This is a genomic window from Agromyces mariniharenae (assembly GCF_008122505.1).
GTDB classification, from domain to species: domain Bacteria; phylum Actinomycetota; class Actinomycetes; order Actinomycetales; family Microbacteriaceae; genus Agromyces; species Agromyces mariniharenae.
This window is the reverse complement of sequence record NZ_VSSB01000001.1, coordinates 2,553,844-2,667,722: the sequence shown is the minus strand read 5'-3', so window position 1 is coordinate 2,667,722 and position 113,879 is coordinate 2,553,844. Positions and strand designations below refer to the sequence as shown.

110 protein-coding genes (2 of these 110 only partly in view) are annotated in these 113,879 nt (G+C 70.8%); 18 read left to right on the top strand and 92 right to left on the bottom strand.

Translation table 11 applies throughout. The features are described from left to right. The 3 genes from FYC51_RS19280 to FYC51_RS12355 all read right to left on the bottom strand — a co-directional run. Positions 1–1,299 carry the 5' portion of a cell division protein PerM gene (locus FYC51_RS19280; RefSeq protein WP_187432608.1) on the bottom strand. Its footprint begins 9 nt before the window's first position, so 1,299 of the gene's 1,308 nt are visible here — the first part of the coding sequence; the start codon lies at positions 1,297–1,299; the stop codon falls past the left edge of the window. 31 nt (positions 1,300–1,330) lie between these two features. After that, a complete protein-coding gene (locus tag FYC51_RS12360) occupies positions 1,331–2,836 on the bottom strand; it encodes a hypothetical protein (protein WP_148733878.1) in 1,506 nt (501 codons plus the stop codon). 98 nt (positions 2,837–2,934) lie between these two features. Next, positions 2,935–3,498, bottom strand: a complete 564-nt coding sequence (locus FYC51_RS12355; RefSeq protein ID WP_148733877.1) for a hypothetical protein — start codon at positions 3,496–3,498, stop codon at positions 2,935–2,937. A gap of 281 nt (positions 3,499–3,779) precedes the next feature. Between FYC51_RS12355 and FYC51_RS12350 the strand changes: the two genes are divergently transcribed. The 3 genes from FYC51_RS12350 to FYC51_RS12340 all read left to right on the top strand — a co-directional run bounded on the left by FYC51_RS12350 (position 3,780) and on the right by FYC51_RS12340 (position 10,568). Beyond that, positions 3,780–6,524: a prealbumin-like fold domain-containing protein gene (locus FYC51_RS12350; protein WP_148733876.1), complete on the top strand. Its 2,745-nt coding sequence runs from the start codon at positions 3,780–3,782 to the stop codon at positions 6,522–6,524. Between the two features lie 470 nt (positions 6,525–6,994). After that, positions 6,995–8,869, top strand: a complete 1,875-nt coding sequence (locus FYC51_RS12345; protein ID WP_148733875.1) for a prealbumin-like fold domain-containing protein — start codon at positions 6,995–6,997, stop codon at positions 8,867–8,869. A 451-nt stretch (positions 8,870–9,320) separates the two neighbouring features. Then, a complete protein-coding gene (locus tag FYC51_RS12340) occupies positions 9,321–10,568 on the top strand; it encodes an MSCRAMM family protein (protein ID WP_148733874.1) in 1,248 nt (415 codons plus the stop codon). A 147-nt stretch (positions 10,569–10,715) separates the two neighbouring features. On the opposite strand, the gene sucD is transcribed toward FYC51_RS12340, so the two are convergent. Further along, complete coding sequence (gene sucD, locus FYC51_RS12335; RefSeq protein WP_148733873.1) at positions 10,716–11,618, bottom strand: succinate--CoA ligase subunit alpha; 903 nt, start codon at positions 11,616–11,618, stop codon at positions 10,716–10,718. A gap of 15 nt (positions 11,619–11,633) precedes the next feature. Beyond that, positions 11,634–12,800 carry an ADP-forming succinate--CoA ligase subunit beta gene (gene sucC / locus FYC51_RS12330; protein WP_148733872.1) on the bottom strand — a complete coding sequence of 389 codons (1,167 nt, stop codon included), beginning with the start codon at positions 12,798–12,800 and terminating at the stop codon, positions 11,634–11,636. Positions 12,801–13,080: 280 nt separating this feature from the next. Between sucC and FYC51_RS12325 the strand changes: the two genes are divergently transcribed. Further along, the gene (locus tag FYC51_RS12325; RefSeq protein WP_148733871.1) at positions 13,081–13,800 is read left to right on the top strand and encodes a VIT1/CCC1 transporter family protein; all 720 of its coding nucleotides are present in this window, start codon (positions 13,081–13,083) and stop codon (positions 13,798–13,800) included. 2 nt (positions 13,801–13,802) lie between these two features. After that, positions 13,803–14,669, top strand: a complete 867-nt coding sequence (locus FYC51_RS12320) for a DUF72 domain-containing protein (RefSeq protein ID WP_148733870.1) — start codon at positions 13,803–13,805, stop codon at positions 14,667–14,669. A 103-nt stretch (positions 14,670–14,772) separates the two neighbouring features. Here FYC51_RS12320 and FYC51_RS12315 read toward each other — a convergent pair whose 3' ends face one another. Next, a complete protein-coding gene (locus FYC51_RS12315) occupies positions 14,773–17,268 on the bottom strand; it encodes an ATP-dependent helicase (protein WP_148733869.1) in 2,496 nt (831 codons plus the stop codon). Positions 17,269–17,345: 77 nt separating this feature from the next. Continuing rightward, the gene (locus tag FYC51_RS12310; RefSeq protein ID WP_148733868.1) at positions 17,346–18,380 is read right to left on the bottom strand and encodes a glycerophosphodiester phosphodiesterase family protein; all 1,035 of its coding nucleotides are present in this window, start codon (positions 18,378–18,380) and stop codon (positions 17,346–17,348) included. Between the two features lie 155 nt (positions 18,381–18,535). Here FYC51_RS12310 and FYC51_RS12305 point away from each other — a divergent pair, with 155 nt between their 5' ends. After that, complete coding sequence (locus FYC51_RS12305; RefSeq protein WP_148733867.1) at positions 18,536–19,339, top strand: Bax inhibitor-1/YccA family protein; 804 nt, start codon at positions 18,536–18,538, stop codon at positions 19,337–19,339. Positions 19,340–19,492: 153 nt separating this feature from the next. Here FYC51_RS12305 and FYC51_RS12300 read toward each other — a convergent pair whose 3' ends face one another. From FYC51_RS12300 to FYC51_RS12285, 4 genes are all read right to left on the bottom strand, one after another. Next, entirely contained in the window at positions 19,493–20,443 is a 951-nt protein-coding gene (locus FYC51_RS12300; RefSeq protein ID WP_148733866.1) for an L-lactate dehydrogenase, read from the bottom strand. A 210-nt stretch (positions 20,444–20,653) separates the two neighbouring features. Continuing rightward, positions 20,654–22,249 carry a glutamine-hydrolyzing GMP synthase gene (gene guaA / locus FYC51_RS12295; protein ID WP_148733865.1) on the bottom strand — a complete coding sequence of 532 codons (1,596 nt, stop codon included), beginning with the start codon at positions 22,247–22,249 and terminating at the stop codon, positions 20,654–20,656. Beyond that, on the bottom strand, positions 22,246–22,728 hold the full coding sequence (locus FYC51_RS12290; protein ID WP_148733864.1) for a DUF3817 domain-containing protein: 483 nt from the start codon (positions 22,726–22,728) through the stop codon (positions 22,246–22,248). Before FYC51_RS12290 ends, guaA begins: the two co-directional genes overlap by 4 nt. Before the next feature lie 89 nt (positions 22,729–22,817). Continuing rightward, positions 22,818–23,744 carry a S1C family serine protease gene (locus tag FYC51_RS12285; protein WP_238476317.1) on the bottom strand — a complete coding sequence of 309 codons (927 nt, stop codon included), beginning with the start codon at positions 23,742–23,744 and terminating at the stop codon, positions 22,818–22,820. Between the two features lie 136 nt (positions 23,745–23,880). Here FYC51_RS12285 and FYC51_RS12280 point away from each other — a divergent pair, with 136 nt between their 5' ends. Continuing rightward, complete coding sequence (locus FYC51_RS12280) at positions 23,881–25,257, top strand: metallopeptidase domain-containing protein (protein ID WP_148733863.1); 1,377 nt, start codon at positions 23,881–23,883, stop codon at positions 25,255–25,257. 40 nt (positions 25,258–25,297) lie between these two features. Here the strand turns inward: FYC51_RS12280 and FYC51_RS12275 are convergent, their stop codons facing one another. From FYC51_RS12275 to FYC51_RS12255, 5 genes are all read right to left on the bottom strand, one after another. Beyond that, positions 25,298–26,071 carry an SURF1 family protein gene (locus tag FYC51_RS12275; RefSeq protein ID WP_187432607.1) on the bottom strand — a complete coding sequence of 258 codons (774 nt, stop codon included), beginning with the start codon at positions 26,069–26,071 and terminating at the stop codon, positions 25,298–25,300. 11 nt (positions 26,072–26,082) lie between these two features. Further along, the gene (locus FYC51_RS12270; RefSeq protein WP_148733861.1) at positions 26,083–26,583 is read right to left on the bottom strand and encodes a cation:proton antiporter regulatory subunit; all 501 of its coding nucleotides are present in this window, start codon (positions 26,581–26,583) and stop codon (positions 26,083–26,085) included. Positions 26,584–26,637: 54 nt separating this feature from the next. Continuing rightward, complete coding sequence (locus FYC51_RS12265) at positions 26,638–28,368, bottom strand: glycerol-3-phosphate dehydrogenase/oxidase (RefSeq protein ID WP_187432606.1); 1,731 nt, start codon at positions 28,366–28,368, stop codon at positions 26,638–26,640. 169 nt (positions 28,369–28,537) lie between these two features. Next, positions 28,538–29,662, bottom strand: coding sequence for a GuaB3 family IMP dehydrogenase-related protein (locus FYC51_RS12260; protein ID WP_148733860.1), 1,125 nt, complete (start codon positions 29,660–29,662; stop codon positions 28,538–28,540). A 90-nt stretch (positions 29,663–29,752) separates the two neighbouring features. Beyond that, a complete protein-coding gene (locus FYC51_RS12255) occupies positions 29,753–31,453 on the bottom strand; it encodes an ABC-F family ATP-binding cassette domain-containing protein (protein ID WP_148733859.1) in 1,701 nt (566 codons plus the stop codon). A 116-nt stretch (positions 31,454–31,569) separates the two neighbouring features. On the opposite strand from FYC51_RS12255, the gene FYC51_RS12250 reads away from it, so the two are divergent. Next, the gene (locus FYC51_RS12250) at positions 31,570–32,721 is read left to right on the top strand and encodes a MalY/PatB family protein (RefSeq protein WP_148733858.1); all 1,152 of its coding nucleotides are present in this window, start codon (positions 31,570–31,572) and stop codon (positions 32,719–32,721) included. A 205-nt stretch (positions 32,722–32,926) separates the two neighbouring features. Here FYC51_RS12250 and guaB read toward each other — a convergent pair whose 3' ends face one another. Continuing rightward, positions 32,927–34,429 carry an IMP dehydrogenase gene (gene guaB, locus FYC51_RS12245; protein WP_148733857.1) on the bottom strand — a complete coding sequence of 501 codons (1,503 nt, stop codon included), beginning with the start codon at positions 34,427–34,429 and terminating at the stop codon, positions 32,927–32,929. Positions 34,430–34,768: 339 nt separating this feature from the next. Here guaB and FYC51_RS12240 point away from each other — a divergent pair, with 339 nt between their 5' ends. Genes FYC51_RS12240 through FYC51_RS12225 form a run of 4 tightly spaced genes read left to right on the top strand, consistent with a single transcriptional unit; the run spans position 34,769 to position 38,647 of the window. Further along, complete coding sequence (locus FYC51_RS12240; protein WP_148733856.1) at positions 34,769–35,989, top strand: branched-chain amino acid ABC transporter permease; 1,221 nt, start codon at positions 34,769–34,771, stop codon at positions 35,987–35,989. A 16-nt stretch (positions 35,990–36,005) separates the two neighbouring features. Continuing rightward, a complete protein-coding gene (locus tag FYC51_RS12235) occupies positions 36,006–36,986 on the top strand; it encodes a branched-chain amino acid ABC transporter permease (RefSeq protein ID WP_148734278.1) in 981 nt (326 codons plus the stop codon). Further along, entirely contained in the window at positions 36,976–37,890 is a 915-nt protein-coding gene (locus FYC51_RS12230; RefSeq protein WP_148733855.1) for an ABC transporter ATP-binding protein, read from the top strand. The genes FYC51_RS12235 and FYC51_RS12230 overlap by 11 nt, the downstream gene beginning before the upstream one ends. Continuing rightward, positions 37,877–38,647: an ABC transporter ATP-binding protein gene (locus FYC51_RS12225; protein WP_148733854.1), complete on the top strand. Its 771-nt coding sequence runs from the start codon at positions 37,877–37,879 to the stop codon at positions 38,645–38,647. The genes FYC51_RS12230 and FYC51_RS12225 overlap by 14 nt, the downstream gene beginning before the upstream one ends. Before the next feature lie 642 nt (positions 38,648–39,289). Here the strand turns inward: FYC51_RS12225 and FYC51_RS12220 are convergent. From FYC51_RS12220 to groES, 3 genes are all read right to left on the bottom strand, one after another. Further along, positions 39,290–40,582, bottom strand: coding sequence for an ABC transporter substrate-binding protein (locus FYC51_RS12220; protein WP_148733853.1), 1,293 nt, complete (start codon positions 40,580–40,582; stop codon positions 39,290–39,292). A 242-nt stretch (positions 40,583–40,824) separates the two neighbouring features. Further along, positions 40,825–41,781, bottom strand: coding sequence for an EamA family transporter RarD (gene rarD / locus FYC51_RS12215; protein ID WP_148733852.1), 957 nt, complete (start codon positions 41,779–41,781; stop codon positions 40,825–40,827). Positions 41,782–41,869: 88 nt separating this feature from the next. Continuing rightward, positions 41,870–42,166, bottom strand: coding sequence for a co-chaperone GroES (gene groES, locus FYC51_RS12210; RefSeq protein WP_022889766.1), 297 nt, complete (start codon positions 42,164–42,166; stop codon positions 41,870–41,872). A 161-nt stretch (positions 42,167–42,327) separates the two neighbouring features. Here groES and FYC51_RS12205 point away from each other — a divergent pair, with 161 nt between their 5' ends. Further along, complete coding sequence (locus tag FYC51_RS12205) at positions 42,328–43,515, top strand: class I SAM-dependent methyltransferase (RefSeq protein ID WP_148733851.1); 1,188 nt, start codon at positions 42,328–42,330, stop codon at positions 43,513–43,515. 7 nt (positions 43,516–43,522) lie between these two features. Here the strand turns inward: FYC51_RS12205 and FYC51_RS12200 are convergent, their stop codons facing one another. From FYC51_RS12200 to glmS, 10 genes are all read right to left on the bottom strand, one after another. Further along, positions 43,523–44,233, bottom strand: coding sequence for a DUF4190 domain-containing protein (locus tag FYC51_RS12200; RefSeq protein WP_148733850.1), 711 nt, complete (start codon positions 44,231–44,233; stop codon positions 43,523–43,525). An 8-nt stretch (positions 44,234–44,241) separates the two neighbouring features. Continuing rightward, on the bottom strand, positions 44,242–44,970 hold the full coding sequence (locus FYC51_RS19275; RefSeq protein WP_187432605.1) for an NADH-quinone oxidoreductase subunit J: 729 nt from the start codon (positions 44,968–44,970) through the stop codon (positions 44,242–44,244). Between the two features lie 34 nt (positions 44,971–45,004). Beyond that, positions 45,005–45,481: a DUF4190 domain-containing protein gene (locus tag FYC51_RS12190; protein ID WP_238476316.1), complete on the bottom strand. Its 477-nt coding sequence runs from the start codon at positions 45,479–45,481 to the stop codon at positions 45,005–45,007. A gap of 145 nt (positions 45,482–45,626) precedes the next feature. After that, the gene (gene tsaD, locus FYC51_RS12185; protein WP_148733848.1) at positions 45,627–46,679 is read right to left on the bottom strand and encodes a tRNA (adenosine(37)-N6)-threonylcarbamoyltransferase complex transferase subunit TsaD; all 1,053 of its coding nucleotides are present in this window, start codon (positions 46,677–46,679) and stop codon (positions 45,627–45,629) included. Beyond that, positions 46,676–47,185: a ribosomal protein S18-alanine N-acetyltransferase gene (gene rimI, locus FYC51_RS12180; RefSeq protein ID WP_238476315.1), complete on the bottom strand. Its 510-nt coding sequence runs from the start codon at positions 47,183–47,185 to the stop codon at positions 46,676–46,678. Before rimI ends, tsaD begins: the two co-directional genes overlap by 4 nt. Next, positions 47,182–47,802 (bottom strand): tRNA (adenosine(37)-N6)-threonylcarbamoyltransferase complex dimerization subunit type 1 TsaB, encoded by a 621-nt coding sequence (tsaB, locus tag FYC51_RS12175; RefSeq protein ID WP_148733847.1) that lies wholly within the window; start codon positions 47,800–47,802, stop codon positions 47,182–47,184. Before tsaB ends, rimI begins: the two co-directional genes overlap by 4 nt. A gap of 9 nt (positions 47,803–47,811) precedes the next feature. Further along, positions 47,812–48,318 (bottom strand): tRNA (adenosine(37)-N6)-threonylcarbamoyltransferase complex ATPase subunit type 1 TsaE, encoded by a 507-nt coding sequence (tsaE, locus tag FYC51_RS12170; RefSeq protein WP_148733846.1) that lies wholly within the window; start codon positions 48,316–48,318, stop codon positions 47,812–47,814. Continuing rightward, positions 48,318–49,469, bottom strand: coding sequence for an alanine racemase (alr, locus tag FYC51_RS12165; protein WP_148733845.1), 1,152 nt, complete (start codon positions 49,467–49,469; stop codon positions 48,318–48,320). Before alr ends, tsaE begins: the two co-directional genes overlap by 1 nt. Then, positions 49,466–49,831, bottom strand: coding sequence for a holo-ACP synthase (locus FYC51_RS12160; protein WP_148733844.1), 366 nt, complete (start codon positions 49,829–49,831; stop codon positions 49,466–49,468). Before FYC51_RS12160 ends, alr begins: the two co-directional genes overlap by 4 nt. A 22-nt stretch (positions 49,832–49,853) precedes the next feature. Further along, entirely contained in the window at positions 49,854–51,704 is a 1,851-nt protein-coding gene (gene glmS / locus FYC51_RS12155; RefSeq protein WP_148733843.1) for a glutamine--fructose-6-phosphate transaminase (isomerizing), read from the bottom strand. 99 nt (positions 51,705–51,803) lie between these two features. On the opposite strand from glmS, the gene coaA reads away from it, so the two are divergent. Beyond that, on the top strand, positions 51,804–52,760 hold the full coding sequence (gene coaA / locus FYC51_RS12150; protein ID WP_420797235.1) for a type I pantothenate kinase: 957 nt from the start codon (positions 51,804–51,806) through the stop codon (positions 52,758–52,760). On the opposite strand, the gene glmM is transcribed toward coaA, so the two are convergent. The 17 genes from glmM to FYC51_RS12065 form a co-directional block, all read right to left on the bottom strand. Further along, positions 52,757–54,124 carry a phosphoglucosamine mutase gene (glmM, locus tag FYC51_RS12145; RefSeq protein ID WP_148733842.1) on the bottom strand — a complete coding sequence of 456 codons (1,368 nt, stop codon included), beginning with the start codon at positions 54,122–54,124 and terminating at the stop codon, positions 52,757–52,759. The genes coaA and glmM overlap by 4 nt on opposite strands. A gap of 21 nt (positions 54,125–54,145) precedes the next feature. Then, the gene (rpsI, locus tag FYC51_RS12140; protein ID WP_148733841.1) at positions 54,146–54,631 is read right to left on the bottom strand and encodes a 30S ribosomal protein S9; all 486 of its coding nucleotides are present in this window, start codon (positions 54,629–54,631) and stop codon (positions 54,146–54,148) included. A 44-nt stretch (positions 54,632–54,675) separates the two neighbouring features. Further along, positions 54,676–55,122: a 50S ribosomal protein L13 gene (gene rplM, locus FYC51_RS12135; protein ID WP_148733840.1), complete on the bottom strand. Its 447-nt coding sequence runs from the start codon at positions 55,120–55,122 to the stop codon at positions 54,676–54,678. A gap of 137 nt (positions 55,123–55,259) precedes the next feature. Next, positions 55,260–56,183 (bottom strand): tRNA pseudouridine(38-40) synthase TruA, encoded by a 924-nt coding sequence (truA, locus tag FYC51_RS12130; RefSeq protein WP_148733839.1) that lies wholly within the window; start codon positions 56,181–56,183, stop codon positions 55,260–55,262. Positions 56,184–56,257: 74 nt separating this feature from the next. Beyond that, positions 56,258–57,553 carry an acyltransferase family protein gene (locus FYC51_RS12125; RefSeq protein ID WP_187432604.1) on the bottom strand — a complete coding sequence of 432 codons (1,296 nt, stop codon included), beginning with the start codon at positions 57,551–57,553 and terminating at the stop codon, positions 56,258–56,260. Positions 57,554–57,697: 144 nt separating this feature from the next. After that, positions 57,698–58,240, bottom strand: a complete 543-nt coding sequence (gene rplQ, locus FYC51_RS12120) for a 50S ribosomal protein L17 (protein ID WP_148733837.1) — start codon at positions 58,238–58,240, stop codon at positions 57,698–57,700. 47 nt (positions 58,241–58,287) lie between these two features. Then, a complete protein-coding gene (locus tag FYC51_RS12115) occupies positions 58,288–59,274 on the bottom strand; it encodes a DNA-directed RNA polymerase subunit alpha (RefSeq protein ID WP_148733836.1) in 987 nt (328 codons plus the stop codon). Positions 59,275–59,448: 174 nt separating this feature from the next. Continuing rightward, positions 59,449–59,847, bottom strand: coding sequence for a 30S ribosomal protein S11 (rpsK, locus tag FYC51_RS12110; protein ID WP_092668574.1), 399 nt, complete (start codon positions 59,845–59,847; stop codon positions 59,449–59,451). A gap of 32 nt (positions 59,848–59,879) precedes the next feature. Then, positions 59,880–60,260: a 30S ribosomal protein S13 gene (gene rpsM / locus FYC51_RS12105; RefSeq protein ID WP_148733835.1), complete on the bottom strand. Its 381-nt coding sequence runs from the start codon at positions 60,258–60,260 to the stop codon at positions 59,880–59,882. Positions 60,261–60,473: 213 nt separating this feature from the next. Further along, positions 60,474–60,587: a 50S ribosomal protein L36 gene (gene rpmJ, locus FYC51_RS12100; RefSeq protein ID WP_056734976.1), complete on the bottom strand. Its 114-nt coding sequence runs from the start codon at positions 60,585–60,587 to the stop codon at positions 60,474–60,476. 68 nt (positions 60,588–60,655) lie between these two features. Then, positions 60,656–60,877 (bottom strand): translation initiation factor IF-1, encoded by a 222-nt coding sequence (gene infA / locus FYC51_RS12095; protein WP_011186713.1) that lies wholly within the window; start codon positions 60,875–60,877, stop codon positions 60,656–60,658. A gap of 209 nt (positions 60,878–61,086) precedes the next feature. Beyond that, a complete protein-coding gene (locus tag FYC51_RS12090; RefSeq protein WP_148733834.1) occupies positions 61,087–62,238 on the bottom strand; it encodes a mannitol-1-phosphate 5-dehydrogenase in 1,152 nt (383 codons plus the stop codon). Then, the gene (locus FYC51_RS12085) at positions 62,235–62,675 is read right to left on the bottom strand and encodes a PTS mannitol transporter subunit IIA (protein WP_148733833.1); all 441 of its coding nucleotides are present in this window, start codon (positions 62,673–62,675) and stop codon (positions 62,235–62,237) included. Before FYC51_RS12085 ends, FYC51_RS12090 begins: the two co-directional genes overlap by 4 nt. An 82-nt stretch (positions 62,676–62,757) precedes the next feature. Then, positions 62,758–64,257, bottom strand: coding sequence for a PTS mannitol transporter subunit IIBC (locus FYC51_RS12080; protein WP_338014701.1), 1,500 nt, complete (start codon positions 64,255–64,257; stop codon positions 62,758–62,760). Positions 64,258–64,348: 91 nt separating this feature from the next. Next, the gene (ptsP, locus tag FYC51_RS12075; protein WP_148733831.1) at positions 64,349–66,028 is read right to left on the bottom strand and encodes a phosphoenolpyruvate--protein phosphotransferase; all 1,680 of its coding nucleotides are present in this window, start codon (positions 66,026–66,028) and stop codon (positions 64,349–64,351) included. Between the two features lie 45 nt (positions 66,029–66,073). Then, positions 66,074–66,340 (bottom strand): HPr family phosphocarrier protein, encoded by a 267-nt coding sequence (locus tag FYC51_RS12070; RefSeq protein WP_148733830.1) that lies wholly within the window; start codon positions 66,338–66,340, stop codon positions 66,074–66,076. Positions 66,341–66,431: 91 nt separating this feature from the next. After that, positions 66,432–66,743, bottom strand: a complete 312-nt coding sequence (locus tag FYC51_RS12065; RefSeq protein WP_148733829.1) for a PTS sugar transporter subunit IIB — start codon at positions 66,741–66,743, stop codon at positions 66,432–66,434. A 224-nt stretch (positions 66,744–66,967) separates the two neighbouring features. On the opposite strand from FYC51_RS12065, the gene FYC51_RS12060 reads away from it, so the two are divergent. Then, the gene (locus FYC51_RS12060; protein WP_148733828.1) at positions 66,968–68,908 is read left to right on the top strand and encodes a BglG family transcription antiterminator; all 1,941 of its coding nucleotides are present in this window, start codon (positions 66,968–66,970) and stop codon (positions 68,906–68,908) included. Between the two features lie 38 nt (positions 68,909–68,946). Here FYC51_RS12060 and map read toward each other — a convergent pair whose 3' ends face one another. The 23 genes from map to rpsJ all read right to left on the bottom strand — a co-directional run bounded on the left by map (position 68,947) and on the right by rpsJ (position 81,496). Then, positions 68,947–69,780: a type I methionyl aminopeptidase gene (gene map / locus FYC51_RS12055; RefSeq protein ID WP_274379487.1), complete on the bottom strand. Its 834-nt coding sequence runs from the start codon at positions 69,778–69,780 to the stop codon at positions 68,947–68,949. Between the two features lie 8 nt (positions 69,781–69,788). After that, complete coding sequence (locus FYC51_RS12050) at positions 69,789–70,421, bottom strand: adenylate kinase (protein WP_148733826.1); 633 nt, start codon at positions 70,419–70,421, stop codon at positions 69,789–69,791. Beyond that, positions 70,418–71,737: a preprotein translocase subunit SecY gene (gene secY / locus FYC51_RS12045; RefSeq protein ID WP_148733825.1), complete on the bottom strand. Its 1,320-nt coding sequence runs from the start codon at positions 71,735–71,737 to the stop codon at positions 70,418–70,420. The genes FYC51_RS12050 and secY overlap by 4 nt, the downstream gene beginning before the upstream one ends. Before the next feature lie 136 nt (positions 71,738–71,873). Beyond that, entirely contained in the window at positions 71,874–72,548 is a 675-nt protein-coding gene (gene rplO / locus FYC51_RS19455; protein ID WP_148733824.1) for a 50S ribosomal protein L15, read from the bottom strand. Next, entirely contained in the window at positions 72,548–72,733 is a 186-nt protein-coding gene (gene rpmD, locus FYC51_RS12035; protein ID WP_148733823.1) for a 50S ribosomal protein L30, read from the bottom strand. Before rpmD ends, rplO begins: the two co-directional genes overlap by 1 nt. Beyond that, positions 72,733–73,428, bottom strand: a complete 696-nt coding sequence (rpsE, locus tag FYC51_RS12030; protein WP_148733822.1) for a 30S ribosomal protein S5 — start codon at positions 73,426–73,428, stop codon at positions 72,733–72,735. The genes rpmD and rpsE overlap by 1 nt, the downstream gene beginning before the upstream one ends. Next, entirely contained in the window at positions 73,425–73,784 is a 360-nt protein-coding gene (gene rplR / locus FYC51_RS12025; RefSeq protein WP_148733821.1) for a 50S ribosomal protein L18, read from the bottom strand. Before rplR ends, rpsE begins: the two co-directional genes overlap by 4 nt. A gap of 2 nt (positions 73,785–73,786) precedes the next feature. After that, positions 73,787–74,323, bottom strand: coding sequence for a 50S ribosomal protein L6 (gene rplF, locus FYC51_RS12020; RefSeq protein WP_148733820.1), 537 nt, complete (start codon positions 74,321–74,323; stop codon positions 73,787–73,789). A 4-nt stretch (positions 74,324–74,327) separates the two neighbouring features. After that, a complete protein-coding gene (gene rpsH, locus FYC51_RS12015; RefSeq protein WP_148733819.1) occupies positions 74,328–74,726 on the bottom strand; it encodes a 30S ribosomal protein S8 in 399 nt (132 codons plus the stop codon). Between the two features lie 128 nt (positions 74,727–74,854). After that, on the bottom strand, positions 74,855–75,448 hold the full coding sequence (gene rplE / locus FYC51_RS12010) for a 50S ribosomal protein L5 (RefSeq protein WP_148733818.1): 594 nt from the start codon (positions 75,446–75,448) through the stop codon (positions 74,855–74,857). Positions 75,449–75,450: 2 nt separating this feature from the next. Further along, positions 75,451–75,810, bottom strand: coding sequence for a 50S ribosomal protein L24 (rplX, locus tag FYC51_RS12005; RefSeq protein ID WP_148733817.1), 360 nt, complete (start codon positions 75,808–75,810; stop codon positions 75,451–75,453). 3 nt (positions 75,811–75,813) lie between these two features. Then, a complete protein-coding gene (gene rplN, locus FYC51_RS12000; RefSeq protein ID WP_148733816.1) occupies positions 75,814–76,182 on the bottom strand; it encodes a 50S ribosomal protein L14 in 369 nt (122 codons plus the stop codon). A 32-nt stretch (positions 76,183–76,214) separates the two neighbouring features. Next, positions 76,215–76,517 carry a 30S ribosomal protein S17 gene (gene rpsQ, locus FYC51_RS11995; protein ID WP_148733815.1) on the bottom strand — a complete coding sequence of 101 codons (303 nt, stop codon included), beginning with the start codon at positions 76,515–76,517 and terminating at the stop codon, positions 76,215–76,217. Positions 76,518–76,519: 2 nt separating this feature from the next. Further along, entirely contained in the window at positions 76,520–76,843 is a 324-nt protein-coding gene (rpmC, locus tag FYC51_RS19735) for a 50S ribosomal protein L29 (protein ID WP_148733814.1), read from the bottom strand. After that, a complete protein-coding gene (gene rplP, locus FYC51_RS11985) occupies positions 76,843–77,262 on the bottom strand; it encodes a 50S ribosomal protein L16 (RefSeq protein ID WP_148733813.1) in 420 nt (139 codons plus the stop codon). Before rplP ends, rpmC begins: the two co-directional genes overlap by 1 nt. A gap of 3 nt (positions 77,263–77,265) precedes the next feature. Beyond that, a complete protein-coding gene (rpsC, locus tag FYC51_RS11980; protein WP_148733811.1) occupies positions 77,266–78,018 on the bottom strand; it encodes a 30S ribosomal protein S3 in 753 nt (250 codons plus the stop codon). Further along, positions 78,018–78,383 carry a 50S ribosomal protein L22 gene (gene rplV, locus FYC51_RS11975; protein ID WP_148733809.1) on the bottom strand — a complete coding sequence of 122 codons (366 nt, stop codon included), beginning with the start codon at positions 78,381–78,383 and terminating at the stop codon, positions 78,018–78,020. Before rplV ends, rpsC begins: the two co-directional genes overlap by 1 nt. Before the next feature lie 25 nt (positions 78,384–78,408). Beyond that, on the bottom strand, positions 78,409–78,690 hold the full coding sequence (rpsS, locus tag FYC51_RS11970; protein ID WP_022889728.1) for a 30S ribosomal protein S19: 282 nt from the start codon (positions 78,688–78,690) through the stop codon (positions 78,409–78,411). Between the two features lie 12 nt (positions 78,691–78,702). Continuing rightward, a complete protein-coding gene (gene rplB, locus FYC51_RS11965; protein WP_148733807.1) occupies positions 78,703–79,542 on the bottom strand; it encodes a 50S ribosomal protein L2 in 840 nt (279 codons plus the stop codon). A 15-nt stretch (positions 79,543–79,557) separates the two neighbouring features. Continuing rightward, positions 79,558–79,860 carry a 50S ribosomal protein L23 gene (rplW, locus tag FYC51_RS11960; protein WP_148733805.1) on the bottom strand — a complete coding sequence of 101 codons (303 nt, stop codon included), beginning with the start codon at positions 79,858–79,860 and terminating at the stop codon, positions 79,558–79,560. Then, positions 79,857–80,519 carry a 50S ribosomal protein L4 gene (gene rplD, locus FYC51_RS11955; protein WP_148733803.1) on the bottom strand — a complete coding sequence of 221 codons (663 nt, stop codon included), beginning with the start codon at positions 80,517–80,519 and terminating at the stop codon, positions 79,857–79,859. The genes rplW and rplD overlap by 4 nt, the downstream gene beginning before the upstream one ends. 3 nt (positions 80,520–80,522) lie before the next feature. Then, a complete protein-coding gene (gene rplC / locus FYC51_RS11950) occupies positions 80,523–81,179 on the bottom strand; it encodes a 50S ribosomal protein L3 (protein WP_148733801.1) in 657 nt (218 codons plus the stop codon). A gap of 8 nt (positions 81,180–81,187) precedes the next feature. Further along, a complete protein-coding gene (gene rpsJ, locus FYC51_RS11945) occupies positions 81,188–81,496 on the bottom strand; it encodes a 30S ribosomal protein S10 (protein WP_017201594.1) in 309 nt (102 codons plus the stop codon). Between the two features lie 490 nt (positions 81,497–81,986). Here rpsJ and FYC51_RS11940 point away from each other — a divergent pair, with 490 nt between their 5' ends. Continuing rightward, positions 81,987–82,478 (top strand): OsmC family protein, encoded by a 492-nt coding sequence (locus FYC51_RS11940; protein WP_148733799.1) that lies wholly within the window; start codon positions 81,987–81,989, stop codon positions 82,476–82,478. Between the two features lie 28 nt (positions 82,479–82,506). On the opposite strand, the gene FYC51_RS11935 is transcribed toward FYC51_RS11940, so the two are convergent. The 21 genes from FYC51_RS11935 to FYC51_RS11835 form a co-directional block, all read right to left on the bottom strand. Next, positions 82,507–83,739, bottom strand: a complete 1,233-nt coding sequence (locus tag FYC51_RS11935; protein ID WP_148733797.1) for an acyltransferase family protein — start codon at positions 83,737–83,739, stop codon at positions 82,507–82,509. A 221-nt stretch (positions 83,740–83,960) separates the two neighbouring features. Next, positions 83,961–85,154, bottom strand: coding sequence for an elongation factor Tu (tuf, locus tag FYC51_RS11930; protein ID WP_148733795.1), 1,194 nt, complete (start codon positions 85,152–85,154; stop codon positions 83,961–83,963). A 115-nt stretch (positions 85,155–85,269) separates the two neighbouring features. Continuing rightward, a complete protein-coding gene (gene fusA / locus FYC51_RS11925; RefSeq protein ID WP_148733793.1) occupies positions 85,270–87,384 on the bottom strand; it encodes an elongation factor G in 2,115 nt (704 codons plus the stop codon). An 85-nt stretch (positions 87,385–87,469) separates the two neighbouring features. Beyond that, positions 87,470–87,940 (bottom strand): 30S ribosomal protein S7, encoded by a 471-nt coding sequence (gene rpsG, locus FYC51_RS11920; RefSeq protein WP_092668506.1) that lies wholly within the window; start codon positions 87,938–87,940, stop codon positions 87,470–87,472. Next, a complete protein-coding gene (gene rpsL / locus FYC51_RS11915) occupies positions 87,940–88,314 on the bottom strand; it encodes a 30S ribosomal protein S12 (RefSeq protein WP_022889720.1) in 375 nt (124 codons plus the stop codon). The genes rpsG and rpsL overlap by 1 nt, the downstream gene beginning before the upstream one ends. A 355-nt stretch (positions 88,315–88,669) precedes the next feature. Beyond that, a complete protein-coding gene (locus FYC51_RS11910; protein WP_148733791.1) occupies positions 88,670–89,323 on the bottom strand; it encodes a spermidine/putrescine ABC transporter substrate-binding protein in 654 nt (217 codons plus the stop codon). 117 nt (positions 89,324–89,440) lie between these two features. After that, complete coding sequence (locus FYC51_RS11905; protein WP_148733789.1) at positions 89,441–89,917, bottom strand: DUF6121 family protein; 477 nt, start codon at positions 89,915–89,917, stop codon at positions 89,441–89,443. 34 nt (positions 89,918–89,951) lie between these two features. Further along, on the bottom strand, positions 89,952–90,749 hold the full coding sequence (locus tag FYC51_RS11900; protein ID WP_148733787.1) for a hypothetical protein: 798 nt from the start codon (positions 90,747–90,749) through the stop codon (positions 89,952–89,954). Next, a complete protein-coding gene (locus FYC51_RS11895) occupies positions 90,746–91,306 on the bottom strand; it encodes a hypothetical protein (RefSeq protein WP_148733785.1) in 561 nt (186 codons plus the stop codon). The genes FYC51_RS11900 and FYC51_RS11895 overlap by 4 nt, the downstream gene beginning before the upstream one ends. Further along, positions 91,303–91,950: a hypothetical protein gene (locus FYC51_RS11890; RefSeq protein WP_148733783.1), complete on the bottom strand. Its 648-nt coding sequence runs from the start codon at positions 91,948–91,950 to the stop codon at positions 91,303–91,305. Before FYC51_RS11890 ends, FYC51_RS11895 begins: the two co-directional genes overlap by 4 nt. Then, positions 91,947–93,188, bottom strand: a complete 1,242-nt coding sequence (locus tag FYC51_RS11885) for a hypothetical protein (RefSeq protein WP_148733781.1) — start codon at positions 93,186–93,188, stop codon at positions 91,947–91,949. Before FYC51_RS11885 ends, FYC51_RS11890 begins: the two co-directional genes overlap by 4 nt. 28 nt (positions 93,189–93,216) lie before the next feature. After that, positions 93,217–93,543 (bottom strand): flagellar protein FlgN, encoded by a 327-nt coding sequence (locus FYC51_RS11880; protein ID WP_148733780.1) that lies wholly within the window; start codon positions 93,541–93,543, stop codon positions 93,217–93,219. 114 nt (positions 93,544–93,657) lie between these two features. Next, the gene (locus FYC51_RS11875) at positions 93,658–93,945 is read right to left on the bottom strand and encodes a WXG100 family type VII secretion target (RefSeq protein WP_148733778.1); all 288 of its coding nucleotides are present in this window, start codon (positions 93,943–93,945) and stop codon (positions 93,658–93,660) included. Positions 93,946–94,050: 105 nt separating this feature from the next. Beyond that, a complete protein-coding gene (locus FYC51_RS11870) occupies positions 94,051–98,535 on the bottom strand; it encodes an FtsK/SpoIIIE domain-containing protein (RefSeq protein ID WP_148733777.1) in 4,485 nt (1,494 codons plus the stop codon). After that, entirely contained in the window at positions 98,532–99,782 is a 1,251-nt protein-coding gene (locus tag FYC51_RS11865; RefSeq protein WP_148733775.1) for an RDD family protein, read from the bottom strand. The genes FYC51_RS11870 and FYC51_RS11865 overlap by 4 nt, the downstream gene beginning before the upstream one ends. Positions 99,783–99,925: 143 nt before the next feature. Continuing rightward, positions 99,926–101,098: a hypothetical protein gene (locus FYC51_RS11860; RefSeq protein WP_148733773.1), complete on the bottom strand. Its 1,173-nt coding sequence runs from the start codon at positions 101,096–101,098 to the stop codon at positions 99,926–99,928. A 146-nt stretch (positions 101,099–101,244) separates the two neighbouring features. Continuing rightward, positions 101,245–105,141: a DNA-directed RNA polymerase subunit beta' gene (gene rpoC, locus FYC51_RS11855; protein ID WP_148733771.1), complete on the bottom strand. Its 3,897-nt coding sequence runs from the start codon at positions 105,139–105,141 to the stop codon at positions 101,245–101,247. A 44-nt stretch (positions 105,142–105,185) separates the two neighbouring features. After that, on the bottom strand, positions 105,186–108,677 hold the full coding sequence (rpoB, locus tag FYC51_RS11850) for a DNA-directed RNA polymerase subunit beta (protein ID WP_148733770.1): 3,492 nt from the start codon (positions 108,675–108,677) through the stop codon (positions 105,186–105,188). 347 nt (positions 108,678–109,024) lie between these two features. Next, positions 109,025–109,429 (bottom strand): hypothetical protein, encoded by a 405-nt coding sequence (locus FYC51_RS11845; RefSeq protein WP_148733768.1) that lies wholly within the window; start codon positions 109,427–109,429, stop codon positions 109,025–109,027. Between the two features lies 1 nt (position 109,430). After that, complete coding sequence (locus FYC51_RS11840; protein WP_148733766.1) at positions 109,431–109,808, bottom strand: hypothetical protein; 378 nt, start codon at positions 109,806–109,808, stop codon at positions 109,431–109,433. Positions 109,809–109,869: 61 nt separating this feature from the next. Beyond that, positions 109,870–110,172, bottom strand: a complete 303-nt coding sequence (locus FYC51_RS11835; RefSeq protein WP_148733765.1) for a hypothetical protein — start codon at positions 110,170–110,172, stop codon at positions 109,870–109,872. Positions 110,173–110,478: 306 nt separating this feature from the next. Between FYC51_RS11835 and FYC51_RS11830 the strand changes: the two genes are divergently transcribed. Then, entirely contained in the window at positions 110,479–113,136 is a 2,658-nt protein-coding gene (locus tag FYC51_RS11830) for a LuxR family transcriptional regulator (protein ID WP_187432603.1), read from the top strand. A 15-nt stretch (positions 113,137–113,151) separates the two neighbouring features. Here the strand turns inward: FYC51_RS11830 and FYC51_RS11825 are convergent, their stop codons facing one another. Beyond that, on the bottom strand, positions 113,152–113,508 hold the full coding sequence (locus FYC51_RS11825) for a group I truncated hemoglobin (protein ID WP_187432602.1): 357 nt from the start codon (positions 113,506–113,508) through the stop codon (positions 113,152–113,154). Positions 113,509–113,619: 111 nt separating this feature from the next. On the opposite strand from FYC51_RS11825, the gene FYC51_RS19265 reads away from it, so the two are divergent. Further along, positions 113,620–113,879 carry the 5' end (the start) of a spermidine synthase gene (locus FYC51_RS19265; protein ID WP_187432601.1) on the top strand. Its footprint extends 502 nt past the window's final position, so the window shows 260 of its 762 coding nt (coding positions 1–260); the start codon lies at positions 113,620–113,622; the stop codon falls past the right edge of the window.

Genomic DNA, 113,879 nt, shown 5'->3' with positions numbered 1-113,879 from the left:
GACGAGGTCCGACAGCGCGTTCGACCGCAGGTGGGCGTCGTCGCGCTCGCTGCGTTCGTCGCGGTCGTCGACGTCGTCGCGTCGGCCACGGAACCGCGCGGCGTAGACCCCGACGAGCGCGCCGATGCCGACGGTCGCGGCGGCGGCGATCGCGACGGGCAGCGGCGCCGGTCCGACGTCGGCGAGCCGACCGGGGCCGGCCGCCCCGCCCGACCACCACGCGAGCAGGCCCGTGACGATGCCAGCGACGACGGATGCCGCGACGGCGACCGCGAGCGGCGCCCACCATCCTGCGCGCGGCACGTCGCGATCGGGGTCCTCGCCGCTGCCGACGAGCCAGCCGCCGACGAATCCGAACAGCACGGGGACGATGAGCCAGAGGGCGCCGAGCGCGGGGGCGTCGGTCGGCAGCGCCCCGAGCACCGGGATGCCGGGCACTGGGCCGAGCAGCGTGCCGCCCGGGGACACCAGGCTTCCGGTGCCGATCGCGAAGCCCGGACCGAGCAGCCACGCCGCCGCCCAGATCACGAGGTTCGGCAGCAGGGCGAGCTCGGCGACGGTGAGCGCGATCCCGCCGTCGACGCCGGCTCCGAGTGCCTGGTAGAGCCCGGCGATGGTCGCGTAGTCCAGCGCGATCAGCACGGCGACGAGCACGGCCGAGACGCCGAGCACGCCGAAGACCGCGCCGGCGCCGATCCGCACGGCGGCGCGACCGCCCGCGACGAGACCGGCGGGCACCGTGGCGAGCGCCCGGCGCACGAGGCCGGTCGCGGCATCCGTCGTGCCCGCCGTGCGCAGCACCTCGCCGACCGCACCGATGACGACGCCGAGCGCCACGACCGCCGCCGGCAGCCATGCCGCCTGCCACACGTCGGCGCGAGCCGCGTCGTCGGCCGCGAGGAGGGCGAGCCCCGCTCCGGCCACGACGTAGACGACCACCGCGGCGACCCCGCCGCTGAACGAGTGGCCGCCCGCAGCCGATCGGCGTCCGATGCGGCGTCCGAAGGCCACGGTGATGAGGGCGAACCCGAGCATGGCGATCGTGATGGGGAACGGGTCGGCGGCGCCCGGCACCGGAATGCGCCCGGCGGTGACCGGGTCGAGCTGCACCACGAGGTCGACGCCGTGGCCGAGCAGCCACACGTCGGCCGACGTGCGGAGGAACACCCCGGCGTCGACGGCGAGCTCGAAGTGCACGGCCCACAGCAGCATGAGCGGCACGAGCACGAGGCCGAGCCCGATGAGCGCCGCGACGGATGCCTCGAGGGCGGCCAGCAGGGCGATCGTCGTGCGTCTCATTCCTCGGCGAGCCTAACCCGGCCCGCCGGGCTCAGTCGGTGCGACGTGCGGGATCGGACGGACTCGCCGGCGGCCGCGTCGACTCCCCCGTCTCGACCACCACGGCATCCGCGAGCACGAGCGTGTCGGCCTCGTCGTCGGATGCCGCGTCGGCCTCGAGATCCGCGACCGCAGCGGCTTCCGCCTGCGCCTCCGCGACCTCGTCGGCCGGGCGGCGCAGGAGCTCGACGATCAGCAACGCCACGAGCGACAGCACGAGCGTCCAGAACACGACGCCGAGGGTCACCGGTCGGTTGAACCACACCACGGCCGCCGCGACGAGCGCGATGAGCGTGTAGGCCACGCCGCGCCAGCGGTCGAGCGCCACTCCGAACGCGCCGGTGGTGATGCCGCGCTTGGCGGCGGATCGGCGGACGGCGGTGAAGCCCGACCCCGCGAAGTCCCTCGCCGCGCGCGCCGGACGCCAGGGTCCGGAGAACCACGCGATCACGGCGATGAGCAGTGCCAGCACGAACAGGGCCAGGATCGTCGACATCATGAACTCGACCAGGCCGTCGAACAGCGACTCCGCGGCATCCCGCGGCATGATCGACGGGCTCACGGCGCCGATGAAGTAGAGGCGGCCGACGCCCGCCCCGGCGGCGAGCAGCCCCATGCTGAGGGCGAAGCCGCCCGCCGTCCACACCAGCGCCTTGGGCCGGTTCTTCGCGATCAGCACGCCGGCCACGAGGAGGCCGAGGCAGATCCACGGGATCCAGGTGCCCGCCGCGACCGCGAGCGCGTACACCGTCTGCACGAGCGTGAACGCGTCGTTCTGCGCGACGACGATGCTGCGGTCGACGTCGGGGATCGCGGACGCGAAGCCGACGCCCTGGTCTTCGAGGCGCTGCTTCACCGCCTCGACGATCGGACCGAGCTGCACAGACAGCGTGCCGCCGCTGCCGATCTCGAGCGCCGCGTCGGGGCTGCCCTGCACCGCCGCGACGAACTGCGTGTGCGAGGCGCGGAGCGCGGCCGCCCAGATGTCGGCGAACGCCTCGGAGGTGACAATGCGGTCGACCACGCCTGCGACCAGGTTCTGCAGTCCCTGCGTCGCCGGCTGCTCGAGCAGGCCCAGCGCGGCCTCGGCACGCGGGGGCAGGTCGAGCTGCTTGAGCCCGTCGAAGAGGTCGGCCGTCAGGGCTGGGATGTCGACCTGCTCCTCGATGGCCGCCGTCACCTCGTCGGCGATGTACGCCTGCACGTCGGGATCCTCGGCCATCGGCGCGAAGGTGGCGACGAACCGGTCGGTGTCCACGAGCTCGAGCCTGGCCCAGCCCGCGATCACCGCGACCGGTGCGAGGATCAGGCCGATGACGACGAGCACGATCGCGGCCGCCGTCCGGCCACGTCCGCGACTGCGGCGCGCCGCCGCCTCGTCGGAGGGCGTCGCGCCCAGCGCCGTCGCTGCGGCATCCGCCTCGGACTTGAGCGCCCGGTTCTCCGCCTCGAGCTCCGCCACCCGCGCCTGGAGCTCGCTCGTGCTCATCTCGGCCATGTCGGCCCCCTCCCCATTGGGATGACGATATCGCTCCGAGGCCCCGCGCGGTCAGTGGATCCGCGCGGAATCGGATTCCCCCGTTCGAGGGCCCGACCTCAGTGGATGAAGGCCTTCAGCACGATCATCGCGATGCCGAACGACGCGGTGCCGAGCGCGCCGGCGACGCGGATCGGCCACGACGACCCCCGCCGCGAGAACGCGATCCAGCCGAGCACGGCGAGCACCCCCACGCCCGCCCAGAGCGCGGTCCAGATCGCGTACTGGTCGGGGATCGCACGCGTCGCGCCCAGCAGCAGGATGAAGGACGGGATCAGTGCGGAGGCGAGCAGGCCCAGCGATCGCCGGAACGAGATGCGGAACGCCTCGCGGAGGCCGATCATGCGCTCGTGGTCGAGCCCGTGTCGCGCGACGGTGCCGGCGTAGACGTGGGCAGCCCAGAAGACGATCACCGTCACGAGCACGGTCCAGAACACCGACCACGAGGACTCGCCGTGACCGCCGGCCACCACGATCATGCCCGAGACGAGGATCACGCCGTAGACGGACTCCTCGGTCGCGAACGTCGTGCGCATGAACGGGTGCGCGAGGAGCTTCGGCGGCCGCGCGGCCGCACCGTCGGAGGGCGCGCGGCCCGCGGCATCCGATTGCGACTCGACCATGCATTCACCTTCTCACGGCCGAACCCCTGATGACCCCTGTTTTGGAGGGTGAGCAATGCTCAAATCTTGTTTCGGCGGCCATACCCGCGGGTGTACTGTGCGACAGAACGTGAGACTCCCCTCCGGGGATCGATGCGGCCGGAACGATTCCCGCGGTCCGGCATCGAACGACACCGCCCCGGCGCGTGCCCGCGCGCCGTCGCTCTGCCATGCGCACCGCCCTGGGAGGGAAGCGTCCGGCTCACCCGAACCGGACGAACCTGAAACACCCGGAGGCGATGATGCCTTTCACGAATCCCCCGCGTTCCGACGACCTCGTCTGTCCGCCCAAGCGCAAGCGCGGGCGGGCGCTCGTCGCGTTGGGCGGCGCCGCAGCCCTGGTCCTCACCGGCGTGCTCGCGTCTCCCGCCTACGCGGGGCACGACGAAGTGAGCCTGCCCGGCAGCAACTTCGAGATCGACTCGAATGCGAACCTGAAGGTCGACGACCCCGCGCCGTCGATCGACTGGGCGGGCGTCAACGAGACCAGGAAACCGGATCTCGCGAGCGGTTCCGGTGACGACTCCTTCGGCAACGGCACGAAGGAGGACACGGCCGTTCCGTCGGTCGTCGACGGGAGCATCCCGCCGAACAAGAGCGACCTGCTCAATTTCGGCGTCTACCGCGAGACAGTCGGCACCACCGACTTCCTCCACCTCTTCTGGCACCGCGTCCAGGAGCCGAACGGCACGACGAACATGGACTTCGAGTTCAACCAGTCGCCGACGATCTCCGGGAACCAGGTGACACCGGTCCGCACCGAGGGCGACCTGCTCATCCAGTACGACCTCTCGCAGGGCGGCGTCAACCCGCAGTTGTTCGTGGCGTACTGGCTGACGGATGCCAGCTTCAACCCGCCGTACCAGAACCCCGCTCTGGCGGTCACGCCAGCGAACTGCGTGGCGTCGAACTCGTTCCCCTGCTGGGGCCTGCGTGCGAACCTCACCACCGCAGGGCTCGCCACCGGTTCGATCAACTCGACGGCCATCCCGTTCGCCGAATCTGACGGACTCGGCGTGAACAACAACCCGGTCTCCGTGCGTACGTTCGGCGAGGCGTCGATCAACTTCACGACGCTCCTCGGCACCCAGGGGTGCACGTCCTTCGGCAGCGCCTACCTGAAGAGCCGCTCGTCCGACTCGTTCACGGCGGCGCTGAAGGACTTCATCGCCCCGACGGCCGTGAACATCTCGAACTGCGCGAAGGTGATCATCCGGAAGCAGACCGATCCTGATGGCGCGACGACGTCCTTCGGCTACACGAAGACGTTCACGACGGCTCCCACGTCCGTGAACACCTTCAGCCTCGCCGACGGCGGCGTGCAGACCTACAACGGCGTGTTCTTCGGAACCGGCCTGAAGGTCACCGAGGACGTAATCCCGGCCGGCTGGAAGTTCGACCACGTCGACTGCAGCGCGAGCACCGGCGTGACACCGTCGATCTCGGGCACCGAGGTCACGTTCGACCTCAACGCCGCCACCGACATCCTCGACTGCACGTACTTCAACGAGACGGGCGGCGAGGTCATCATCCGCAAGGCGACCGATCCGAGTCCGGATCCGAGCGACTCGCCGTTCGGCTTCTCGTCGAGCTTCGATCGACTGTCGGGCGCCAATGATCCCTCCTTCAGCCTGAAGGACGGCGAGGATTCGACCTACACCGACGTGCTGCTCGGCACCGGCTACACGGTGACCGAGGACACGCTGCCCACGGGCTGGAGCCTCGAGTCGATCAACTGCGACGCGAGTTCCGGAGTGACGCCGAACATCAACCTGGTGACCGGCACGGTCACGTTCGACATCGACGATGCCGACGACCGGCTCGACTGCACCTACGGCAACGAGACGGGCGGCCAGGTGATCATCCGCAAGGTGACGCAGCCGAGTCCCGACGCGAGCGACACCTCGTTCGACTACTCGACCGTGCTGTCGACGCTCGGCGGTGACGTCGATCCGACCTTCTCGCTGAAGGACCAGGGGAGCCAGTCGTACGACAACGTGCTGTTCGGCTCAGGCCTGAACGTCACCGAGGGCACCCTGCCTCCAGGTTGGGAGCTCGTCGACGTCGACTGCAGCGCGAGCTCGGGTGTGACTCCGTCGATCGTCGGCGCGTCGATCACCTTCACGATCGATGACTCCGAGGACCTGCTCGACTGCACGTACACGAACCGGTCATCCGGGTCGATCGTCGTCGAGAAGATCACGGACACCGGTGACGGGTCGTTCGACTTCACGTCGAACACGCTCACTCCGTCGTCGTTCACGCTGACGACGACCGCCGCGGGTGACGCGGGCAAGGACTCGGAGACCTTCTCCGACCTCGACCCCGGCACGTACGACGTGGCGGAGACGGTTCCGGACGACTGGAACCTGGTCAGCGCCACCTGTGACGACGGTTCGGACCCGGCCGCGATCGGGCTCAGCCCGGGCGAGACCGTGACGTGCACGTTCCACGACGTGCGTGAGGTCGGCTCGATCGAGATCACGAAGACGCGCAAGCACGCGGCCGACGGTCTCGGGGTGGATCACCCGCACGCGGACGTGGACTTCGTGATCACGGGCGGCGAGCTGCCGGCCGAGGGCATCACGGTCACGACGGATGCGAACGGCGTCGCCTGCGCCACGGGCCTGCTCGTGAGCGGCATCGCCGGGGTCTACACGATCGAGGAGGTCGTGCCCGACGGCTACGTGATGGAGGTCGACGGATCGCAGACCGCCTTCGTCGAAGAGGCGAGCGCGGCGGATTGCTCCGACGCGAACGACGGCGCGAAGAAGTCGTTCCACAACATCCCGCTGACGAAGATCACGGTCAGCGTCGACTCGATCGTTCCGGGTGGGACGTTCTCGAGCATCGACTGCTACCCGACCGGCGCGCCGGACGGAGTGATCGAGGAGGACGGCATCACCGATGAGGTGGATGACATCAGCCTCGAGCTGAACAACCTGGAGCCGCAGCACATCACGTGCGACTTCGTGATCGACCCGTGATCGAGAGGAGCTGAACGCTCAACCGATTTGATCCAGGAGGCCCCGTCGGCGCCGCCGGCGGGGCCTCCCCATGGCTCGAACGAGAAGTCCCCCGATCTGGGGACATGAGTATTCCTCATATCAGTATCGGCGCCGTCGGGACGGGAGTAACGTCAACCACGGCGTGAGGCCCCCCAGACCTCCTACGGCGCGATGCACGCCCCGCGATGATCTACCCCGTCGCTGGACGCGCCGACGACGGAAACCCGTTCCCGCCCATCGCCCCGCAGGGGACCGTCCGGCTCGCCCGAACCGGATGAACCTGGAACACCCCGGAGGCGAAGATGCCTTTCACGAAACCCGTACGTTCCGGCGACCTCGACTGTCCGCCCCGACGCAAACGGGGTAGCGCCCTCGTCGCACTGGGTGGGGCGGCCGCCCTCGTCCTGACCGGCGTCCTGGCTACGCCCGCGCAGGCCAACCACCCCGAAGTGAGCCTGCTCGGCAGCCACTTCGAGATCGACACCGACGCGAACCTCCGCGTAGACGACCCGGCGCCGCCTTCACTCGACTGGGCCAACGTCAGCGAGATCCGAAAAGCCGACGCGCCGAGCGGCTCCGGCGACGACTCGTTCGGCCAGGGCTCGAAGGAGGACACGGCCGTTCCGACCGTGGTGGACGGCAGCATCCCGCCGAACAAGAGCGACCTGCTCAACTTCGGCACGTACTTCGAATCGACGCCGGCCGGCGACTTCCTGCATATGTTCTGGCACCGCGTCCAGGAGCCCTCGGGCACCACGAACATGGACTTCGAGTTCAACCAGTCCGATGTGGTGTCCGCCAACGGGGTCACGCCCGTTCGGACAGCCGGCGACCTGCTGATCCAGTACGACCTAGCGCAGGGCGGCACCAACCCGCAGCTGTTCCTGTCGCTCTGGGTCGCCTCGGGTCCGGGAAGCCAATGCGAGGCGTCGAACAGCACGCCCTGCTGGGGAACCCGAGTCAGCCTGAGCGCAGCCGGTGACGCGACGGGATCGATCAACACGAGCGCCATCCCGGCCGCCCAATCCGACGGACTGGGCAACGTGTCGGCACGCACGTTCGGTGAAGCGAGCGTCGACTTCTCGGCGATCGTCGGCGACGACGAGTGCATCTCGTTCGGCAGCGCCTACCTGAAGAGCCGTTCTTCGGACTCCTTCACGGCGGCGCTGAAGGACTTCATCGCACCCGCACCGACCGACCTGAACAACTGCGCGAAGGTGATCATCCGCAAGGTGACCGATCCGGCCGAAGACCCCGCGGTCACGATGTTCGACTACACCACCGCCTTCGAGACGGAGACCGAGGTCAACCCGACCTTCAGCCTCGGCGACGGCGGCGTCCAGGAGTACGACAACGTGTTCCTCGGCACCGGCCTGACCGTCAGCGAGGACCCACCGCCCACCGGCTGGGACTTCGACAACGTCAACTGCTCGGCGAGCACCGGGGTGACGCCCTCGATCGTCGGTCCCTTGGTGACGTTCGACCTCGATGACAACACGGACGTGCTCGACTGCACGTACACGAACATCGCGCGCGGCGTGATCATCGTCGAGAAGATCACCGATGACGGCTTCGGCGCGTTCGAGTTCACCTCGGGCACGCTGTCGCCCAGCCCGTTCACGCTGACCACGACGGCCGCAGGGGATGCCGGCAAGGACTCGGAGACCTTCTCCGACCTGCCGCCCGGCACCTACGACGTCGACGAGACGGTTCCCGCGAACTGGAATCTCGTGAGCGCGACGTGTGACGACGGTTCGGATCCGTCGGCGATCGGCCTCTCTGCTGGAGAGACCGTCACCTGCACCTTCCACGACGCACGCGAGCGCGGCGCGATCCTCATCTCGAAGATCGCGAAGCACGCGGCGGCGGCGGGTGGCGAGATGCCGCACGCAGGCGTCACCTTCACGGTCACCGGCGGTGAGCTGGCGGCCGGCGGCGTGACCGCCGTGACGGACGCGAACGGCGAGGCCTGCGTGGCAGGGCTCGTGGTGAGCGCCCTGGTCGGCACCTACACGGTCACCGAGACGGTGCCCAGCGGATACCACGTGGTCTCGGCCAACCCCCAGACCGCGTTCGTGAGCGAGAGCGAGGCCGACTGCGATCCGATCACACCGGGCGCCAGCGTCGCGTTCGAGAACATGCCGCTGACCAACCTGACGGTGTCGGTCGACTCGCAGATCGTGGGCGGAACCTCGTCGACGATCGAGTGCGTGCCCGGCCTGCCCGACCCGGACTTCACCACTCCGGCGAGCGGCGACGGCTCGCTGTCGCTGAACGACCTCGACCCGCAGACGGTGGTGTGCACCATCGTCATCGACCCGTGACGGAGGTGAGTCGCGACCGAACTGATTCGCAACTGAAGCAGGGCCCCGCCGGCACCGTCGGCGGGGCCCTGGTCGACTCCACTGGCCCGTTCGGTAACCCCCGGTTTGGGGACATGAGCTTTGCTCAGCAACACTTACCGGCCAGCCGCCCCGGGTGTAACGTGCGGAATGGCGTGAGATACCCCCTACGGCGCGATGCACGCCCGGTGACGACCTACCCACGTCGCTGGACGCGCCGACGACGGGAACCCGATCCCGCCCCGTCGCCCCGCAGAGGACCGTCCGGCCCGCCCGGACCGGACGAACTGCGAACCGGGAGGCGATGATGCCCCTCACAACCCGAATCCGAACGCCCGAAGAACGAGTCGCGTTCCGCAAGCGATGTCTACGCCTGGCCGCAGCCGGCGGCTTCGCGGCACTCGTCGGTGCCACCCTCGTCGCGGGCCCCGCCATGGCGTCCCACCCCGAGGTGAGCCTGCCCGGCAGCGACTTCGAGATCGACAGCGACGCCAACCTGAAGGTCGACGACCCCGCGCCGTCGATCGACTGGGCGAGCGTCAGCGAGGTCCGCAAGGCCGATGCGCCGAGCGGTTCCGGCGACGACTCGTTCGGCCAGGGCTCGAAGGAGGACACCGCCGTTCCGTCGGTGGTCGACGGCAGCATCCCGCCGAACAAGAGCGACCTGCTGAACTTCGGCCTGTACCTCGAGGAGGCGGCGGCCGGTGACTTCCTGCACCTCTTCTGGCATCGCGTCCAGGAGCCGAGCGGCACGACCAACATGGACTTCGAGTTCAACAAGTCCGAGACACTGTCGGCCAACGGCGTCACACCCGTGCGCACCGCCGGCGACCTGCTGATCCAGTACGACCTGGCGCAGGGCGGCACCAACCCGCAGCTGTTCCTCTCGACTTGGGTCGCCTCGGGTCCGGGAAGCCAGTGCCAGGCGTCGAACTCCACTCCGTGTTGGGGGGTCCGGGTCAACCTCACCGCCGCTGGTGATGCGACCGGCTCGATCAACACGTCCGCCATCCCGGCGGCCGAGTCCGACGGACTGGGTCCCGTCTCCGCGCGGACCTTCGGCGAAGCCACCGTGGACTTCGACGTGCTCGGTGGAGAAGGCTGCGTGGCGTTCGGCAGCGCGTACCTGAAGAGCCGGTCCTCCGACTCGTTCACCGCAGCGCTGAAGGACTTCATCGCCCCGACCGCGACCGGCCTCAACAACTGCGGCGCCCTCGCGATCGAGAAGACGAAGAAGCACGCGGCCGACGGCCCCGGTGACCACCCGCACGCCGGTGTCGTGTTCTCGGTGACTGGTGGGGACCTCCCCGCCGGCACGACCGTCACGACCGACGCGAACGGCGAGGCCTGCATCCCCGATATCACCGCCGGCAGCTACAGCGTGACCGAGACGGTGCCGACGGGCTACGCGGTGACCTCCGCCAACCCGCAGACCGGAACCGTGGTCGAGGACACCGACTGCGACACCGCCACGCCCGTCGTGTTCACCAACATGCCGTTGACGGACATCACGGTGAGCGTGAACTCGCAGATCGACGGCGGCACCGCGTCGACGATCGACTGCGACGCCGCAGCCGACCCGCCGTTCGACGCCACCACCGGTGCGAATGGCGACGGATCGTTCACGAAGAGCAACCTGCAGCCGGGCACCTACGTGTGCACGGTCGTGATCGACCCGTGAGGTAGCACCGAGGTGGCGGATGCGACCCCCCGAACGTCCGCCACCAAGGGGAGGAGCCCCGCAGGCCATGGCCATGCGGGGCTCCGTTCCGTTCGACTGCGGGCGGCGGTGAGGCCGCGGCATCCGCTCGTGGACGCGCGCTCGCGACTACAGCGCCGCGTACACCTCGCGCAGCAGCTGCGCCGTCTCGGACGGCGTCTTGCCGACCTTGACGCCGGCGGCCTCGAGGGCCTCCTTCTTCGCCTGCGCGGTGCCGGCCGAGCCCGACACGATGGCGCCGGCGTGGCCCATGGTCTTGCCCTCGGGCGCCGTGAAGCCGGCGACGTAGCCGACGACGGGCTTGGTGACGTTGGCCTTGATGAAGTCGGCCGCGCGCTCCTCGGCGTCGCCGCCGATCTCGCCGATCATCACGATCGCCTTGGTCTCGGGGTCGGCCTCGAACGCGGCGAGCGCGTCGATGTGGGTGGTGCCGATGATCGGGTCGCCGCCGATGCCGATGGCGGTCGAGAAGCCGAGGTCGCGCAGCTCGTACATCATCTGGTACGTCAGGGTGCCCGACTTCGAGACGAGGCCGATCGGGCCCTTGCCGGTGATGTTCGCGGGGGTGATGCCGACGAGCGACTCTCCGGGGCTGATGATGCCGGGGCAGTTCGGGCCGATGATGCGGGTCTTGTCGCCCTGCTCCTTGGCGTACGCCCAGAATTCGGCCGAGTCCTGCACGGGCACGCCCTCGGTGATGATGACGAGGAGCGGGATCTCGGCGTCGATGGCCTCGATCACGGCGTCCTTCGTGAAGGCCGGCGGCACGAAGGCGATCGAGACGTCCGCGCCCGTCGCCTCGATGGCCTCGGTCACCGACGCGAACACGGGCAGCTCGACGTCGTTGCCGTCCTTGTCCTTGTGCAGCACCGTGGTGCCCGCCTTGCGGGCGTTCACGCCGCCGACCACCTGGGTGCCCGCCGCGAGCATGCGCGCGGTGTGCTTCGAGCCCTCGCCGCCGGTGATGCCCTGGACGATGACCTTGTTGTCCTTGTTGAGGAAGATCGTCATTTTGTCTCGAGTCCCTTACTGCGCGTTCGCCAGCTCGGCGGCCTTGTCGGCGCCCTGGTCCATGTTGTCGGCGAGGGTGACGAGCGGGTGCGCCGCCTCCTCAAGGATGCGACGGCCTTCGGCCACGTTGTTGCCGTCGAGGCGCACGACGAGCGGCTTGTTCGCGCTCGAGCCGAGCTCGGCGAGTGCGCCGACGATGCCCTTCGCGACCTGGTCGCACGCCGTGATGCCGCCGAAGACGTTCACGAACACGGCCTTGACCTGCGGGTCGCCGAGGATGATCGAGAGGCCGTTGGCCATGACCTCGGCCGACGCACCGCCGCCGATGTCGAGGAAGTTGGCGGGCTTCACGCCGCCGTGGTTCTCGCCGGCGTAGGCGACCACGTCGAGCGTCGACATGACGAGGCCCGCGCCGTTGCCGATGATGCCGACCTCGCCGTCGAGCTTGACGTAGTTGAGGTCGAGCGCCTTGGCCTGCGCCTCGAGCGGGTCGGCCGCGGCCTTGTCCTCGAGCAGGGCGTGGCCCGCGTGGCGGAACTCGGCGTTCTCGTCGAGCGTGACCTTGCCGTCGAGGGCGATGATGTTCCCGTCCTCATCGAGGATGAGCGGGTTGACCTCGACGAGCGTCGCGTCCTCGCTGTCGTACACGTCGTAGAGCTTGACGAACACGTCGGCGACCTTGTCGACCAGCTCGGCCGGGAAGTTCGCGGCCTCGGCGATCTCGCGCGCCTTGGTGGGGGTGATGCCCGTGCCGGGGTCGACCTCGACGCGCGCGAGCGCCTCGGGCTTCTCGACCGCGAGCTGCTCGATCTCCATGCCGCCCTCGACACTGGTGAGCGAGAGGTACGAGCGGTTGGCGCGGTCGAGGAGCACCGAGAAGTAGAACTCCTGCGCGATCTTCGCGCCCGCGGCGACCATGACGCGCTTGACGACGTGGCCCTTGATGTCGAGCCCGAGGATCGCCTTCGCGGCCTCCTCCGCCTCGTCGGGGGTCCTGGCGACCTTGACGCCGCCGGCCTTGCCACGACCGCCCGTCTTCACCTGGGCCTTGACCACGACGACGCCGCCGAGCTGCTCGGCGGCCTTGCGCACGTCTTCGGGGGTGTCGGCGACGATGCCGGCGAGCACCGGCACCCCGTACTTCTCGAAGAGGTCTCTGGCCTGGTACTCGTAAAGATCCACGCTCTGCTTCCAATCGGTCCGCGCGTGATCGCGCAGGGATGGTGGGATGAGAGGCCCGGCCAAGATTGTCTCGACGTCGAGAATTCTCTCGATATCGAGATAGCGGGCCGACGACCATCGTACTCCCCCGTCGTGGGGCGTCCGAACCGGGATGCCGGGTTCCCGGACATGCAGCGGCGGCATCCGATGGCCTCGACGGCGAGCGGATGCCGCGGCGAGCACGCGTGAGGACAGGCTCGCCATGCTGGCGGGGCCGCGACGCCGCTGGGAGACTTGCGGAATGGTCGACCCCGTGGAACCGATCCATCGCACCGATCCGCACGACGGATCGGTGCACGCGAAGCTCAACTGGCTGCGCGCCGGCGTGCTCGGCGCGAACGACGGCATCGTCTCGGTCGCGGCCCTCGTGGTCGGCGTCGCCGCAGCCACGACCGACGTCGCCGCGATCCTCATCGCGGGCGTCGCCGCCGTGCTGGCCGGCGCGATCTCGATGGGGCTCGGCGAGTACGTCTCGGTCTCGAGCCAGCGCGACACCGAGCGCGCGCTCATCGCCAAGGAGCGCTGGGAGCTGGAGAACATGCCGTCGCAGGAGCTCGCCGAGCTCACGGCCCTCTACCGCGCGAAGGGCCTCTCGGCCGAGACCGCCGAGCTCGTCGCCGGCGAGCTGACGGCGCACGATGCGCTCGCGGCCCACCTCGAGACCGAGCTGCACATCTCGCAGGACGACGTGGTGAACCCCTGGCACGCGGCTTGGGCCTCCGCGCTGGCGTTCCTCATCGGCGCGGTGCTGCCCATGCTCGCGATCCTGCTGCCGCCGCCCGAGTGGCGCGTCGCCACGACCTTCGTCGCGGTGCTCGTCGCGCTCGCGATCACGGGCTGGCTCTCGGCGTGGATCGGCGGCAGCCCGCGGGGCCGGGCCGTGCTGCGCGTGGTCATCGGCGGGGCGCTCGCCCTGGTGGTCACGTGGGTCATCGGCGCGCTCCTCGGGACCGCCGTGTAGCCATGGCCGAGGCGCGGGTCGGCATCTCGGGCTGGGTCTACCCGAACTGGCGCCGGAGCTTCTACCCGCAGGGACTCCGCCAGGCCGATGAGCTCGCCTACGCGGCCGAGCGGATGACGTCGATCGAGGTCAACGGCTCGTTCTACTCGCTGCAGAAGCCCGCGAACTGGGTGCGCTGGCGCGACGCCACGCCCGACGGGTTCGTCTTCGCCGTGAAGGGCCCGCGCTTCATCACGCACCTCAAGCGGCTGGCGGACGTCGAGGCGCCGCTCGCGAACTTCTTCGCCTCTGGCGTGCTCGCGCTCGGGCCGAAGCTCGGTCCGGTGCTCTGGCAGCTGCCGCCGAACCTCGGGCTCGACCCCGCGGTCGCCGACCGGTTCCTCGGGCTGCTGCCGCACACGACGACGGATGCCGCAGCGCTCGCGGCCGGGCACGATGAACGGATGTCGGGCCGGTCGTGGTTCGACGCGGCGGCGATCGCGGAGCGCCCGCTGCGTCATGCGATCGAGGTGCGGCATCCCGAGTTCGAGGACCGACAGGAGGAGTGGGCCGACCTGCTCGCCGGGCACGGCGTGGCCTCCGTCACGGCGGACACCGCGGGCCGCTACCCGCGCATCGACCGCACGACCGCGGACTTCGCCTACGCGCGCCTGCACGGCGAGGAGGAGCTGTACGCGTCGGGCTACGACGACGCGTCGCTCGACCGCTGGGCGGCCTGGACGCGCGCCCACCTCGACGCGGGTCGCGACGCGTTCCTCTACTTCGACAACGACATCAAGGTGCGGGCGCCGTTCGACGCGATGGGGCTCATCGCGCGGTTGCCGCGGCCGGAGGCGCTTCCATCGGCGCCGCCGTCGCCGGCCGGCTGATCGCGCAGCTCCCTCGGGGGAATCCCACTGCCGCGGCGGAATCCCCGTACGGCGGGATTCCGCCGCACGAGCGGGATTCCGCCGGCCGGCCCCGCAGACCCGCTCAGAGCTTCTCGATGGGCGCGATCTTGATCAGGAGCTTCTTCTGCCCCGCGGTGTCGAACGCCACGTGCGCGATGCGCTTCGTGCCTTCGCCGGTGACCTGGGTCACGCGACCCTCGCCGAAGTCGACGTGCCGGATGCGGTCGCCGGCCTCGAGCGTGAGGTCGCCGTTGTCGCGCACGGTGCCGGTGACCCGGTTGGCCCACTCGGCCTTCGGCGCGGCGCTCTTCAGCACGCTGAACTTCTCGAGGTCGCGGTCGCGCGTGCCCCACGCGCCGCCTGGGCGGCGGGCGTTGAGCGCACGGGGCTGCGTGCCCCCGCGCGACGTGGCCATGCCCGGCGACTGCCGCCAGTCGATGAGCCCCTCGGGGATCTCCTGCAGGTAGCGCGACGGCATCGCCACGGCGACCTCGCCGAACTGGGCGCGGCTCATCGCGAGCGAGAGGAAGAGGCGTTTGCGGGCGCGAGTGATGCCGACGTAGAACAGGCGGCGTTCCTCGGCGGGTCCTCCGGGCTCGGATGCCGACATCTGGTGCGGCAGCAGGCCCTCCTCGAGCCCGGTGAGGAACACCGCGTGGTACTCGAGGCCCTTGGCGGTGTGCAGCGTCATGAGCGAGACGGTGCCCGATGCGTCGTCGATCTCGTCGGCGGCCGCGACGAGCGAGACCTGCGTGAGGAAGTCGACGAGCGTCGCCCCGGGATTCTCGCGGTCGAAGTCGCGGGTCTGCGCGACGAGCTCCTCGACGTTCTCGGCCCTGGTCTCGTCTTGCGGGTCGCGGCTGTTGCGCAGCGCGTCGATGAGGCCCGAGCTCTCGAGCAGGAACACGAGCACGTCGGACACCGGCTTCGCGCCCTCGTTGGTGCCCTCGGCCACGCCGCGCGACGACGGCACGAGCATGGCGGCGGCCTCGTCGAGCACGCGGGCGAGCGCGAGGATGGCCCCCGTGACCTTCGGGCCGAGGCCGAGCGCGTCGGCGTTGCGCATCGCCTCGCGGAACGAGATGCCGTTCTGCTCGGCGAAGCTCGCGAGCGCGGTCTCGGTGGCGGGCCCGATGCCCCGCTTCGGGGTGTTCAGGATGCGGCGCAGCGCGAGCTCGTCGAGCGGGTTCGCCACCGAGATGAGGTACGCCATCGCGTCCTTGATCTCGGCGCGCTCATAGAACTTCGTGCCGCCGACGACGCGATACGGCAGGGCCGAGCGTACGAAGATCTCCTCCAGCGCACGCGTCTGCGCGTTGGTGCGGTAGAACACGGCGATGTCGCGGTACGCGATGCCGGCGCGGTGCAGCGACTCGATCTCGTCGGCGACGAACTGCGCCTCGTCGTGCGCCGTGTAACCGGTGTAGCCGGTGATCAGCTCGCCGTCGCCGACGGCCGTCCACAGCTTCTTGTCTTTCCTATCGAAGTTGTTGGAGATGACGGCGTTCGCGGCCGAGAGGATGTTCTGCGTCGACCGGTAGTTCTGCTCGAGCAGCACGACCTTCGCACCGGGGAAGTCGCGCTCGAACTCCACGATGTTGCGGATGTCGGCGCCGCGGAACGCGTAGATGGACTGGTCGGAGTCGCCGACGACCGTGAGGCTGGCGCCGGGGATGCCGCCCGAGGCATCCGTCAGCGCGGCCACGTTCACGCCGTGGCCCTCCATCTCGTGAACGCGGTCGGCCGGGATCGACTGGGTGAGCTCGCGGATGAGCGCGTACTGGGCGTGGTTCGTGTCCTGGTACTCGTCGACGAGGATGTGCCGGAACCGCCGCTGGTAGAGCGATGCGACCTTCGGGAACGCGCGGAACAGGTAGACGGTCTCGGCGATGAGGTCGTCGAAGTCGAGGGCGCTCGCCTCGCGCAGCCGACGCGTGTACTGCCGGAAGATCTCGACGAACATGACCTCGTTGGGGTCGTTCGTGTTGGCGTTGCGCGCGTAGGTCTCGACGTCGGCGAGCTCGTTCTTCAGCCGCGAGATCTTCGCCTGCGCGCTCGCGGGCGTGAAGCCCATGGTGTCGGCGTCGAGCTCCTTGATGATGCGCTTCAGCACCGTGCGGGTGTCGGCGGAGTCGTAGATCGTGAACGTGGACGAGAGCCCGAGCGACTCGGCCTCGCGACGCAGGATTCGCACGCACGCCGAGTGGAACGTCGAGATCCACATGCCGCCGGCGGCCTCGCCGAGCAGCGCCTCGACGCGCTCGCGCATCTCGGCGGCGGCCTTGTTCGTGAACGTGATGGCGAGGATCTGGCTCGGCCACGCCTCGCGGCTCTGGATGAGGCTCGCGATGCGGTGCGTGAGCACGCGCGTCTTGCCCGATCCGGCGCCCGCGACGATGAGCAGCGCCGGCCCGCGGTACTCCACGGCCTCGCGCTGCTCGGGGTTGAGCCCGTCGGTGAGGCGGTCTCCGCCGGCAGGGGGCATCGTGCCGGACGGAGCGGCGGTGGACGGTGGGGCGGACGCGGGCGGCGCCTCGCGCCAGCCGGCCGGGTCGTCGGGGTCGAGGATCAGCGTCATGTCCCGTCAAGTCTAGGCGCGGCATCCGACAGCCGGCCCTGCGGCGGGCGCGCGATGCGGCCACCGGCGCCGCGGCCTCACGCCACGCCGGATGCCGCCCGCCGGGCCTCCACGCCGAGGTCGGGGTGGTCGACGAAGATGCCGTCGATGCCCGTGCCGATCACCTCGCGGAACTCCCCCATCCAGTCGCCGAACGCCGACCGCGCGGCGCCGCGGCGGAAGCCCGTGGCGAGGAACCGGTTCTCGGGCCGCAGCGTCCACGTGTAGACGACGAGTCCCGCCGAGTGTGCGGCGTCGACGAGGTCGGAGCCGGTGAGCGACGCCGGCTTGCGCCACGGGCCGACGAGTCGCGCCTTGCCGACGCTGACCCCGTCGACCCGCCCGGCGAGGCCGAGCAGCCCGGCCTCGGTCATGTACTGGTCGTAGCTCGGCGCGCCGCGACCCTGCGCGAGCACCACGTCCACGGGCGACCCCGTCGCCTCGACGAGGAAGACCCGCGGTCCACGGATGCCGCGCGCCCCGAGCCGGGCGAGCACGTCGAGCTCGAACGCCTCCATGATGAGCCGGTCGTCGCCGCGGCCCCACCCCGCGTCGTCGAGCTCGGCCGCGAACAGCTCGTCGAGCGGCAGGCCGAGCGCCGCGAAGTGGGACGCGTGCTTGAACTCCGCGACCATGCGGATGAGCCGGCGCTGCTCATCGGCGGCCGTGTCGATGAGCCCGAACAGGTCGCGCAACCGGATCACGGGATAGCGATCGTCGAAGCTCGCGCTCGCCTGGCGCAGGGCGCCGAGCCGCTCGCGGGCACGCAGGGTCGACAGCTCCGCCCACGTGAAGTCCTCGGTGAACCAGCCCGTGAGCGGCTTGCCGTCGACCTCGCGCGTGGTGCGCTTCGCGGCGAACTCGGGCCGCGTCGCGACATCCGTCGTGCCCGAGATCTCGTTCTCGTGCCGCAGCACGAGCACGCCGTCGCGGGTCGACACGATGTCGGGCTCCACCGCGTCGGCGCCGAGGGCGAACGCCAGTTCGTAGGCCGAGCGGGTGTGCTCGGGGCGGTAGCCCGACGCGCCGCGGTGCCCGATCACGAGCGGGCGGGCGCCGGAGTCGTGCAGCATTCGCCCAGCGTAGCCACGTCCCGAGCGGGCACACGGGAATCCACGCAAGATTCCCTGCGTTGTCACGGAGAGCACCGGTAGATTGGTGCACGGCACGGATGCCGCATCCGGTCGCCGCCCCCAGCATCGACGACAGCCGAAAGCAGAGGAACCTCATGGCTCTCGACAATCCCGCGTTCTCGCGGAATTCCGCCTTCTCGCAGCAGGGAGCCCAGTCCGTCGCACAAGACGTGTCGGCGCAGCAGCTCCAGGCGATGTACGACCAGCCCGCGACGCTGCCCGACCGCGAGGTCATGACGGTCGAGAACACCGTCGCGAAGACGGCCGGCGCGTTCGGCGTGCTCGTCGTCTTCGCCGCCGCCGGCTGGATGATCACCCCGGCCGCGCCGTGGGTGTTCTGGGTCGCGTCGCTCGTCGGCTTCGTGCTGGCGCTCGTCAACATCTTCAAGAAGGAGCCCTCGCCGGCGCTCATCCTCGCCTACGCCGCGGCGCAGGGCGTCTTCCTGGGCGGCATCTCGCTCATGTTCGAGACCCAGTGGTCGGGCATCGTCGCGCAGGCGGTCATCGGCACGCTGGCCGTCGTGGGCGTGACGCTCGCACTGTTCGCGACCGGCAAGATCCGCGCCTCGAAGCGAGCCACGAAGGTCTTCCTCATCGCGATGGTCGGCTACCTCGTGTTCTCGCTCGTCAACGTGATCCTCATGTGGACCGGCGTGAACGACGACCCGTGGGGCCTCCGCGGGGTCGAGATCGCCGGCATCCCGCTCGGCCTGATCATCGGCGTGCTCGTGATCCTGCTCGGCGCCTACTCGCTCGTGCTCGACTTCGACATGATCCAGCAGGGCGTGCGCAACCGCGCCCCCAAGAAGTACGGCTGGACCGGCGCCTTCGGCATCATGGTCACCGTCATCTGGCTCTACCTCGAGATCCTGCGCTTCCTCGCCATCGCGCGGGACTAGCGGAAGCCTCGACACTCGGACGGCCGCCCCTCGGGGCGGCCGTTCCGCGTTTCAGGCCGACGACGCGCAAGCCCCACCCTTCCATCGGATGCCGCATCGGGAGCCTGCATCGCTAGCGACGGAGCACTCCGGCCGCGATCGGGAGGCCGAGGATCACGCGCCGCGGCCGATCGAGCCGAGCGACGCGCGAAGAGCGTCGGCAGAGGCGCGCAGCAGCCCTTCCTCGTCGGCGGAGAACGGCACGCCCTCGAGCGGGAACGCGCCGTCGCCACCGACCAGGCACGGCACCGAGAGCGCGATGCCGTCGATCCCGTGCTGGCCCGAGAGCACGGTGCTCACCGGCAGCACGGCCTGCTCGTCGTCGAGCACCGCCTCCACGATGCGGGCGCCGGCGAGCCCGATCGCCGAATTCGTCGCGCCCTTGCCTCGGATGACCGTGTAGGCGGCGTTGCGCACCTCGTGCGCGATCTCGTCGAGCTCCGCGAGCGAGAACGACTCGCCGCCGTGCCAATCGAGGATCGGCACCGGGCCGATGCGCGCGTTCGACCAGAGCGGGAACTCCGTGTCGCCGTGCTCCCCCACGATGTCGGCGTGCACGCTCGACGTCGCGACGCCGGCACGCCGAGCCAGCAGCCAGCGCAGCCGGGAGGTGTCGAGCACAGTGCCCGAGCCGATGACCCGATTCGCAGGCAGGCCCGTGATGCGCTGCGCGACGACCGTGAGCACGTCCACGGGGTTCGTGACGAGCAGGAACACCGCGTCGGGCGCCCGCTCCTGCAGGTTCGGCAGCAGCTGCTCGAGGATGCGCACGTTCGTGTCGGCGAGCTCGAGGCGCGACTGCCCCGGATGCTGCTTGGCGCCCGCCGTGATCACGACGACGTGCGAGCCTTCGACCACGGCGAGGTCGTCGCCACCCGACACCCGGGCGTCGGTGAACTGCGTGCCGTGCGCCAGGTCGAGCACCTCGGCCTGCACCTTCTCGGCCGCGATGTCGTACAGCGCCACCTCGCTGGCCGATCCACGGATGAGCGCGGCGTACGCGAGGCTGGCGCCCACGCTTCCGGCTCCGACGACGGTGAGCTTCGAGTTCTCCACGACCGGCATGGGCCCATCCTGCCAGTGGTGCGCGGTCACGCGTCGACGTGTGGTCGTGCGGTCGCGCGTCGACTCGCATCGTCGCGCCATCCGCCGCCTGCCCGACTGGGTCGCACTCGATCGACTCGCGCTCACGGCCCTCGTCTCGACTTCGCGAGTCGAAGGACGAAGGGCGCAGACCGCATGGTCCGCGCCCTTTACGCGGCGAGCCCGCGCCCCCTACTCCCATTCGATGGTGCCCGGCGGCTTCGACGTGACGTCGAGCACGACACGGTTCACCTCGCGCACCTCGTTGGTGATGCGGTTCGAGATGCGCGCGAGCACGTCGTAGGGCAGGCGGGTCCAGTCGGCGGTCATCGCGTCCTCCGACGAGACGGGACGCAGCACGATCGGGTGCCCGTAGGTGCGGCCGTCGCCCTGCACGCCCACCGAGCGCACGTCGGCGAGCAGCACGACCGGGCACTGCCAGATCTCCTGGTCGAGGCCCGCGGCGGTGAGCTCCTCGCGCGCGATCGCGTCGGCCTGGCGCAGCACCTCGAGGCGATCGCGAGTGACCTCCCCGACGATGCGGATGCCGAGGCCCGGACCCGGGAACGGCTGGCGTCCCACGATCGCCTCGGGCAGCCCGAGCTCGCGGCCGATGGCGCGCACCTCGTCCTTGAAGAGCGTGCGCAGCGGCTCGACGAGCTCGAACTGCAGGTCCTCGGGCAGGCCGCCCACGTTGTGGTGGCTCTTGATGTTCGCGGTGCCCGTGCCGCCGCCCGACTCGACGACGTCAGGGTAGAGCGTGCCCTGCACGAGGAACCGGATCGGCTCCCCGTCGGCCGCCGCCTCGGCGATGAGGTCGCGCTCGGCCTGCTCGAAGGCGCGGATGAACTCGCGGCCGATGATCTTGCGCTTCTCCTCGGGGTCGGTCACCCCGGCGAGCGCGTCGAGGAACGTGTCGACCGCGTCGATCGTCACGAGCCGGACGCCGGTCGCCTCGACGTAGTCCTGCTGCACCTGCTCGCGCTCGCCCTGCCGCAGCAGGCCGTGGTCGACGAACACCGCGGTGAGCTGGTCGCCGACGGCCCGCTGCACGAGCGCGGTGGAGACGGCCGAGTCGACCCCGCCCGAGAGCGCCGAGATCACGCGCGACGACCCCACCTGCGCGCGGATGCGCTCGACCTGCTCGGCGATGACGTTGTCGGGGTTCCAGTCGGCGGGGATGCCGGCCGCCCGGTGCAGGAAGTTCTCGAGCACGCGCTGGCCGAACTCGGAGTGCTTCACCTCGGGGTGCCACTGCACGCCGTAGAGCGACCGCTCGTCGTTCGCGAAGGCCGCGACGGGCGTCGTCGCCGTGGAGGCGAGCACCTCGAAGCCCTCGGGCGCCCGCGACACCGAGTCGCCGTGGCTCATCCACACGATCTGCGCCTCGGGTTGGCCCGACAGCAGCGCGTTGTCGTCGTCGGTGCGCGCGGTGACGGCGGTCGAGCCGTACTCGCGGTGGCCGGTGTGCGCGACCTCGCCGCCGAGCTGCTGCGCCATGACCTGGAAGCCGTAGCAGATGCCGAGCGTCGGCACGCCGAGCTGCAGGATGCCCTCGTCGAGCGCCGGCGCGCCCTCCTCGTAGACCGACGACGGTCCGCCCGAGAGCACGATGCCGACCGGGTTCTTCGCGCGCACCTCCTCGGCCGTGATGGTGTGCGGCACGATCTCCGAGTAGACGGATGCCTCGCGCACGCGCCGCGCGATCAGCTGGGCGTACTGCGCCCCGAAGTCGACGACGAGGACGGGACGCTGCTCGGTGGGCTGCTCGGGGGTCGCGTCGGTCACTGCTGGGCCTCCATGGAGTCGGCGGGGTCGGTCGCGGCATCCGTGGCGGCACCCGGTGCGACGGATGCCTCGGACTCGCGTCGTGCGAGGTACGCGCGCACCTCGCGGCCGATGCGGGCCTCGAGGATGAACGAGAGGAACGGGATGACGCCGCCGAGCGCGATGACGATGAACCGCATGAACGGCCAGCGCATGAGGCTCCACAGGCGGAAGTCGCTGAACAGGTACACGACGTAGAACCAGCCGTGCACGATGAGGATGCCGGTCGACAGGTTGACCGCCGTCACGGTGTCGGTCGGCACGAACGCGAGGAAGCCGTCAGGGCCGCCGAGCTCGAGCTCGAGCCCGAACGCGTACTTCATGAGCATCTCGGCGCACAGGGCGAGCAGCAGCACACCGGTGATGATCGCGGCGACCTGGTAGAAGCGGAGCGCCCCGCGAATGCGCGGCAGATCGGCGAGTTTCGGCTCGAGGGGCATGCGAACAGTCTACGTGGCGCATACGGCGGCGGTCGTCGAGTAGCGCCGCCGAAGCCGACGCGTATCGAGACGCAACGGGGTGCCAGTGCCTACGACGCGTCGACGAGCTCCCGCGGCACGACGAACACGTCGACGAGCGCACCGTTGCGCCACACGGTCATCTCGACCTGGCGGTCGATCGCGTCCTCCACCATGAGCCGCTGGATGGACGTCGACGTCACGACGTCGTTGCCGTCGAGCGACACGACGATGTCGCCGCGGTGGATGTCCGCCAGGTCGGCCGGGCTGTCGGGTGCGACGCCGGCGACCTGCAGGCCGGTCGGCGAGCCGATGCGCGCCGCGAGCTCTGGGGCCAGCTGCACCCTGGTGCCGACGATGCCGAGCCACGCCCGGCGCACGCGGCCGGCGCGCGTGAGCGTGGCGATGATGTCGCGCGTCGCCCGGTTGATCGGCACGGCGAGTCCGAGGCCGATGCCCGCGACCGCGGTGTTCACCCCGACCATGCGACCCGCGCCGTCGGCGAGCACGCCACCGGAGTTGCCGGGGTTCAGCGCGGCATCCGTCTGGATGACCTCGTCGATGACCCGCCCCGAGGCGGTCGGCAGCGACCGGCCGAGGTTCGACACGATGCCGGCCGTGACGCTGCCGGCGAGCCCCATCGGATTGCCGAGCGCGACCACGAGCTGGCCGACCCGGAGGCCGGCGGCGTCGCCGAGCTCGACCGGCGCGGGCACCGCCGCCCGCGCGCGGAGCACCGCGAGGTCGGAGAGCACGTCGCGCCCGATCACGTCGACCATGACCGACGTGCCGTCGGCGAAGGTGGCCTCGGCCGATCGCGCTCCCGACACCACATGCGCGCTCGTGAGCAGCACGCCGTCGGTCGAGATCACGCTCGCACTGCCTGCGCCCTCGCCGCGCGAGGTGCGCACCGCGAGGCTCGCGACGCTCGGCAGCACGGATGCCGCGACCCGCGTCACCACGGCCGAGTACGCGTCGAGGGGGTCTGCTTCGTCCACACGTCGATCATCCGCCCGTGGCGGGTGCGCGCGGGCGGCGTTCGCCCCGGGCGGAACGGGATGTCGGCCCCGAACGGGGTGTCGCCCGCTCCAGTCGACATCGGTACGCTCGGAGGCGACCCGAGGCAGGAGCATCATGCGCTCACGCATCGTCGCGGTGTCGGCCACGCTCACGCTGGCCGCCTCATTCGTCCTCTTCCTCACGCCGGCGGCTCTCGCGCAACCGGCGGCGACGTCCGAGCTCCCGATCGCGGACTGCAAGCTCGAGAGCGTGGGTGTGGGCACCTTCAACGAGGGCTTCGCACGCGATCTCCGAGCCGCGACCCCGACGGGCACTCTCACGGCTCAGGTCGTCTTCGTCGAGTTCCCCGATCTGGCACTCGGCGCGCCGGGGAACGCATCGCTGGAAGCGGTTCGCCAGGGTATCGCCGAGACGGAAGAGCGACTCGAGACGCTCTCCGAGGGGCGGCTGGAGGTCGACGTCCTCGAGCAGAACGATCCCGTCATGATGCCGAAGAACACCACCGAGTACCCGGCCACTGAGGATGACGTCTTCGGCCCCGCATGGATGCCGTTCGTGGTCGACGCGGTCACCGCTGCCGGTGATTCGATCGACTTCGCGGTGTCCGAAGTGGTCTGGCTCTTCTTCCCGTGGGCGGACCCCCTCCCGACTCGGGCCGGAGCCGACAACGTGGTCTACCTTCCGGAAGGCGGTCCGCCGGTCGATCGCGCCGTCACCCTCCCCATGGTCGAACAGGACCTCCGCGCCACCCTCGTCCACGAAACAGGGCACACGTTCGGGCTTCCGGACCTGTACGACACCACGCGAGAGCTTCCCCAGGCACAGTACGTGAGCGACTTGGACCTCATGGGTCTGGCCTCGGGCGGTGAATTCTTCAGCTGGCATCGCTGGCGGCTGGGCTGGATGGACGACTCCCAGGTTCGCTGCATCGCCCCGGGCGGCGGTGTGCCGGACGTGACGATCGGCGCCCTGACGAGAGACGGGCCGACACTGGCGGTCGTGATTCCCACGTCCGAGCGTCGGGCGCTGGTCATCGAGTCACGTCGGCCGGATCGATTCGATGCGACGATCAGTGGAGGAGTAGTGGTCTACATCGTCTCGTCCGACGTGACGACGGGTCACGGGCCGGTGCGCATCGCAGCGAAGGACGGAACGGCACCGCCCACGTTCTACGCCGATTTCGAACGCGCACCCCTCGCTGCGGGCGAGCGATACACGGACACGATCTCGAGCACCCGGATCACGGTGATGGGCGCGTCGGAGTGGAGCGACACCGTCCGGATCGCCGCGACCACGGACGCCACCCCACCGCCGACCGAGCCGGGGAGCCCGACGGAGCCGGCGGCCGCCCCGGCGCACGGCTCGGCGCCGATGCTCCCGCCGACGGGTTCCGATGCGGCGAGCGCACTGGCGCTGCCGGCTGGACTGCTCGTGGCCGGTGCGCTCGTCGTGGCCATCGGGAGGCACCGGCGACGATCGGATCACGCGTGATCCGGCTCGGAAGCCGACCTCGACGAGGGAGCTCGGAAAGCTAGCGCGACACGGAGTCGGACGTCTCGGCCTCGGCCTCCGCCGCGTCGCGCTCGCGCTCGACCGCGTCGCGCACGAGCCGGTACCAGAGGAAGATCGCGAACCCGGCGAACACGACCCACTCGACGGCGTAGAAGACGTTGAGCCAGTTGAGCTCCACGGACTCCTCGGGCGGCGGTGAGGAGATCGCCTCGAGCCCGGCGGCCGGCTCGGTCGCCGTCACGTAGCCGAAGTACACCGGCCGATCGTCGTAGTCCGCCCAGACGTTGATGAGCTGCGCCACCGCGACGGTCTGCATCGCGTTCGGGTCGGCCTCGTCGTCGGGCGTCATCGGCGCCTCGCTCGGCAGGAAGCGTCCGACCACGGTGGCCTCGTCGCCCGCCCGGGCGTCGAAGCGGTCGGCGGCCTCCTGCGCGGCCTCGAGGTCGGGCGCCCAGCCGAGGGCGACGGGCAGGCCGCCGGGCGCGGCATCCGTCACCTCGAGATGCGCCACCGGCCAGTAGCCGGCGACCCCGTCGTTGAGCCGACCCTCGACGATGACCGTGTCGCCGGGCACGAACCTGCCCGTCACCTCGACGCGCTGGCCGGTCGCGGCCTGCTCGGTGGGCCCGTCGGGCTGGGCGACGTCGGCGAGCGGGCGCACCTCCTCGGTCGGCCGTTCCTGCACCACGGCCTGCTCGACCGCGCGCTCGAGCTGCCACTGGCCGAGCAGCGCGAAGCCCGCGGCGATGCCGAGGGCGAGGAGGAGCGCGAGCACCCACCGGGGGCGCAGCATCATCTGGAGCATCAGGCCTCGGCACCTCGTGCGGGGCCGTCGTTCATCACCCGGAACACCTCGGCGATGCGGTCGGTGGGGCCGACCGCCACGACCGTGTCGCCGGGCTGCACGATGAAGTCTGCGGCGGGCGACGGGTGGGCGTGATCGTCGCGCACGACCGCGACGATCGCGACGCCGGATGCCACGGGCGCCTCGCCGAGGGGACGGCCCACGATCGCGTCGCCCTCGTCGACCGTCATCCAGTCGATCGGCACGCCGGGGAGCTCGTCGAGCTCGGCGATCGACTCCACGATGCGCGTGCCGCCGAGCAGCTCGGCGAGCGTGTGCGCCTCGTCCTCGTCGAGCCGAACGGTCACGGCATCGTCGTCGTCGCGAGCGCCGGGGGGACGGCTCACCAGGTCGCTGGACCCCGTGCGGTGGGCGACCACGGCGACCTCGCCGCCGTCGGCCGCCGCGAAGGAGTGCAGCACGCCGACACCGGGAAGGGTGACCCGGCGGACATCAACCATGGCGCGCGCTCCTCGGACTCGATCAGGCCCGCGCCCCAGTCTATCCGCGTGGGATCATTCGACCTTCACGATGTCGGGCGCCTCGAGCCGCACGCGGTCGGCGGACTCGTCGTCGGGCTGCTGCTGCGACGCGCGCTCGGCGGCGACGCGCTGCAGGTAGCGCTCGACCTCGAGCGCCTCGCGCTCCTCGTCCCACCCGAGCACCCGTGCCATGAGCTTCGCCGCGACCGGGGCCGCCGAGACGCCGCGATCCCACGCCTCGATCGAGATGCGGGTGCGGCGGGCGAGCACGTCGTCGAGGTGCAGGGCGCCCTCGTGCGAGGCCGCGTAGACGACCTCGGCCGCGAGGTAGTCGTCGGCGCCGGGCAGCGGCTCCCCCAGCTCGGGCTCGGCGCGGATGAGGTCGAGCAGCTCGTCGGTCATCGTGCCGTAGCGGTTGAGGAGGTGCTCGATGCGCACCTTGTGCACGCCGAACGCGTGGGCGATCTTGCCGCGCTTGTTCCAGGCCGCCTGGTAGCCCTCTGCGCCCAGCAGCGGGATGTCCTGCGTCGTCGACGGCGGGATCCGGCCGTCCATCGCGTCGGCGGCGGCGTCGATCGCGTCCTTCGCCATGACGCGGTACGTCGTCCACTTGCCGCCCGCGACCACGACGAGCCCGGGCACGGTGTGCGCGACGATGTGCTCGCGCGACAGCTTCGACGTCTGGTCGCTCTCGCCGGCGAGCAGCGGACGCAGCCCGGCGAACACGCCCTCGACGTCTTCGCGCGTGAGGGGCACGGCCATCACCGCGTTCACGTGCTCGAGCAGGTAGTCGATGTCGGCCGCCGTCGCCGCAGGGTGCGCCTTGTCGAGGTTCCAGTCGGTGTCGGTCGTGCCGATGAGCCAGTGCCGGCCCCACGGGATGACGAACAGCACGCTCTTCTCGGTGCGGAAGATCATGCCCATGGCGGACTGGATGCGATCGCGCGGCACCACGAGGTGGATGCCCTTCGACGCGCGGACCTTGAACGTGCCGCGCTCGCCGACCATGCGCTGCGTGTCGTCGGTCCAGACGCCGGTGGCGTTCACCACCTGCCGGGCGCGCACCTCGAAGTGCTCGCCCGTCTGCAGGTCGTGCGCCTTCACGCCGACGACCCGCTCGCCGACCTTGATGAAGCCCTCGACGTTGACCCGGCTCGCGACGTGCGCGCCGTAGAACGACGCGGTGCGCGCGAGGCTCGCCACGTAGCGCGCGTCGTCGACCTGGGCGTCGTAGTAGGTGATGCCGCCCACGAGCGCGTCGTTCGAGAGCGACGGGATGGCCTTCATGACCTGGCGCTTGGAGAGGTGGCGGTGGTGCGGCACCCCGGGCGGGCGACCGCCGGTGTAGCTGAAGATGTCGTAGAGCATCATGCCGGCGCCCACGTAGAAGCGCTCGAAGATGCGCTTCTGCACGGGGTAGAGGAAGCGCACGGGCTTCACGAGGTGCGGGGCGATGCGCTGCAGCAGCAGGCCTCGTTCGATGAGCGCCTCGCGCACGAGCCGGAAGTCGAGCTGCTCGAGATAGCGGATGCCGCCGTGCACGAGCTTCGACGATCGGCTCGACGTGCCCGACGCCCAGTCGCGGGCCTCGAGGAGGCCGGTCGAGAGGCCTCGGGTGACCGCGTCGAGCGCGGCGCCCGTGCCGACGATGCCGCCGCCCACCACGAGGATGTCGAGTTCCTTCTCCTTGAGCCGGGTGAGCGCGGCCTCGCGCTCCTCGGGTCCGAGCTTCGTCGAACGCGTCACCGACTTGAGACGTGCCATCGTCGTACCCCATCCCCGCGGTTTCACGGCGAGACCGCGTGATCCGGAATCCACGCTACCCGAGCGCCCGGACGGATGGAACGGACGCGCGGGCGTCTCCCAGCACCGCCGACAAGAGCCCGCCTGTGGAGGACGGGTGGCAGCGACTCGGGCCCGACGGCCAGGAGCGTCAGGCCCCCTGGTACGGCGCGACGACGACCTCGACGCGCTGGAACTCCTTGAGGTCGGAGTAGCCGGTCGTCGCCATCGAGCGTCGCAGCGCGCCCACGAGGTTCGCGCTGCCGTCGGCGGCCGGCGCCGGCCCGTAGAGCACCTCCTCGAGCGACGCCACCTGCCCGACCTGCACGCGCTGGCCGCGGGGCAGCTTCGAATGGTGCGCCTCGGCGCCCCAGTGGTACCCGCCGCCGGGGGCGTCGGTCGCGCGGGCGAGCGCGGCACCGAGCATCACCGCGTCCGCGCCGCACGCGATCGCCTTCACGATGTCGCCCGACTTGCCCACGCCGCCGTCGGCGATGACGTGCACGTAGCGGCCGCCGGACTCGTCGAGGTAGTCGCGACGCGCGCCCGCGACATCCGCCACCGCCGTCGCCATGGGCGCGTGGATGCCGAGCGTCGCGCGCGTGGTCGAGGCCGCGCCGCCGCCGAAGCCGACGAGCACGCCCGCCGCGCCCGTGCGCATGAGGTGCAGCGCCGCGGTGTAGGTGGCCGCGCCGCCGACGATGACGGGCACGTCGAGCTCGTAGATGAACTTCTTGAGGTTGAGGGGCTCGACGTTCTTCGAGACGTGCTCGGCCGAGACGGTGGTGCCGCGGATGACGAAGAGGTCGACGCCCGCCGCGACGACGGTCTCGTAGAGCTCCTGCGTGCGCTGCGGCGAGAGCGCGCCCGCGACCGTCACGCCGGCCGCGCGGATCTCGGCGAGTCGAGCCGTGACGAGGTCGGGCTTGATCGGCTCGGCGTAGAGCTGCTGCATGCGCGACGTGGCCCGCTCGGGCGTGAGGTTGCGGATCTCGGCGAGCACGGGCTCGGGGTCCTCGTAGCGCGTCCAGAGGCCCTCGAGGTCGAGCACGCCGAGGCCGCCGAGCTGTCCCATCATGATCGCGATGCGCGGCGACACGACCGAGTCCATCGGCGCCGCGAGGAACGGGATGTCGAACTGGTACGCGTCGATCGACCAGCCGACCGACACGTCTTCAGGGTCGCGCGTACGCCGGCTCGGCACGATCGCGATGTCGTCGAACGCGTAGACGCGGCGGCCTCGCTTGGAGCGGCCGATCTCGATCTCCTGGGTCACCCGTCAACCCTACCGAAGGGTCCCCTCCGGGCACACGGACGCCGCCACGCGGCGCCGCACGATGCCCCCGCGCGGCGCAGCACGATGCCGCTACCGCGCCCGCACCACCCGCGCCTCGTCCCACACCGGGGCATCCGACTCGACCACCTCGCCGTCGGACCGGAAGACCAGGAACCGGTCGAAGCTGCGCGTGAACCACCGGTCGTGCGTGACCGCGAGCACCGTGCCGTCGAACCGCGACAGCGCGTCCTCGAGCGCCTCCGCTGAGACGAGGTCGAGGTTGTCGGTCGGCTCGTCGAGCAGCAGCAGCGTGGCGCCCGACAGTTCGAGCAGCAGGATCTGCAGCCGGGCCTGCTGCCCGCCCGAGAGCGACTCGAACCGCTGCTGCGCGGCCGCCGCGAGCCCGTACCGGTCGAGCGCCGAGCTCGCGGCCTCGCGGGCCATGCCCTCGCGGTTCGCGTCACCCCGATGCAGGATGTCGAGCAGCGTGCGTCCGTGGAATTCGGGATGCTCGTGGTTCTGCGCGAACCACCCCGGCACCACCCGGGCGCCGAGCACGGCCCGACCCTCGTGCGGGACGCGCGCGAGCGTCTCGCCGACCGTCGTCACGTGGCCGAGCGTGCGATCGGGCTCCGTGCCGCCGCCGGCGAGCAGCCGCAGGAAGTGCGACTTGCCCGAGCCGTTCGAGCCGAGCACCGCGACGCGGTCGCCGTACCAGACCTCGAGGTCGAACGGCCTCATGAGCCCGCTCAGCTCGAGGCGCTCGCACACGACCGCGCGCTTGCCCGTGCGGGAGCCGCGCAGCCGCATCGACACCGCACGCGCCGGCGGCCGCTCCTCGGGCGGCCCGGCCTCCTCGAACTTGCGCAGCCGCGTCACCGCCGCCTGGTAGCGCGACGCCATGCCGTCGTTGTACGTCGCCTTCACCTTGAGGGTCGCGACGAGCGTCTTCAGCGCGACGTGCTGCTCGTCCCAGCGCCGGCGCAGCTCGTCGAGCCGGGCGAAGCGCTCCTCGCGCGCCTCGTGGTAGCCCTCGAAGCTGCCGCCGTGCACCCAGGCGGTGTTGCCCGCGGCGCCGAGCTCGAGCGTCACGATGCGGTCGGCGGCGCTCGCGAGCAGCTCGCGGTCGTGCGACACGAGCAGCACGGTCTTCGGCGTCGCGCGCAGCTGCGCCTCGAGCCAGCGCTTGCCGGGAACGTCGAGCGAGTTGTCGGGCTCGTCGAGCAGCAGCACCTGCTCGGGCCCGCGCAGCAGCGCCTCGAGCGCGAGCCGCTTCTGCTCGCCGCCCGACAGCGTCGCGAGCTCGCGCCACTTCGCCCGCTCGAACGGGACGCCCAGCGCGGCCATCGTGCAGTGGTCCCACACGACCTCCTGCTCGTAGCCGCCCGCCTCTGCGTACTCGGCGAGCGCCGACGCGTAGCGCATCTGCGTCTCGGTGTCATCGCGTTCGATGAGGGCGTCCTCGGATGCCTCGAGCTCGAGCGCCGCGTCGCGGACGCGCTCCGGCGCCACCGACACGAGCAGTCCCGCCACGGTCGGCGCGGCGCCCGGCACCGTCCGGCCGGTGCCCACGAACTGGTCCATCACGCCGAGCCCGCCGTCGACCTGCACGCTCCCCTCGTCGGGTCGCAGGTCGCCGCGGATGATCCGCAGGAGGGTCGACTTGCCCGCGCCGTTCGCGCCGATGAGCGCGGTCGTGCGCCCCTCGGTCACGCGGAACGCGAGGTCGGCGAGCAGCGGCCGCCCGTCGGGGAGCGAGAAGGAGACGCCGTTGACGTCGATGAAGCCCATGGGTGAGTGTCCGATCCGTTCGCGGCGCGAGCCGCGCCGCCCGGAGAGGGCAGCCGATCAGACTACCGGCCAGCGGCATGCGACGCCACCGTGCCATCGTGGGGCAAGCTGGACGCATGCAACGCGTCGCCGCAGAGCCCCTCGACGTCCTCCGCAGCCGGACCAGCGTCAAGTGGCGCACATTCCCGTCCGACGTGCTGCCCCTGCCCGTCGCCGAGATGGACTACCCGCTGGCCGAGCCCATCGCGCACGCGCTGCACGCGGCGATCGAACGCTCCGACACGGGCTACGCATCGGGCGGGCGCCAGGTCGCCGAGGCGTTCCAGGGCTTCGCGGCCACGCGCCTCGGCTGGGACGTCGATCCGGCCCGCATCACGTGCACCGCCGACGTGAGCATGGGCATCGTCGAGGTGCTCCGCCAGGTCACCGAGCGGGGCGACGGCGTCGTGCTCACGCCGCCGGTCTACCCGCCGTTCTACGCCCTCGTCGCCGAGGCCGGCGCCTCCGTCGTCGAGGTGCCCATGCGCGGCGGCATCGACGAGGGCTGGTCGCTCGACCTCGACGGCCTCGAGGCGGCCTTCGCGGCCGGCGCCCGCTCGATGGTGCTCTGCAACCCGCACAACCCCCTCGGCATCAACCCCGCATCGGCGGAGCTCGCCGCCCTGGCCGAGCTCGCGGCGCGGTTCGGCGTGACGATCGTGTCCGACGAGGTGCACGGCGCGCTCGCGCAGCCGACGACGCCGTACACGCCGTTCCTCACGGTGTCGGATGCCGCGCGCGAATGGGGCGTCGCCGTCACCGGTGCCACCAAGGCGTTCAACATCGCCGGGCTGAAGGCCGCGCTCATCGTGACGGCGAGCGAACGCGGCGACGCGGTGCGCGGTCGGATGCCCGAGGAGGTCTCGTGGCGCATGAGCCAGTTCGGCGCCATCGCGACGATCGCGGCCTTCCAGGAGGGCGGCCATTGGCTCGACGGCGTGCTCGCGAGCCTCGACGACAACCGGCGCCTGCTCGCCGACCTCCTCGCCGACGAGCTGCCCGACGTGCGCTATCGGATGCCGGAGGCCACGTACCTCGCCTGGCTCGACCTGTCCGCGCTGGGCTGGGGCGACGACCCCGCGGCGCACGCGCTCGAGCACGCGAAGGTGGCGCTCACGGGCGGACCCGCCTTCGGGGCATCCGTCGGCCGCGGCCACGCGCGCCTCAACTTCGCGTGCACGCCGGAGGTGCTGGCGGAGGCGGTGACGCGGCTGGCGGAGGCGCGTTGACCCGGTCGTCGAGTAACCCCGGTCGTCGAGTAGCGCCGCGCGCAGCGCGACGCGTATCGAGACGCGGCACGAGCCCGGAACAGGGCGTGGCCTCACGTTCTCGAGTCTGACCGCGGCACGCTTCGCAACGCTGGCGCGTCGCGAGCGCTCCTGCTCCGCCTTTCTGACGGAAGCGCGTCGGGCCTTCGGCCCGCCGCGCTGACCGTCAGCGGGTGTAGTTCGGCGCCTCGACGATGAACTGCACGTCGTGCGGGTGCGACTCCTTCAGGCCCGCGGGCGTGATGCGCACGAAGCGGCCCTTCGTCTTCAGCTCGGCGATGTCGCGCGCGCCCACGTAGAACATCGACTGGCGCAGCCCGCCGACGAGCTGGTACGCGACGGCCGAGACGGGACCGCGGAACGGCACCTGCCCCTCGATGCCCTCGGGGATGAGCTTGTCGTCCGACGGGACATCCGCCTGGAAGTAGCGGTCCTTCGAGTACGACGTCTTCTTGCCGCGGGTCTGCAGCGCGCCGAGCGAGCCCATGCCGCGGTAGGCCTTGAACTGCTTGCCGTTCTGGAAGACGAGCTCACCGGGGCTCTCGGCGGTGCCCGCGAGCAGCGAGCCCAGCATGACGGTGTCGGCGCCGGCGACGAGCGCCTTCGCGATGTCGCCCGAGTACTGGAGGCCGCCGTCGGCGATGAGCGGGACGCCCGCCGGCTTCGTGGCCTTCGAGGCCTCGTACACGGCGGTGATCTGGGGCACGCCCACGCCCGCGACGATGCGCGTGGTGCAGATCGAGCCGGGTCCGACGCCGACCTTCACGGCGTCGGCACCCGCGTCGACGAGCGCCTGGGCGCCCTCGCGCGTCGCGACGTTGCCGCCGATCACGTCGATGTGGGCGAACGACGGGTCGGCCTTCAGGCGGCGGATGATGTCGAGCACGCCCGCGCTCTCGCCGTTGGCCGTGTCGACCACGAGCACGTCGACGCCCGCGTCGCGCAGCGCCTCTGCGCGCTCCCACGCGTCGCCGAAGAAGCCCATGGCCGCGCCGACGCGCAGGCGGCCCTCGGCGTCCTTCGTGGCGTTCGGGTACTGCTCCGACTTGTCGAAGTCCTTGACGGTGATGAGGCCGGTCAGGCGGCCGGCACCGTCGACGAGCGGCAGCTTCTCCACCTTGTGCTGCGCGAAGATCGCGATCGCCTCGTCGGGGTCCATGCCCACGCGGCCCGTGATGAGCGGCGCCTTGGTCATGACGTCGCGCACGTAGGTGCTCGGCTTCTCGAAGTCGGAGACGAATCGCATGTCGCGGTTCGTGATGATGCCGACGAGCACGCCCTCGCCGTCGACGACCGGCAGGCCGCTCACGCGATAGGTGGCGCACAGGTGGTCGACCTCGGCGACCGTGGCGTCGGGCGTGGTGGTCACCGGATTGGAGACCATGCCCGACTCGCTGCGCTTCACCCGGTCGACCATGTCGGCCTGCTCCTGGATGGAGAGGTTGCGGTGCAGGATGCCGATGCCGCCCTGGCGCGCCATGGCGATCGCCATGCGCGCCTCGGTGACGGTGTCCATCGCGGCGGACAGGAGGGGCGTCGCGACGTCGATGCGTCGCGTCAGCCGCGAGGTCGTGTCGGCCTCGCTCGGGATCACGTCGGTGTGGCCTGGCAGCAGCAGGACGTCGTCGTAGGTCAGCCCTGTGAATCCGAACGGATCTGCCTGATCCATGTCTCCCCTTCGTCTCTCCGAGTCATGGCGCACCCGTGAGTGGTGGAGCTCCCGGGATGCATCAATGTTAAGCGAGTTTGCGCAGCGGGCATTCCCCGGATAACAATCGAGGGCCATTGTGACTGTGTGCGAAACACATGGGACATAATCGGCACGTACTGTCAGACGACGTTGTCGGCAGGAAAGACCGGACCCGGACGGCCAACAGCCCCCGGGACCCCAGGAGGTGCAGTGGAACCCACGCAAACAGTCGCCAGACGGTCTCGCGGGAGGTGGCTCATCCTCCTCGGAATTCTGTTGTCCGCACTCACTCTGTCCGGCATCGCAGCGTCCCCTGCGATGGCGGAGGATGGGAGTACGCCCAGCCCGAATTCCGAGGAAGAGTTCGAGAACTTCTTCGTCGGGAACGTCACGTTCGACGACGAGCCCCTCGAGGGCGTCGAGATCACGGTCGAGGGCGGCGGCTTCGAGGCCTCGACCGAGACCGACGCCGATGGCCGTTGGACCCTCGGTGTGCCCGAGAAGGCCGAATACGAGCTCACGCTGAACGAGGACACCCTTCCCGAGGGCGTCGTCGTCCAGGACGGCCAGGCCACGGTGACCGCCGAGTTCGGCCTCACCAACCGCAAGGCGGTGAACTTCTTCCTCGGTGAAGGCACGAGGACCACGACGGACATCGGCGCCCAGGTGCTCATCCGCGTGGTCAACGGCCTGAACTTCGGCCTCCTCCTCGCGCTCGCGGCGATCGGCCTCTCGCTGATCTTCGGCACGACGGGCCTCTCCAACTTCGCGCACGCGGAGATGGTGACGTTCGGCGCGTTGATGGTGCTGACCTTCGGCGTCGACCTGGCATTGCCGATCTGGCTCGCCATCGCCATCGCCATCGTGCTCAGCGCCGGCCTCGGCTACACGCTCGACGCCACGATCTGGAAACCGCTCAGGCGGCGCGGGGTCGCACTGATCCCGCTCATGATCGTGAGCATCGGCCTGTCGCTCGCGCTGCGCTACACGTACCAGTTCTTCTACGGCGGCGCGACCCGTCAGCTGCCCGGCGCCACCCTGCCGTCGGACATCCGCATCGGGCCGATCACGCTCTCGTGGATCGACGTCGCGAGCATGGCCACCTCCGTCGTGGTGCTCCTCGCGTTCGCGTTCTTCCTGCTGCGCACCCGCATCGGCAAGGCGACGCGAGCGGTCTCCGACAACCCGAGCCTCGCGGCCGCGAGCGGCATCGACGTCGACCGCGTCATCCGCATCGTCTGGATCGCGGGCGGCGCGCTCGCCGGTCTCTCGGGCATCCTCTGGGCGTACTTCCGTCCCGGCGTGAGCTGGGACATGGGCTTCCAGATCCTCCTGCTCATCTTCGCCGCGGTCACCCTCGGCGGCCTGGGCACCGCGTTCGGCGCGCTCGTCGGCTCCCTCATCGTGGGCCTCTTCATCGAGCTGTCGACGCTGTGGCTGCCGTCCGACATGAAGTACGTGGGCGCGCTCGTCGTGCTCATCCTGGTGCTGCTGTTCCGACCGCAGGGAATCCTCGGTCGCCGCGAGAGAATCGGTTGAGGAGGAACCCGACATGATCGACTGGATTGCGATCTTCTCCAACGCGGCGCAGGAGCTCATCAGCCCCACCACTGCCGCCTACGCCCTGGCCGCCCTCGGCCTGGCGATCCACTTCGGATACACGGGCCTCCTGAACTTCGGTCAGGCCGGCTTCATGGCCCTCGGCGCGTACGGTTACGCGATCTCGACGCTGAGCTTCGGATTCCCCGTGTGGGCGTCCGTGCTCGTCGGCGTCGGGGCATCCGTGATCTTCGCCCTCATCCTCGGTATCCCGACGCTGCGCCTGCGGGCCGACTACCTCGCGATCGTCACGATCGCGGCGGCGGAGATCCTGCGGCTCATCTTCACCACGAACACGTTCGACGCCATCACGGGTTCCGCGAGCGGACTCCAGGGCTACAAGGACGGCTTCGCCGCCCTCAACCCGATCCCGCCCGGCACCTACGGGTTCGGACCGTTCACGTACAACGCGTACGACTGGTGGATCCGCATCGTCGGCTGGACGCTCGTCGTGGTCTTCGCACTGATCACCTGGCTGATCATGCGCAGCCCGTGGGGCCGCGTGATCAAGGGCATCCGCGAGGACGAGGACGCCGTGCGCGCACTCGGCAAGAACGTGTACTCCTACAAGATGCAGAGCCTCATCATCGGTGGTGTCTACGGCACCCTCGCCGGCATGATCTTCATCATGCCGCGCGCGGTCGTGCCCGCGAACTACCAGACGTCGCTCACGTTCTTCATCTACGCGATCCTGCTCCTCGGCGGCGCCGCCACGATCCTCGGTCCGGTCATCGGCTCGATGATCTTCTGGGTGCTGCTCTCGTTCTTCTCGGGCTTCGTCGCCCGTGCGGTCGAGGCGGGCTGGTTCCCCTTCATGACGCAGGTGCAGGCCGGTCAGCTCCGGTTCATCCTCGTCGGCGTGGCGATCATGCTGCTCGTCGTATTCAGGCCTCAGGGCATCTTCGGAAACAAGAAGGAGCTGGCCTTTGTCAAGTGAAACCACTCCCACGTCCAAGCCGGTGAAGACCACCGGCCTCCACGTCGGCGAACCCGCACCGGGCGTCCAGAAGGTCGACCCGATCCTGATCGCCGACGGCGTCAAGCGCACCTTCGGCGGCCTCACCGCCGTCGACGTCGACCACGTCGAGATCCCGCGCGGGGCCATCACGGCCCTCATCGGGCCGAACGGTGCCGGCAAGACCACGTTCTTCAACCTGCTCACGGGCTTCGACAAGCCCGACGAGGGCAAGTGGGAGTTCGACGGTCGCTCGCTGGCGCACGTCCCCGCCTACCGGGTGGCGCGCATGGGCCTCATCCGCACCTTCCAGCTCACGAAGGCGCTGGGCCTGCTCACCGTCATGGACAACATGAAGCTCGGTGCGAAGGGCCAGTCGGGTGAGAACCTGTTCCGCTCGATCCTGCCCTTCATCTGGCGCAAGCAGGAGGAGGAGATCGACGCCAAGGCGATCGAGCTCCTCGGCCGATTCAAGCTCGACGCCAAGAAGGAGGACTACGCGGCGAGCCTCTCCGGCGGACAGCGCAAGCTCCTCGAGATGGCGCGGGCGCTCATGAGCGACCCGACGCTCGTCATGCTCGACGAGCCGATGGCGGGTGTGAACCCGGCGCTCACGCAGTCGCTGCTCGACCACATCCTCGACCTGAAGTCCCAGGGCATGACGGTGCTGTTCGTCGAGCACGACATGCACATGGTGCGTCACATCGCCGACTGGGTGATCGTGATGGCCGAGGGCAAGATCGTGGCCGAGGGCGACCCGCACAACGTCATGCAGGACCAGGCCGTGATCGACGCCTACCTCGGCGCCCACCACGACACCGACCTCGGTGCCACCGACACCGACCATGTCGAGGCCATGAAGGAGCTCATCGATGACGAACAGTGAACCGGCCGCCGGCGCGGTGCTCGACCCCGTGGCCGAGGCGGTCGTCGAGGTCGACAACGTCACGGCGGGGTACCTCCCCGGCGTGAACATCCTCAACTCGTGCTCCCTCGTCGCGAGGCAGGGCGAGCTCATCGGGATCATCGGTCCGAACGGCGCGGGCAAGTCCACGCTGCTGAAGTCGATCTTCGGCCTCGTGAAGGTGCGCGACGGCGCGATCCGGCTGCAGGGCGAGGAGATCACCAACCTCAAGGCGAACAAGCTCGTCGCGAAGGGAGTCGGCTTCGTCCCGCAGACGAACAACGTCTTCCCCTCGCTGACGATCCAGGAGAACCTCGAGATGGGGATGTTCCAGAAGCCCAAGGGCCTCAAGGACCGCCTCGCGTTCGTGACCGAGATCTTCCCCGAGCTCGGCAAGCGCCTCGGCCAGCGGGCCGGATCGCTGTCGGGCGGTGAGCGCCAAATGGTCGCCATGTCCCGTGCGCTCATGATGGGTCCGCACGTGCTGCTGCTCGACGAGCCCAGCGCGGGCCTGTCGCCGGTGCGCCAGGACGAGGCGTTCCTGCGGGTCAAGGAGATCAACCGGGCCGGCGTCACGACCATCATGGTGGAGCAGAACGCCCGCCGCTGCCTGCAGATCTGCGACCGCGGCTACGTGCTCGACCAGGGACACGACGCCTACACCGGCACCGGTCGCGACCTGCTGAACGACCCGAAGGTCATCGGCCTGTACCTGGGCACGCTCGGCCAGGACGAGTAGACCCGATCGATCCCGAAGAGGGGCGGATGCCGCGGCATCCGCCCCTCTTCGCGTGTGTGGCGCGTGCGGTAGGGGCGGGCCATGGTCCCGGATGCCGCAGCGGCCGCCCTGTGCGGCCCGGTGGTAGGCGCGCGCGTCCGCAGGGCGGTGAGCGCAGCGTCCGCGGATGCCGCTCCGGCCTGCCCGAGCGTGGCAGGTGGGTTCGCGGCATCCGCCCCGCTTCGCGTCAGCAGCGCGTGGTGGGGGCGGGCCGTGGCGACGGATGCCGCGACTGCTCGGGCCTGCCCGGCGTGGCGCGTGGGTCCGCGGCATCCGTCCCGCCTCGCCGTGTGCAGAGTGTGCGGGCCGGGCCGGGCCCGCCAGAGGGCGGCGCTCGGGCCCGAAGCGTCCGATGGGGCGGGACCCTCTGCCGACGCGTCCCCCGGAGCTGTGCCGGTCGACGCCACCGCCCCGAATCAGGCGATCGAGCGCTGCTCAGGACCGGATCCCCGAATGCGGCCTGAATCCGGGCCGATCGCCTGAGCCGCGCCTGAGCCGCGGGTCGGTGTTGACGACTCCCCCCATGCACGCGAAGGCCCTGACCGAAGCCCGGGCACGCGAAAGGGCCCCGGCCGAAGCCGGGGCCCTTCCAGGCGACGCGTACTAGTTGACGCGAGTGTACGTGTTGTCGTCGCCGTACTCGTAGATTCCGATGGTCGCCTCGGTCGGGTCACCGTTCTCGTCGAGGGTGATCGGGCCGGACGCGCCGTCGAAGTCGATCTGCTGGCCCTCGGCGAGGAGCGCCGCAGCGTCGGCGAAGGAGGAGACCGCCTCGCCGTCGCCGGTGCCGCCCGACACCTGGCGGAGGTACTCGGCGATGTCGGCACCCTCGGTGCTGTTCGCCGCGTACGCCGCAAGGGCGATGAGCATCAGCGCGTCGTACGACTCGGGTCCGTAGCTGTAGTCCGCGAGGTCGGCGTTGATGCCGAGCATGCGGTCACGGAAGTCGTCCTCGAGCTTCGGGCCGGGCAGCGTGCCCTTGGCGCCGGCGATCAGGCCGGGCGCGAAGTCCGCGCTGTAGTCGGCCAGGTTGCCGTCGACGAAGTACAGCTGGTCGCCCGGGTAGCCGGAGCCGACCAGTGCCGGAACGACGACCTTGGCCTCGTCGAACGTGATGACCGCCACGGCGTCGGGGTTCGCGGCGTTGATCGCCGAGAGCTGCGCGTCGAAGTTCGAGTCACCCGTGTTGAAGAGCTCCTCGGCCACGACCTCGCCGCCGGCCGCCTCGAAGGACTCCTTGGTCGCGGCCGCGAGGCCGGTGCCGTAGGGGTCGTTCAGGACGAGCAGGCCGAGCGTCGAAGCGCCGTCTTCTGCGATCAGGTTGCCGAGCACCTCACCCTGGAGGAGGTCGGACGGCGCGGTACGGAAGTACAGGCCGTTGTCCTCGTAGTCGGTGAAGTCGGGCGACGTGTTCGCCGGCGAGAACTGCACGACACCCGCAGCGGTGATCTGGTCGATCACGGTGAACGACACACCGGACGACGCGGCACCGATGATGGCCGAGACGTCCTGCGAGAGGAGGTCGGTCACCGAGACGGTGGCGATGTCGGTGGTGGTGTCACCCGAGTCGCGGTAGACGACCTCGACGTTGATGCCGAGGTCGGCGTCGTTGATCTCCTGCGCCGCGAGCGCGACACCGGCCTCCTCGGGCGGGCCGAGGAATGCGAGCGTTCCACTCTGCGGGAGGATCGTGCCGACCTTGAGGGTCAGGTCGCGTTCGCCGGCCTCGATGGGCAGGGCGTCGCCGGCCGCCTCGGTCGGTTCTTCCGATTCGGCGGGGGCCGGGGCACCCGTGCTGCACGCGGTGAGGAGGAGGGCACTGACGCCGGCGATGGCGACCCCCGTCCACGCTGCGCGAGCCGAGCGCGAGGCCGTGGCCTTCGCGAATACGCTCATGTTGCTCCTTGGGACTGAAGGACTGGTACACAAAGCAGCGTCTGGAGACGCCGTGGCTTTGACAGTATTGCCCGCCTCTGGAGGAAACAAGTGAACCCGGTCACAACCGTGTAACACCCTCGGAATCGTTACCTTGCCGACACCTTCCTGCGCGAGCACGCACGGAATCGTCGTGTCGGAGGCTTCCGACGCGCGGATCGAGCGTGACCCCCGGACGCGGGCCCTGACGCCACGACGAACCCCTAGATCGGCTCCACCGGGGCGCGTCGCGCCGACCGCGCTCCACGCACGAGGTCGAACGTGAGCACCAGGAGGGCGAGCCAGACGAGGGCGAACCCGATCCATCGCTCGGGCGGCATGGGCTCCTGCAGCACGAACACGCCGACCAGGAACTGGATGAAGGGCGCGAAGTACTGGATGAACCCCATGAAGATGAGTGGGAGACGCCGCGAGGCCGCGGCGAAGAGCAGCAGCGGGATGGCCGTCACAACACCGGCCATGAGCAGCAGCACCGTGTGCCACGGGCTGACCGTGCCCATGGTGAGCCCGCTCGTCATGGCGACGAACACGAGCTGCGCCACGGCCAGCGGCGCGAGCCACGCCGTCTCGAGCGTGAGGCCCGACACCGCGTCGACCTTCGGTCCGACCCGCTTCTTGATGAGCCCGTAGAAGCCGAACGAGAACGCGAGCACCAGCGCGATCCACGGCAGCTGGCCGTAGCCGACGGCGAGTACGACGACCGCCACGATCGAGATGCCCACGGCGACCCACTGGGTGGCGTTCAGGCGCTCGCGGAGCACGAGCACGCCGAGGAACACCGTGACGATCGGGTTGATGAAGTAGCCGAGCGCCGCCTCGACGACCTGGTTCGTGAGCGTCGCATAGACGTACGTCGACCAGTTCACGAAGATGAGCACGCCCGCGAGCCCCATCGTGAACAGCACCCGCCGATCGCGCACGAGCGCCATGAACGGACGCCAGGCTCGGGTCACGGTGATGAGCAGCACGCAGAAGACGAGCGAGAGCAGCACGCGCCATCCGACGATCTCGATCGGACCGGCCGGCTCGAGCGCGATGAAGTAGACGGGGAGGAAGCCCCAGAGGCCGTAGGCCGCGATCGCGAACGCGAGCCCCGACCGGCTCACCGAGGCGTGGTGCGCGGGCGGCGCTGGGGTCTCGGTCTCGGAGCGGGATGACACCAGCTCAGCCTACGCCCGGCACTCCCCACGGACACGACGAGGCCCGGACGCCGCATGGGCGTCCGGGCCTCGGATGGTTCGTGTCGACCTAGCGGACGACGACCGCGAGCACGTCGCGAGCCGACAGCACGAGGAAGTCCTCGCCGCCGAACTTCACCTCGGTGCCGCCGTACTTCGAGTAGATGACCTTGTCGCCGACGGCCACGTCGAGCGGGACACGGTTGCCGTTGTCGTCGATGCGACCGGGGCCCACCGCCACGACCTCGCCCTCCTGGGGCTTCTCCTTGGCGGTGTCGGGGATCACGAGACCCGACGCGGTGGTCTGCTCTGCCTCGACCTGCTTGATGACGATGCGATCCTCGAGCGGCTTGATGGAAACCGACACGGTTGACCCCTTCTCTGTTTGGGCGAATGACGTCTTTGCGAAGACTGATTAGCAGCCTCATTGCGAGAGTGCTAAGCCGAGTCTAGGCGCGATTTGGCACTCGTGCAACGTGAGTGCCAGCCGCTGCGGAACTCCGCAGTGCGCGATGCTAGCGTGGCCGGGTGGACCGCGCCGACCTCGTCGAACTCCTCTCCCCCGAGGGACTGCGGCTCCTCGACCAGCTCCCCGAGTGGGACTCGAAGGCGGACATCGTGCGCACCGTCGCCGAGCTCCGTCGGCAGGGGCATCCGCCCGGCCTCGTGGCCGCGGTGCTCAGCCAGTCGAAGCTGCGCGCCAGGGCGAAGGCGAAGTTCGGCGAGTTCGCGACGCGCATGCTGTTCACCGAGGCCGGGCTCGAGCAGGCCACGCGGTTGAAGGTCGCGGCGCTCCACGCCGGTCGCTTCGCCCGCGCCGGCATCGGCCACGTCGCCGACCTCGGCTGCGGCATCGGCGGCGACGCCCTCGCGCTCGCGGCGGTCGACCTCGAGGTCACCGCGGCCGACGCCGACGAGGTGACGGCCGCCATCGCCACCTTCAACCTCACCCCGTTCCCGAAGGCGCGCGTGCTGCACGCGCGCGCCGAGGACGTGGCCCTCGGCGGAATCGGCGGCGCCTGGCTCGACCCCGCCCGCCGCAGGACCTCGGGCGGCACGACCCGTCGGCTCGCGGATGCCGCGGACTACTCGCCGAGCCTCGACTTCGCGTTCGGGCTGGCCGACCGCCTGCCGGTGGGCGTGAAGCTCGGCCCCGGCACCGACCGCGACGTGATCCCCGGCGGAGCCGAGGCGCAATGGGTCTCGGTCGACGGCGACGTGGTGGAGCTCGCCGTGTGGCTCGGCGCGGTGGCGCGGCCGGGCATCGGCCGCGCGGCGCTCGTCATCCGCGACGACGGCGCCGCCGAGCTCACGGCGCCGGCCGACAGCGAGGACGCCCCGACCGGCCCCCTCGGCGACTACCTGTACGAGCCCGACGGCGCCGTCATCCGCGCCCGCCTCATCGGCGACCTCGCCCGCGCGAACGGCGCGTGGATGCTGAGCGACGGCATCGCGTACCTCACCGCGGATGTCGCGTTCGAGACGCCGTTCGCGCGCGGCTTCCGCGTGCTCGACCGCCTCCCCGCCGACGAGCGGCAGCTGCGGCAGGCGCTGGCGGCGCGCGGCATCGGCACGCTCGAGATCAAGAAGCGCGGCGTCGACGTCGACCCGGCGGCACTGCGCACGCGACTGAAGCTGCGCGGCGACGAGAGCGCCACGATCGTGCTCACGCGGGAGGCGGGGCGCCACGTGGCGCTCCTCGTGGAACGCGTCTGAGCTGCGATCAGCGGGGCAGCGCGCCGAAGACGATGGCGTAGTAGCCGATCCAGACGGCCGAGAAGACGAGTCCCGCGATACCGGTGCCGATGCCCACGAACGCGAGCGTGCGCCCCTCCTCCTCGCGGCGCAGCCCGAGCACGCCGAAGACGAGCGCGGCGATCGAGAGCGGCAGCATCCAGCCGACGAACAGGGAGGCGGCGGCGCCGATCACGCCGATGACCGCGGCCACCCAGCTGTAGACGCGGCGCTGGGTGTCGTCCTGCTCCTCGTCGTCGGCGGACGCTCGGTCGGGGAGCTCGGGCCGGTGCACCACGAGGAGCTGGCCGGTCGGAACCCGTTGCAGCTCGCCGGTGTCGAACGGCACCTCGAACTCGCGAACCGCCGGGTCGGCGCGCAGCGTCGGCTCGGTCGGGGGCGCCACGAGCCCCTCGTCCCGGTCGGCTCCGCGGTCGGATGCCGCGTCGGCCTCCCGCGCGATCGGCTCGGCCCCGACCGGTTCGTCGCTGGAGTCACGCGCGACGGGTGCGTCGCTCGCGTCACGCGCGACGGGTGCGTCGCTCGCGTCTCGCGCGACCGGTTCGCCGCTCGCGTCGCGTGCCGCGCGCTCGTCGTCCTGCTCTCGAGCCGTCGGAGCGTCACCCCCGGTGTGCGGCTCCTCGGGCGGAGAACGGTCGGGGGCCCCGCCCGAGGGCGGGACCCCGTCGCGGTCGATCATGGAAGGCCTCAGTACGTGTAGTCGACGTAGTTCGGGAAGCTCGCGAAGGCGATGCTCCAGAAGATGATCGAGAGCAGGGCCATGGCGACGCCGACGAAGCCGAGGATGATGCCCGTGAGCCACATGCCCTTGGCCGCGGGCTCCTTCTTGCGGCCGAGGAAGCCGAGCACGACGGCGCCGGCCGGGATGATGAGCTGCATGATGCCGCCCACGAACGGGATCCACACCACGGCGAACCCGCCGACCACGCCGATGATGCCGGCGATGAGCGAGATCAGGCTGAACACGGGCGTCGGCTTCGCCGGCGCGCCGGTGCCGTAGGCGGGCGCGACGTAGCCGGGCTCGCCGTATCCGGGCGGGCGGCCCGTGCCGTAGCCGGGCTGCTGGGCTCCGTATCCGGGCTGCGGCGCGCCGTAGGGCGAACCGGGTTCGGCCGCCGCCGCGGGCGCGCCGTAGCCCGGGGCGGGCGGAGGCGGCGGGGGCGGCGTCGCGGCACCGTAGCTCGGCGGCGCGGGCGGCGCGGGAGGCTCGGGCGCCGACGGCGGCACGGGCGCGGACGGCACCTCGGGGGCACCCGGCGCCTCGGGCGCGGGCGGCGCGGTCGGCGCGTCGGGGACGGTGGGCTCGGTCGGCGACGGGAACGTCGGCTCGGGCTCCGACGGAACCGTCGGCTCGTCGGGCGTCGGGACGGTCGGCTCGTCGGGTCGGGGCGCGTCGGGGTTCTTGGGATCGCTCATGTCATCGGCCTTTCGTGGTCGGAGTCGGTGGTGCTCAGTACTGCGTCGTGAATCCGCCGGAGGCGGCGATCGAACCGAACACGATGGCGAGGACGATGACGGAGAGGATCGCCAGCGCGAGGCCGATGTAGCCGACGATGAGGCCGGCGACGGCGAGGCCGCGTCCCTCCTCCCCGGTCTTCTTGATCTGGCTGAGCGAGATGTGCCCGCAGATGATGCCGACGATGGAGCCGATGCCCCACGCGATCACGAAGCCGGCGATCGACGCGATGAGCGAGACGATCGCGAGCACGTTGGTCTTCTTGGCGGGCTGGCCGTAGGGCTGGCCGTACGCGGGCGCGGGCTGCCCGTATGCCGGAGCGGGCTGGCCGTACGCGGGGGCCTGCTGGCCGTAGGCGGGCGCCGGCTGCTGGGGCTGCGGCGCGCCGTAGTCGGGCGCGGGCGGCGGCGGAGGCGGAGGCGGCGGCACCGCGCCGCCGGGCTGCTGCTCGGGAAGGTTCGGATCGGTCACGGTCGTTGTCCCCTCGGTGCTGTGGATTCACTGGTCGCCGCGCCACACCCGGGCGCCGGCGGCGGCGCGCGCATTCGCGGCATCCGCTTACGTTGCACACACTATCGCTCAGGATCGGCCGCGCACAGCCTCCCGCGCGGGGCGATCAGGCCTGGATGTCGGTGACCGGAAGCGTCGAGTCGGCGCCGAAGCCGAGCGCCGACGGGCCGTGCCCGGCCATGATGAGCTGCGCCCCCAGTGCGGCGATCATCGCGCCGTTGTCGGTGCACAGCGACAGGGGCGGGATGCGCAGCGCGATGCCCGCGGCATCCGCCCGCTGCTCGGCCACCTCGCGGAGCCGCGCGTTCGCCACGACGCCTCCGCCGAGCAGCAGCCGGGGCACGCCGAGGTCGGTGCAGGCCGCGATCGCCTTGGAGACGAGCACGTCGACGACGGCCTCGCGGAAGCTCGCCGCGACGTCGGCCAGCGGCACGGGCTCCCCCGCCGCCTCGCGCTGCTCGACCCAGCGCGCCACGGCGGTCTTGAGTCCCGAGAAACTGAAGTCGTAGCGGTGCGCCGCGAGATCCTTCGGCTGGGTGAGTCCACGCGGGAACCGGATCGCGGCCGGGTCGCCGCCGATCGCCGCGAGGTCGATCTCGGGCCCCCCGGGATACGGCAGGCCGAGCAGCCGTGCGACCTTGTCGAACGCCTCGCCCGCCGCGTCGTCGATCGTCTCGCCGAGGAGCTCGACGTCGGAGACGAGGTCGCGCACGAGCAGCAGCGAGGTGTGCCCGCCCGAGACGAGCAGGGCGATCGTCGGCGTCTCGAGCGGCGCCGCGTCGTCGAGGATGTCGGCGCCGACGTGCCCGACGAGGTGGTTCACGGCGTAGATGGGCCGGTCGAGCGCGAGCGCGAGCGCCTTGGCGGCGCCCACGCCCACCATGAGCGCGCCGGCGAGCCCGGGCCCGCTCGTGACGGCCACGGCCTCGACGTCGGACAGCGACACGTCGGCCTCGGCGAGCGCCGCGTCGATCGTCGGGCCCAGCGCCTCGAGGTGGGCGCGCGCCGCGACCTCGGGCACGACGCCGCCGTAGCGCGCGTGCTCCTCCATCGAGGAGGCGATGACGTTGGCGAGCAGCTGGGAACCGCGCACGATGCCGACCCCGGTCTCGTCGCACGACGTCTCGATGCCCAGCACAAGTGGGGCGTCGCGGTTCATGCGCCGCTCCCGGATGCCGCGGGGCGCGTGACGGCGGCCGGCACCTCGAGCCGCATCGAGATCGCGTCGACGCCGTCGGGCTGGTAGTACCCGCGACGCACGCCGATCTCGACGAAGCCGAGCGAGCGGTACAGCGACCGCGCGATCGGGTTGTCGGCGCGCACCTCGAGGAAGATCTCGGCGACGTGCCTGCGGCGGGCCGCGGTGATGAGGGCGTGCATGAGGCCGCGGCCGAGGCCGACCCCGCGCGCGAACTCCGCGACCGCGATGGTCTGGATGTCCCCCTGGCCGCCGTCGGGCGGCGCGAGCAGGCCTGCGTAGCCGAGCAGGCGCTGCTCGGGGTCCTCGGCGTCGTCGTCGACGGCGACGAGGTAGTAGGCGTGCGGGTTCTCGAGCTCGCGACGCATGGATGCCTCGGGCCAGGCGTCGTTCACGAACGTCGAGCGCTCGAGCCGCATGATCGCCTCGAGGTCGTCGACCTTCGCCCGTCGCATGAACACGCTCACGGCAGGACCCGCTTCCCGGCCGACGGCGTCACGTCGGGCGCGCGCAGGTAGAGCGGCGCGTCCTCGGCGAGCGGGAGCCGGCGCGCGGCGAAGGCGAGCTCGGCGAGCATGCCCACGGCGCCGGCCTGCACGTAGTGCGCCTCGAGCCGCGTGCCGACCGCGTCGGGCACGTCGTCGCGGGGGCTGAGCACCGGGCCGTCGACGCGCACGGGCAGGTCGTCGTCGTCGAGCCCGTCGTAGCCCGACACGGCGAACTCGCGCCGCCGCGCGTCGGTCAGCACCTGGAGCGGTCCCTCGTTGCCGGCGCGATACCACGCCCACGCCACGGCGTCGTGGCTCACGACCGGCACGAACGGGCGGCCGATGCCCACCGCGAACGCGTGCGCCGCGGCGATGCCCACGCGGAGCCCGGTGAACGGCCCGGGACCCATGCCGCCGGCGACGCCGGACAGGTCGGCCGGACGCACGCCCGCGCCGGCGAGCGCGTCGCGGATGAGCTCGCCCACCACCTCGGCGTGCCGCATGGTGTCGTCGGTGCCGGCCTCGGCCAGGATGCCGCCGTCGCGATCGACGACGGCGACACTCGTGCCCGTCGAGGTGTCGATCGCGAGGAGCATGGATCCAGCCTACTTCGACGCGTCGAAGGGGGTCCCGGCCCAGCGGGGCCCGTAGCCGCGCAGCTCGAGCACGCGCGGCTCGTCGGCGCCGAGGTGCTCGGCGTCGGCGGCATCCGTCGTCGTCTCGGCCGACACGCCCTCGGGCCGCTCGATGACGACCTCGAGCCAGGAGTCGCTCGCGCCGTCGAGCAGGCCGACGCCCCACTCGACCACCACCACGGAGCGGTCGAAGTCGAGATCGAGGTCGTCGAGGTGCAGCGCGCTCTCGAGCCGGTACGCGTCCACGTGCACGAGCGGCGGTCCGCCGACGAGGTTCGGATGCGTGCGCGCGAGCACGAACGTGGGGCTCTGCACGGGACCGCGCACGCCGAGGCCCTCGCCGATGCCGCGGGTCAGCGTCGTCTTGCCGGCGCCCAGCGGGCCCGTGAGCAGCACGAGGTCGCCCGCGCGGAGCCCGGTGGCGAGCTCGCGGCCGAACGCCTCCATCGCCGCCGTGTCGGGAGCGTCGACGCGCATCAGGCGCCTCCGACGTAGGTGCGCGGCACCCGCGGTCCGATGCGCGTGACGATCTCGTAGCCGATCGTGTCGGCCGCGTCGCCCCACTCGTCGGCCGACGGCGCGCCGGTCGCGGGATCGCCGAACAGCACGACCTCGTCGCCGACCACGACGGCGTCGTCGCCGACCTCCACGAGGAACTGGTCCATCGCGATGCGCCCGACGATCGGCCGGCGGGCTCCCGCGAGCCAGACCTCCGCTCGGCCCGACGCCTGCCGGGGCACGCCGTCGGCGTAACCGAGCGGCACGAGCGCGAGCGTCGTGGGCCGGTCGGCGCGCCACACGTGTCCGTACGAGACGCCCGTGCCCGGTGCGATGCGGCGCACGGCGGCGACGCGCCCGCGCAGGGTCATGGCGGGACGGAGCCCGAGCTCGGCGGCCGTCGTGCCGTCGCCGAACGGGGGCACCCCGTAGCAGCCGATGCCGAGGCGCACGAGGTCGTAGCGCGACTCGGGGCGGCGCAGCGCGCCCGCGGTCGACGCGACGTGCCGCACCTCGGGTGCGAGGCCGGCGTCGGATGCCGCGGCGAGCGCGGCATCGAACGCGGCGAGCTGCGCGGCGTCCTCATCGGGCGAGGTGTTCGCGAGGTGGCTGAAGACGCCGCGCACGCGCACCCGGCCCTGCGCCTCGAGCTCGGCGGCCGCGCGGACGGCCTCCTGCCACTCGTCGGGCGCGACGCCGTTGCGGCTGAGGCCGGTGTCGATCTTCAGGTGCACCTCGGCGCGTTCGCCGACGGATGCCGCGGCCTCCGCGACGGCGCGCAACTGCGGGATCGACGAGACGCCGACGTCGACGTTCCGCCGCACCGCCCGGGCGAAGTCGGCGTCGGGATCGTGCAGCCAGGCGAGGATCGGCGCGTCGATGCGCGCGTCGCGGAGCGCGATCGCCTCGTCGAGGTCGGCGACGCCGAGCCACGAGGCGCCGCCGGCGAGCGCCGCGCGGGCGACCGGCACGGCGCCGTGGCCGTACGCGTCCGCCTTCACCACGACCATGGCCCGGGCCGGCGCGACCTGCGCGATCAGCGCGGCCACGTTCTCGCGCACGGCGTCGAGGTCGATGACGGCCTCGCGGAACGGACGCGACGCGGCATCCGTCGACGGGGTCTCGCTCACCCCTCGCCCCGATCGGACTCGAGCACGACGAACGCGCTCGCGATGCCCGCGTCGTGGCTCATGGAGAGGTGCACGCGGTCGATGCCGAGCAGCCGGATGTGCTCGGCCATGCCGCCCGTGAGCCGGAAGTCGGGGTTGCCGTCGACGTCCTGCACGATCGTCATCTCGTGCCAGCGGATGATCGTGTGGCCGCCGAGCGCCTTGATGAGGGACTCCTTGGCGGCGAACCGGGCCGCGAGCGAGCGGGCCGGGCGACCGCGTTCGCTCTCGGCGAACAGGCGCTCGACCAGCCCGGGCGTGCGCTCGATCGAGCGCTCGAAGCGCACGATGTCGACCACGTCGATGCCGATCCCGACGATCACGACACGACCTCCCGCCTCGTCGTCACTCCACCGTCACGGACTTCGCGAGGTTCCGCGGCTGGTCGACGTCGAGGCCCTTCGCCTGCGCGAGCTCCATCGCGAACACCTGCAGCGGCACCACGGCGAGCAGCGGCTCGAAGAGCGGCGCGGCGAGCGGGATGCGGAGGACCTCGTCGGCGAACGGCAGCACCGCGGCATCCCCGGCCTCGGCGATCGCGATGACGCGGGCGCCGCGGGCGCGGATCTCCTGGATGTTCGACACGACCTTCGGGTGCAGGTTCGCCGACCCGCGCGGGCTCGGCACGACCACGAAGACGGGCTGGCCGGGCTCGATGAGCGCGATCGGACCGTGCTTCAGCTCGCCCGCCGCGAAGCCCTCGGCGTGGATGTAGGCCAGCTCCTTGAGCTTCAGCGCGCCCTCGAGGGCGATCGGGTAGCCGACGTGGCGGCCGAGGAAGAGCACCGAGCGGGTGTCCGCCATCCAGTGCGCGAGCTGCTCGACGCGCTCCGCCTGCTCGAGCACGGTGCTGAGCTTCTCGGGCACGGCCTGCAGCTCGGCGAGGTTCTCGGCGAGCGCGGCATCGTCGAGCGTGCCGCGCACGCGGGCGAGGTGCAGGCCGAACAGGTACAGCGCGGCGATCTGCGCCACGAACGCCTTCGTGGACGCGACCGCGACCTCGGGGCCGGCGTGCGTGTACACGACCGCGTCGGACTCGCGCGGGATGGTCGCGCCCTGGGTGTTGCAGATCGAGATCGTGCGGGCGCCCATCTCGCGGGCGTACTTCACCGCCATGAGGGTGTCCATCGTCTCGCCCGACTGGCTGATCGAGACGACGAGGGTGCCGTCGTCGAGCACCGGTTCGCGGTAGCGGAACTCGTGGCTGAGCTCGACCTCGACGGGCACGCGCGCCCACTGCTCGATCGCGTACTTGGCGACCATGCCCGCGTACGCCGCCGTGCCGCAGGCGATGACCGTGATGCGACGGATGCCGCGGAGCTCCTCGTCCCCGAAGGACTCGAGCTCGGGGATGGCCACCCTGCCGTCGACGACGCGTCCGCGCAGGGTGTTCGCGACGGCCTCGGGCTGCTCGGACACCTCCTTGCGCATGAACGACGACCAGCCGCCCTTCTCGGCGGCCGACGCGTCCCACGCGACGTCGAACGGCTCGACCTCGACGGACTCGCCGTCGAAGTCGGTGACGGTGACGCCCTCGGCCGTGATGGTGACGATCTGGTCCTGGCCGATCGCGACGGCGCGCTTCGTGTACTCCACGAACGCGGCGACGTCGGAGCCGAGGAAGTTCTCGCCGTCGCCCAGGCCGATCACGAGCGGGGAGTTGCGGCGCGCGCCGACGACGACGCCCGGCTGGTTCCGGTGGACGGCGAGCAGGGTGAACGCGCCCTCGAGGCGGGAGACCGTGGCACGGAACGCCTCGGTGAGCTCGCCGATGCGGCGGTACTCGCGGCCGAGCAGCACGGCGGCGACCTCGGTGTCGGTCTCGGACTCGAACGTGAAGCCCTCGGCGAGGAGCTCGTCCTTCAGCTCGGCGAAGTTCTCGATGATGCCGTTGTGGATGAGCGCGAGCCGGCCCTCGTCGCCGAGGTGCGGGTGCGCGTTGCGGTCGGTGGGGCCGCCGTGGGTCGCCCACCGGGTGTGGCCGATGCCGGTGCCGCCCTCGTGCAGGGGGGTGGCGGCCAGGTCGTCGGCGAGGACCTGCAGCTTGCCGGCGCGCTTGGCGGTCTCGATGACGCCGTCGTCGTCGACGATCGCGACTCCCGCCGAGTCGTAGCCGCGATATTCGAGGCGGCGAAGGCCGCCCATGAGGACGTCGAGGCTGTTGCGCTCCCCGACGTATCCGACGATTCCACACATGCGCTCGATTGTATGCGCAGCGGGCTGTGAGCCCGGTGCGCAGGCCACCGAGCGCGGCCCGGGAACGGCCGCCCCGCGCCCCTTCACTAGACTGACACGGTGCTGGATCCGCTGAGCCCGTCGTCGAACGCCGCGCAGATCTCGCCCTTCACCGAGCTCGACCGGGCGGACTGGGCGGCGCTCGCCCCGTCGATGCCCTCGCCCCTCCGCGAGACCGAGATCGTGCAGCTGCGCGGCCTCGGCGAGCCGCTCGACCTCCGCGAGGTCGCCGAGGTCTACCTGCCGCTCAGCCGCCTCCTCAACCTCTACGTGGGCGGCATGAAGTCGCTGCACAGCGTCACGAGCGAGTTCCTCCGCGAGCGCGTCGAGCCGACGCCCTTCGTGATCGGCGTCGCGGGCTCGGTCGCCGTCGGCAAGTCGACGATCGCGCGCCTGCTGCGCGAACTCCTCGCGCGCTGGGAGCACACGCCGCGCGTCGAGCTCGTGACGACCGACGGGTTCCTGTTCCCGAACGCCGAGCTCGAGCGGCGCGGCCTGATGACGCGCAAGGGCTTCCCCGAGTCGTACGACCGCCGCGCGCTGCTCCGCTTCGTGAGCGAGGTGAAGGCCGGCGCGCCCGAGGTCCGCGCGCCGTTCTACTCGCACCTCGCGTACGACATCGTCCCCGACGCGAAGATCACGGTGCGCCGACCCGACGTGCTCATCCTCGAGGGCCTCAACGTGCTGCAGCCGCCCGGCCCCGGCCATCGGCTGGCGGTCAGCGACCTTTTCGACTTCTCGATCTACGTCGACGCGCGCACGAGCGACATCGCGCGCTGGTACGAGGAGCGGTTCCTGAAGCTGCAGCGCGGGGCGTTCTCGAACCCGCGCTCGTACTTCCACCGCTACGAGAGCCTCACCGAGACCGAGGCACGGCAGCGCGCGAGGGAGATCTGGCGCTCGATCAACGAGCCCAACCTGCTGCAGAACATCCGCCCGACGAGGTCGCGGGCGTCGCTCGTGCTGCGCAAGAGCGCCGACCACACGGTCTCGAGCGTGCTCCTGCGGAAGCTCTAGGCCGGCAGCGCCAGGCGCTCGCGCACGACCTCGGCCAGCGTCGCGGAGTGCCGCTCGGCCGTCTCCTGCTCGGAGGCCTCGACCATGACGCGCACCATGGGCTCGGTGCCCGACGGACGCAGCAGCACGCGACCGGTGTCGCCCAGCTCGGCCTCCGCTGCGGCCACGGCCGCGGCGATCACGTCGTCGTCGGAGAGCGCGTGGTGGTCGACCCCGCGCACGTTGACGAGCACCTGGGGGTACACCGTCATGACCGAGGCGAGCTCGGCGAGCGTCTTGCCGGTGCGCGCCATCTCGGCGACGAGGTGCAGGCCGGTGAGCACGCCGTCGCCCGTCGTGGCGAACTCGGTCATGATCACGTGGCCCGACTGCTCGCCGCCGAGGGCGAGCCCGTCGGCCGAGAGCGCCTCGAGCACGTAGCGGTCGCCGACCTTCGTCTCGATCACGCGGATGCCGCGTTCGGCCATCGCGCGTCGCAGTCCGAGGTTCGACATCACCGTCACGACGAGCGTGTCATCGGTGAGCACGCCGCGTTCGTGCATCGACACGGCGAGGATCGCCATGATCCGGTCGCCGTCGACGACGTTGCCCTCGGCGTCCACGGCGAGGCAGCGGTCGGCGTCGCCGTCGTGCGCGATGCCGACGTCGGCACCGTGCTCGAGCACCGCGGCCTGCAGCTGCTCGAGGTGGGTCGAGCCGACGCCGTCGTTGATGTTCATGCCGTCGGGGTCGGCCCCGATGACGGTGACCTTCGCCCCCGCGTCGCGGAACGTCTCGGGCGAGACGCCGGCGGCCGCGCCATGAGCGCAGTCGAGCACGACGTGCAGGCCGTCGAGGCGGTTCGGCAGCGTGCCGAGCAGGTGCACGACGTAGCGGTCCTCGGCGTCGGAGAAGCGGCGGATGCGGCCGACGCCCCCGCCGATGGGGGCGAGCTTCTGCTTGCCGAGGTAGGACTCGATGCGGTCCTCGACCTCGTCGGGGAGCTTCGTGCCGCCGAACGAGAAGAACTTGATGCCGTTGTCGGGCGCGGGGTTGTGCGACGCCGAGATCATCACGCCGAAGTCGGCGTGGATGGAGTCGATGAGGAACGCGGTCGCGGGCGTGGGGATGACGCCGGCGTCGAGCACGTCGACGCCGGAGCTCGCGAGGCCGGCGGCGACCGCCGACGTCAGGAACTCGCCCGAGACCCGGGGGTCGCGCGCGACGACCGCGACCGGCCGGCGACCGGCCGCGCGGAGCTCGTCGGCGTGGCGTCCCTGCGTGAGGACGGCCGCAGCCGCCTGGGCGAGGCCCAGGGCCAGGTCAGCCGTGAGTTCACGGTTGGCCAGGCCCCGGACCCCGTCGGTTCCGAAGAGCCGAGGCATACGGAGAACCGGGAACCCGGATCAGCGCTTCGAGAACTGAGGCGCCTTACGGGCCTTCTTGAGACCGGCCTTCTTGCGCTCGATGACGCGGGCGTCGCGCGTGAGGAAGCCGGCCTTCTTGAGGGTCGGGCGGTTGTTCTCGCGGTCGATCTCGTTGAGCGCACGCGCGATCGCGAGGCGCAGCGCGCCGGCCTGGCCCGAGGGGCCGCCGCCGGTGATGCGGGCGATCACGTCGTACGAGCCGGTGAGCTCGAGCACGGTGAACGGGTCGGTGATGAGCTGCTGGTGCAGCTTGTTCGGGAAGTAGTCCGCGAACTCACGGCCGTTGACCGTGATGGTGCCGGCGCCGGGGACGACGCGCACGCGGGCGATGGCCTGCTTGCGGCGGCCGACCGCCGCACCCGAGACGTTGAGGACGGGGCGGGGCGTGGCCGGAGCCGCGGCGGGCGCGCTCTCGGTCGTGTAGCTCTCGGGAGCCTGGTCGATCTGGTCTGCGATCTTCGCCATGGTGGTTGTGAATCCTTAGTTCGAGAAGGTCGAGTTCGCCGGGCTTACTGGGCGACCTGGGTGAGGGTGTACGGCTTGGGCTGCTGAGCCGCGTGCGGGTGCTCCGGGCCGGCGTAGACCTTCAGCTTCTTCAGCTGCTGGCGACCGAGCGAGTTCTTCGGGAGCATGCCGCGGATCGCCTTCTCGACGGCGCGGACGGGGTTCTTCTCGAGGAGCTCGGCGTAGCCGACGGCCTTGAGGCCGCCCGGGTAGCCGGAGTGGCGGTACGCCTTCTTCTGCTCGAGCTTCTGGCCGGTGAGCGCCACCTTGTCGGCGTTGACGATGATCACGAAGTCGCCGGTGTCGACGTGGTTCGCGAAGATCGGCTTGTGCTTGCCGCGCAGCAGGGCTGCGGAGTGGCTGGCCAGGCGGCCGAGGACGATGTCGGTGGCGTCGATGACGACCCAGTCGCGCTGGATCTCGTTCGCCTTCGGGGTGTAGGTGCGCGTCACGGAAGTGCTGCTTTCTGATCGAGTGAGGGGTTCGTGAATCCCGCTCCGGGGGGGTGTTCACCCGCGATGCGAGCGAACGCCCTGGTGGAGGGCTCAACTTCGGATGCCGGCGCAGATGGCGGCACCAAAGAGGTAGCTTAGCCGACGAGGCCTTCCACGTGCAATTCGCGACGTTGGCGCGTCTGCGCGGCACGCGCCTCGAGCTCGTGGTCGTCGGGGTAGCCGACCTCGGTCAGCACGAGCCCCTTCGCGGGCATCACCTTGAATGAGCTGGTGCGCTCGCCCGCGTGCAGCAGCGCCTCGGGGTCGGACGCGTCGAGGCGCCCCTCCCCCACCGCGACGCATGCCCCGACGAGGGCGCGCACCATCGAGTGGCAGAACGCGTCGGCCTGGAGCGACGCGACGAGCACGCCGTCGCCGGAGCGCGCCCACCGGTAGGCCTGCAGCGTGCGGATCGTGGTCGCGCCCTCGCGCGGCCTGCAGAACGCCGCGAAGTCGTGGAGGCCGACGAGGGAGGCCGCCGCGGCATCCATCGCGCGCTCGTCGAGGTGCCGGGGCAGCGCGACCGTGCGGCGCCGCTCCAACGGGTCGCGCACGGCCGAGGCGTCGGCCACCCGGTACTCGTAGCGTCGCCAGATCGCGGAGAAGCGCGCGTCGAAGCCCGCGGGCGCCCGTTCGGCGTGCGTGATCACCACATCGGCGTCGGCGCCGATGATGCCGGTGAGGCGCCGTGCCAGCGCCGCCTCGGGCGATGCATCGGGGTCCTGCCCGCGGCGCGGACGCGCGACGGCGGCGAGGGCGTCCTCCTCGACGTCGAGGTGCGCGACCTGGCCGAGCGCATGCACGCCCGCGTCGGTGCGGCCGGCCACGGTCAGCCGCGGCGCGGTGCCCGTGCGGCGGAAGAGCGTGGCGAGCGCGTCCTCGAGCACGCCCTGCACGGTGCGGAGTCCCGGCTGTCGGCTCCAGCCGTTGAAGTCGGTGCCGTCGTAGGCGATGCCGAGCCGCACGCGCACCACGGATGCCGCGGCATCCGCATCGGCGACCGTCTCGTGCTCGGACATGCGTCCAGCCTACGGCGGCGCCCACGACGGCTCCGCACGCGACGACGGCCCTGGTTCGACTCCGAGCGGATCCGTCAGGCCGCCCGAGCCGCCGCGGCGACGTCCACGGCGGCGGGGGGCAGCGGTGTCCGGGCGCCGGGTCCGCCGATGATGAGGGCGATGACCGCGACCGCGACGAGCGACCACGCCGTCACGCCGTGCTGCCACGGCACGTACCCCATGGTCAGGAACACGCCGACGCCGACGATGCCGACCACGGCCCAGACGACGACCGCGGCGAGCGGCGTCCGCCGGTCGACGGGCTTCGGCCACCTGCGCTCGAGCTTCGGCACGACTGCGCAGCACGCCGCGACGACGACCGCGATCGCGACGACCCACGCCGGCCGGGTGGCCCACCACGCCGGCGAGAGCACCGGCGGGAACGGCAGCCCGAGTGCGAGCTGCGTCGCCGTGACCACGGCCATGGCGAAGGTGTGCCAGAGGTAGATGACCATGCCGTAGACGCCGAACACGACGACCACGCCGAGCACGGCGCGATGGCCGACCAAGCGACGGATCGCGGGCTGCAGGAGTGCGAACAGGCAGGCCTGGCCGAGCGCGAGCGCGAGGATCGCGACACTCGGCGGGTTCAGGTTGTCGAGCATGTCGTGCGAGTACCCGAACGCCGCGACGAGCAGGCCGATGAAGCCGTAGGCGCCGGCCGCGATCGCGCCGAGCTGCCAGGGCGGACGACGTGCGAACCAGCCGTCGCGCAGGCCGAACCCGAGCTGCTGCGCGAACAGCCACACGAACACCCAGTTGAGCGCGCCGAGCGGCAGGCCGAGCGCGCGGGAGAGCACGTCGACCAGGAGCGCGGAACCGGCGAGGCCGAGGTACGTCGGCCACGGCGCGTGCCGGTGCAGCCACGACATGACCGGCACGAGCGCGGTGCAGATCAGGTAGACGGGGATGAACCAGAGCGGTTCGGCGAGCCGGAATGCGAAGCTCTCGACGAATCCGGCGTCTGCTCCGAACGCGAGCATGAGCGCGAGGACGAGTCCGACCGCAGCGGTGACCGAGACGACCGGCTGCAGGAGGCGCACGGCGCGCACCCTGAGGTAGTGGCCGACCGTCTCGCCATGGCCGCGCAGCCGGCGCCACTGGGTGATCGACGCGAAGCCCCCGCAGATGAAGAACACCGGCATGATCATGAGCGGCCACGTCGCCCATGCGAGGGGCTCGAAGCCGTCGAGGGCGTTGAACGCGCGCAGCGGCTCGCCGCCGATGCCCATCTGCAGGGCGTGCAGCAGCACGACGACGGGGAGGCAGAGCGCCCGGGCGAAGTCGATCGAGAGGTCGCGATCCTCGGGAATCCGCACCTGTGCGCGCACACCGCCCCTTTCGTGCCGTCGCCGGCGCTCACGTGTGCGACGTCGCACACGCCGGCACTCGGCCGGCCGACGACGATTGTGGCACAGACGCGAACGGGCCCCTGTGCGATGTGCACAGGGGCCCGTTCCGGCGTGGCGTCGAGGCTACTTGACCTCGGCGGGCTCCTCGGCGGACTCCTCCGACGCCTCGGCACCGGCGGCCTCGTCGACCGCGGCCTCGGCCTCGGTCACGACCTCCTCGGGCGTCTCCTCGACCACGGGCTCCTCGGCGGGGGCCTCGTCGGCGGCGGGGGCGGCGGCCGGCTTGGCGGCGCGCTTCTTCGGGGTCACGGGCTCGAGCACGAGCTCGATGACCGCCATGGGCGCGTTGTCGCCCTTGCGGTTGCCGATCTTGGTGATGCGGGTGTAGCCGCCCTCACGGTCGGCCACCTGCGGCGCGATCTCGGTGAAGAGCTTGTGCACCACGGCCTTGTCGCCGATCACGGCGAGCACGCGGCGACGGGCGTGCAGGTCGCCGCGCTTCGCGAACGTGATGAGGCGCTCGGCCAGCGGACGGAGGCGCTTGGCCTTCGTCTCGGTCGTGGTGATCCGCTCGTGCGTGTAGAGCGCTGCGGCGAGGTTCGCGAGCAGGAGCCGCTCGTGCGCGGGTCCGCCTCCGAGGCGGGGGCCCTTGGTGGGCTTCGGCATGGTTCGTTCTCTCCAGTGGTGGGGGGTCGGTACGTCGGGGGGACGACTCAGTTCTCGTCGTCGAAGCCCGTGTAGAAGTGGGCGCCGTCGAATCCGGGGACGGAGTCCTTCAGCGAAAGACCCATCTCGGTGAGCTTGTCCTTGACCTCATCCACCGACTTCTGGCCGAAGTTGCGGATGTTCATGAGCTGCGACTCCGACAGGGCGACGAGCTCGGAGACCGTGTTGATGCCCTCGCGCTTGAGGCAGTTGTAGCTGCGGACGGACAGGTCGAGGTCCTCGATCGGGATCGAGAGCTCGCTCGAGAGCACGGCGTCGACCGGCGCGGGGCCGATCTCGATGCCCTCTGCGGCGACGTTGAGCTCGCGGGCGAGGCCGAACAGCTCGGTGAGCGTACGGCCGGCCGAGGCGATCGCGTCGCGCGGCGAGATGGCGGGCTTCGTCTCGACGTCGACCACGAGGCGGTCGAAGTCGGTGCGCTCACCGGCACGGGTGGCCTCGACGCGGTAGGTGACCTTGAGCACCGGCGAGTAGATCGAGTCGACCGGGATCTGGCCTGCCTCGGAGTACTCGTTGCGGTTCTGGCTGGCCGAGACGTAGCCGCGGCCGCGCTCGATCGTGAGCTCGAGCTCGAACTTCGCCGAGTCGTTGAGCGTCGCGATCACGAGCTCGGGGTTGTGCACCTCGACACCGGCCGGAGCGGAGATGTCGGCGGCGGTGACCTCACCGGCGCCCTGCTTGCGGAGGTACGCGGTGATGGGCTCGTCGTGCTCGCTCGAGACGACGAGGTTCTTGATGTTGAGGATGATCTCGGTCACGTCCTCCTTCACGCCGGGGACGGTCGAGAACTCGTGGAGCACGCCGTCGATGCGGATGCTCGTCACGGCCGCGCCGGGGATCGACGAGAGGAGGGTGCGACGGAGGGAGTTTCCCAGGGTGTAACCGAAGCCCGGCTCGAGGGGCTCGATCACGAAACGCGAACGGAACTCCGAGATGTTCTCTTCGGTGAGCGTCGGGCGCTGTGCGATCAGCACGGTTGGATTCCTTTCGGCAGGGTGTCCGCTATATGACACCTGCGAGGTCGAGGATCTTGAGTTGTTGAGAGAACGGAAGCTGCGGAGTCCGGGGGGCCCGGTTGCGGGCACGGCGCGGCGATCCCTCGGGGATCTCGGCGCGGCCTGCGGCCCCCCGGTCCGCAGGACGGAGAACTAGACGCGGCGACGCTTGGGCGGGCGGCATCCGTTGTGCGCCTGCGGCGTCACGTCGTTGATGCTGCCGACCTCGAGGCCGGCGGCCTGGAGCGAGCGGATCGCCGTCTCACGACCCGAGCCCGGGCCCTTCACGAAGACGTCGACCTTCTTCATGCCGTGCTCCTGCGCCTGGCGGGCGGCCGACTCGGCGGCCAGCTGCGCGGCGAACGGCGTGGACTTGCGCGAGCCCTTGAAGCCGACGCCACCCGAGGAGGCCCAGCTGATCACGGCACCGGTGGTGTCGGTGATCGAGACGATCGTGTTGTTGAACGTCGACTTGATGTGGGCCTGGCCCACGGCGATGTTCTTCTTTTCCTTCTTGCGCGGCTTGCGAGTAGCCGCCTTGGGTGCTGCCATGTTCGAAATCTCCTAGATCTTGGCGCGAGCGGTTACTTGCGGCCGGGCTTCTTCTTGCCGGCGACGGTGCGCTTCGGGCCCTTGCGGGTACGAGCGTTGGTCTTGGTGCGCTGGCCGCGGACCGGGAGGCCGCGACGGTGGCGCAGGCCCTCGTAGGATCCGATCTCGACCTTGCGGCGGATGTCGGCGGCGACCTCGCGGCGGAGGTCGCCCTCGACCTTGAAGTTGCCCTCGATGTAGTCGCGGAGGGCGACGAGCTGCTCGTCGCTGAGGTCCTTCACGCGGATGTTCCCGTCGATGCCGGTCTCGGCGAGCGTGGTGAGCGCTCGCGTGCGGCCGACGCCGTAGATGTACGTCAGTGCGATCTCCACGCGCTTCTCGCGCGGGATGTCGACTCCTGCCAGACGTGCCATGTTGGCTGTTCTCCTGTTTCGAAGTGGAGGTGTGGAGCAGCGCCGGTGCCCGGGCCTCCGACCCGAGGTGTCCCCCCGACATCCGAATGTCGGGGTTCTGGCGTTGCCGATGCGGTGTTCAGTTGTGGGTGCGGACGAGGGTTTCGATACGCCGCGCCGGAAGGGCGCGGCTACTCAACCTTGATCGGCGCGACGCTCACGCGTCGCGCGCGATCAACCCTGGCGCTGCTTGTGGCGCGGGTTCTCGCAGATCACCATGACTCGGCCGTGGCGGCGGATGACCTTGCACTTGTCGCAGATGCGCTTGACGGAGGGGTTGACCTTCACAGTTGTTTCCTTGGGTTCGCTGTCCTCGTGCCCGCGGGATGCCGCGGGCCGTTACTTTCCGACAGCCCTTACTTGTAGCGGTAGACGATGCGGCCGCGCGTCAGGTCGTACGGGCTCAGCTCGACGATCACGCGGTCCTCGGGGAGGATCCGGATGTAGTGCTGGCGCATCTTCCCTGAGATGTGCGCGAGGACCTTGTGCCCGTTCGTGAGCTCCACCCGGAACATCGCGTTCGGGAGTGCCTCGATGACCGAGCCTTCGATCTCGATGACGCCGTCTTTCTTGGCCATAGCCTCACTATCGCTTGGAGTTTGGGATGCTGGTCGTGCGATGTGCTCGACGACGATCGCTCGTCGGGCACGCCGAAGCGGGCGTGCCAGAACACCAAGGGTCAACTATAGGCGATCCGGGGCATCTTCGCCAGTCGAGCGCACGGATGCCGCGGCGGTCCGGTCCGAGCCCGGATTCCGCGCCGCGACCCGCCGGCGACCGCCCCCGCTCAGGCCCCGCCCTTCGCTGCCGCGACGACCGACACGAGCCCGGGTTCGAGCGGATGGCCCGGTTCGATGCCCGTGACGTCATGCACGAACACCTCGGGCTCCCGGCTCGAGAGCAGGGCCTGCAGCTCGACGCTCTCGGGATCGGCGGCCACGTCGAAGCGCAGCGCGGCGCCGACGGCCGCAAGGAGCCCCGGCACCGGTCGCCCGAGCTCGGCGAGCTCCGCGGCGGGCCCGATGAACCGCTCGTGCCGGCTCAGCTTGCGCAGCGGCTGCCGTCCGACGCGCTCGACCGTGTCGGGCAGCTCGGGGTTGCGGAACCGCTCGAGGATCGTGGCGCGGTAGGCGTCCTGCTCCTCGGCGGTGAAGTCGTGCTTGGCGACGATGAGCGCCGACGTCTCCTCGAGGGCGCGCTCGACCGCCTCGGCGACGGCCGGGTCGCCGAGCGCGTCGCTGATCCGGCTGTGTCCGGCGGTCGCACCGAAGTACGCCGTCGCGGCGTGCCCGGTGTTGACCGTGAAGAGCTTGCGCTCGATGTACGGCGCGAGGTCGTCGACGAAGTGCGCGCCCGGGATGTCGGGCGCCGCGTTGCCGAACGGCGGTCGCTCGATGGCCCACTCGAAGAACGTCTCGACCGTCACGTCGAGGCCCGCGTCGGCGGCCTGGCCCGGAACGATCCGGTCGACCGCCGTGTTGGCGAACACCGCCCGTGCCTCGAGCTCGGGCCACTCCTCGGGGCTCGACAGCGCGGCGATCTCGTCGCGCAGCAGGTTCGTGGCGTTGATGGCGTTCTCGCACGCCATGATCACGAGCGGCGGGGCATCCGCCGGCCGCTCGCGCAGCGCGATCACGAGGTGCGGCGCGATGAACCGCAGGATGGTGGGGCCGACGGCGGTGGTCGCCACGTCGGCGCTGCTGAGCTCGTCGAGGAGGGCTGCGGCATCCGCCTGGCTGTTGATCGCCCGGTAGCCGGTGACGACCTGGTCGCGGGCGCCGACGCCGACCTCGTGCACGGTGTAGTGGTCGGATGCCGCGAGCGCGTCGATGAGCTCGGCGTTCACGTCGGCGAACACCACCTCGTAGCCGGCCTCGTGCAGGAGGAGGCCGACGAATCCGCGCCCGATGTTGCCGGCGCCGAAGTGGACGGCCTTCACGATTCGTTGACCGAGCTCAGCATGCCGAACAGCTCCTCAGGGGTCTGCGCGGTCTTGAGGCGCTCCACCTCGTCCTCGTCCGAGAACAGGATGGCGATCTGGGACAGGATCTCGAGGTGCTCGTTGCCCTTCCCTGCGATGCCGATGACGAACGTGACGGGCTCGCCGTCCCAGTCCACGCCGCCGTCGTAGCGCACGACCGAGAGCCCCGAGGCGAGGATGGTGTCCTTCGTCTCGTTCGTGCCGTGCGGGATGGCGAGCTCGTTGCCCATGTAGGTCGAGGCCGTCTCCTCGCGCTGGCGCATCGCGTCGAAGTAGCCGCCCGTGACGGCGCCTGCTGCCACGAGCATGTCGGCCGCCTCCTTCATCGCGTCCTCCTTGGCCGCGCTCGAGGAGTGGATCCGAACCTGCTCGATGCTGAGGATCTCCTGCGCCATTTCTTCGCCCTTTCGTCGGTTCCGTATGCTGCCGAGAACTCCGGGGCCGGCGCTCGCGCGCATCCGGCCCCGGAGCTCATGGTCAGGACTGCGTCTCGGACTGTCCCTCGTGCTGTCCCTTGACCAGGTCCACGACCTCGTCGTACCTCGGCGAGTTCATGAAGTTGTCGACCGAGACGTGGACGGCGTCGGGCGTCTGGTGCCGAGCGCGATCCGTCAGCTGGTTCTGCGTGATGACCAGGTCGGCGGAGGAGTCGAGGTTCGCGATCGCCTTGTTGACCACCGTGACGTCCTCGATCCCGGCCTTCTTGAACTTGTTCCGCAGGACGCTCGCGCCCATCGCCGACGAGCCCATTCCGGCATCGCACGCGAACACGACGTTCCTGATCGTGGGCACGGTGCCCGTCGCCGGGCCGCCGCGGCCGTCGGCTTCGGTCGCCGCGCCGCCGCGGAGGCTCGTGAGGTGGTCGGAGCTCCGACCCTTCGCGGCCTCCGTCTGCGTGATCGCCGCGCCGAAGGCGTCGTCCGTGATCGCCATCGCCTCGAGGTCCCGCTTGCGCGAGGCCCGGAGGATGACCGAGGCGATGAGGAACGTCACACCCGCCGAGAGGATGACCGACAGGATCACCGCGAAGTACGCGCCCGGCGCCGTCTGCAGGATGACCGCGAAGATGCTTCCCGGCGCCGCCGGCGCTCGCAGCGCCCCGCCGAGCAGCATGTTGGTCGTGACTCCGGTCGCACCGCCCGCGATGAGCGCGAGGATGAGGATCGGCTTCATGAGCGCGTACGGGAAGTACACCTCGTGGATGCCGCCGAAGAACTGGATGACGGCCGCACCGGGCGCGGACGCGCGCGCCGCGCCGATCCCGAAGAACGTGAACGCCAGGAGCAGTCCGACGCCGGGGCCGGGGTTCGCCTCGAGCAGGAACAGGATCGACGAGCCGGTCTCGGCCGCCTCCGAGAGGCCCAGCGGCGTGAGGACGCCGTGGTTGATCGCGTTGTTGAGGAAGAACACCTTCGCCGGCTCGATCAGGATGCTCGTGAGCGGCAGGAGGTTCGCATCCACGAGCCATTCGACGCCGAACCCGAGCACCGCCATCAGCCAGTTCACGAGCAGGGCGATGGGGTAGAAGCCCACGATCGCCATCACGAAGCCCCAGATGCCGGCCGAGAACATGTTGACGAGCATCTCGAAGCCCGCCCTGATCTTGCCCTCCCACAGCGAGTCGAGCCACTTCATGGTCCACGCCGCGAGGGGTCCGAGGATCATCGCGCCGATGAACATGTGGACCTGGCCGAGGGGGGCCGCGCCCTCCTCGAGTCCCGCGTTGAACTGGGCGACGAGGTAGTCGGAACCGGCGATCGCACCCATCGTCGCGATCGCGCCGACCACGCCACCGCGGACGTTGTAGACGAGGCTGCCGCCCGTGTAGCCGATGATCAGCGGCAGCAGGTAGTGGATGAACGGTCCGACGATCGTCGCCAGCGCTTCGTTCGGCGTCCAGCCCACTTCGATGAAGAACGCGGTGAAGATGCCCCAGGCGATGAGCGCCGGGATGTTCGGCATGATCATGCCGCTCATGAATGTACCGACCCTCTGGACGGCGACGCGTGCTCCCCCCGGCCGCTTCGTCTCGGGTGACGTCGTTGTCATGCGAATGCCTCTCTCGTGGTCACGACGCGGCTGCCCGCGCCGTGGTGATCTCGGTCGCGACGGCCTGGGCCGCCTGCTTGGCGTCGGCCGCTCCCTCAGCGGCCATGGCCGCCCGGGCGAGCGCCTTCGCGTCGTCGGGCGTGTACCGCGCGAGGGAGGCGCGGACATCTGCGAGTGCCGATGGGGACATCGACAGGCTGGTGGCGCCGAGTCCGACGAGGACCACGGCGAGGAGCGGGTCGGCTGCGGCCTCGCCGCAGATGCCGACGGGCTTGCCGAGCTCGGCGCCGGCGGCGCCGACGTCGGCGATGAGCTTCAGCACCGCGGGGTGCCACGGGCTCTGCAGGTTCGCCACGGTGCCGAGGAGCCGGTCGGCCGCCATCGTGTACTGGGTGAGGTCGTTCGTGCCGATCGATGCGAAGGCGGCGACGCGCAGGACCCGGTCGGCGATGAGCGCGGCCGACGGGGTCTCGACCATCACGCCGGCCACCTTGATCCCGAGCTCGTCGGCGAGCTTCGTGAAGTACTCCGTCTCCTCGACGGTGGCGATCATGGGCGCCATCACCCAGAGGTCGGCGTCGGTCGTGGCATCCGCCATCGCGAGCGCGGTGAGCTGCTCGCGCAGGATGATCTCGGAGTGGCGGAGCGCGCGGATGCCGCGGAGCCCGAGCGCCGGGTTCTCCTCGTGCGCGTCGTTGAGGAACGAGAGCGGCTTGTCGGCGCCCGCGTCGAGCACGCGCACCACGACCTTGCGGCCGGGGAAGGCGGAGAGGAGCCGCGTGTAGTGCTCCTGCTGCTCGCGCACGCTCGGCGCGGTGTCGGCGTCGAGGAAGAGGAACTCCGTGCGGAACAGGCCGACGCCCTCTGCGCCGAGCTTCACGGCCTCGGCGGCGCCGTCGGCCGACCCGAGGTTCGCGAGCAGCGGCACGGGCGTGCCGTCGGCGAGGGCGCCCGGCGTCACGGGCGCGGCCTCGAGTGCCGCGCGCTCGGCGATCCGGGCCTCGGCGTCGGCGACCTGCTCGGGCGTCGGGGCGGAGATCACCACGTCGTTCGCCGCGTCCACGACGACCGTGTCGCCGTCGGCGAGGGTCGCGGCATCCGTCGCCCCCACGATCGCCACGATCGACTTCTCGCGGGCGAGGATCGCGGTGTGCGAGGTGGGGCCGCCGTCGATCGTGACGAGCCCGAGCACCTGGTCGAGGTCGAGCGTGGCGGTGTCGGCCGGCGCGAGGTCGCGGGCGACGAGCACGAACGCATGCCCCGGGTTCGGCACGCCGGGCGCGGGCAGCTTCAGGAGGTTCGCGATGACGCGCTGGGAGATGTCGTCGAGGTCGGTGGCCCGCTCGGCCATGTAGCCGCCCATGCCGAGCAGCAGGTCGCGGTAGGCGGCGAACGACTCGTACACGGCACGCTCGGCCGTCTTGCCCGTCGCGAGGAGCTTGGTGACCTCGTCGACGAGGCTCGGGTCCTCCGCCATCATGGCCTGCGCCTCGAGCACGTCCTTCGCGGCGCCACCGGCCTTGGCCCCGCGGTTCGCGAGCTCGGCCGCGACGACCGAGAGCGACGCGCGGGCGCGCTCGCCCTCGAGCTCGGGGTCGAGGTGGCTCGGCCGGTCGACGGGCGGGGGCAGCTGCTCGGCCATCCGCACGACCGGTCCGACCGCGACACCCTGTCCGATGCCCGTGCCGTTGATCTCCATCACTCGCCCCTCCAGTTCGGTTGAATGGGCGACGGATGCCGCGCGCTATTCGTCGTGGTCGGTGCTGAGGAGCTCCACGAGCTGGTCGAGGGTCGACTGCTCGTCGCCGCCGTCGACGACGATCGTGACCTCGTCGCCGTGGTCGATCCCCTGCGCGATGACGGCGAGGATGCTCGCCGCATTGACGGGTGAGCCACCGGTCTTCTGGATCGTGACGGACGACCCCGATGCGGCAGCAGCCTGGGTGAAGAGCTTGGCCGGCCGTGCGTGCAGGCCGTGGGTCGATCCGATTCGAACAGTGCGTTCCACCATGATTCCGGTTCCCGTCGCTGGCTTCCGTTCCCTCGTTCACCATAGCCCGGGGGCTCTGCGGTGGGAACCACGGCGCGCGGGACGCGCGGGCTCATGACGGCGCCCCAGCGATCTCGAGGGCGACGTCGAGGGCTCCGCCGCCGTCGGGCGAGGTCGCCACGACGTCGGGGAGGATCGCGATCGGCACGGATGCCGCGGCGGCGCGTGCGCGCAGCAGGTCGACGCGATCGGCGAGATGGGCGCCCACGAGCAGCACGTCCGCGTCGGCGAGCGCCACGTCGAGCTGGGACTCGCTCGTCGCCGTCGCGCGCACCTCGAGGCCCCTGGCCGTGGCGGCCCGGCGGATCCGGTGGGCGACGAAGGTGCTCGACGCGCCCGCGCCGCAGACCACGATGATGCGCATCGCTGAGCCTCCTCGCCCGGCCATCGCCCGGTCCTCGTCGATCGTTCGGTCCGCGGCGTGTGCCGCGATCAGGTCGATTCTGCCCGCGCGGCTCCGGTGGCCTCCACCCGATCTTCTTCCGCACCCCCGGAAAATCCGCGACGGATCCGCCCATCCCGTGCGGCGCTGGTGGTTGACTGTCTGCACCGCACGGCGTCGCGTGGCGCCGAGGAACCGGAGCTGCAGTGGCCGAGAAGTGGGAGCGCCTCGTCGACGCGCTCGGCCATGCCGACGGCTGGACGACCGCGTCGGAGCTCGCCGACCGCCTCGGCGTGACCACGCGCACGATCCGCAACTACGCCGCGCAGGCGAACTCCGGCGGCGTCATCGTCGAGTCGGGGCCGGCGGGGTACCGCCTCGACCGCGCGGCGTGGGCGAACCGCGCCGCGCCCGCCCGTCGCGACTCGTCGCCGCAGGTGCGGGCCGCCCGCGTCATCCGCTCGCTGATCGACGCGACCGACGGCCTCGACGTGCACGAGACGGCGGCCGCGAACCACGTGAGCGACTCGACCTTCGAGGCCGACCTGGGGCGCGTGCGGGCGCGGCTCGACGGCACCGGGCTGACGCTCGTGCGGCAGGGGCCGCGCATCACGCTCGAGGGTCCCGAGACCGCCCGACGGCGCCTGCTCGGCGCGCTGTTCCGCGACGAGTCGGCGCGCGGGATGCTCGAGCTCGACCAGCTGCGTGCGGCGTTCCCCGAGGTGACCGAGTTCCGCACCGCGCTGGTCGCGGGGCTCGCCGACGCGGGCTACGCGCCGAACGAGTACGGGCTCAACGACGTGCTGCTGCACACCGCGATCGCGCTCGACCGGGTCGCCACGAACCATCCGCTCGACGAGGCCGAGGCGGCGGCTCCCCCGGCGTCGTCCAGCGCCTCGACGACCCCGGCCGCGGCATCCGCCGCGCCCGCGCCCGACGCGCCGGCCGGGCCGCTGGCCGAGCTCCTCGCCCGGCTCGTCGACGAGCACTTCGGCACCTCGGTGGGACCGGCCGACCTCGCGCACCTCACCCGGCTCCTCGAGACGCGCGCGGCCACGCGCACGACGGCTGCGGCGCAGGCGGATGCCCCGGGCCGCCCGATCTCGCCGCGGGTGCCGCTCGTGCGGCGGATCGTCGCGAGGGCCTCCGCGGCGTACCTCGTCGACCTCGACGACGAGGACTTCATCGACCGGCTTGCGCTGCACGTCGACAACCTCGTGGCGCGGGCGAGCACGTCGACCCTTTCGCGCAACCCGCTCACCGCGTCGATCAAGGCCGCCTACCCGCTCATCTACGAGCTCGCCGTGTACATCGCGAGCGAGCTCGCGCGCACCGAGGGCATCGCCGTCGACGACGACGAGATCGCGTACATCGCCATGCACGTGGGCGCCTACCTCGACCAGCGGCGCTCGCGGGGCGAGATCGTCCGCGTCGCCGTCTCGGCGCCGGCGTACCACGACGTGCACACGGCGCTCGCGGCCCGCATCCGCTCGGCGGTCGACGACGAGGTCGAGGTGCTCGCGCCGGGCGATGAGGCCGAGCGCGCCGACGTGCTCGTGGCCGTGATCGAGCCGTCGTCGCCCGTCGAGCGACTCGTGCTCGTGGCGCCCTTCCCCACCGAGGTCGACCTCGAGCGGGTGCGTGCCGAGATCGCGCGCGTGCGCCGGGCGCGCCGGCGGGCCCGGCTCGCGGCGTCGCTGTCGCGCTACATCGCGCCCGAGCTCTTCGTGCGCGGGCTGCGCGGCCTCGATCGCGACGCCGCCATCCGCATGCTCGGCGACCGAATGATCTCGGCCGGCGTCATCGACCGCTCCTACGTGGAGGGCGCGCTCGAACGCGAGCGCCTGTCGTCGACGGCCTTCACCGAGCACCTCGCGGTGCCGCACGCGATGACCATGACCGCGCGCCGCACCGCGATTGCCATCGCGATCGACGACGTGCCGATCGACTGGGGCGGCGCGAGCGTCAACGTGGTCGCGCTCATCGCGTTCGCCGAGAGCGGCCGGGCGGAGTTCCAGGAGGTGTTCGACCAGTTCGTCGAGGCGTTCTCGGAGCGCGAGAACGTGCAGCGCCTCGTGGTGGGCGCGATGGACTACCCGGGGCTGCTCGCCGAGCTCTCGCGGCTCATGGAGCCGCACGCGGCGTGACCGGTCGCGTCGCGCTCGCCTCGCGCTCGCGTCGGTCGTCAGCGCACGGCGATCGGCACCGGCGTGACGCCGAACGGCGCGAGGCCGGCCGCACCGCCGTCGTCGGCGGTCAGCACCCAGATGCCGTCGTCGTGCACGGCGATGGAGTGCTCCCAGTGCGCGGCATCGGCGCCGTCGGCGGTCGTGACCGTCCACTCGTCGTCGCGCACGAAGGTGTCGATCGACCCCGCCACGATCATCGGCTCGATCGCGACCACGAGGCCGGGTCGGACCGCTGGCCCTTTCTGCCTGACCCGGTAGTTGAACACGGGCGGCTCCTCGTGCATCGTGCGCCCGATGCCGTGGCCGACGTAGTCGGTGAGGATGCCGTACCCGCCCGCCGCCTCGACGTGCTCCTCGATCGCGGCGCCGACCTCGTTGAGGTGGCGCGCGGTCGCGAGCTCCGCGATGCCGCGCCAGAGCGCGGACTCGGTGACGTCCGAGAGCGCCTGCCGCGCGAGCACGACGTCGGGGCGGTCGGGATCGGGGAGCACGACCGTGAAGGCCGCGTCGCCGTTCCAGCCGCCGAGCTCGGCGCCGCCGTCGACCGACACGATGTCGCCGGGGCGGAACGGGCGGTCACCCGGGATGCCGTGCACGACGTCGTCGTCGACGGACACGCAGAGCGTATGCCGGTAGCCCGGCACGAGCTGGAAGTTCGGCCGGCCGCCGAGTCCGCGGATCACACGCTCCGCGGCCGCGTCGAGCTCGAGCGGCGTCGCGCCGGGCGCCACGAGGCGTCGAGCCTCCGCGAGCGCCGCCGCGGTGGCCGCTCCGGCCGGCAGCATCGCGTGCAGCTCGGCGGGCGACTTGTAGATCGAGCGCTTGAACACGCGGCGGGTCAGGCCGCCGCGCCGTTGCCGCCGTCGTGGCTCGCCGAGAGCCCGCGGGCGGCGAGCGCCGCGAAGATGCGCGCGGTGACCTCGTCGAGCGTGCCCACGCCGTCGATGTCGACGACGAGGCCCTGCCCGCGGTAGACGTCGAGGATCGGCGCCGTCTCCCGCTCGTAGATCGCGAGGCGGTTGGCGATGACCTCCTCGGTGTCGTCGGTGCGGCCCTGCTCGATGGCACGCCCCCGCAGGCGGGCGATGCTCTCGTCGCGCGGCACGCTGAGCTCGATGACCGCGTCGAGGGCCTCGCCGCGGGAGGCGAGGAAGTCGGCGAGGTCGTCGACCTGGCCGCGGTTGCGCGGGAACCCGTCGAGCAGGAAGCCGCCCGCGGCATCCGACTGCGAGAGCCGGTCGCGCACCAGCTCGCAGGTGAGCTCGTCGGGGACGAGGTCGCCCGCCTCGACGATCGACTGCACCCGCTTGCCGAGCTCGGTGCCGCCCGAGATGTTCTCGCGGAACACGTCACCGGTCGAGATGGACGGGACCCCGAAGGCCTCCGCGACGAGCACGCCCTGCGTCCCCTTGCCGGAGCCCTGCGGCCCCACGATCAGGAAGCGGGCGGAGCTGTTCGCGGAAGCCGTCATCGGAGGAGCCCTTCGTAGTGGCGCTGCTGGAGCTGCGCGTCGATCTGCTTCACGGTCTCGAGGCCGACGCCCACGATGATGAGGATCGAGGCGCCGCCGAACGGGAAGTTCTGGTTGGCCCCGACGAGCGAGAACGCGATGAGCGGGATGAGCGCGATGAGGCCGAGGTAGACCGAGCCCGGGAGCGTGATGCGCGTGAGCACGTAGTCGAGGTACTCGGCGGTCGGGCGACCGGCGCGGATGCCGGGGATGAAGCCGCCGTACTTCTTCATGTTCTCCGCGACCTCGTCGGGGTTGAACGTGATCGCCACGTAGAAGTACGTGAACCCGACGATGAGCAGGAAGTACAGGAGCATGTAGAGCGGGTGGTCGCCCTGGGTGAGGTAGTTCGTGATCCAGACGACCCACGGCTGCGGCTCCTCGCCCGCCGCGGGCTGGTTGAACTGGGCGATGAGCGCCGGCAGGTACAGCAGCGACGAGGCGAAGATGACGGGCACGACGCCGGCCATGTTGACCTTGATCGGGATGTACGTGTTGTTGCCGCCGTAGGTGCGCCGGCCGACCATGCGCTTCGCGTACTGCACCGGGATGCGCCGCTGCGACTGCTCGACGAACACGACGCCGACGACGACCAGGAGGCCGATGGCGAGCACGACGAAGAAGACGTCGAAGCCGCGCGAGATCGCGATCGCCCAGAGCGCGCCGGGGAAGGTCGCGGCGATCGAGGTGAAGATGAGCAGCGACATGCCGTTGCCGATGCCGCGCTCGGTGATGAGCTCGCCCATCCACATGATGAGGCCGGTGCCCGCCGTCATGGTGATGACCATGAGCAGGATCGCGTACCAGGCGTCGTTCGTGATGAGCTGCGAGCACTCGGGGGCGCTCGACGGGAACAGCGCGCCCGAGCGGGCGACGGTGATGAGCGTGGTCGACTGCAGCACGCCCAGGGCGATGGTGAGGTAGCGCGTGTACTGCGTGAGGCGCGCCTGGCCCGCCTGGCCCTCCTTGTAGAGGGTCTCGAAGTGGGGGATCACGACGCGCAGCAGCTGCACGATGATCGACGCCGTGATGTACGGCATGATGCCCAGCGCGAAGATCGACAGCTGGAGCAGCGCGCCGCCCGAGAACAGGTTCACGAGCTCGTAGAGGCCGGATGCCCCCTGGCTCGCCGCCAGACACGCCTGCACGTTGCCGAAGTCCACGAACGGCGCCGGGATGAACGAGCCGAGGCGGAACAGGGCCACGATGCCCAGCGTGAATCCGATCTTGCGTCGAAGATCCGGCGTGCGGAAGATCCGCCCGATGGCGTTGAACACTCGTCCTCCTGTAGCTCCGTCGTGGAGCGGGTTGCTGCGCGTGCGGACTCAGTCCGTATGCGGCTCGAGCCTGTCGAGACCCCCGTGAATCATACGCGAGGTCCCGACAGGCTCGAACAATCGGTGATGCTGCGGCCTACTTGACCGAGCCGCCTGCGGCGACGATCTTCTGCTCGGCGGAGCCGGAGACCTTGTCGACCTCGACGTTGAGCTTCACCTGGATGTCGCCGTTGCCGAGCACCTTGACGCGCTCGTTCTTGCGGACGGCACCCTTGTCGACGAGGTCGGCGACGGTGACGTCGCCGCCCTTCGGGTAGAGCTCGGCGAGCTTGTCCAGGTTGACCACCTGGTACTCGACGCGGAACGGGTTCTTGAAGCCGCGGAGCTTCGGCGCACGCATGTGGTACGGAAGCTGGCCACCCTCGAAGCCGGGGCGGATGTTGTTGCGGGCCTTCGAACCCTTGGTGCCGCGACCGGCGGTCTTGCCCTTCGAACCCTCACCGCGTCCGACGCGGGTCTTGTCCTTCTTGGCACCGGGCGCGGGGCGCAGGTGGTGCACCTTCAGGACGGGCTCGCGCTTGGCGACATCCTGCTCGGCCTTCTTCGCCGGGGCCTTCTTCGCGGGGGCCTTGTCGGCCTTCGCGTCGTCGGCCTTGGCAGCGGCGGCCTTGGCGGGAGCCTTCTTCGCCGGGGCCTTCTCGGCAGCCGGCTTCGCGGCGGCCTTCTCGGCGGCCGGCTTCGCAGCGGCCTTGCGCGCCGGAGCCTTCTTCGGGGTCTCCTCGGCCACGGCCTCGTTCTTCTCTTCAGCCATTAGTCGATCTCCTCAACCTTCACGAGGTGGGCGACGGTCTTGACGTAGCCGCGGTTCTGCGGGGTGTCGTCACGGACGACCGAGTCGCCGATGCGCTTGAGCCCGAGGCTGCGCAGCGTGTCGCGCTGGTTCTGCTTCTCGCTCACCTTGGACTTGATCTGGGTCACCTTCAGCTGCTTGGCCATCAGGCACCTGCCTTCGCTGCTGCGGCGGCCTCGGCCGCCTGGGCCTCGGCACGCAGCAGACGGGCCGGGGCGACCTCGTCGTAGTCGAGACCACGACGGGCGGCGACCGCACGCGGCTCCTCGAGCTGCGACAGGGCCTCGACCGTGGCGTGCACGATGTTGATGGTGTTCGACGAGCCGAGCGACTTGCTCAGGACGTCGTGGATGCCGGCGCACTCGAGCACGGCGCGCACCGGGCCGCCGGCGATGACGCCGGTACCGGGGGACGCCGGACGCAGCAGGACGACGCCCGCAGCGGCCTCACCCTGCACGGGGTGCGGGATGGTCGCGCCGACGCGCGGGACGCGGAAGAAGTTCTTCTTCGCCTCCTCGACGCCCTTCGAGATCGCGGTCGGGACCTCGCGCGCCTTGCCGTAGCCGACGCCGACCATGCCGTTGCCGTCACCCACGACGACGAGCGCCGTGAAGCTGAAGCGACGGCCGCCCTTGACGACCTTGGACACGCGGTTGATGGTCACGACGCGCTCGAGGAACTGGCTCTTCTCGGCGTCACGGCCACCGCGGTCGCGGCTCGGGCCACGGTCGCGGCTGCCGCGACGGGCCTCGCGCGGCTCGTTCTGGGGAGCCTCGCTCGAAGCGGCGGTCTCCACGGGTGCCTCTGCAGCCACCTCGTTCTCCTTCTTGTTGTCGGTCACAGGCTCAGCCCCGCCTCTCGCGCACCATCGGCGATGGCGGCGACGCGACCGGCGTACTTGTTGCCGCCGCGGTCGAAGACGACCGACTCGATGCCGGCCTGCTTCGCACGCTCGGCCACGAGCTCGCCGACCTTCTTGGCCTTGGCGGTCTTGTCGCCCTCGAACGCGCGGAGGTCCGCCTCCATGGTCGAGGCCGAGGCCACGGTGCGGCCCTTGCTGTCGTCGACGACCTGCACGAAGACGTGGCGGGCCGAACGCGTGACGACGAGGCGCGGACGCAGCTCCGTGCCGACGATCTTCTTGCGAAGGCGGGTGTGGCGGCGCGAGCGCGCGGCCGTCTTGCTCTTCACAGCCATGATTACTTACCTGACTTTCCGGCCTTGCGACGCACGACCTCGCCGGCGTAGCGGATGCCCTTGCCCTTGTACGGCTCGGGCTTCTTGATCTTGCGGATGTTGGCGGCGGTCTCACCGACGGCCTGCTTCGAGATGCCCGACACCGTGATCTTGTTGTTGCCCTCGACGGTCAGCGTGATGCCGGCCGGGGGCTCGACGGTCACCGGGTGCGAGAAGCCGAGCGCGAACTCGACCGCGCTGCCCTTCTGCGCGACGCGGTAGCCGGTGCCGACGATCTCGAGGCCCTTGGAGTAGCCCTGGGTCACACCGAAGATGTCGTTGGCGATGAGCGTGCGGGTGAGGCCGTGGCGCGAACGCGAGTCGCGCTCGTCGTCGGGGCGGGTGACGAGGACCTGGTTGTCCTCGATCTTGACCTCGATCGGCGAGGGGACGGTCAGCGAGAGCTCGCCCTTGGGGCCCTTGACGGTGACGGCGCTGCCGTCGACCGTGACGTCGACACCGCTGGGGATGTCGATGGGAAGTCGTCCGATTCGTGACATGGAACTACCACACGTAGGCGAGGACTTCCCCACCCACGCCCTTCTTCTCGGCCTGGCGGTCGGTGAGCAGACCGCTGGAAGTGGACAGGATCGCGACGCCGAGGCCGCCGAGCACCTTGGGGAGCTCGGTGGACTTCGCGTACACGCGGAGGCCGGGCTTCGAGACCCGCTTGATGCCGGCGATGGAGCGCTCGCGGTTCGGGCCGAACTTCAGCTGCAGCGTGAGCGTCTTGCCCACGCGAGCGTCGGTGACCTCGAAGCCGGCGATGTAGCCCTCGTTGGCGAGGATCTCGGCGATGTGCGCCTTGAGCTTCGAGTTCGGCATCGACACGGAGTCGTGGTGCGCCGAGTTCGCGTTGCGAAGGCGGGTCAGCATGTCAGCGACCGGGTCGGTCATCGTCATGACGGATGTTTCCTTACGTTCACCAGGTTTCAGCACCCGTTACACGAGTGATGACCTGTGGTGGGAGGTGCCGGCGGATGCCGTCACCGGGTGGATGCCGCGGACGCGTCGCCCGCGGCATCCGGAGTTCAGCTCTCGGGCGTGGTCGCCCGGAACGGGAAGCCGAGCGCCTTGAGCAGCGCGCGACCCTCGTCGTCGGTCTTGGCGGTGGTCACCACGGTGATGTCCATGCCGCGGACGCGGTCGATCTTGTCCTGGTCGATCTCGTGGAACACGGACTGCTCCACGAGGCCGAAGGTGTAGTTGCCCGTGCCGTCGAACTGGCGGTCCGACAGGCCGCGGAAGTCGCGGATGCGGGGCAGCGCCAGCGAGAGCAGGCGGTCGAGGAACTCCCACATGCGGTCGCCGCGCAGCGTGACGTGCGCGCCGATCGGCTGGCCCTCGCGCAGCTTGAACTGCGCGATGGACTTGCGGGCCTTGGTGACCTGCGGCTTCTGGCCGGTGATGCGGGTGAGGTCGGCGATGGCGCCGTCGATGACCTTGCCATCGCGGGCGGCCTCGCCCACGCCCATGTTCACGACGATCTTCACGAGGCCCGGGACCTGGTGCGGGTTGGTGTACCCGTTGGCCTCGGTGAGCGCCTTCGTGATGTCGCTCTTGTACTTCTGCTTGAGGCGCGGCTGGATCTTGCCAGCCGGCGCGGCAGTCGCGGTGTCAGTCATCGTTACAGGTCCTTACCTGACTTCTTCGCGTAGCGGACGCGGACCGTCTTGGTGACGCCGTCCTTGGTGACGGTCTCGGTGCGGAAGCCGACGCGGGTCGGCTTCTTCGACTCGGGGTCGACGAGCGCGACGTTCGAGACGTGGATGGGGGCTTCGTGGGTCTCGATGCCGCCGGTCTTCGTGCCGCGCTGGGTCTGGCCGACGCGGACGTGCTTCGTGACGAAGTTCACGCCCTCGACCACGACGCGGTTCTCGGCGACGAGCACCTCGATGACCTTGCCCTGCTTGCCGCGGTCTCCGCCGCGGGCCTGGCTGCGGCCCGAGATGACCTGCACGAGGTCACCCTTCTTGATGTTGGCCATGACTCAGATAACCTCCGGTGCCAGCGAGATGATCTTCATGAACTTGCGGTCGCGGAGCTCGCGGCCGACCGGTCCGAAGATACGGGTGCCACGGGGGTCACCGTCGTTCTTGAGGATCACCGCGGCGTTCTCATCGAACTTGATGTAGGAGCCGTCGGGACGACGGGTCTCCTTCACGGTGCGGACGACGACGGCCTTGACCACGTCGCCCTTCTTGACGTTGCCGCCGGGGATGGCGTCCTTGACGGTCGCGACGATGACGTCGCCGAGGCCGGCGTACCGGCGCTTCGAACCACCGAGGACACGGATCGTGAGCAGCTCCTTGGCGCCGGTGTTGTCGGCGACCTTCAGGCGCGATTCCTGCTGAAGCATCTTGGATTCCTTCTCTCAAGCAAGCCGGGGGCTTACTTGGCCTTCTCGACGATCTCGACCAGGCGCCAGTGCTTGGTGGCACTGAGGGGGCGGGTCTCGCTGATCACGACGAGGTCGCCGATGCCGGCGGTGTTCTGCTCGTCGTGCGCCTTGACCTTCGACGAGCGGCGCAGGACCTTGCCGTAGAGCGGGTGCTTCACGCGGTCCTCGACCTCGACGACGATGGTCTTGTCCATCTTGTCGCTGACGACGTAGCCGCGACGCACCTTGCGGTACGGGCGGTGCGAGGCCGTCTCGGCGACCTCGGCTGCATCAGCCTTCTTGGTCTCAGCCATGATCAGGCCTCCTTCGTCTCTGCGGCCTCGGCCGGGGCGTCAGCCTCGGCCTTGGCCTTCTTCGTCTTCTTCTCGGCCTTGGCCGGAGCCTCGACCGGGGCGGGCGTGGCACGGATGCCGAGCTCGCGCTCACGGATGACCGTGTAGATGCGGGCGATGTCGCGCTTGACCGCACGGAGGCGGCCGTGGCTCTCGAGCTGGCCGGTGGCCGACTGGAAGCGCAGGTTGAACAGCTCTTCCTTGGCCTTCTTCAGCTCGTCGACGAGTCGCTCGTCTTCGAAGGTGTCGAGCTCGACGGTCTCGAGCCCCTTGGTTCCGACGGCCATTATGCGTCGCCCTCCTCGCGCTTGATGATGCGTGCCTTGAGGGGCAGCTTGTGGATGGCACGGGTCATGGCCTCGCGAGCGAGCTCCTCGGAGACGCCCGAGACCTCGAAGAGGACGCGACCCGGCTTGACGTTGGCGACCCACCACTCGGGCGAACCCTTACCGGAACCCATGCGGGTCTCGGCCGGCTTCTTCGTGAGCGGACGGTCGGGGTAGATGTTGATCCACACCTTGCCGCCACGCTTGATGTGACGGGTCATCGCGATACGAGCGGACTCGATCTGGCGGTTCGTCACGTAGGCGGGGCTCAGGGCCTGGATGCCGAACTCGCCGAAGGTGACCTTCGTGCCGCCGGTGGCCTGGCCCGAACGGCCGGGGTGGTGCTGCTTGCGGTACTTGACTCGACGGGGAATCAACATGGTTTATGCCTCAACTCCTGCTGCCACCGGCTCGGCCTTGGGGGCGCGGTCGCGGCGGGGACGGTCACTGCGCTCGCGGGACGGCTTCTGGGCCGCCTGCTCGCGCGCGAGTTCCTTGTTGGTGATGTCGCCCTTGTAGATCCAGACCTTCACGCCGATGCGGCCGAACGTGGTCTTGGCCTCGTAGAAGCCGTAGTCGATGTTCGCGCGGAGCGTGTGCAGGGGCACGCGGCCCTCGCGGTAGAACTCCGAGCGGCTCATCTCGGCGCCGCCGAGACGGCCCGACACCTGGATCCGGACGCCCTTGGCGCCGGCGCGCTGCGCGCCCTGCAGGCCCTTGCGCATCGCGCGGCGGAACGCCACGCGGGCGGAGAGCTGCTCGGCGATGCCCTGGGCGACGAGCTGGGCGTCGGCCTCGGGGTTCTTCACCTCGAGGATGTTGAGCTGGATCTGCTTGCCGGTCAGCTTCTCGAGGTCGGCGCGGATGCGCTCGGCCTCGGCGCCGCGGCGGCCGATCACGATGCCGGGACGCGCCGTGTGGATGTCCACGCGGACGCGGTCGCGGGTGCGCTCGATCTCGATGCGGGAGACGCCCGCACGGTCGAGCGACGTCTGGAGCAGGCGACGGATCTTGACATCCTCGGCGAGGTAGTCGGCGTAGCGCTGACCGGGCTTCGTCGAGTCGGAGAACCAGCGCGACACGTGGTCGGTGGTGATGCCGAGACGGAAGCCGTACGGGTTGACTTTCTGACCCATTACTTCGTACCCTCCTCGGGCGTGCCGAGCACGACGGTGATGTGGCTCGTGCGCTTGTTGATGCGGAAGGCACGGCCCTGCGCACGCGGCTGGAATCGCTTGAGGGTGGTGCCCTCGTCGACGAATGCGCGCGTGATGTACAGGTCCTGCTCGTCCAGGTAGGTGTTCGTGGCATCGGCCTTGACGCGAGCGTTCGCGATGGCCGAGGCGACGAGCTTGTACACGGGCTCGCTCGCACCCTGGGGTGCGAACTTCAGGATGGCCAGGGCCTCCTGCGCCTGCTTGCCGCGGATCAGGTCGACGACGCGGCGAGCCTTCATGGGGGTGACGCGGATGTGTCGCACGCGGGCGATCGACTCCACCATTTCTTCCTCCTTCACGCCACCGCGGTCAGCGGCGGCGGCCCTTCTTGTCGTCCTTCACGTGTCCACGGAAGGTGCGGGTGGGCGCGAACTCGCCGAGCTTGTGGCCCACCATGGTCTCGGTGACGAACACCGGGATGTGCTTGCGGCCGTCGTGCACGGCGATCGTGTGGCCGAGCATGGCCGGGATGATCATCGAGCGGCGCGACCACGTCTTGATGACGTTCTTGCTGCCGGCTTCGTTCTGGACGACGACCTTGCGAAGCAGGTGCTCGTCGACGAAGGGGCCCTTCTTGAGACTGCGAGGCATCTTCTCTTACTCCTACTTGCGCTTCTTGCCGACGGTGCGACGACGGACGATGAGCTTGTCGCTCTCCTTGTTGGGGCGACGCGTGCGGCCCTCGGGCTGACCCCAGGGGCTCACCGGGTGGCGACCACCGGAGGTCTTGCCCTCACCACCACCGTGCGGGTGGTCGATCGGGTTCATCGCGACACCGCGGACCGTCGGGCGGACGCCCTTCCAGCGCTTGCGGCCGGCCTTGCCCCAGTTGATGTTCGACTGCTCGGCGTTGCCGACCTCGCCGACGGTCGCGCGGCAGCGCGCGTCGACGTTGCGGATCTCGCCCGAGGGCAGGCGCAGCTGCGCGTAGGGGCCGTCCTTCGCCACCAGGCGGACGGCGGCACCGGCCGAACGCGCCATCTTCGCGCCGCCGCCGGGGCGGAGCTCGATGGCGTGGATGACCGTACCGGTCGGGATGTTGCGCAGCGGCAGGTTGTTGCCGGGCTTGATGTCGGCGTTGGGGCCCGACTCGATCGGGTCGCCCTGCTGCAGCTTGTTCGGCGCGAGGATGTAGCGCTTGGTGCCGTCCACGAAGTGCAGCAGCGCGATGCGCGCGGTGCGGTTCGGGTCGTACTCGATGTGCGCGACCTTGGCGGGCACGCCGTCCTTGTCGTTGCGACGGAAGTCGATCACGCGGTACTGGCGCTTGTGGCCACCACCGATGTGACGCGTCGTGATGCGGCCCTGGTTGTTGCGGCCACCGGTCTTGGACAGCGGGCGGAGCAGCGACTTCTCGGGCGTCGAACGCGTGATCTCCGCGAAGTCGGCGACCGACGAACCGCGACGACCCGGGGTCGTGGGCTTGTACTTACGAATAGCCATGTTTCTCTATGCTCCTCAGCCGACAGCCGTGAAGATGTCGATGGAACCGGACTTGAGGGTGACGATCGCGCGCTTGGTGTCCTTGCGCTTGCCGATGCCGAACCGGGTGCGGCGGGTCTTGCCCTGGCGGTTCAGGGTGTTGATCGACGCGACCTGCACGTTGAAGATCTTCTCGATGGCGAGCTTGATCTCGGTCTTGTTCGAGCGGGGGTCCACGATGAACGTGTACTTGCCCTCGTCGATCAGGCCGTAGCTCTTCTCCGAGACGACCGGCGCGATGATGATGTCGCGCGGGTCCTTGTTCTGGGCGGCGCTCATGCGGAGACCTCTTCCTTCTTCGCCTGCTTCGCGGCGATGAACGCCTCGAGCGCGGCCGTGCTGAAGACGATGTCGTCGGCGACGAGCACGTCGTAGGCGTTGAGCTGGTCGACCGGCAGCACGTGCACGGTCTGGATGTTGCGCACCGCGCGCTCGCTGAGCTCCTCGTCGCGCGTGAGCACGACCAGGTAGTGCTTGGCGGGGGCGATGCCCTCGAGGAGCGCGATCGCGTCGCGGGTCTTCGCCACGTCGCCGGTCACGAAGGCCTCGACCGCGTGGACGCGGCCGCCGCGGGCGCGGTCGGAGAGCGCGCCGAGCAGGGCGGCGGCGATCATCTTCTTGGGGGTGCGCTGCGAGTAGTCGCGGGGCTGCGGGCCGTGGACGATGCCACCGCCGGTCATCTGCGGCGCGCGGATCGAGCCCTGGCGGGCGCGGCCCGTGCCCTTCTGCTTGAAGGGCTTGCGGCCGGCGCCGGAGACCTCGCCGCGGGTCTTGGTCTTGTGGGTGCCCTGGCGCGCCGCGGCGAGCTGGGCGACGACGACCTGGTGGATCAGCGGCACATTGGTCTGCACGTCGAAGAGCTCGGCGGGGAGCTCGACCGTGCCGGACTTCTTGCCGGTGACGTCGAGGGTGTCGATGGTGTTGGTCGCGGTAGCCATGGACTACGCCCCCTTCACTGCGTTGCGGACGAACACGAGACGGCCGCGAGCACCGGGAACCGCGCCCTTGACGAGCAGCAGGCCCTTCTCGGCGTCGACGGCGTGCACGCGGAGGTTGAGGACGGTGACGCGCTCGCCACCCATGCGACCGGCCATGCGCATGCCCTTGAAGACACGGCTGGGCGTCGAGGACGCACCGATCGAGCCGGGCTTGCGGTGGTTGCGGTGCGCACCGTGCGAAGCCGAGACGCCCTTGAAGTTGTGGCGCTTCATGACACCGGCGAAGCCCTTGCCCTTGCTCGTGCCGACGACGTCGACGAGCTGGCCGGCCTCGAAGGTGCCGTCGACCGTGAGCTCCTGGCCGAGCTCGTAGCTCGCGGCGTCAGCGGTGCGGACCTCGGCGAGGTGGCGGCGCGGGGTCACGCCGGCGGCCTTGAAGTGGCCGGCGGCGGGCTGGTTCACCTTGCGGGGGTCGATGGCGCCCGCGGCGATCTGCACGGCCTCGTAGCCGTCCTTCTCGGGGGTGCGCAGCTGGGTCACCACGTTGGGGGCGATCTCGATGACGGTGACGGGCACGAGCTTGTTGTTCTCGTCCCACACCTGGGTCATGCCGAGCTTGGTGCCGAGCAGACCCTTCACGTTCTTGGTAGCGGTGGACATCAGGTACCTCAGAGCTTGATCTCGATGTTGACGTCGGCCGGGAGGTCGAGGCGCATGAGCGAGTCGACGGCCTTGGGCGTCGGGTCCACGATGTCGATGAGGCGCTTGTGGGTGCGCATCTCGAAGTGCTCGCGGCTGTCCTTGTACTTGTGGGGCGAGCGGATGACGCACACCACGTTCTTCTCCGTCGGAAGCGGCACGGGGCCGACGACCGTGGCGCCCGCGCGGGTCACCGTGTCGACGATCTTGCGCGCCGAGGTGTCGATGACCTCGTGGTCGTACGACTTCAGTCGAATGCGGATCTTCTGTCCCGCCATTGCTGACTCTCTCTCTGTCAAGGCGTCGTACCCCTTCCGAGGGCATTGGACGCCGCGTAGCACTGCTTGTATGGAGCACCACTGTTCTGCTGTCAACGGCCGTTGATCGAGCCTGTCGAAGGCACCCCGCTGCGCTGTTGGACAGCCGCGGTGGCCTCGACACGCTCGACCCCGAGCCCGACCCCCGCGCTCGGGCGTGTCGCCCGCGCGAACACACACGGGTTCCCCCGTGGGTGGTGGGTGTCGATTGTCGTGTTCTGCTGCCTGCGGCCTAACCTGACCCGGTGACCTCGCGGTTTCCGGTGGTTATGCACTGCCTGGCAGTGATCCGAAACGGCGCGCAACAAGGCGCGCGTTCGAAATGTTGAACCCAACGAGTTTGCCATAGCCGGGCCCCTCCGTGCAACCCGGGCGTGTCGCGCTCCGCCGGTTCACAGGCTCCTGTCGGTTTGCGGATGCCGCGGGCCGCCGGGAGTGGTGGAATCGAGGGATGACGACCGCAGACGAGCAGCCCACCACCCAGCACGCGCACGCCGTGAGCGAGCGCATCGGACCGGGCAGCGTCTCGGTCGCGCGGATCGGCCCGCGGATGTACGAGGGGCTCAACGAGCGCGGCGCGACGCTGCGCGTCGGCGGCCCCGAGCTCGAGGGCGAGCACTTCACGCCCGGGGAGCTGCTGAAGCTCGCCGTCATCGCCTGTTCGGGCCTCAGCGCCGACCGTGTCACGGCGCGCCGACTCGGCGAGGACTTCGCCCTCACGGTCTGGGCGCACGGCAAGTCGGCCGACGACAACCGCTACCACCGCATCGACGAGGAGTTCCTCCTCGACCTGTCGGCGCTCGACGCCGACGAGCGGCAGCAGCTCCTCGACGTGATGACCAAGGCGATCGAGCGCGGATGCACCGTGGCCCGCACGATCGACGAGGTCGTCGAGCTGCCCACGACCGTCGACGGCACCGAGCTCCGGCACGCGCCGCGCTGACCCGCTCCGCTCAGTCGCCCTCGTCGCTTCAGTCGCCGTCGTCGCTGTTGCGGCACAGCTGCGCGTTCGGCTTCTCCACCGTGTACCCGGCGACGCCCGACGTGAGCAGCACGACGGCGGCGAGGGCGGCGGCGGATGCCACGCCGATGCGTCGGGCGCGCGGCATCCGCAGCCGCTCGCGCGGAGCCGCACGGCGGAACGGATCCTCGATCCAGCGCTTGGACGCAGCCGCGACGACGATCGAGAGCACGAGCAGGAGCACCATGACCGGCGCCTCGCTCGGCCGCCCCAGGATGAACGGCGTGAACATGATGATCGGCCAGTGCCAGAGGTACAGCGAGTACGAGATGTCGCCGAACCACTGCACGGGTCGGAGCGCGGCGACGGGCGAGAGCGAGAGGGCGGCCCGCGGCATCCCGGCCCAGATCACGGCCGCCGTGCCGAGCACCGGCACGAGCGCGATCACGCCGGGGAAGAGCGCGTGGTCGGTGAACGTGAGCGCCGCCGCCGCGATGGCCGCGAGGCCGAGCCACGCCGCGAGGGCGCGGGTCCGCCGGAGCCGCTCCCCCGCGATCACCGGCGCGAGCGCGAGCAGGCCGCCGACGCCGAACTCCCAGGCGCGCGAGAGCGTGGAGAAGTAGGCGAGGTTGTGGTCCTGCGCGGTGAGCGCGACGCCGTGCACGAACGAGGCGACGGTCGCGACGCCGAGCACCACGGCGACGATCGCGAGCCGCCGGCGGCCGAGCCTGACGGCCAGCCACAGCGCGGCGATGATGAGCAACGGCCAGAGCAGGTAGAACTGCTCCTCCACCGACAGCGACCAGAAGTGCTGCACCGGCGTGGACTCGAGGTCGGCGCGACGCGGGATCTGCGAGTCGCGCGCGAGGTGCCAGTTCTGCACGTAGAGCGCGCTCGAGAGGACCTGCTGCAGGTACGGGCGCCACTCGATGCGCGGGACGAACAGGAGCGTCGCGATCGCGCAGGCGCTCAGCACGACGAGCACGGCCGGCAGGATGCGGCGGATGCGTCGCACGTAGAACTCGCGGAGCCGCACGCGACCGAACCGCTCCGCGTCGCGCAGGAGGAGTCCCGTGATGAGGAAGCCCGACACGACGAAGAAGACGTCGACGCCCACGAACCCCGCGGGCAGCACCGCCGGCCAGAAGTGGTACAGCACGACGCATCCGATCGCCACGGCGCGCAGCGCCTGGATCTCGGGGCGCACGGAGGCGCGCGGCACGGTCGCGGAAGATGAGGACATCTCCACGAGCGTAGGCAGACCCCCGTCCGAGGCTCAAAACGAGCGGTGGGGTTGACAGGAGATTGCCGGGTAGGCGAAACCTCGCGTCACACGACGCGAAACGGGGCCGGACCCGCCGCGGCATCCGCTCGGCCCCCGACCCCGTCTCGGCATGCGAAACGGGGCCGGACCCGAAGGTCCGACCCCGTGTCGGTTCCGCGCCGCGAGCGACGCGAAGGGTGTTACTTGATGATCTTCGTGACCGTACCGGCGCCCACGGTGCGACCACCCTCACGGATGGCGAAGCCGAGGCCCTCCTCCATGGCGATCGGCTGGATGAGCTCGACCGTCATGTCGGTGGTGTCGCCGGGCATGACCATCTCGGTGCCCTCGGGCAGCGTGATGACGCCGGTGACGTCGGTGGTGCGGAAGTAGAACTGCGGGCGGTAGTTCGCGTAGAACGGGTTGTGACGGCCGCCCTCCTCCTTCGAGAGGATGTACGCAGTGCCCTCGAAGTTGGTGTGCGGGGTGACCGAGCCCGGGGCCACGACGACCTGGCCGCGCTCGACGTCCTCGCGCTTGGTGCCGCGGAGCAGGAGACCGCAGTTCTCGCCGGCCCACGCCTCGTCGAGCTGCTTGTGGAACATCTCGATGCCCGTGACCGTGGTCTTCTGCGTCGGGCGGATGCCGACGATCTCGACCTCGGAGTTGATCTTCAGCGTGCCGCGCTCGGCGCGACCCGTGACGACCGTGCCACGACCGGTGATGGTGAAGACGTCCTCGATCGGCATGAGGAACGGCTTGTCCTTGTCACGCACGGGGTCGGGGATCGACTCGTCGACGGCGTCCATGAGGTCGAGGACCGACTGGGTCCACTGCGCGTCGCCCTCGAGCGCCTTGAGGCCCGAGACGCGGATGACCGGAGCGTCGTCGCCGGGGAAGCCCTGGCTCGACAGCAGCTCGCGGACCTCGAGCTCGACGAGCTCCAGGATCTCCTCGTCGTCGACCATGTCGGCCTTGTTCAGCGCGACGAGCAGGTAGGGCACGCCGACCTGCTTCGCGAGCAGCACGTGCTCGCGGGTCTGGGCCATCGGGCCGTCGGTCGCCGCGACCACGAGGATCGCGCCGTCCATCTGGGCGGCACCGGTGATCATGTTCTTGATGTAGTCGGCGTGACCCGGGGCGTCGACGTGCGCGTAGTGGCGCTTCGGCGTCTCGTACTCGACGTGCGAGATGTTGATCGTGATGCCGCGCTGGCGCTCCTCGGGAGCCGAGTCGATCGACGCGAAGTCACGCTGCACGTTGGTTGCCGACGGGTACTTGTCGGCGAGCACCTTCGAGATCGCCGCGGTGAGCGTCGTCTTGCCGTGGTCGACGTGACCGATCGTACCGATGTTGACGTGCGGCTTGGTCCGCTCGAACTTGGCCTTAGCCACTGTGGGTCCTCCTCAGGACTTTCATGCAGCCGTCGCCGGGCGCTGGATTGCGCACGGTTGGCTACGGGGGTTGTGTTGTTATGTTACGCGACCCGGTCGGGCAGCGCTCCCAGGGCTATTCGCCCTTGTTCTTCTGGACGATCTCGTCGGCGACTGCCTTCGGGACCTCCGCGTAGCTCTCGAACTCCATCGAGTACACGGCACGGCCCGAGGTCTTCGACCGCAGGTCGCCGATGTACCCGAACATCTCCGAGAGCGGGACGTGCGCGCGCACGACCTTCACGCCGGCGGCGTCCTCCATCGACTGGATCTGACCGCGACGCGAGTTCAGGTCGCCGATGACGTCACCCATGTACTCCTCAGGGGTGCGCACCTCGACGGACATGAGCGGCTCGAGCAGAACCGGGTTCGCCTTCCGAGCGGCCTCCTTGAAGCCCATCGAGCCGGCGATCTTGAACGCCATCTCCGAGGAGTCGACGTCGTGGGCGGCGCCGTCGAGCAGGATGCCCTTGACGCCCACCATCGGGTAGCCCGCGAGGATGCCGTACTGCATGGCGTCCTGGAAGCCGGCGTCCACCGAGGGGATGTACTCGCGCGGGACGCGGCCACCGGTGACCTTGTTCTCGAACTCGTACGTCTTGTCGCCCTCGATCTCGAGGGGCTCAAGCGCGAACTGGATCTTCGCGAACTGGCCCGAGCCACCCGTCTGCTTCTTGTGGGTGTAGTCGTGCTTCTCGACGGCGCGCTTGATGGTCTCGCGGTACGCGACCTGCGGCTTGCCGACGTTGGCCTCGACCTTGAACTCCCGCTTCATGCGGTCGACGAGGATGTCGAGGTGCAGCTCGCCCATGCCCTTGATGACGGTCTGGCCCGTCTCCTGGTTGAGCTCGGTGCGGAAGGTCGGGTCCTCCTCGGCCAGCTTCTGGATCGCGGTGCCCAGCTTCTCCTGGTCGGCCTTGGTCTTCGGCTCGATCGCGACCTCGATGACCGGGGCCGGGAACGTCATGGACTCGAGCACGACCTGGTTGTCGGGGTCGCACAGGGTGTCGCCTGTGGTCGTGTCCTTGAGGCCGATGACCGCGTAGATGTTGCCCGCGGTGACCGAGTCGACCGGGTTCTCCTTGTTGGCGTGCATCTGGAAGATCTTGCCGATGCGCTCCTTCTTGCCCTTGGTCGAGTTCACGACCTGGCCGCCGGAGTCGAGGTGGCCCGAGTACACGCGGATGTAGGTGAGGCGACCGAAGAACGGGTGCACCGCGACCTTGAACGCGAGCGCGGCGAAGGGGTCGTTCGCGTCGGGGTGACGCTCGATGATCTCCTCTTCGTTGCGCGGGTTGCGACCCTCGACCGCCGGCACGTCGAGCGGCGACGGCAGGTAGTCGATGACGGCGTCGAGCATGGGCTGCACGCCGCGGTTCTTGAAGGCCGAGCCGCAGAGCACCGGGTAGATCTCGGAGTTGACCGTGAGCTTGCGGATCGCGCCCTTGATCTCCTCGACCGTGAGCTCCTCGCCGCCGAAGAACTTCTCGAGCAGCGCGTCGTCGGTCTCGGCGACGGTCTCGAGGAGCGTGTTGCGGTACTCCTCTGCCTTCTCCTGGAGGTCGGCCGGGATCTCCTGGATCTCGTACTTCGCACCCATCGTCACGTCGCCCTTGGCGTCGCCGGGCCAGACGAGGGCCCGCATCTCGATGAGGTCGATGACGCCGACGAAGTCGTTCTCGGCGCCGATGGGCAGCTGCAGCACGAGCGGCTTGGCGCCCAGGCGGCTGACGATGGTGTCGACCGTGAAGTAGAAGTCCGCGCCGAGCTTGTCCATCTTGTTGACGAAGCAGATGCGGGGGACGTTGTACTTGTCGGCCTGGCGCCACACGGTCTCGGACTGGGGCTCGACGCCCTCCTTGCCGTCGAAGACGGCGACTGCACCGTCGAGCACGCGGAGCGAGCGCTCCACCTCGACCGTGAAGTCCACGTGGCCGGGCGTGTCGATGATGTTGATCTGGTTCTTGTTCCAGAAGCAGGTCACGGCGGCCGACGTGATCGTGATGCCGCGCTCCTTCTCCTGCTCCATCCAGTCGGTCGTCGACGCGCCGTCGTGCGTCTCGCCGATCTTGTGGTTGACGCCCGTGTAGAACAGGATGCGCTCGGTGGTGGTGGTCTTGCCGGCATCGATGTGCGCCATGATGCCGATGTTGCGGACCTTGCTCAGGTCGGTGAGCACGTCAAGTGCCACGGGGTTCCTCCGGGGGAGTTCAGGTTCGGATGGGGTTGGTGCAGCGGATGCCGCGGGCGCGGGCCTCGCGGCATCCGCTCACCTGCTACCAGCGGTAGTGGGCGAAGGCGCGGTTCGACTCGGCCATCTTGTGCGTGTCCTCGCGACGCTTCACGGCGGCACCGAGGCCGTTCGACGCGTCGAGGATCTCGTTGGTGAGACGCTCGGTCATCGTCTTCTCGCGGCGGGCCTTCGCGTAGCTCGTGAGCCAGCGCAGGGCGAGGGTGTTGGCGCGGTGCGGCTTGACCTCGACGGGGACCTGGTAGGTCGAACCGCCGACGCGGCGCGAGCGCACCTCGAGGGTGGGGCGCACGTTGTCGAGCGCCTTCTTCAGGGTGGCGACGGCGTCCTGGCCGGACTTGTTCGCGACGTTCTCGAGCGCCTCGTAGACGATGCGCTGCGCGAGGTCCTTCTTGCCGTCGATCAGGATCTTGTTGACGAGCTGGCTGACGACCGGCGAGCCGTAGACGGGGTCGGCGACGACGGGGCGCTTCGGAGCGGGTCCCTTGCGAGGCATTACTTCTTCTCCATCTTCGCGCCGTAGCGGCTACGAGCCTGCTTGCGGTTCTTGACGGCCTGCGTGTCGAGCGCGCCGCGGATGATCTTGTAGCGCACGCCGGGGAGGTCCTTCACACGACCGCCGCGGACGAGCACCATCGAATGCTCCTGCAGGTTGTGGCCCTCGCCGGGGATGTAGGCGGTCACCTCGGTGCCGTTCGAGAGCTTCACACGGGCGACCTTGCGGAGCGCCGAGTTCGGCTTCTTGGGGGTGGTGGTGTACACACGCGTGCACACGCCGCGCTGCTGGGGGTTGGCCTTCAGGGCGGGAGCCTTGGTCTTGGTGACCTTCGGCGAGCGACCCTTGCGGACCAACTGCTGAATGGTTGGCACTGCTTCTCCTCGTTGTGCTGCACGGTGACAGCGGTTGATGGAATTCACATCACGACCCACCGGCACCGCAGAGCTGCGGGGCCTTGGAGTGGTGGGTATGCCGTGGGGGCGACCCGTCGGGTGCCCTGGCGTGTGCGTTCTGGTGCGAACCGGAGACGTGCCGCCGGTCGATCTCGTGATCTGCCGGCGGGCACGGTTCAAGCGCGCGTCAACGCGCACACCCGCTCAATGGTAATGCCGCGTCACCTCACGGTCAAATGACGACGGATGCCGCGGGCGGCACGTTCTCCGAGGGCGGAACCCGCGGGGCCGGTGCTCGCGCACCTCCACCGTCCTGATACAACGTCGGCGGCTCTCAGGGCATTCCCGGCCAACCCGGAGCGTCGAGCTCGCGGTCGAGGTCGGCCAGCAGCTCCTCGACCTGGGGCTCGACGTAGGCGACCACGGCCACGCCGATCCGCTCGCGGTGCTGGGCGAGCTCCACGCAGATGCGTCGTCCGAGCTGCTTGGCGAACTCGTCGGCCATGCGCACCTCCTCGCGCAGCGCCTCCTTCTCCTCGGGCGTGAACGGGCGCGGCGCGGGCTCGTTCGCCTCGGCCGCCGTGTCGGCCTCGAGGCCGGTCAGGGTGAACAGGAACGGCTGGTCGGGCACGGGCTCGGGGTCGAGGTCGAGCCCGAGGAACTCGGGGTCGAGGCCCTCGCCCGCGCGGTACGGCCGGCGCGCCTTGCGCTCCTCGGCGAGGCGGATCTCGCGGTGCAGCATCGGCAGGTTGCGCGCGGTGTAGTCGTCGACCGCGCCGTCGATGATCCCCTTCATGCGCATCGAGAACGCGTGCTGCACGGGGTGCGGGACGTCGACGTCGAGGCCGGCCGCGGCGAGGATGGGCGATCCGAAGCAGCGCGTGCAGAGCCGCACGCGACCGCGATGCGTGCCGGGCCGCCACCTCGGCAACCACGCCAGCCATCGGTCGACCTCGTGGCTCACGCGCGCCTCGATCGAACCCTCCACGCGTTCACGATACTGCGCGACCGCGCGGCGGCCCTCGATCCGGCGACCGGATGGCGCGGCGCGCGTGGCATCCGTCGACGAGCTCAGGGGCCGTCGTCGACGAGCCCGGAGCGCTCGTCACTCCTCGTCGTCGCGCTCCCACGGCCACCGCGGGCGGGCCATGCCGCTCGAGCGTCCGCGTGCGACGAGCAGCGCGAACGAGGCGACCACGGCGGCGAGCGCCGGGACGAGCAGCCCGAACCACGTGACGCCGAGCCCGAGGCCGAAGAGCAGCGCGGCGAGCAGCGTCCCGGTCGCGATCGCGTAGCCGACCGTCGCCACGACGACGAGCGCCACCCAGCTCCAGATCGCCGAGAAGAGCACGCTGGGCAGCTGCCGCTCGGGGCGCCGCAGCGTGTGCGCCAGCGTGAGCAGCACGGCCGCGACGGATGCCCCGGCCGCCGCCGGCCCGACGAACAGGCCCGCATCGGGAGCCGCGATCACATCGGCGTCGGTCAGCAGGCTCACGAACCCCCACGCGCACACGATCGCGGCGAAGTCCAGGGCGGCGGCGAAGGCGGCGACGACCCAGGCGTTGCGACGGGAGAGGTCCATCGTTCCGAGCGTACGCCGACCGTCGCGACGACGGTCAGCCGCGCGCGTCGGAGGCTCGGCGGCCGGCGGCCCACGCCCACCGCGCGATCCCGCCGAGCGGTGCGTCGGCGGCGTCGCGTCGCTCGGCGTCGGAGCAGACGCCGTTGCGCACGAGCAGCTCGAGCGCGCCGTCGCGATCGCGCTCGATGGCGGCCCGGTCGTTCGGCGCGAGCCCGTCGACCGCGGCGCGAAGCGCCCCCACGGCGTCGCCGGGCGCGGCATCCGCGGTGCCGGCCGCACGGCTGCGACGGCGCTCGGCGACGACCCAGATCACCAGGACCGCGGCCATCGCGACGGCGGCGGCGGCGGCCGGCAAGGCGAGCGGCTGCGGGCGCTGGATCGCGATGAGCGCCGCGAGCACCGCGGCGAGCACGGCGAACGCGACCGACACGCCGGCCAGCACCAGGCCCTGCGGCGCGTCGGGAGCGGCGCCGCGACGCGCGGCGCGGAGCTGCACGAGGCGGAACACGACGTGCGCCAGCGAGAGCACGAGCGCGGCGGCGAGCCAGCCCGCGAGCGGCTGGTCGGTGCGGATGCCGATGACGAGGAGCCCGGGCACGACGAACGGCACGATCGACAGGACGAACACGCCCGCCCCACGCCAGGCGGAGGCACGCCGCGGCGCGCGCAGGTCGCGCAACGCGGACTCCCACGGCGCGAGGAGGTCGGCGCGCCGCGAGAGCAGGCTGCGCTCGAACTCGGTCCAGTCGAACCGCCCGGCATCGCCGGACACGGCTCGGGCGTACTCGTTCGCGGTGGGCCTGGCCGCCACCGGGGCGCTCGGCTCGGTCATGCGACGAAGCGGAGCGTGCCGACGAGCTCGCGCAGCGGCGCGTCGAGCATGCCGACCATGGTCGTGCTGGTCGGCGACGAGACGATGCGCACCGATCCCCGCGGGCCCGACAGCACGTAGCCGATGCCCGCGACGGGCGTCTCGCCCGGTGCGGCCGGCAGCACGAACCGCACGGCGACGCCGCTGCCGACCCCCGGCACCTCGACGGGGTCGACGCTGGGCGGCAGCGCGGTGGGCACGCCGTCGAGGAGCTCCCGCACGGGATCGTCGCCCCGCCGGAGCGTCGGCGCGAGGTCGACGTGCAGCAGCGCGGCCGCTGCCCGGCGGGTCGGCCAGAACAGGAGCCCGAACAGCGCCGAGGGCATGAGGCCATCGACCGCCGCCTCGGCGATGTCGGCCGCAGCGGCCCGCGTCGCGTCGTCGGCATCGGGCCGGACCGCGAGGTACCGCGCCACGACGTCGCGCTCCCAGGCGCCGCGGTCGGCGTAGCCGTCCGACGGGAACTCGCCCGGGAGGTGCGCCCAGTAGCGCTCGTCCACCTCGACGTCGAGCCTCATGCGGCCGCCCGCCACGCGAACGTGCTCACGACGGCGTCGGTGAGCTCCAGCATCCGCTCGACCACCGGGCGCCACGCCTCGGTCGGGTCGTCGACGGGGTGCACGGCCACGGCGGTGAACTGCAGCGCCTTCGTACGACGGTCGGGGAACGGCGTGAGGTAGGCGGCCGTGCGCTGACCCACGGTCGTGGTGCCGACCGCGACGGTGGTGTCGCGCTCCCAGCGGACGAAGCGCTTGTCGCCGTGCAGCGAGGTCGCGCCGTCGCGGATGAGCTCGGCGACGACCCCGTCGAGCGTGCCGCCGCCGGGCGCCGTGCGCACCGCGGCCGTGATCGACAGCGGCAGCACGAGCTCGTCGGCCCACGCCTCGGTCTGGAGGTAGATGCGGTGCGTGTTCGCGGAGCGGAGGCCGGCGAACGCCCGGCCGGTCAACGCCCGCAGCTGCGCATCGAGGTCGGGGCGGTGCTGCTGCCGGAGCCGCGTGCTCGCGAGCCGCACGAGCTCGCGCTCCGACTCGGCGGTGGCGTCGTACTCGGCCCAGCCCGAGGGCAGGACGAGGCTGTACTCGGGCACGGGGCGGGCGGTGCCCAGCAGCTCGTCGCGCAGGTTCATACCGGCCTTCCGGTCGTGGATGGGGTCGGTCACGCGGCGAGCTGGGCTTCCCAGGTCTCGACGTCGTTCTCGAAGAGGTCGCCCACCGCGTCGGCGATCGTCATGCCGGCGTTCAGCGGGGAGTTCACCACCCAACCGTAGTGGCCGAAGACGTGGGCCGCCGCGCCCCAGCCGTTCGACATCGCGCGGGTCGACTCGTCGCCGAACCCGATGCCCATGAGGCGGGCCGCGATGTCGGCGCCCGAGTGCCCGCCGCGGGCGGCGGCGACGAACGAGGTGAACGGCGAGGCGCCGAACGCGCGACTGATGCCGTAGGTGTCGGGGAACCGGCGGATGGCGTTGCCGATGATCGCGCGGCTGCCCGAGGTGCCGAGGCCGCCGACCATGTCGTCGAGGAAGCCGGTCATGCCGGGCTTGAAGCCGCCAGAGAACTTGGCGAGGCTGCCGAACGGGATGACGCCCACGATGGCGAGTCCCAGCTCGAGCCAGCCCGTGTCGCCGCGGGCCTTCTGGTAGATCGTGATGGCGAGCGTCGCGATGGCGACGATCGCGCCGAGCGCCGCGATGATGGGACCGCCGATGACGAACGCGAGCACCGCGAGCACGATCCCGGCCCACTGCAGCACGACGAGCACGCCGGCCACGAAGCCGTCGACGTCGTCCCAGAACCCGTCGGAGATGCCGCCGTCGGTGGCCTCGCGGATGCCGTTCGAGGCGGCCTCGAACGCGTCCTCCCACGTCTCGAACTGCGTGTCGAAGCTGCGGGCCTCGGCGAGGAACTCGTCGTAGGCGTCGTTCGCGCGGTTCAGTGCCGACCGGATGTCGCGGTCGTGCGCCTCCTGCTCGGGGCTCTGCCCGCCGCCGGCCGGCGGCGTGCCGGCCTGGCCGGGCGGCAGCGGGTGGTTGGCGTCCTCGTAGCGGCCGAGCGCGGCCTGGTAGTCGTCCCACGCGTCCTGGCAGCGCGGCACGATGAGGCGCATCTGCTGCTGCACGCCGTCGAGGGCGTCGGCGTAGGCCACGAGCGCGGTGCCCGACGGCCTGTAGCGCTCGCCGGCGAGCTTCAGCTCGCCGTCGATCTCGCCGATGACCTCCTTGATCTTGTCGATCGAGAGGCCCTGCTGCGGCACGCCGTTGTCGGCGATGGCCCGCAGGACGCCGGCCGCGCCGATCATCTGGTCGCCGAGGTCCTCGATCGCACGCCCGCGCGTGCGGATGCCGAAGGCGTTGCCGGTGACGACCTCGATCGGGTTCCCGGCGGGTGACGGCTCCATCTGGTTCGTGCTCCTCGTGATCTCGGGGTCAGGCCCGGGGCATGGTGTCGACTTCGTTCGCCTCGACGGCGAGTTCCTTGGCGGCGGCGGCGTCCCACTCGGCCCAGCCCTTGCCGGTCGCCTCGACGCGCTCCTGGATCTTCATGAGGTCCTCCTTGAGCGCGGCGCGACGGTCGTCCCAGCCGTCCTCGAACTCCTCCGCCGCCTCGCGGAGCGTGTCGCGGCCGTAGGGGTCGCCGATGTCGCCCTCGAGGCTCGTGGCGCGCTCCTCGGCCTTCTCGAGCTCGACGATGATCTGCTTCAGCGATCCGTTGAGCTCGTTCAGCACGGAGTACTCGATCAGGATGTCGGTCACCAGCGGGCTCCTCGGTCGTGTGCGGTGTTCACGGGTGGGGGCGAGGCATCCGCGCGTCGGATGCCTCGGGGACGACGCACGGCGGGAGGATCACCCCTCCCGCCGTGCGATGCGTCAGCGGCCCGCGAGCTGCTGGTCGAGGTCCTGGATCGCCTGCATCATGCCGCGGAGGGCCTCGCCCATCTCGCCGATGCCGTCGACCGCGTTCTTGAGCCCGGTGGTGAGCTCCTCGTAGCCCTGGCCGAACTTGCCCGACGCGTGCTGCGTCTTGAAGTCGTTGCCGAGCAGCGAGTCCACCGAGTTCTTCAGCTGGTCGAGCTGCGACTGGATGTCGTCACGCGCGTCGTTCAGCTTGTTGGCCATCGCTTCCATCTCGCCGTAGGAGGCGCCGAAATCCGCCATCGGGGGATCCTTCCGTTCGATCGGTCCGAACCCTCGTCCGGGCCGGTGTGCTCCACAGTACGGAAGGTCGAACGCGGGTCACATGGGGAGCACTCCCCACCCTGATCAGCCCGCGAACGGGACCTGCACGGTCATGATCCGGCCGTTCTGCACGAAGATGCCGCGGCCCTCGGGGAAGTCCGAGCGCTTGACCTTCGGGAACGGCGTCTTGAACACGGAGTCGCCGTCGAACGCGTCGGGCTTCAGCGCGAGCCCGCGACGGCCCGCCTTGAAGTCGCCGACGAAGCCGAACCCGGCCGACAGCGTCGCCACCTCCGCGTCGCCCACGAGGAAGTGATCGCTGCGGTTGATCGCCTGGAACAGCTCCTTGAGCGGCCGCTCGGCGTCGGAGTCGGCGAACTGGGTGACGTTCTCGACCACGATGACGAATCGCCCGGGCACGTCGGCGTCGCCCACGACGTCCACGAGCTCCTTGGCGAGGAGCTTCACCCCGTCGACCGTGGTGGCGCTGCGCACCCACGGCGCGTGGTCGGCGAGCTGCGCCCGGCGTCCGGCCAGGTGGAAGAGCTTCACCTCGGGGTCGAACCGGCGCACGGCGTCGACGATGGCGCGCATGGCGTTCGTCTTGCCGCTCTGCGGCGGGCCGGTGACCGCGAACGTGCCGACCGGCTCGAACCCGATCGGCGCGAGCGTGTCGTCGGCGATGCCGAGCGCGGGCTCCTCCCCCACGGTCGAGGGCAGCTCGGCGGCCCCGAAGACCGCGGGCAGCGAGCCGATCGGCGGGACGTCGCGTGCGCCGCGGGCACGCAGCTCGCGAGCGAGCGACTCGAGCGCGCGGGTCTGCTCGGCGACGTTCGTCGTGCCGCCCGGCACGGCGAGCTGCGTCTCGAAGCCCTCGACGATCGCGCGGCCGGGGGCCGAGCGCTCGGTGAGCACGTCCTTCGGCGCGCCGAGCACCTGGTAGCCCGACTCGTCGCTGAGGCGCAGCACGACGCGCTTCGTGACGTTGGCGCTCACCGCCGTCGGCACCGCGCCGGCACGGTCGGCCGTCGCCACGACGTGCACGCCGAGCGGGCGGCCCTCGCCGAGGATGCGCATGACCACGTTGTAGAACGGCATCCGCACGGTCGTGGAGTCCCACTCGGTCTTGAACGCGGCGAAGCCGTCGAGGAGCAGCAGGATGCGCGGCTCGTCGCGGCCGGTCAGCTCGCGGTACTCCGTGAGGGTCGCGGCGCTCGCGTCGCTGAACGCCTTGGCACGGCGATCGAGCACCTCGTTGAGCGTGCGCAGCAGGCGCTGCACCCGCTCGGGGTCGTCGCCCGACACGATCGAGCCCACGTGCGGCAGCGCCTCGAGCGACCGCAGGGCGCCGGCGCCGAAGTCGAGCCCGTACACCTCGGTCGTGCCGAGGTCGGGACGCAGCCCGATGCCGACCGCGAGCGTGCGCAGCGCGGTCGACTTGCCCGAGCCGCTCGTGCCGTAGACGAGCATGGCGCCGTCGCGGTCGGGCACGAAGGCCATGGGCGCCTGCAGCTGCCGCTCGGGCACGTCGGCGAGGCCGAAGACGATCTCGGCGTCGCCGCGCTGCGGCAGCGACTCGACGGCGACCGTCGCGGCGAGCTCGTCGAGCCACGGACGTCGGGGCGCCGGAACGCCGGCCTCGGCGGCGGCCGCGATGAACGTGCGCACCATGCGCTTCTGGTCGTTGGGACCCGGGTCCTCGTCGTGCGCGTCGCTCTCGGGCTCGGCGTCCGACTCCCAGGTGATCGTCGAGCCGAACCGCAGCTCGGCGACCTTCACCTCCGCTTCGGCCACCTCGGCGGTGGTCCAGCCGCCGGCGTACGCCGACTGGAACGGAACGAGCCGTCCGGGCCCGGTCTTCGCGATGCCGCGCCCGGGGATCGACGGATCGAAGCCCGCGGCCACGACGTCGCCCACGACGTCGCGCGAGTCCGACTCGTCGGCCATGCGCAGGGCGACGCGCAGGTTCGTGTTCGCGCGGAGGTTGTCCTTGATGACGCCCGCGGGGCGCTGCGTGGCCATGATGAGGTGGATGCCGAGCGACCGGCCGCGCTGCGCGATGTCCACGACGCCGTCGACGAACTCGGGCACCTCCCCGGCGAGCGCCGCGAACTCGTCGATGACGAGCACGAGCGCCGGTGGCGTCTCGGGGTCCTGGCGCTTCTCGAGCTCGAGCAGGTCCTTGGCCTTCTTGCGGTTGAACAGGTGCTCGCGGTGGTGCAGCTCGGCGCGCAGGCTCGTGAGCGCGCGTCGCACGAGGTGCGGGCTGAGGTCGGTCACGAGACCCACGCAGTGCGGGAGGTCGACGCAGTCGGCGAAGGCGGAGCCGCCCTTGTAGTCCACGAAGAGGAACGTGACGCGGTCGGGGCTGTACTGCGCGGCCATGCCGAGCACCCACGCCTGCAGGAACTCCGACTTGCCCGCGCCGGTCGTGCCGCCGACGAGCGCGTGCGGCCCCTGCGTGCGCAGGTCGAGCGTCATGGCGTCGGGGCTCGACTGGCCGATGAACGCCTTCAGCGTGCCGGCGCGCTTCAGCCGGGGCAGCTTCGCACCCGACCGGTCGACGACGGAGTTGTTCTGCCGCCAGCGGTCGACGACGCCCGCGGGGCTCGAGGCGAACTCGTCGCCGATGAGCGTGAGCATCGAGACGCTGCGGGGCAGGTCGCTCGAGTCCTCGACCACGGTGCTCGCGTCGACGACGGGAGCCAATCGGCGCGCGAAGACCTCGGCGTACCGGGCCGAGACGCCCTCGACGCGCACACCCGCGTACTCGGCGCCCGAGCGCACGACGCCGACCGTGGCCCGGTCGAGGCCGGCGGTCACGTCGACGAACGTGCGGCACGCGGCCGGCAGCGACTCGACCGTGGGGCCGACGAACACCGTGTGGATGCCGGCGTCGGCCCCGCGCTCGATGAGCTGGATGAGCCGCGGGCGGTCGACCGGGGCATCCGCCGACACGAAGAGGATGAGCGCGCTGTCGGGCCGCGGGTCGTCGGAGCGCTCGCCCGACGGCGAGCCGACGTCGGCGCCGCGCGACATCGACGCCTTCGTGTCGGCGAGCGGTCCGCGCCGCGCGGCCGAGGCCGACAGCCGTTCGAGGATCGTCTCCTCGAGCGCGCTCAGCAGGCTCGCCCCGGCCGACTGGCTGTCGGCGAGCGCGACGTCGGCGAGCGGATGCCGCGCGCTCGACGTGTGCGGCAGCCACTTCAGCCACTCCAGCTCCCGGCTCCAGGCGGGGTCCACGATCGCAGCCGCGACCACCTCGTTCGGCGCGTGCAGGCCGAACAGCTGCACGGCGAGGCCGCGGACGGCGTCGGCAGCGAGGTGCACCGGCCCGGCGACGCCGAGCGCCCCGGAGCTCGTGAGGAGCTCCATGACGGGGACGTCGTCGATCTCGGCGAAGCGGTCGCGCAGCACCTCCACCTGGCGGGCGTACGTCACGATGCCGGGCAGCGCCGCCTCGGACGTCGCGATCGTGTTGCGGCTCGGCGCGCAGCCGACCCCCAGCCGGAGCGAGAGGAAGTTCCAGTGCTCGGGGCGCCGCGTCCAGAGCATCGGACCGAGCCGCATCGCCTGCTCGTAGACGACCGCGACGGGCGGCGTCTCACCCTGCCGGCGCTCGCGTTCGACGACGACCTCGCGGGTCAGGGTCTCCTCGAGCTCCTCGAGCTGCACCTCGAAGGTCTCGATCTCCTGCTTGAGCTTGCGGCTCGACTGCGTGCGCGAGCCGAACCAGTTCGCGAGGAGCATGAGCGGCGACAGGACGACGATGAGGAGGGAAGCGGGTCGTCCGTTGAGCGCGAAGATGGCGAGGCCAGCGATCATCGGCGAGACGATCATCGGCCAGGGGAAGAGCCGCGGGTTCTCCTCGGTGGGGATGCGCGGCTGCGGGTGCTCGGTGCCCGGGTAGCGGGCCTCGACGCGGGGCGAGCGGTTGAACATGAGGGCGCCGCCGCGTTCGAGCACGGGGTCGGCCGCGGCATCCGTGCCCGCGACCATCGAGAACGACACGTCGGTGTCGCCGACCGTGATGCGCTGGCCGGGGATGACCCGGATGCGCGTCATGGGGCCGCCGTCGACGATGAGGCCGTTCGCGGAGTTGAGGTCGACGAGCTCGACGGCCTGGTCGACCTCGATGCGCGCGTGGCGCTTCGAGACGAGGGCGTCCTGCAGCACGACGTCGGCGTCGGCGCTGCGCCCGATGACGTGCTGGCCGCGGCCGAGCGGCACCTGGCGCCCGGCGTCGGCGCCGGTGTGCACGTGCAGGATCGCGACCGTGCCCGCGTCGGCCGCGCGTCGGGCGCTCGGCGACACCACGGCCGCGTTGAAGCCGGAGCCGATGGGCGCGTCGGCGACGGGCAGGTCGGGATCGAGCACGACGGGCTCGCTCGACGTGGGCGGCGCGACCGCGAGCGTCAACGGCCCCGCATGCCGCGGCAGGTGCGCCGACGCGGGATCGTCATCGGCGATCGATCGGGCGACGTCGCCGACCGTCGCCGTCGCGTCGGTCGTCACGACGACGTCGGCGGCGGCGCCGGACTGGCGGCGCAGGCCCAGCTTCAGCCTCATCGGGCCGTCACCTCCTCGACGACGAACCAGCGGCCGCCGAGCTCGACCTTCGTGCCGCCGTCCACGCGCGTGCGCGCGCCCGGGACGAGCTCGACCGGGGCGCGGCCCGGCGCGGCGACGCTCGTGCCGTTGCGCGACCAGCGGTCGGTGATCCAGATGCCGGCGTCGTCGACGTCGAAGCGTGCGTGGGTCTTCGAGATGCCCATGGAGTCGTCGTCGAGGGGCACGAGCAGGGTGCCGGCGGGGTCGCCCTCGGCGCGCGCGGGGCGGCGGCCGAGGAGGCCGGTGCCCGAGGCGTCGAGGCGGCTGCCGTCGTCGAACGCGAACACCGCGGCGGGGGCGAGCGACGGGGTCGGCGCGGGCGCGGCCGCAGGGGCGGGCACGGCAGCGGATGCCGCGACGGCCGGGGCGGGCACGGCAGCGGATGCCGCGACGGCCGGCGCCCCGGGCGACGCAACCGCCGTCGACGACGCTGCGGGCGCCGCGATCGGCGGCGGCGTCCATGCGCCGGCCTCGGCCACTGCGGCCACGACCCCCGAGGCGGAGCGCGCCTGCGGGATGAACGTCTCCTCGTCGACCCCGCGATCCGTCGCGAGCGACGGCATGCGCGCGACCGAGGCGGCCGGCGCGTCGAGCTGCCGACGTGCGTGGCGGAGCGCCTTGAGGTCGAACGGGTCGAGCCCCTCGCGCACGTCGAGGACCCAGCAGCGTCCGACGCGATCGAGCCAGCTGCGACCGCGCTGCTCGGGGTCCCAGAGTCCCGACGCGAACATCAGCGCGGGTCCCACGAACGGCAGCACGACCTGCGACGCCCAGAGCACGAGCACGCGCAGCACGACGCGCCAGAATCCAACGCGGCCGAAGTCGGCCACCTGCACCGAGCGCAGTCCGAGCGCGCGCTTGCCCAGCGTGACGCCGCGTCGTCCGTGCATCGCGAGCTGCGTGATGCCGAACGTGGTCACGAGCAGCTGTCCGACGGCGACGAGCACCAGGGGCAGCACGAGCGACGACGGGTCGACCCCGGTCGCGGCATCCGACCCGACGACCGCGTTCGCCAGCAGCACCGCGCCGACGATCGCCGGCGACGCCGCCAGCGCGTAGGCGGTGGCGTCGAGCGTGAACGCGGCGGCGCGTCGACCCGACGGCGCGGGCCGGAGTCCGAGACGGGCCGCGTACGCCGGGTCGGGTCGCCCGGCTGCGTCGAGACCGGGCGCAGGCGCGTCGTCGACGTGCATGGTGATGCTCACGTGGCTCCTCGGGTGCAGGGTCAACGAGCCAGCAAACCCGATCGGACGGGTGCTGTCGATGGGGAGGAGTCACCATCCCCGACACAGCAGCGTACCCGGCGGCGTGGACGCCGCCGGGTACGATCCGGTCGCTGCCGGAACCCCTAGGGGCGGGTCGGCTGCGGCCCCGCCGCGAGCTCGCGGTCGTAGGCCTCACGGGCCAGGCGGTTGCGCTCGGTGACCGCGCGGCCGCGCGAGGCGACCCAGCCGCCGAGCCAGATCGTGATCTCGCGGGCGAGGATGCCCGCGATGAGGGCGAACGGGTCGAGCCAGCGCGCCCGGATGAAGTCGTTCGCCTCGTCGATCGTCATGGTCCAGGCCTGCACGGTCAGCAGCGCGGCACCGATGTAGGAGAGGTACACGAACACGCCCACCAGCAGGCCGAACACGGCGTAGTACCACCACGCGCCGCGGTTCACGATGGCGGCCAGGAGCGTGAAGCCCACGAACGTCGCGATGATCGGCACCCAGTACACGGGCTGCGCCACGAACTGGACGAACACCGTCGCGGCCCGCGCCGGATCGCTCTGCGCGAGGAGCACGAGGTAGCCGATGCCGGCGTACAGCAGTGCGAAGACGGCTGCGGCAACGAGCGCGACGACCACGCCGAACCCGCGGTTGCCGCGGGACTTCGGCGGGTTCGGCGCCTGCACGTAGACGGTCTGCGGGGCGGCGAGCGCCGTGGGCACGGCGTCGGGCTCGGGGGCGAGCGTCGCCGCGCCGGCCGCGGTGCCCGCGGCGACCGTCGCAGCCGGCACGTACGTCTCGCGGCGCACGCTGCCGGCGGGCACGGGCTCGGGGGCGCCGTGCTCCCCCACGTCGTCGGATGCCACGGGCTCGGCGTTCGCGCGCTGCACCGCCGCGTCGAGGCGCGACGTGTCGTCGGCAGGCGCGGACTCCGTCACGACCGGTGCCGGAGGCGCAGGCTCGGGCTCGGGAGGTGCGATGGGTGCGGATGCAGTGGGCTCGGATGCCGCGGGCTCCGCCACTGCCGGCTCGGGCTCGCGTTCGGGCTCGACCTCCGGCGCGGCATCCGCCGGCCGCACGTCGGGCTCGGGCGAGGCGACGGGCTCGGGCGCGCGCTCGGGCCCAGGCTCGGGCTCAGCCGGGGCGTCGGGCGCGGATGCCGCGGCCGCGTCATCGGCGCCGAGCGGCTCGTGCGCGCCCGTGTCGGCCGATGCCTCGTCGGCCGGCGCGTCGTCGGCCGACGGCCCACGGTCGACGGCATCGGGGTCGTGCGGGCGCTCCGGGTCGGATCCGGGAGTCGTGCTGCTCATGATCGCGCTCCTTCCGGGCGCCCTCGCACCCGCGACTGGGCTCACTGTAGCAACGGGCGCACGCCCCACCGCGAAGCCGCGCGGAAGACGCGGCGGCACGACGAAGGGCCCCGGAATGCTCCGGGGCCCTTCGTGCGATTCGGCGACTAGCTGTAGTTGCCGGGGGTGAAGTCGTCGCTCGAGAACGCGTCGAAGTCGACGAAGCTGAGGTCGCCCTCGGCGAAGGCCGCGTCGTCGGCGAAGATGCGGTTCGGGTAGCGCTCCGCCTTCGCCTCCTCCGTGGCCTCGACCGCGACGCTCCGGTACTTGTTCAGCCCGGTGCCGGCGGGGATCAGCTTTCCGATGATCACGTTCTCCTTGAGGCCGACGAGCGGGTCGGACTTGCCCTCCATGGCGGCCTGCGTGAGCACGCGGGTCGTCTCCTGGAAGGACGCGGCCGACAGCCACGACTCGGTCGCGAGCGAGGCCTTGGTGATGCCCATGACCTCCTGGCGGGCCGAGGCCGTCTTCTTGCCCTCGGTGAGCGCCGCGCGGTTGATCTCGTTGTACCGCGAGCGGTCGACGAGCTCACCCGGCAGCAGCTCGGTGTCGCCGTGGTCGACCACGGTGACCTTGCGGAGCATCTGGCGGACGATGACCTCGATGTGCTTGTCGTGGATCGGCACGCCCTGCGAGCGGTACACGTCCTGCACGCCGTCCACCAGGTGCTTCTGCACCTCGCGGACGCCCTTGACCCGGAGGACCTCCTTCGGGTCGACGGTGCCGACGATCAGCTGCTGGCCGAGCTCGACGTGCTGGCCGTCCTCCACGAGGAGGGTCGAGCGCTTGAGCACGTTGTACGCGATCGGCTCGTCGCCGTTGTCGGGCGTGAGGATGACCTTGCGCTGCTTCTCGGTCTCGTCGATCGTGATGCGGCCGGGGGCCTCGACGATCGGCGACGCGCCCTTGGGGGTGCGGGCCTCGAAGAGCTCCTGCACGCGGGGAAGACCCTGCGTGATGTCGTCGGCCGAGGCCGAGCCACCGGTGTGGAAGGTGCGCATCGTGAGCTGGGTGCCCGGCTCGCCGATCGACTGGGCCGCGATGATGCCGACGGCCTCGCCGATGTCCACGAGCTTGCCGGTCGCGAGCGAACGGCCGTAGCACTTCGCGCAGACGCCGACCGCGGACTCGCAGGTGAGCACCGAGCGGACCTTGATCGACTCGACGCCCGCCGCGATGAGCTCGTTGATGAGCACGTCGCCGACGTCGGAGCCGGCCTCGGCCACGACCTCGCCCTTCGCGTTCACGGCGTCGGCCGCGAGCGAGCGGGCGAACACCGAGTTCTCGACGTTGGGGTCGCGCACGAGCTCGCCCGAGGCATCCGTCGTCGCGATCGGCAGGTCGAGGCCCTTGGTCGTGCCGCAGTCGTCCTCGCGGATGATGACGTCCTGCGAGACGTCCACCAGACGACGGGTCAGGTAACCCGAGTCGGCGGTGCGGAGCGCGGTGTCGGCGAGGCCCTTGCGGGCACCGTGCGTGGCGATGAAGTACTCCGCCACCGACAGCCCCTCGCGGTACGAGGAGATGATCGGACGCGGGATGATCTCGCCCTTCGGGTTGTTCACGAGGCCTCGCATGCCGGCGATGTTGCGCACCTGCAGCCAGTTGCCTCGAGCGCCCGAGGTCACCATGCGGTTGATGGTGTTGTCGGTCGGGAAGTTCTCCTGCATGGCCCGGGCGACCTCGTCGGTGGCCTTGGTCCAGATCTGGATGAGCTCCTGGCGACGCTCGAGGTCGGTCGTGAGGCCCTTCTCGAACTGCGACTGCACCTTGGCGGCCTGCTTCTCGTACTTCGAGACGATCTCGCCCTTGTTCGGCGGGGTCACGATGTCGGACAGCGCGACGGTCACGCCCGAGCGGGTCGCCCAGCGGAAGCCGGCGTCCTTGATGCGGTCGAGGGTCGCGGCGACCTCCGTCTTCGGGTAGCGCTCGGCGAGGTCGTTGACGATCGACGAGATCTGGCCCTTGCCGGCCTGCTGGTTGAAGTACGGGTAGTCCGCCGGCAGCGCCTCGTTGAAGAGCGCACGACCGAGCGTGGTCTCGAGGAGGAACGGCTTGCCGGACTCGAAGCCCTCGGGCTCCTCGCCCTCGCCGAAGTGCAGGTCGTCGAGGCGGATCCGCACCTTGGCGTTGAGGTCGAGCTCGAGCGCGCCGAAGCGGTTCTGGTCGAACGCGAGGATGGCCTCGGCGATCGACGAGAACGCACGGCCCTCACCGGCTGCGCCGTCCTTCTGCGTGGTCAGGTGGTGCAGGCCGATGATCATGTCCTGCGAGGGCAGGGTCACCGGACGGCCGTCCGACGGCTTCAGGATGTTGTTCGACGCGAGCATGAGGATGCGGGCCTCGGCCTGGGCCTCCACCGACAGCGGCAGGTGCACGGCCATCTGGTCGCCGTCGAAGTCCGCGTTGAACGCGGCGCAGACGAGCGGGTGCAGCTGGATGGCCTTGCCCTCGACGAGCTGCGGCTCGAACGCCTGGATGCCGAGGCGGTGCAGCGTGGGCGCGCGGTTCAGCAGCACGGGGCGCTCGCGGATGATCTCCTCGAGCACGTCCCACACCTGCGGACGCGAACGCTCCACCATGCGCTTGGCGGCCTTGATGTTCTGCGCGTGGCTGAGGTCGATGAGGCGCTTGATGACGAACGGCTTGAACAGCTCGAGCGCCATCTGCTTGGGCAGGCCGCACTGGTGCAGCTTGAGCTGCGGGCCGACCACGATGACCGAACGGCCCGAGTAGTCGACGCGCTTGCCGAGCAGGTTCTGGCGGAAGCGACCCTGCTTGCCCTTGAGCATGTCGCTCAGGGACTTGAGGGCGCGGTTGCCGGTGCCCGTGACGGGGCGACCACGACGGCCGTTGTCGAACAGCGCGTCGACGGCCTCCTGCAGCATCCGCTTCTCGTTGTTCACGATGATCTCGGGGGCACCGAGGTCGAGCAGGCGACGGAGGCGGTTGTTGCGGTTGATCACGCGACGGTACAGGTCGTTGAGGTCGGACGTCGCGAAGCGGCCACCGTCGAGCTGCACCATCGGGCGCAGCTCGGGCGGGATCACCGGGACGACGTCGAGCACCATCGCGGCGGGCGAGTTGCCAGTGGCGAGGAACGAGTTGACGACCCGGAGGCGCTTGATGGCGCGGATCTTCTTCTGGCCCTTGCCCTCGGCGATCTGCAGGTGCAGGTCCTCGGCCTCGGCCGCGAGGTCGAACGCCTCGAGGCGCTTCTTGATGGCCTCGGCGCCCATGTAGGCGTCGAAGTACATGCCGAAGCGGTCCTGGAGCTCGTGGAACACCGAGTCCTCGGGCTTGAGGTCGCCGACCTTGAGGGTGCGGAAGTCCTCCCACACGCGCTCGAGGTGCGCGATCTGCTCGTCGGCCGACTTGCGGACGCCGGTCATCTCCTTGTCGGCGGCGGCCTCGGCGCGCTTGCGCACGTCGCTCTTGGCGCCTTCGGCCTCGAGCTCGGCGAGCTCGGCCTCCTTGCGGGCCATCAGCTCGGCGATGCGCGCGTCGCGCTGGTCGCCGATCGTCTTGATCTCGAGGCGGAGCTCGTTCTCGAGGCCCGGCATGTCGGCGTGACGACCCTCGTCGTCGACGTCGATGACCATGTAGGCGGCGAAGTAGATGACCTTCTCGAGGTCCTTCGGCGCCATGTCGAGCAGGTAGCCGAGGCGCGAGGGCACGCCCTTGAAGTACCAGATGTGGGTCACCGGGGCGGCGAGCTCGATGTGGCCCATCCGCTCGCGGCGCACCGAGGACTTCGTGACCTCGACACCGCAGCGCTCGCAGACGATGCCCTTGAAGCGCACGCGCTTGTACTTGCCGCACGCGCACTCCCAGTCGCGGCTGGGTCCGAAGATCTGCTCGCCGAAGAGGCCGTCCTTCTCGGGCTTGAGCGTGCGGTAGTTGATGGTCTCGGGCTTCTTGACCTCGCCGTAGGACCAACGACGGATGTCGTCGGCGGTGGCCAGACCGATGCGAAGCTCGTCAAAAGTGGTTGCGTCGAGCAATTTCTCTCCTAGAAAAAAGTCTCTGTCGTCGTTCTGGCCGGGGATCAGATCTCGTCGATGTTCGACGACTCGAAGCGCGCGGAGATGTTGATGCCGAGCTCCTCCGCCGCGCGGAAGGCCTCGTCATCGGTGTCGCGCAGGCTCACCGCGGTGCCGTCGGCCGAGAGCACCTCGACGTTCAGGCAGAGCGACTGCATCTCCTTCATGAGCACCTTGAAGGACTCGGGGATGCCGGGCTCCTGGATGTTCTCGCCCTTGACGATCGCCTCGTACACCTTGACGCGGCCGAGGATGTCGTCGGACTTGATCGTGAGGAGCTCCTGGAGCGCGTACGCGGCGCCGTAGGCCTCGAGGGCCCACACCTCCATCTCACCGAAGCGCTGGCCTCCGAACTGCGCCTTCCCACCGAGCGGCTGCTGGGTGATCATCGAGTACGGGCCGGTGGAGCGCGCGTGGATCTTGTCGTCCACGAGGTGGTGCAGCTTCAGGATGTACATGTAGCCGACCGAGACCGGGTACGGGAAGGGCTCGCCGGAGCGACCGTCGAAGAGCTGCGTCTTGCCGCTCGAGTCGATGAGCCGCTCGCCGTCGCGGTTGGGGAGCGTCGAGTCGAGCAGACCCGCGATCTCCTCCTCGAGCGCGCCGTCGAACACCGGGGTCGCGACCTTCGTGCCGGGAGCGGCCTCGTGCGCGGCCTCGGGCAGGCGCTTCGCCCACGTCGGCTTGCCCTCGACCTTCCAGCCCTGCTTGGCGACCCAGCCGAGGTGGGTCTCCAGCACCTGGCCGAAGTTCATGCGGCCGGGGATGCCGAGCGGGTTGAGGATGACGTCGACCGGGGTGCCGTCGGCGAGGAACGGCATGTCCTCGACCGGCAGGATCTTCGAGATGACGCCCTTGTTGCCGTGACGGCCCGCGAGCTTGTCGCCCTCGGTGATCTTGCGCTTCTGGGCGATGTAGACGACCACGCGCTGGTTGACGCCCGAGCCGAGCTCGTCGTCGCCGTCCTGCGCGTCGAACACCTTGACGCCGATGATCGTGCCCTGCTCGCCGTGGGGGACCTTCAGCGACGTGTCGCGCACCTCGCGGCTCTTCTCGTTGAAGATCGCGCGGAGCAGGCGCTCCTCGGCCGAGAGCTCGGTCTCGCCCTTCGGCGTGACCTTGCCGACGAGGATGTCGCCGGGGCGCACCTCGGCGCCGATGCGGATGATGCCGCGCTCGTCGAGGTCGGCGAGCAGGTCGGGGCTCACGTTGGGGAGGTCGCGGGTGATCTCCTCCTTGCCGAGCTTGGTGTCGCGGGCGTCGACCTCGTACTCCTCGATGTGGATCGAGGAGAGGACGTCGTCCTTCACCAGGTTCTGGCTGAGGATGATCGCGTCCTCGAAGTTGTGGCCCTCCCACGGCATGAACGCCACGAGGAGGTTCTTGCCGAGCGCGAGCTCGCCGTTGTCGGTCGCGGGACCGTCGGCGATGACCTCGCCGGCCTCCACGCGGTCGCCGGCGGAGACGATGACGCGGTTGTTGTAGGACGTGCCCTGGTTCGAGCGATCGAACTTGCGCAGGTAGTACGTGTCGGTGCCGCCCTCGTCGAGCTGCACGGTCACGAAGTCGGCCGAGACCTCGGTCACGACGCCCGAACGGTCGGCCGTGACCACGTCACCCGCGTCGACCGCGGCGTAGCCCTCCATGCCGGTGCCGACGAACGGCGAGTCGCTGCGGAGCAGCGGCACCGCCTGGCGCTGCATGTTCGCACCCATGAGGGCGCGGTTCGCGTCGTCGTGCTCGAGGAACGGGATGAGCGACGTGGCGACCGACACCATCTGGCGCGGCGAGACGTCCATGTAGCCGATCTCGTCTGCGGGGAACAGGTCGACCTCGCCGCCCTTCTTGCGGGCGAGCACTCGGTCCTCCACGAAGTGGCCGTCGGCCTTGAGGGGCGCGTTGGCCTGGGCGACGATGTAGTCGTCCTCCTCCATCGCGGTGAGGTAGTCGATCTGCTCGGTGACCTTGCCCGTGACGACCTTGCGGTACGGCGTCTCGATGAAGCCGAACGAGTTGATGCGCGCGAAGGACGCGAGCGAGCCGATGAGGCCGATGTTCGGGCCTTCGGGCGTCTCGATCGGGCACATGCGGCCGTAGTGCGAGGGGTGCACGTCGCGGACCTCGACGCCCGCGCGGTCGCGCGAGAGGCCGCCGGGGCCGAGCGCCGAGAGGCGGCGCTTGTGCGTGAGGCCGGCGAGCGGGTTGTTCTGGTCCATGAACTGCGACAGCTGCGAGGTGCCGAAGAACTCCTTGATCGCCGCGACGACGGGTCGGACGTTGATCAGGGTCTGCGGGGTGATCGCCTCGATGTCCTGCGTGGTCATGCGCTCGCGGACGACGCGCTCCATGCCGCTGAGGCCGGTGCGCACCTGGTTCTGGATGAGCTCGCCCACCGCGCGGATGCGACGGTTGCCGAAGTTGTCGATGTCGTCGACGTCGAGGCGGATCTCCACGTCCTGGCCGCCGCGGCGGCCGGGCAGCGTGGCGCGGTCCTCGTGCAGGGCGACGAGGTACTTGATCGTGGCGACGATGTCCTGCACCGTGAGCACCGAGTCCGTCAGCGGGGCCTCGAGGCCGAGCTTCTGGTTGATCTTGTACCGGCCGACCTTGGCGAGGTCGTAGCGCTTCGGGTTGAAGTAGAAGTTGTCGAGCAGCGCACGCGCGGCCTCGGCGGCGACCTGCTCGCCCGGACGCAGCTTGCGGTAGATGTCCTTGAGCGCCTCCTCCTTGGTGAGGATGTTGTCCTTCTCCAGGGTGAGCGCGATGGACTCGTAGCCGGCGAACTCCTCGAGGATCTCCTCGGAGGTGAGGCCGAGCGCCTTCAGGAACACCGTGACCGACTGCTTGCGCTTGCGGTCGATGCGGACGCCGACCTGGTCGCGCTTGTCGACCTCGAACTCGAGCCACGCGCCGCGGCTCGGGATCACGCGCGCCGAGTAGATGTCCTTGTCGGACGTCTTGTCGGGGGTGCGCTCGAAGTAGACGCCGGGCGAACGGACGAGCTGCGAGACGACGACGCGCTCGGTGCCGTTGATGACGAACGTGCCCTTGGGGGTCATGAGCGGGAAGTCGCCCATGAACACCGTCTGGGTCTTGATCTCGCCCGTGAGGTGGTTCATGAACTCGGCGTTCACGTAGAGCGGGGCGGAGTAGGTCTTGCCCTTCTCCTTGCACTCGTCGATCGTGTACTTCGGCGGCTCGAGCTCGGGGTTCGTGAACGAGAGCTGCATGGTCTCGCCGAGGTCCTCGATGGGGGAGATCTCCTCGAAGATCTCCTCGAGGCCGGTGGCCTCGGGCAGGTCCTGACGGCCCGCCTCGACCGCTGCCTCGACGCGCGCCTTCCACGCGTCGTTGCCGACGAGCCAGTCGAAGCTCTCGGTCTGGAGGGCGAGCAGGTCGGGTACCGTGAGGGTGTCGGTGACCTTTGCGAACGAGAGGCGGCTTGCACCGCGTCCGTTCTTGGGGGTGGGCGTGGTTGCGTTGCGCGCAGCAGCCAAGTGAATTAACCTCCATCGGCCCCGTCGGGCCGGTTCACTGTCGGTAGCGGAGAGTAGGACCCCCGAGACGTGTCGCGATTGCCTGAGGTCATGAACCCCGGCACGCGAAAGCCGACCGCAATATGAAGGCAGGGTAGGTCTGGGAGCGCAAAGAACAACTATATGTCATGCGACGCGCCATGTCCAGTTGAAATCTTGACTGGTCCGCCGATGTCCGGTATAACCCCGCGACGCGCCCGCTGATTCCCGCCCGACGCACCTGCGCCGGACGCCCGTCGACGCCACGACGCCCCGCCGGTGAGGGTGCCGGCGGGGCGTCAACTGTGCGTGGATGTGCGACGGCGTGCTCAGGCGCCCCACTCGATCCGCACGGTGTCCGGCCGGCCGGGCACCATGCTCACGTCGACCGTGGAGCCGGGCGTCACTCGGGCGAGGTGCAGCGGGGCGACCTGCTCGGTGCGCGTCACGGGCAGCGGGAATCCGTTCGGCATCGCCACGACGAGGTCGAGCTCGACCACGACGTTCATGCCGATGACCATGGGCAGCTGCCGCGCGTCGACGACGTTCGCCGTGGCGCGCAGGCGCACGGCCTCGAACGCCGCCTCCTCGGGCTGCGGCGTGGTCGCCGCGAGGACGCGGCTCGCATCCTCCATCGAACGGCTCGCGGCGGCCATGGAGGCGCCGACGTCCATCCGGTCGTATGCCGCGTTCGCCTGGCGGGTGAGCGTCGTGAGATCCTTCAGGAAGCCCATCTCACACCACCGCGTAGATCTCGTTGAACGTGCGGCCGACGCCGCGGTCGGCTTGGATGCGCGCGCCCCAGCCCGCCTGCGCCTCGGCCCACGAAGCCGGGTCGACGCCGAACATGCCGGCCACGACGGGAAGCTTGGCCTCGTCGTACTGGTAGGCGGCGATGCCCTTGACGATGCGCGCGTACCGGTCGAGGTCGACGCCCGCGATGGGCTCGAGGTTGCCGGGCGCCGGTTGCGCGGTCATCGCGTGCACCGCCTGCGCGTCCATCCGGGCGCGGTACGCCTCGGACTGGGCGGCGAGGGCGTTGGCCTGGTCGATGAGGCCGGGCGCGGCCTGGACCATCTTGGCCATGTCGCCGAACTGCTTGAACATGTTCATCATCTGCTCCTCGAGGGTGCGAGCCGGGGATCGCCCGGCATCGGTTTCGTGTGGTGGTGGGTCAGTGCCGGTCCGCGGCGAGGGCGAGCCGGGTGGCGGATGCGACGACCGGCGCCTGCGCCGGTGCGACGTCGTACTCGGCGACCGTGCGCTCGACGTAGGCCTCGAGCTCGACGAGCCGGTCGGATGCCGCGACCCGCGCCTCGCCGGAGGGTCCGCGATCGCTCGCCGAGACGCCGGCCGGCGCCGCGACGAGCGCCACGGTGGTCGCGAGCGCCCCGGCGAGGCCGAGGGCCGCGAGCCGCGACGTGAGCGTCCGACGCCCGACGCTGGCCGACTCGGGCACGTGGGTGGTGGGTCGCATCTCGGTCGCTCCTGCTGGTCGTGGGCTGCGGGGCTCCGGCCTCGCAGGGCAGCGGTGGCTGCCGCAGATCAGCTTCGCCGGGCGGCGTGCGCTCGCGGATGGGCAGGTGCTGCTCATTCGCATCAGGAGGTGGTTGCTCACGTCGCGGCATCCGTTGCTCATGCGGCGGCGGCGATTGCTCAGGGAGGTGCCTCCGTTGCTCACCTGGGCCACCTGTTCGGGGGACAGCGGCGCCCTGCTCCGGCGAGGGGCGAGGTCGTACAGTGAGTCCACCGGCGTCGCCGGGAACCGAGGGTGAGGGTGTCGGTGGAACCTGGTGAGTCGGGGGGCGCGCCGCGCGGGCTGGACGAGGCGTGGCCGCTGGTCGGCCGGGACTCGCTCGTCGGTCGCGGCGTCGCCGCGCTCGCGGCCACGGCACGGACGGTGCTGCTCTACGGCCCCTCGGGCATCGGCAAGACCCGCGTGATGCAGGCTGTGACCGAGCGCCTCGGCGACGACGACTGGTGCGTGCTCACGGCGAGCGGCAACACGGCCCTCAGCGCGGTGCCCCTCGGCGCCCTCGCGCCGGTGCTCGCAGGAGACCCGGTCGCGATGGTGACGGCGGCGGGCGACCCGATCGCGCTCTACGCCGCGGCGAGCGCCGCCGTTCGCGAGGTCGCGGCCGGACGGCGCACCATCCTCGCGGTCGACGACGTCTCCGCGGTCGACTCGGTCTCGGTCGCGCTCATCGCCCAGCTCGTGGAGTCGGGCGTGCTGCGCCTCATCGGCACCGTGCGCGAGTCCGATCCGGTGCCCGAGGGGCTCCTCCCAGTCGCCGCCGCCGGCGACGCGGTGCGCCTCGACATCGCGCCGCTCGACGTCGACGAGGTCAGCGAACTGCTCACGCGCGTGCTCGGGGGGCCGATCGCGCATCGCGACGCCGTCGAGCTGCACGCGGTCTCGCATGGCAATCCCCTCTTCCTCCGCGAGCTCGCGATCGGTGCGGCCGACGCCGGTTCCCTCGTCTCGGCCCACGGACTCTGGCAGCTCGTCGGCGAGCCCGTCGGCACGCCCGCCCTCCGCGACCTCATCCGCGCCCGGCTGCGCGTGCTCGGCGACGACGAGCGCGACACGGTCGAGCGCCTCGCCCTCTGCGAGCCGCTGGCGTTCGACGAGTTCGGCCGGCCGGGTGCGCCCGAGGCGCTCGCCCGGCTCGAGATGCGCGGCCTCATCCGCGTCGACGAGTCCGGTGCGCGGATGCGGGTGGGACTGGCGCACCCGCACTACGCCGCTGCCGTGCGCGACAGCATTCCGCGGCTCCGTTCCGTCTCGCTCCTCCTCGAGCAGGCCGACCTCATCGCCGCCCGGCCGATGACGCCGGCCGACGAGCTCCGGGTGGCGATCTGGCGGCTCGACGCCGGCCGTCCGTCCGACGCCGGCGTGCTCGCCCGTTCGGCGTCGCTCGCCCGGCTGGCCCACGATCGCCGCACCGCAGAGCGCCTCGCCGCGGCGGCCGTGGCCGCCGGTGCCGACGACGCGGCGGCCCTCCTGCTGCACGGCGAGCTGCTCTGGTCGCTCGGCCGGGCCGAGGACGCGCTCGCCGTGCTCGCGCGCGCCGAGGAGCGGGCGGTGGCCGACGGCGATCCGCCGGAGCTGCTGGCCGCGATCGGCGCGGCCCGCGCCGACGTGTTCGGCGGCGACCCGCTCGGCAGCGCCCGCGGACTCGAGCTGCTCGAGTCGCTCGAGGACGCGCTCCCCGGGCAGTCGGCGACGATCGCGCTCAGCAAGGCGGTGCTCCTCGTCAACCTCGAGTACGCGCACGACGCGCTCGCCCACGTCGAGTCCGCGGCAGCGGTCGCGGGCGACAGCACGTTCGAGCAGGCCGTGCTCGACCTGTCGCGTGCGATGCCGCTCGTGACGCTCGGACGCGACGCCGAGGCGATCGCGGCGGCCGAGCGCGCCGTGCGCTTCGCGAAGGGCGACCAGTCGGTCCTCGTGCCTCGGCGCGCCGAGCTCGCGCTCGCGCACGTGCTCATCGCGGCCGACCGGCTCGACGACGCCCGGGCGACGGTCATCGAGTCGCTGCACGACGCGATCCGGCACGACGACGCCCTCACGGCGCGGCTCGACGAGTTCATGATGGGCCGCATCCTCTGGCAGCTCGGACGCCTCGACGCGGCCGCGCGATGGTTCCGCGACACGGTCGGCGGCGCCGAGCTGCACGGGCCGAAGTCGCTGCGCGAGTTCGCGCGCTGCTTCCTCGCGATCGTCGCGGCCGAGCAGGGCGACGTCGCGCGAGCACGCGAGCTGCGCGCGCAGGTCATCGAGGGTCTCGACGAGGACAACTCGGTCACCGCGCTCGCCGACGCCTGGATCGCCGTGGGCGAGGGGCGCCCGGATGCCGCGGCCGCCACGATCCTCGCGCGCGTCGACGTGATCGAGCAGCGCGGCGCCGTGAGCGTGGCGGCGGGCCTGCTGCACCACCTCGTGCGGTTCGGATCGCGCGCCCACGCACGCACGGCGGCGGAGCGACTGGCGCGGCTCGCTGCGGCATCCGATTCGCCGGCCGTGCGCCGTCGGCTCGCGCACGCCACGGCGGAGGCGGCCGCCGACGCGGCCGGGCTGCGGGCGGTGGGTGCCGAGTGGGAGTCGATCGGGCACCTGCTCTACGCGGCCGAGGCGTACGCGTCGGCCGGGCAGCCGGCTCGGGCGGCGGGCCACGGACGCGAGGCGACCGCCGACCTGCAGCGCGCGGCGTCGCTCGCCGCCGCGTGCGAGGGCGCACGAACGCCGCTGCTGCGGTTCTCCGACGGTGCTGAGCCGCTCACGCCGCGCGAGCGCGAGATCGCGTCGCTCGCAGCGCAGGGGCTCAGCTCGAACGAGATCGCGACGCGCCTCTTCCTCTCGCCACGCACCGTGAACAACCACCTGCAGTCGACGTACGCGAAGCTCGGCATCCGCGGGCGTCACGAACTGCGGGCCTGAGCGGCCTGCACGCGCTCAGGCGGTGACGACCTCCGCCCGCGCCCCCTCGAGCCGCTCGCCGACCGCCGTCACGGCCTCCTTCGGCACGCCGAGGTCGGCGAGGCTCGTGAGCAGGGTCGACACCATCGTGTCGAACGCGGCATCCGTGATCGCGAGGTCGGCGTGCGCGTCACGCAGGCTCCGGCCCGAGAAGACCTGCGGTCCGCCGAACGCGGCCGTGAGGAACGCACGCTGGTGTGCCTTGAGGCGGTCGAGGTCGATGCCCTCGAACCAGCGGCCCAGCTGCTCGTCGGCGGTGATGCGGTTGTAGAACACCGTGACGGCCGTGCGCACCCCGTCGGGGCCGCCGAGCTGCTCGTAGACCTCGGCCATGCCGCCTCCTCGTCGTGTCGTGCGTCCCAGTGTCGGGCATTCCCGGCCCGCGCGCATGAGCAACGATTGCTCACCCGGCGCATCGCCGTCGGATCGTGGCACGATGCAGGCATGGCGCCACCGCGCATCGAGTTCGAGGCCGACGTGTTCTCCCCCACCGGGATGACGCTGCTCGTCGACGGCACCGCGCAGTCGCACGTCGATCCCGACGATCCGACCCGCCTGTTCTTCGAGTACGTGCGCCGCATCGGCCACGTGCTCGACGCGGTGCGCACGCCGGGCGAGCCCATCCGGGCGCTGCACCTCGGCGGCGGCGCGTTCACCCTCCCCCGCTACGTCGCCGCGACCCGGCCCGGCTCCACGCAGGTCGT

What these genes read in the sequence shown, in the direction of transcription:
- FYC51_RS12360 (WP_148733878.1), bottom strand. Translation starts at nt 2,836, where the DNA reads ATGGCCGAGATGAGCACGAGCGAGCTCCAGGCGCGGGTGGCGGAGCTC.
- FYC51_RS12355 (WP_148733877.1), bottom strand. Translation starts at nt 3,498, where the DNA reads ATGGTCGAGTCGCAATCGGATGCCGCGGGCCGCGCGCCCTCCGACGGT.
- FYC51_RS12350 (WP_148733876.1), top strand. Translation starts at nt 3,780, where the DNA reads ATGCCTTTCACGAATCCCCCGCGTTCCGACGACCTCGTCTGTCCGCCC.
- FYC51_RS12340 (WP_148733874.1), top strand. Translation starts at nt 9,321, where the DNA reads ATGGCGTCCCACCCCGAGGTGAGCCTGCCCGGCAGCGACTTCGAGATC.
- sucD (WP_148733873.1), bottom strand. Translation starts at nt 11,618, where the DNA reads ATGACGATCTTCCTCAACAAGGACAACAAGGTCATCGTCCAGGGCATC.
- FYC51_RS12325 (WP_148733871.1), top strand. Translation starts at nt 13,081, where the DNA reads ATGGTCGACCCCGTGGAACCGATCCATCGCACCGATCCGCACGACGGA.
- FYC51_RS12320 (WP_148733870.1), top strand. Translation starts at nt 13,803, where the DNA reads ATGGCCGAGGCGCGGGTCGGCATCTCGGGCTGGGTCTACCCGAACTGG.
- FYC51_RS12315 (WP_148733869.1), bottom strand. Translation starts at nt 17,268, where the DNA reads ATGACGCTGATCCTCGACCCCGACGACCCGGCCGGCTGGCGCGAGGCG.
- FYC51_RS12310 (WP_148733868.1), bottom strand. Translation starts at nt 18,380, where the DNA reads ATGCTGCACGACTCCGGCGCCCGCCCGCTCGTGATCGGGCACCGCGGC.
- FYC51_RS12305 (WP_148733867.1), top strand. Translation starts at nt 18,536, where the DNA reads ATGGCTCTCGACAATCCCGCGTTCTCGCGGAATTCCGCCTTCTCGCAG.
- FYC51_RS12300 (WP_148733866.1), bottom strand. Translation starts at nt 20,443, where the DNA reads ATGCCGGTCGTGGAGAACTCGAAGCTCACCGTCGTCGGAGCCGGAAGC.
- FYC51_RS12290 (WP_148733864.1), bottom strand. Translation starts at nt 22,728, where the DNA reads ATGCCCCTCGAGCCGAAACTCGCCGATCTGCCGCGCATTCGCGGGGCG.
- FYC51_RS12280 (WP_148733863.1), top strand. Translation starts at nt 23,881, where the DNA reads ATGCGCTCACGCATCGTCGCGGTGTCGGCCACGCTCACGCTGGCCGCC.
- FYC51_RS12275 (WP_187432607.1), bottom strand. Translation starts at nt 26,071, where the DNA reads ATGCTGCGCCCCCGGTGGGTGCTCGCGCTCCTCCTCGCCCTCGGCATC.
- FYC51_RS12270 (WP_148733861.1), bottom strand. Translation starts at nt 26,583, where the DNA reads ATGGTTGATGTCCGCCGGGTCACCCTTCCCGGTGTCGGCGTGCTGCAC.
- FYC51_RS12265 (WP_187432606.1), bottom strand. Translation starts at nt 28,368, where the DNA reads ATGGCACGTCTCAAGTCGGTGACGCGTTCGACGAAGCTCGGACCCGAG.
- FYC51_RS12255 (WP_148733859.1), bottom strand. Translation starts at nt 31,453, where the DNA reads ATGGGCTTCATCGACGTCAACGGCGTCTCCTTCTCGCTCCCCGACGGG.
- FYC51_RS12250 (WP_148733858.1), top strand. Translation starts at nt 31,570, where the DNA reads ATGCAACGCGTCGCCGCAGAGCCCCTCGACGTCCTCCGCAGCCGGACC.
- guaB (WP_148733857.1), bottom strand. Translation starts at nt 34,429, where the DNA reads ATGGATCAGGCAGATCCGTTCGGATTCACAGGGCTGACCTACGACGAC.
- FYC51_RS12240 (WP_148733856.1), top strand. Translation starts at nt 34,769, where the DNA reads ATGGCGGAGGATGGGAGTACGCCCAGCCCGAATTCCGAGGAAGAGTTC.
- FYC51_RS12225 (WP_148733854.1), top strand. Translation starts at nt 37,877, where the DNA reads ATGACGAACAGTGAACCGGCCGCCGGCGCGGTGCTCGACCCCGTGGCC.
- FYC51_RS12220 (WP_148733853.1), bottom strand. Translation starts at nt 40,582, where the DNA reads ATGAGCGTATTCGCGAAGGCCACGGCCTCGCGCTCGGCTCGCGCAGCG.
- FYC51_RS12200 (WP_148733850.1), bottom strand. Translation starts at nt 44,233, where the DNA reads ATGATCGACCGCGACGGGGTCCCGCCCTCGGGCGGGGCCCCCGACCGT.
- FYC51_RS19275 (WP_187432605.1), bottom strand. Translation starts at nt 44,970, where the DNA reads ATGAGCGATCCCAAGAACCCCGACGCGCCCCGACCCGACGAGCCGACC.
- tsaD (WP_148733848.1), bottom strand. Translation starts at nt 46,679, where the DNA reads ATGAACCGCGACGCCCCACTTGTGCTGGGCATCGAGACGTCGTGCGAC.
- tsaB (WP_148733847.1), bottom strand. Translation starts at nt 47,802, where the DNA reads ATGCTCCTCGCGATCGACACCTCGACGGGCACGAGTGTCGCCGTCGTC.
- tsaE (WP_148733846.1), bottom strand. Translation starts at nt 48,318, where the DNA reads ATGCGCGTCGACGCTCCCGACACGGCGGCGATGGAGGCGTTCGGCCGC.
- glmS (WP_148733843.1), bottom strand. Translation starts at nt 51,704, where the DNA reads ATGTGTGGAATCGTCGGATACGTCGGGGAGCGCAACAGCCTCGACGTC.
- glmM (WP_148733842.1), bottom strand. Translation starts at nt 54,124, where the DNA reads ATGCCTCGGCTCTTCGGAACCGACGGGGTCCGGGGCCTGGCCAACCGT.
- rpsI (WP_148733841.1), bottom strand. Translation starts at nt 54,631, where the DNA reads ATGGCGAAGATCGCAGACCAGATCGACCAGGCTCCCGAGAGCTACACG.
- truA (WP_148733839.1), bottom strand. Translation starts at nt 56,183, where the DNA reads ATGTCCGAGCACGAGACGGTCGCCGATGCGGATGCCGCGGCATCCGTG.
- rplQ (WP_148733837.1), bottom strand. Translation starts at nt 58,240, where the DNA reads ATGCCGAAGCCCACCAAGGGCCCCCGCCTCGGAGGCGGACCCGCGCAC.
- rpsK (WP_092668574.1), bottom strand. Translation starts at nt 59,847, where the DNA reads ATGGCAGCACCCAAGGCGGCTACTCGCAAGCCGCGCAAGAAGGAAAAG.
- rpsM (WP_148733835.1), bottom strand. Translation starts at nt 60,260, where the DNA reads ATGGCACGTCTGGCAGGAGTCGACATCCCGCGCGAGAAGCGCGTGGAG.
- infA (WP_011186713.1), bottom strand. Translation starts at nt 60,877, where the DNA reads ATGGCCAAGAAAGACGGCGTCATCGAGATCGAAGGCTCGGTCATCGAG.
- FYC51_RS12085 (WP_148733833.1), bottom strand. Translation starts at nt 62,675, where the DNA reads ATGGCGCAGGAGATCCTCAGCATCGAGCAGGTTCGGATCCACTCCTCG.
- FYC51_RS12080 (WP_338014701.1), bottom strand. Translation starts at nt 64,257, where the DNA reads ATGAGCGGCATGATCATGCCGAACATCCCGGCGCTCATCGCCTGGGGC.
- ptsP (WP_148733831.1), bottom strand. Translation starts at nt 66,028, where the DNA reads ATGGAGATCAACGGCACGGGCATCGGACAGGGTGTCGCGGTCGGACCG.
- FYC51_RS12070 (WP_148733830.1), bottom strand. Translation starts at nt 66,340, where the DNA reads ATGGTGGAACGCACTGTTCGAATCGGATCGACCCACGGCCTGCACGCA.
- FYC51_RS12065 (WP_148733829.1), bottom strand. Translation starts at nt 66,743, where the DNA reads ATGCGCATCATCGTGGTCTGCGGCGCGGGCGCGTCGAGCACCTTCGTC.
- FYC51_RS12050 (WP_148733826.1), bottom strand. Translation starts at nt 70,421, where the DNA reads ATGACGGCTTCCGCGAACAGCTCCGCCCGCTTCCTGATCGTGGGGCCG.
- rplO (WP_148733824.1), bottom strand. Translation starts at nt 72,548, where the DNA reads ATGGCTGAAGAGAAGAACGAGGCCGTGGCCGAGGAGACCCCGAAGAAG.
- rpmD (WP_148733823.1), bottom strand. Translation starts at nt 72,733, where the DNA reads ATGGCCAAGCAGCTGAAGGTGACCCAGATCAAGTCCAAGGTGAGCGAG.
- rplR (WP_148733821.1), bottom strand. Translation starts at nt 73,784, where the DNA reads ATGGCTGTGAAGAGCAAGACGGCCGCGCGCTCGCGCCGCCACACCCGC.
- rplF (WP_148733820.1), bottom strand. Translation starts at nt 74,323, where the DNA reads ATGTCACGAATCGGACGACTTCCCATCGACATCCCCAGCGGTGTCGAC.
- rpsH (WP_148733819.1), bottom strand. Translation starts at nt 74,726, where the DNA reads ATGACGATGACCGACCCGGTCGCTGACATGCTGACCCGCCTTCGCAAC.
- rplE (WP_148733818.1), bottom strand. Translation starts at nt 75,448, where the DNA reads ATGACTGACACCGCGACTGCCGCGCCGGCTGGCAAGATCCAGCCGCGC.
- rplX (WP_148733817.1), bottom strand. Translation starts at nt 75,810, where the DNA reads ATGGCCAACATCAAGAAGGGTGACCTCGTGCAGGTCATCTCGGGCCGC.
- rplN (WP_148733816.1), bottom strand. Translation starts at nt 76,182, where the DNA reads ATGCTTCAGCAGGAATCGCGCCTGAAGGTCGCCGACAACACCGGCGCC.
- rpsQ (WP_148733815.1), bottom strand. Translation starts at nt 76,517, where the DNA reads ATGGCTGAGACCAAGAAGGCTGATGCAGCCGAGGTCGCCGAGACGGCC.
- rpmC (WP_148733814.1), bottom strand. Translation starts at nt 76,843, where the DNA reads ATGGCCGTCGGAACCAAGGGGCTCGAGACCGTCGAGCTCGACACCTTC.
- rplP (WP_148733813.1), bottom strand. Translation starts at nt 77,262, where the DNA reads ATGTTGATTCCCCGTCGAGTCAAGTACCGCAAGCAGCACCACCCCGGC.
- rpsC (WP_148733811.1), bottom strand. Translation starts at nt 78,018, where the DNA reads ATGGGTCAGAAAGTCAACCCGTACGGCTTCCGTCTCGGCATCACCACC.
- rplV (WP_148733809.1), bottom strand. Translation starts at nt 78,383, where the DNA reads ATGGTGGAGTCGATCGCCCGCGTGCGACACATCCGCGTCACCCCCATG.
- rpsS (WP_022889728.1), bottom strand. Translation starts at nt 78,690, where the DNA reads ATGCCTCGCAGTCTCAAGAAGGGCCCCTTCGTCGACGAGCACCTGCTT.
- rplB (WP_148733807.1), bottom strand. Translation starts at nt 79,542, where the DNA reads ATGGCTATTCGTAAGTACAAGCCCACGACCCCGGGTCGTCGCGGTTCG.
- rplW (WP_148733805.1), bottom strand. Translation starts at nt 79,860, where the DNA reads ATGAGCGCCGCCCAGAACAAGGACCCGCGCGACATCATCATCGCGCCG.
- rplD (WP_148733803.1), bottom strand. Translation starts at nt 80,519, where the DNA reads ATGGCTACCGCGACCAACACCATCGACACCCTCGACGTCACCGGCAAG.
- rplC (WP_148733801.1), bottom strand. Translation starts at nt 81,179, where the DNA reads ATGTCCACCGCTACCAAGAACGTGAAGGGTCTGCTCGGCACCAAGCTC.
- rpsJ (WP_017201594.1), bottom strand. Translation starts at nt 81,496, where the DNA reads ATGGCGGGACAGAAGATCCGCATTCGACTGAAGTCGTACGACCACGAG.
- FYC51_RS11940 (WP_148733799.1), top strand. Translation starts at nt 81,987, where the DNA reads ATGACGACCGCAGACGAGCAGCCCACCACCCAGCACGCGCACGCCGTG.
- FYC51_RS11935 (WP_148733797.1), bottom strand. Translation starts at nt 83,739, where the DNA reads ATGTCCTCATCTTCCGCGACCGTGCCGCGCGCCTCCGTGCGCCCCGAG.
- rpsG (WP_092668506.1), bottom strand. Translation starts at nt 87,940, where the DNA reads ATGCCTCGCAAGGGACCCGCTCCGAAGCGCCCCGTCGTCGCCGACCCC.
- FYC51_RS11905 (WP_148733789.1), bottom strand. Translation starts at nt 89,917, where the DNA reads ATGGACCTCTCCCGTCGCAACGCCTGGGTCGTCGCCGCCTTCGCCGCC.
- FYC51_RS11900 (WP_148733787.1), bottom strand. Translation starts at nt 90,749, where the DNA reads ATGACCGAGCCGAGCGCCCCGGTGGCGGCCAGGCCCACCGCGAACGAG.
- FYC51_RS11895 (WP_148733785.1), bottom strand. Translation starts at nt 91,306, where the DNA reads ATGAGGCTCGACGTCGAGGTGGACGAGCGCTACTGGGCGCACCTCCCG.
- FYC51_RS11885 (WP_148733781.1), bottom strand. Translation starts at nt 93,188, where the DNA reads ATGGAGCCGTCACCCGCCGGGAACCCGATCGAGGTCGTCACCGGCAAC.
- FYC51_RS11875 (WP_148733778.1), bottom strand. Translation starts at nt 93,945, where the DNA reads ATGGCGGATTTCGGCGCCTCCTACGGCGAGATGGAAGCGATGGCCAAC.
- FYC51_RS11870 (WP_148733777.1), bottom strand. Translation starts at nt 98,535, where the DNA reads ATGAGGCTGAAGCTGGGCCTGCGCCGCCAGTCCGGCGCCGCCGCCGAC.
- FYC51_RS11860 (WP_148733773.1), bottom strand. Translation starts at nt 101,098, where the DNA reads ATGAGCAGCACGACTCCCGGATCCGACCCGGAGCGCCCGCACGACCCC.
- FYC51_RS11845 (WP_148733768.1), bottom strand. Translation starts at nt 109,429, where the DNA reads ATGGGCTTCCTGAAGGATCTCACGACGCTCACCCGCCAGGCGAACGCG.
- FYC51_RS11840 (WP_148733766.1), bottom strand. Translation starts at nt 109,808, where the DNA reads ATGAACATGTTCAAGCAGTTCGGCGACATGGCCAAGATGGTCCAGGCC.
- FYC51_RS11835 (WP_148733765.1), bottom strand. Translation starts at nt 110,172, where the DNA reads ATGCGACCCACCACCCACGTGCCCGAGTCGGCCAGCGTCGGGCGTCGG.
- FYC51_RS11825 (WP_187432602.1), bottom strand. Translation starts at nt 113,508, where the DNA reads ATGGCCGAGGTCTACGAGCAGCTCGGCGGCCCCGACGGGGTGCGCACG.